Origin of the sequence: Brevundimonas diminuta (genome assembly GCF_022654015.1) — a bacterium.
Taxonomy (GTDB): domain Bacteria; phylum Pseudomonadota; class Alphaproteobacteria; order Caulobacterales; family Caulobacteraceae; genus Brevundimonas; species Brevundimonas diminuta_C.
Genome location: NZ_CP073063.1, coordinates 615,260 through 725,216, shown reverse-complemented (window position 1 = coordinate 725,216; position 109,957 = coordinate 615,260). Strand labels below are relative to the sequence as shown.

Below are 109,957 nucleotides of genomic sequence, written 5' to 3'. Positions count from 1 at the left end.
GGGGAGGTAGAAGCGTTTGCTCTTTGCGTCGGGCGGTAAAGACAATACGTGCTATCCCCCGCCCCGTGTCCGACCGCCTGAAAACCTTCATCCGCCAGCGCGCGGCCGAGCTCGGCTTCGATGTCTGCCGGTTCGCCTCGGCGGCCGACGCCTGGCCGGCGGGCGAGCGGCTGCGGCATTTCGTGGACGAGGGCCGGCATGGCGACATGGAATGGATGGAAACGACGCTGGATCGCCGCCAGCACCCCACCGCTATGTGGGACGAGGCCCGGACCGCCATCGTCCTGGGCATGAACTACGGCCCTGAGCAGAACCCGCTGGATCAGCTGGCCGACCGTTCGGCCGGCTACATCTCCGTCTATGCGCGCGGCGACGACTATCATGAGGTCATCAAGGGCCGACTGAAACAGCTGGCGGGTCAGATCGCCGCCCGCAATGGCGCGGACATCAAGGTCTTCGTCGACACCGCCCCCCTGATGGAAAAGCCGCTGGCCCAGCGCGCCGGCCTGGGTTGGCAAGGCAAGCACACCAATCTGCTCAGCCGCACCCACGGCAACTGGCTGTTCCTGGGGACCATCCTGACCGCCGCCGAGATCGAACCGGACGCGGCCGAGACCGAACATTGCGGCCGCTGCACCGCCTGTCTGGACGCCTGTCCGACCAAGGCCTTCCCTGCCCCGTTCCAGCTCGACGCCCGACGCTGCCTGTCCTACCTGACCATCGAGTTCGCCGGTCCCTGGCCGGTCGAGCTCCGCACCCTGACCGGATCGCGCCTCTATGGCTGCGACGATTGCCTGGCGGTCTGCCCGTGGAACAAGTTCGCGCAGGAAGCCCGCGAAATCCGGCTGGCGCCCCGCCCGGCCTTCGAAAGCCCGCGCCTGCATGATCTGCTGGCGCTGGACGACGCCGCCTTCCGCGCCCTGTTCACCAAGAGCCCGGTCAAGCGGATCGGCCGCGACCGCTTCCTGAGGAACGTCCTCTACGCCGTCGGCAACTCGGGCGACGCGACACTCGTCGCCCCGACGAAAGCCCTGCTGGACGACCCCTCGCCCCTGGTGCGCGGCGCCGTCGTCTGGGCGCTGTCGCGGCTGACGCCGCCGGCCGAGTTCACTGCCCTAGCCGAGACGACGACCGAGACCGACTCCCGGGTTCTGGTGGAGTGGCGGCGCACTTAAGGTCTCCTCCCTGCGAAGCGGGGAGGGGGACCGCGCGTAGCGTGGTGGAGGGGCTCTTGAAGTCCCCCACACGCTTTTGATCAAGCAAAGAACCCCCTCCGTCTCTCCGCTTCGCTCCGAGCCACCTCCCCACAAAGTGGGGAGGAGATAGATTGCGCCAGCCGTCACCCCATGGCGATCCCGACGCCCGATCCGCCGCCGGGCACCTTGGCCACGTCCAGCAGTTTCAGGCGGAAGATCAGCACTGAGTTGGCCGGGATCTTGGGACTGCTCCGCTCGCCATAGCCCAGCTCGGGCGGGACATAGAGCAGCCATTCGTCGCCGACGCGCATCTTCTGCAAGGCTTCGGTCCAGCCCTTGACCACTTCCTCGGGCGTGAACACCGCCGGCGCGCCGCGTGCGAACGAGCTGTCGAACACGCTGTTGTCGACCAGCTTGCCCTCGTAATCGACCTTGACCAGGTCGTTGCGGTCCGGGCTGACGCCGCCCGCCGGCCCCGCCTGCACCACCTTGTATTGCAGGCCGCTGGGCAGGGTCTGGACGCCCTCTTCCGTGGCGTTCTTCGTCATGAAGGCGGCCGCCTCGACCTTGCCCGCGTTCGGATCGACCGGCTCGGCCTGGCCGCAGCCCGCCAGAAGCACAGCGCTCAGCAGCGCCGCCTTACCCCATCCGAAGTTCATAGCCGCGTTCCTTCAAGGCCTTGCCGATCTCGTCGGCGTGGGCGCTATCGCGCGTTTCGACCATGATGTCGAACTCGGCGCCCTTGGCCGGCACGTCCAGCGCCAGACGGTTGTGGACCACGTCGATGATATTGCCGCCCAGACCGCCGATCACCGCCGCCATGGCCGACAACATGCCGGGTCGGTCGTCGCCCAGAATGCGATAGACGATCAATCTCCGCTCTCGGACCATCTCGCGGTTTAAGACGACCGCCAGCATCCGCGCATCGATGTTTCCGCCGCACAGCTCCAGCCCGACCTTCATCCCCTTGAACCGGTCGGGATAGGCCAGAAGCGCCGCCAGACCGCCCGCGCCCGCGCCTTCGGACACCGTCTTCTCATAGGTGACATAGGTGGCGACGGCCCGTTCGAAGTCGGCTTCCTGGCAGACGAAGACCTCGTCCACCAGCGGATCGGCCAGGGCGAAGGGGATGTCGCCCACCGCCTTGATGGCGATGCCCTCGGCGATGGTCTGGCCGGTGCAGACCGGCGGCTGGCCCGCGCGTTTGGCGGTGAAGGACGGATAGCGCGCGGCCTCGACGCCGAAGACCTTGATGTCCGGCTTCATCGCCTTGGCCGCGATGGCGCAGCCGGCGATCAGCCCGCCGCCGCCGATGGGGATGATCAAGGCCTCGACCTCGGGCGCATCCTCCAGAAGCTCGATCGCGCAGACGCCCTGGCCCGCCACGATACCTTCGTCGTCGAAGGCCGAGACGAAGACATAGCCTTTCTCCGCTTCCAGCCGCTTGGCCGCCTCGGTCGAGCCGGTGAAGTCCAGCCCCTCGATCACCACGGTCGCGCCGTGCGAGCGCGTGCCGTTGATCTTGGCGAAGGGCGTGCCCTCGGGCATCACGATGGTCACCGGCACGCCCAGCCGTCCGCCGTGATAGGCCAGGGCCTGGGCGTGGTTGCCGGCGCTGGCGGCCACCACGCCGCGCTTCATCTCCTCGGGACTCAGCATCAGCAACCGGTTCAGGGCGCCGCGTTCCTTGAAGCTGCCTGTGAATTGCAGATTGTCGAACTTCACCCAGACCTCGGCGCCCGTCAGCTGCGACAGCTTTCTGGAATAGCGGGTCGGGGTGCGGTCGACCGCGCCGGCGATCCGGGTGCGCGCGGCTTGGATATCGGCGAAGGTGACGGTCATGCGGGGCGTTTCCGAGCTGTCGCGCCTCGACGACTGGGCGCGTTGTCGGGCCTGTTTCGCGCGTTGTCGGGTCCGGGTCCAGAGGGGGAATCTTGAGCGTGGAAGTCGCCCGGCCTGTCGTGCGATAGTGGGAGAAGTCGTCCCCCACGACCCCGAAATCCCGGAGGAAGCCCCATGTCGATCCGTTCGTTCGCCGCCCCTGGCCTGGCTCTCGCCCTGACCGCCGCCGCCCTCTCCGCCTGCGCGCCGACCGCTGGCGGCGGCCTGCCGAACGGGGGCCCGGCCGCCTTCAACGAGGCGGATTTCGGCTGGTCCCAGATGCCCGGCCGCAACAGCATTCAAGGCCAGATCGCCTTCGCCCGGGACGGCAAGGCCTTCGATTGCGTCGCCAGCGTCGGCCTGACGCCCGACACCCCCTATACGCGCGCGCGCATTCGCACCCTATACGGCTCGACCCAGCGCGCGGCCGTGCCTGCCGCGGTCGTTCGTGCGCGCACCGTCGCCGACGCCAACGCCGATTATCGCAACTATGTCCGCTCCGAGCGGTGCGAGAACGGTCGCTTCCGCTTCGACGGCCTGCCCGACGGCGGCTGGTTCCTGATCGTGCCGGTCACCTCGGGCGATGCGCCCCTGGTGCTGATGCAGTCGGTGCAGACGCGCGGCGGCCGGGTTGTCTCCGTCACCCTGTGACCCGCACGCCCCGTCTCACGAAGATGCGACCCCGGTAACGCGGATCGCCATCTTCTGACCACGAGCGCCCCGGACTGATCGCTGCTTCTGTGCGAGAGTTCGGGGAGCTTTTTTCTTGTCCCAACACAATATCATAGGATCCGAGGCCTTTACGCGAGGGCCGTCGGTCATCATCCGCAAGTACAAGGCGGGCGGCATGCGGCGGCGCCGGTCCAAGACCATCGCCACCTTCATCGCCGGCGCGGGCGCGATGCTGGTGGTGGGCGCCGTCGCTGTCGCAGCCGTCTATGGCCCTGCCCTGGCGGGCGGCTGACATTGCGGGCTGGCCGTCAGGCCAGCCACACCATCATGCGCGTATCGGCCTCGGCCCGACGCGCCCGGCTCCACGCCCGGCGCGTCTCGCCGGTGTAGAGAAAGCCGGCCTTTTCCAGAACGCGGCCAGAGGCCGGATTGTCGGCGAAATGGCCGGCGACTAGCGCCCGGCGCTTCCACTTGCGGCTGGCCCAGACCAGGGCGGCGTCCAGGGCCTCGGTGGCGAAGCCCCGACCCCAGTATTCACGCCCGATCCAGTAGCCGGTTTCCGGCACCCGATCCTCGCCCTCGAACAAACCGATGACGCCGATGGGCCCCACATCCTCATGGTCGATGACGAAGGTGTTGGCTCGCCTGGGATCCTGCGAGGCGACCTGCAGCACGAAGTCGTCGGCGTCGCGCATCTGAAACGGATGCGGCATCCGCTTGGTCATGCGCGCGATGTCCAGGTCGTTGGCCAGGGCGGCGATGCGCGGCGCATCCTGGGGCGCAGGCGCGCGCAGGATCAGGCGCCGGGTCTCGACGACGGGAGAGGTTTCGATGACGCACATGGGCGTTGCCTCGGATTGTCGACCATCTCCTTGAAGGGCTCGGACGGTCTTCGAGGCGGGGAAACGCAAACGGGGAGCCTGGTGATCCAGACTCCCCGCGGATTATCATCCCTGGTCCGGATCGGCTGCTGGCAAGAGCAACGCGATCCGGGAAGGTCCAGACTGCGTTACTCGGCGGCCATCGCCTGAGCGGCGTCGTCATTGGCCGCGAGGATCGACACGTAACAACGGCCGCCACGTTTGGTGGTGAATTTCACAGCGCCGTTCGTAAGGGCGAACAGGGTGTGGTCGCGGCCCATGCCCATGTTCTCACCGGCGTGGAAGGTGGTGCCGCGTTGGCGCACGATGATGTTGCCGGCCAGCACGCGCTCGCCGCCATACTTCTTCACGCCAAGGCGCTTCGACTCGGAGTCGCGACCGTTACGCGACGAACCACCGGATTTCTTGTGAGCCATCTTGCCGCTCCGTACTTTCTTGAGGATCCTACCGGCCTTTCGGCCTACTTGAGGACGTCTCTCTTAACTGGTCTGGCGCGGTGAGCGCCGGTGAATGTCTTAGGCTTCGTCGCCGGCGGCTTCAGCCTTGGGCGCAGCCTTCTTCTTGGCCGGGGCCTTCTTGGCGGGAGCCGAGCTCTCGACCACGACGCCCTTGACCTCGGCGCCGTCCACGTCGGTCACGACCGTCTCGGTCGAACCCAGCGAGGACGCAGCGTCACGAGCGGCCAGGTTGCGAGCGCGAAGGTTGATCTCGGCCTTGGTGGTCAGATCGACCTTGCCGTCCCACTTGGCGGTCTCGCCGGCGCCTTCGATGCCGGTGATGCGCAGAACCGATTCCATCTGGCGATGGCCGTTCGTGCGGCGATAGCCCTGGCGACGGGTCTTCTTGAAGATCTTGATCTTCTCACCCTTGCGGGTCTCGACCAGGGTCGCGCCGACGAAGGCGCCGTCGATCAGGGGGGCGCCCAGGGTCACGCCCTTGTCGCCGCCCAGCATCAGGACGCTGTCGAACTTCAGCTCAGCGCCGGCGTCGCCGTCGAGCTTTTCGACGACGATGGTGTCGCCCGGTTGGACCCGGTACTGCTTGCCGCCGGTCTTGATCACCGCGTACATGTTGAAGCCTCAGCGCAAACGCAAAAAAAGATACGCCCCCGGAGAGGGCCCCGGCGGCGAAGAGCGGCGACATATACGGAAGGGTGTCGGAGAGTCAACGCCGAACCGGGCGGAAATTCAGCCCCGGACGGATTATCCCCGCTGTCGCCGCGCCTTGAACTCAGTCGAGGGCGCAGATGTCCGGCAGGCCCCTCAGCGTGCCGGCGTGGTCCAGGCCATAGCCGACCAGGAAGCGGTTCGGCGCCTCCCAGCCGACGAAGTCCGGCTCGGGCGCGCGGGGCTTGGGCCAGGGCTTCCTGGCGAAGACGCAGGTCAGGACTTCGGATGCGCCGGCGTCCTTGGCGATGCGCACGGCCTCGGCCAGCGACAGGCCGGTGTCGAACACGTCGTCCAGGATCAGGACGCGGCGTCCCGCGATCGGGCGCTGGAAGGGCGCATAGACGTCGATCCGGCCCCGGCTGGTTTGCTCGTCGCCATAGGAGGCCAACCACAGGGCGTCGAAACGGACGTTGCGGCCGACGCGCGACAGGGCGCGGGTCAGGTCGGCGGCGAACCACAGGCCGCCGGTCAGCAGTACGGCGGCGACCGTGTCGTCGTCGATGACGGGCGCGATGCGCTGGGCCAGGTCGGCGACGATGCGCGCCACCTCGGCCTCGGACAGAAGAACGGTCGGCGTCGGGGAGGGATCAGCCATGATGCGAGGGCGATACCGCCTCACCATGCCCCTTGTCCACAGCCCCGACCGGCCGCGCGTCGATCGGCGCGGCCGTGTTCGGCGCCTCGGCGCCGGGCGCCGTCGCCGAGCGCAGTCCTTGAGAGCTTTCGGCGGCGGGCTGCGCCGCGTGCGCGGGCGCGGCCTTCGCCTCCTGGCCTCCATGTTCAGCTGGGGATTTGGCCGGCGAAGGGCTGGCCGGCGCGAAGTCGACGCCGATCCCCGCCCCGTGGCCGCCCGGATCGGGGATCAGGGCGGCGAAGCCCTGGACCTTGCCCGGCAGGACCGGCGCCGCGTCGATCTTTACGATCTTGAACCCGACCTCGGCGCCGGCGGCGTCCAGCAGGGCCACGCGAATCGGCGGGGAGACGATCTCGACGTCGCGCACATTGCGGATGGCGCCGGACACCACGACCATGCCGGGATGGTTCGGCGCAGCCTTGGCCGTCAGCGCTTCGAAGTCCAGCCCGACCGGATTGACCGGCGCGCCGAAGAATTTGTAGGCCGAAGCCGCCCGGGGGAAGGCCTGGACGATCTCGACGCGGAACAGGAAGGCCGAAACGATCAGGCCGATGAAGACGCTGGCCAGACCCGCCCAGATCACGCCCTGGGTGGCGGCGCGGCGCAGCTTCTTCTGGCGATCGGCGCGGGCGCGGAAGGCGCGAGGCAGTTCCGGCGCCGGCGTTTCGGCCAGGCTGGCCGCCGTCGGCGCAGGATCAGGTTCGGGCGGTGCTGCGGGCGCGACGGCGGCGACCGCCGGCTCGGGCGTCAGGGTCAGTTCCAGCGGCTCGTCGGGGGTCGCGCGCCAGACTTCGCCGCACGATTGGCAGCGCACCTTGCGACCTTCGGGGCCTATGGCTTCGTCACGAATGAAATAGCTGGTGGCGCAGGCGGGGCAGGTCAGTATCATGTGGCTGACTGCGAGGCTGTCGCCCCCTCCCGTAAGGCGCGACGCCGCGCCCTGTTCCTGAAACACATACCATGCCGTCCTCGCCCGCCGAACCCGCCGCTATGACCGAGACCGTTCGCCTGTCCGGCGTCGGCTTCGGCTATGTCGGCGCGCCCGACGTGCTGCGGGACGTTAACCTCATTTTGCCGCGCGGCTCTTTCCACTTTCTTACCGGGCCGTCCGGGGCCGGAAAGTCCTCGTTGCTGCGTCTGCTGACGCTGGCGGACCAACCCCGGACGGGAACCCTCCGCCTGTTCGGATCGGATGTCACGCGCATCGATCGTCGCGACATCCCGGCCTTTCGGCGGCGGATGGGCGTGGTGTTTCAGGATTTCCGCCTGCTGGATCATCTTTCGGCCTTCGACAATGTCGCCCTGCCGCTGCGCCTCACGGGCTTATCCGAGCCCGAGTACGCCGACGACGTGCGCGAGATGCTGAAATGGGTCGGCCTGGGTCGCCGGATGGAGGCCCGTCCCCCCGCCCTGTCCGGCGGTGAGAAGCAACGGCTGGCCATCGCCCGCGCCGTCATCACCCGCCCCGGCCTGATCGTGGCCGATGAACCGACCGGCAGCGTGGACGCCGTCATGGCCGACAAGCTGCTGCGGCTGTTCCAGTCGCTGAACAAACTGGGCGCCACGGTCCTGATCGCCAGCCATGACGAGGCCTTGGCCCAGCGATCCGGCGCGCGCGTCTTGAGGCTGGAGGCCGGACGGCTCAGCGAACCCTCGCGGGCCGCCGCATGATCCGTCTGTCAGACTTCAGCCTCTCCAGCCGCCGGCCCGGCCTGCTGCCGCCCGCCGCGGCTGGCGAGCCGTGGCTGATGACCGTCATCGCCGTGCTGTGTTTCCTGGCCTGTCTCGCCGCCGTCGCCGCCTCTGCCGCCGACCGCGCCGCGCACGGCTGGGCCCGACAGCTGGGCGCCGAGGCCACCGTGCAGGTCCGTCCCCGCGTCGGCGAAACCGGCGACACCGCCGCCGCCCGCGCGGCCGAGACCCTGTCCGGCGTCGATGGGGTGGAGGAGGCCGCCGCCCTGAGCCGCAAGGCGGCTGAGGATCTGCTGCGCCCCTGGCTGGGCGACGCGGTCCTGCCCGATCTGCCCCTGCCCCATCTGGTGACGGTCCGACTGAACGCACAGGCGCCCGCCAGCGCCGTCACCCTGAGCCGCGCCCTGGCCGAGGCCGGGCTGGACGCCACGGTGGACGATCACAGCCTGTGGCGCGGCGAGGTCGAGCGGTCCGCCGGCATGATCACGGTCCTGGCCGGCGCCGCCTTCCTGGCCGTCGCCTTCGCTGCGGCCGCCGCCATCGCCTATGCGACGCGGGCGGGCCTGGCGGCCGGTCAAGGCGTGATCGAGACCCTGAGCCTGAACGGCGCGACCGACGGGGCCATCGCCTGGCTGTTCCAGCGGCGGTTCGGCCTGATGGCGGCCGGCGCCGGCGCGATCGGCGCCGGGCTGGCGGCGATCCTTCTGATCCTCCTGCGGTTCATCGGCGGATCGGGCGGCCTGACGGCCGCCCTGCCGATCAGCTGGAGCGATCTGGCCTTGCTCTCGCCTTGCCCGCTGCTCGCGGCTACGGTTGCGGTTCTCGCGGCGAGATTCGCCGCCATGCGCGTGCTGGCGTCAGCCGGGCGCGTATCTGGGCCGACACAGGGAGGGGGCGCATGAGACTGTTGAGCGTCATCTTCATCGCCGGTCTGATCTGGCTGGTCGGCCTGTTCGCCTTCGCCCACCGGGTGCGCGAGCTGACGCCGGCCGACGACCCCGCCCGCGCCGACGCCATCGTGGCCCTGACCGGTCCGTCGTCCGAGCGGGTCAACACCGCCATCCGCCTGTTGGAACAGGGCAAGGGCGAACGGGTACTGATCTCCGGCGTCAATCGCGAGGTGCGCCGCCAAGAGCTGCGCGAGCTGACGCCCGGCTCCAGCCGCCTGTTCAACTGCTGCGTCGACCTGGGCTTCGAGGCCGAGGACACCGTCGGCAACGCCCAGGAGATCGCCGCCTGGACCCGCGCCAAGGGCTATCGCAACCTGATCGTCGTCACCTCCGACTATCATATGCCGCGATCGCTGGTGGAAATCCGGGGCCAGCTGCCGGGCGTGAAACTGACGCCCTACGCCATCTCTACCCCGTCGCTGGACAATGCGCGCTGGTGGCGGGCCGCGGTGACCGCGCGGCGGATGACGCTGGAATATATGAAATACCTTGCCGTCCTGGGCCGTGAGGGCGTGCGTCGCATCACCCGCGACCGGCCCGCCGCCGTCACGGCCGAGACCGAAACCGCCCCTGACGAAAAGGCCGCGTCCTAAGTGAACACCCTGCGTTCCCTGATCTTCACCGCCTGGCTCTATCTGTCGATGCCGATCATCGCCATCGGCCTGTCGCCGGTGCTGCTGCTGCCGCACCGCTATGTTCAGGGCGTGTGCAAGCTGTGGGCGAAGATCGTCCTGTTCGGCCTGCGCTGGATCGCGGGGGTCAAGGTCGAGGTGCGCGGGCTGGAGCACGCCCCGTCCGGCGCCGCCCTGATCGCGTCAAAACACCAGGGGATGCTGGATATCGTGGCCCTGCTGGCCGTCCTGCCCGACGCCTGTTTCGTGATGAAGAAGGAACTGATGCCCCTGCCCTTCTTCGGGTGGTTCGCCTGGAAGTCGAAGATGATCGCCGTGGATCGCGCGGGCCACGCCAAGGCGCTGAAGGATATGACGAGACAGGCGCGCGACCGCCTGGCCGAGGGCCGCCAGATCGTCATCTTCCCCGAGGGCACGCGCAACGATCCGGGGGTGCCCGGCGACTACAAGCCCGGCGTCGCCGCCATCTATCGCGATTTGGAAGGCCCCTGCTGGCCCGTCGCCACCAACTCCGGCGTCCACTGGCCGGCCCACGGCTTCCGCCGCTATCCTGGGACGGTCGTGTTCGAATTCCTTGAGCCGATCCCGGCCCAGCTGAAGCGCGGCGCGATGATGGCGTTGCTGGAAAGTCGCATAGAGACGGCGTCTTTGGCGCTGCTGGAGCCAAAGGCCCAGCTTGCGCATTCTGGACCGGCCTGACCTCCCCGCTCGGGCGCCATTCATGGAAACGCCCGATGCTTCGTCCCCTTCTGCTCTCCGTCGCCTTCGCCGCCGTCGCCGGCTCCGCCCTGGCCCAGTCGCAACCCTATGAGCAGATCAGGCCCGCCCCCCAGAATTGGACCGTCGATCTCGGCGCGGGCGTCCTCTATCGCAACGATTCCAACGGGGACACAGGCTCCAAGACGACGGTCGCTCCGTGGGTTTCGGCGAACTATCGCAACCTGGTCTATCTGAACCCGATCGACGGCCTGGGCTGGAACGCGATCAAGACCGACGACTTCCGCGCCGGCCTGCAACTGCGGCCGCGCTTCTCGGCCGATGATATCGAGGGCCTGACGCTGGATCGTCCGGGCTTCGGCGCCGACCTGGCCGCCTACGCCTACAAGCGTCTGCCCGGCAATGTGGTGGTCGGCGGTCGGATCAGCCGCGACGTGTCCGACGTCAGCGAGGGCACGGAATATTACGCCTCGGTCGGCCATCAGCGCGTGACTCCGGTCGGCCTGCTGAACGCGTCGGTCTATGTGCGCGGCGGCGATTCCAAACTGGCCGACGCCTACTATGGCGTCAGCACCGCCGAGGCGGCCGCCAACGGCATCAGCGCCTATTCCCCCGGCGGCGGGCTTCAGGGTGCGGGCACCAGCCTGGTCCTGCTGGTTCCGGTCGGCGACAAATGGGGCGCTGGGGCCTTGCTCAACTACGAACGCCGCCTGGGCGACGTGGCCGACAGCCCCCTGTCGCAAAGCGACGACGCCGTCCGCACCGGCGTCTTCATCGCCCGTCGCTTCGGCGGCTGAGCCTCGTCAGCGACTAGCTTTTTTGTCGCTCATGCCAAGCCCTTTGGGCTTGGCGCACATCCCGCTCGCTTGCGTGCGGATCAATCTGACAACTGAGGAAGGTTCCACGTTCAGATTTGCCATCAGCAGTCAAGATAGGCGGACCTTCGAGCACAAGGCCGCCCATCGCTTCACATCGCTGGGTAGGATCAGTCGGAAGTGGAGGCAAGGGCGTGGCGCAGGCTGAAAGGCCCAACACCACGCCGCCTGCCAATGTGCCGATCCGTCGCACGTTCACCGCCTACTGAGCCGCGAACTCGCTCAGCGCGTCGATGACGGCGCGGTTCTGGTCTTCCGTGCCGATGGTGATCCGCAGGGCCTGGGGCAGGCCGTAACCGCCGACAGGGCGGACGATGATGCCCTTGGTGTTCAGATAGTCGTTGGCGGCGGCGGCGCGTTCGGCCCCGTCGAACACCACCAGAACGAAGTTGCCGGCGCTGGGCAGAACCTCGAAGCCGAAGCCGCGCAGAGCCTGGGTCAGGCGCGGCTTCCAGTTCGAGATCAGATCGCGCGACGCCGTCTGGTGCGCCTCGTCCGACAGCGCGGCGGTCGCGGCTTCCAGCCCCGGCACCGAGACATTGAACGGCAGGCGGATGCGGTCGATGGCCTCGGCGACCTTCACCGGCGCATAGCCGAAACCGATGCGCAAACCGCCCAGTCCGTGGATCTTCGAGAAGGTGCGGGTGACGACGATGTTCTCGGCGTCCTTGGCCAGCGGGAAGGCGGTCTCCCAGTCGGCCTCGGTCACATATTCCGCATAGGCCTCGTCCACGACCAGGATGATGTGGGCCGGCAGGGCGGCGTGAAGGCGGCGGATTTCCTCGCCCGTATTGTAGCTGCCGGTGGGGTTGGACGGATTGGAGACATAGACGATCTTGGTGCGGTCATCGACCTGGGCCAGCAGGGCGTCGACCTCGGCCTTGAAGTTCGGCTCGGGCGCCAGCTTGACCTGGGCTTCGCAACCCAGGGCGCTGATGCGGTAGGCGAGGAAACCGTACTGGCCGCAGACGATGTTGTCGCCCGCCGTCAGATAGGTCTGGTTCAACAGGGCGAAAACCTCGTCCGAGCCGTTGCCGAAGATCAGCCGCTCAGGCTCCAACCCGTGCAGTTCCGACACCGCGTTCCGCAGCTTGGTCGCCCGGCCGTCGGGATAGATGTGAATATTCTTGACCGCCGCCTCATAGGCCGCGCGCGCCTTTTCGCCCGCGCCGAGCATGTTCTCGTTGGAGGACAGCTTCATCGGCTCGGCGACGCCGGCGATGGACGACTTGCCGCCGACATAGGGGGCGATGTCGAGGATGCCGGGCTTGGGGGCAGGGCCCTGCGTCACGGGGCCTGGGGTCGCGTCGGTCATGGAAAGCCTTGATCTCAGAAGATGGGGGCGGCGCCGATCACGCCGCTCATTCGTCCGGGCGCGCTCTTCAGCCGCCCGTCATCGACCTGCACATAGCCCGTCAGCATCAACAGCTTCAACCCGCCCGCCGCCGCCAGCGGATCGGCGACCAGTCCCGCGTCGCTCAAGGCGTCCACGATCTTGGCCTCGGACCAGCCGCTGTCGGTGACCCAGAAGCTGCGGTCGTCGCCCGTGGGGCCGGACATCTCCTTGGACACGACGAAGGCCTGCGGCCGGCTGCGCCGATCGTCCGGCAGGGCGGCGACGATCTTCAGTTCGGGCCGCGCCAGCAGGCGGCCCCACCACGGCCGGTCGGGCGACAGGTCGATCACGGCGCGCGAGCCCGCCTCGGCCGCCTTCAACGCCTCGTCGGCAAACAGGGGCCGCGACCGCAGGCCATAGCGGTCCGTCGCCAGGGCCTGGGCCACGCCGCCGCACACGACCAGCGCGGGGCCGGTCGCCACCTCGATCCGCCCCCACACCGCCTTGACCGCCGCAGCCTCATCCGCCGAGGCGCCGTCCAGCAGTTGACGCAGGACGATGGCCGAGGCGTCGGCCCGGTCGCGCGGACCGGCGGCGACCCGCGCCCGCACCGCCTCGACCAGGGCGCGATCCAGCGCCAGCAGGGCGTCGTCGGCTTCGGGTTCGTCCAGCAGGGCCATCAGAACAGCTTGGGCGCCGGGGCCAGTGGGAAGGGGCCGAGCCAGGTGCGGCCCTCGCGGAAAACCAGCGTCAGCGGCAGCTGCTCCCTGCCCGTCGCCTCGGCCGCGCCCGCTGCTGCGGCGACCCCGGCCGCGCCGATCCGGTTCACCGGCCCCTGTCGGGTCGCCATCAAACCAGCGAGGGCGGGCAGAGGCTTTTGCGCCTGAAGCTGGACCTGGCCGGTCAGCCGGCCGTTCGCATCGGCTCGCAACACATCGCTGGAGAGGGTCGCGCGGCTGTCGCCGGCCTGCAGATCGCCGCGCACATTGCGGAATGTCCCGCCCGCCTTGGTCCAGGCGGAGAAGACGCCGGCCGCATCGCCGCCGGTCTTCAGCAGGCTGGCCTGGCCGATCTCGGCCTCTAGCTGGGTCGTCAGCCGGCCGTCCTGGGCGAAGCCTTCGACGGGGCCGTCCGCCCGCCCCTGCCCGTCCACCAAACGGAACATGACATCGACGTCGTCGGTCGGCGCGGTCGAGCCCTCAAGATGCGGCCGGGCGTAGAATTCGATCCGCGTTGCGCGGGCGATGGGGAAGGGTTCGGCGCCGGTCTGGGCCGTGAAGACCGGATTGACCATCTCCAGCGCCAGATTGGGCCAGCGCTGATCGATGCCGCTGGCGCTCATGCGGATGGCGTCGCCCTTGACCGCGACCTCGCCCTTGCCGGCGCGGGTCAGCATCAGGCCTTGCGGAGCCACCACGACCCATTTGGTCGGCTGATAGGCGTTGGCCTCTGCGGTCAGTTCGGACGCCTTGATCGCATGGCCCGACGGCGCCTGAACGATCAGGTTCGTCAAGGCCACATGGGTGCGAAACGGCCAGCCGGTGATGGATTTGTCGGCGAAGCGGATGTCCCAGCCGTCCTGACGCAGGGTCTGGACCTGAGCCTCCAGCCGCGTATCGATCTGGCGCGTCAGGAAGATCCACCATCCGGTCCAGGCCGCCAGCGCGATCAGCACCAGGATGAAGGGCGCATACAGGCCCTTGCGGCTGTGTCGCTTGGTCGTCGAGGCGTCGGTCATGCCGGACCTATAGCGCGCCGCAACTCGCCCTTCTAGGCGGTCAGGTCGGCCAGCACCGCATCCGCGACCCGGCGCGCATCCTCCGGCGCCAGACCCAGCAAAAGCCCCCGCTGACCGCCATTGATCAGGACCTGATCGAACAGGATGGCGGTTTCGTCCATCGCGGTCGGCACGGCCTTTCGCTGGCCGAACGGGCTGACCCCGCCGACCTTGTAGCCGGTCAGCCGTTCGGCGTCGGCCGGCTTCATCATCTGGCCTGACTTGGCCCCCAGAACCGCCGCCAGCTTCTTCATGCTGACCTCGCAGTCGGACGGCACGATGACGCAGGCCGGAGCCCCGTCGACCAGGACCATCAGGGTCTTGAACACCTGCTCAGGCGCCACGCCCAACGCCTCGGCGGCCTGCAATCCCACGCGCGGCGCGTCGGGATCATAGTCGTAGGGAAACAGAGAGAAGGCGACGCCGGCCTTGGTCAGGACGACGGTGGCGGGCGTGGTCTTGGACATCCTACGTCGTCTCGGGATTCAGGAAACTGCGGGTCAGTTCGACCGCATCGGCCAAGCCCATGCGCTGGACCTCGGTCCCGGGCGGCAGGCTGGCGAACAGGCGGGTGGGGGTGGCGGCGTCCAGCATCAGGAACACCCCCTTGTCGTCGCCGCGCCGGATCAGCCGACCGAACGCCTGGGCGATGCGGGCGCGGGCCAGGGCATCGTCATAACCCTTGCCGCCCAACCGTTCGCGCCGCGCCTTGTGCAGCAGGTCCGGCCGCGGCCACGGCACACGGTCGAAGGCGAGCACCCGCAGCGACCGTCCCGGCACGTCCACCCCGTCGCGCACCGCATCAGTGCCCAACAGGCAGGAATTCTCCTCGACCCGGAACATGTCCACCAGCGCCCCGACCTCCAGCGGATCGACGTGCTGGGCATACAGAGGCACGCCGGACTTCGCCAGATCGGGCCCCAGCCGCTCATAGACCGCCTTCAATCGGCGAATGGCGGTGAACAGGCCCAGGCCCCCGCCGCCCGCAGCCAGGAACAGCTCGCGCATCGCCGCCGCCGTCTGGCGCGGATCGTCCTTGACCAGGTCGTTGACGACGATGACCCGGCTGTTGGCGACATAGTCGAACGGGCTCTCGACTTTCAGGGTGCGGGGCGGCTCGATCAGACGCGCCGAGCCGGTCCGCATCCGCGCCAGGTCGAACGGATCTTCCTGCAAGGGGTCGGACAGGGTGGCGGAGGTCACCAACACCCCGTGCGACGGCACGATCACGGCGGCCTCCAGCGGAACGGTCGGGTCGATCCAGTGGCGGCGCAGGGCCACGTCGTGGATGCGGCCGAACGCCGTCTCGGCCGACAGCCAATCGACGAAGTCAGGATCGGGCTGATCGCCGCCATCCTCCAGCGCCGCCAGCATCGAACGCCACCCCGGCAAGGTCATCCGAGCGCGCCGATCCAGCCCGCGCAGCGCCCCTTCGATGCGCGACCGTTGCGACCCGTCCAGCTCGGCCGCCTCGTCGTCGAGAATGTCTTCCAGATGTCGCGACAGGGCCAGCAGCGGCGCCTCGATGGCGGCCAGGGCCTGAGCCGCCGCGCGCGCCGTCTCGGCGACCGGATCGGTCACCGGCTTCAGCGCGCACTCCATGCCGAACTCGGGCCCGCCCCCGAATCCGCCATTGCTGTTGGTCTCCGCCGTGCGGGCGCGCAGTTGATCCAACGCGGCGGCCAGGAAGGCTTCGATCGGGCCGATGGGATTGACCTCGCCCGAGGCCGGCGCGACGCGGCCCGACACGCCTTCGCCCGGCAGAGCGGCCGAGGCCCGGATGGCGTCCTGCAGCGCCTTCATCGCCGCCTCATTGTCGTTGACCATGTCGCCCAGCCGCTGCTCCAGCCCGCGGCCGCGACGCCCCCGCCCCTCCGGCCCCCGGATCCAGCGGCGCAGCTCGGCCGCCTCCTGGCCCGACAGGCAGGCGGAAAAGGCGCTGTCGGCGGCGTCGAAAAGGTGGTGGCCCTCATCGAAGACGATCCGCTTCAGCGCCGCCGTCTCACCGTCCGACTTCTGGCCCCGCGCCGAGCGCGCGCCGTCGAACGCCGCCTGGGTCAGGACCAGGGCGTGGTTGGCGATGACCAAATCCGCGCGGCGGCTGGCGCGGATCGTCTTTTCGACGAAACAGGTGCGGTAGTGCGGACAGGCGGCATGGACGCACTCGCCGCGCCGATCCACCAGATTGGCCGCTCCCGCCGCATGGGCGGCCGGCATGGCGAACAGGCCAGGCAGCCAGCCGGGGAAGTCCCCGCCCGTCATGTCGCCGTCGCGCGTATGCAGCGCCCATCGCCCGGCCAGCGCCAGGCCGATCAGGTCGCCATTCCCCAGCTGAGCCGCCTGGACCATGTCCTGCAGGTTCAGGACGCACAGATAGTTCTCGCGCCCCTTGCGGATCACCGCCTTCTTCTTGCGCTCGGCCGGATCGGGCCACAGCGAATGGCTTTCGCGGTCGATCTGACGTTGCAGCGCGCGGGTATAGGTCGAAATCCAGGCCGCTCCCTGGTTCCGCTCGGCCCACAGGGAGGCGGGCGCCAGATAGCCCAGCGTCTTGCCCGTGCCGGTCCCCGCCTCGGCCAGCAGCATGCGGGGCCGCCCCTCCTCATTCCTCGGCGAAAAGGCGAAGGCGGCTTCGGCGGCGTAGTCCGATTGGGTCGGCCGCGTCTCGTCCAGCCCCGAGGCCTGAAGCAGCTTTTCCAGCCGGATGCGGGCGCTCTCGCTGTCGACCGGCGCCGATCCCGCCTCGCCGCGCGGCGCCTCATCCTCCCATTCGGTCAGCCGCGACCAGACATCCATGCCCGACCCGCGATGCTGGCGCGCCCGCACGCCGCCGGCCTCCAGCGCCTGAACCACCCGCTTGCCCCAGGCCCAGCCCGCCCGCTGCATCGTCAGCGCCAGGACATAGGCCGCCTCGCGCTCCGGATAGGCCGGATCGGCCAGTTCGCGTAGCAGCAGCCCCGCCGCCTCGCGCAAGGCCGCCGCCTGTTCTTCCGCCGACTTCGGCTCGGCCAGCCCAAGCGACAGGGCCAGCCCCGTGGGCGACGGCGCACAAAAGCGCGCCGGCCGTACGAAGGCGTAAAGCTCCAGCACATCCATCAAATCAGTCGACCTCGGCGGCGGGGTCAGCCCCAACCGGCGCGCCGTCAGCGACGCATGGGCGACCATCACCGCACCCGTGCTGAAGAACCCCTCGGCCGCCCCGCGCCCGATCTTTCTGGCCCCCGCCTCGTCACACACCGCCCCTGCGCCCGGCGGCGTGGCGAGCGCCGGCGGCAAGTCCGCCCACGGCTGGGCGCCAGTCGGGCGGGTTTCGGAAATGACGGATTCGTCGGACACGTCCGATAGATAGCGAGCCTGGGGCTGAAACGGAACGGGAACATGCTATATCCCGACCGTGACGACCGCCGCCGCTCCCGCAACGCTTCCGCCCCTGTTCGCCGACTGGTTCGCGTCGCGCGGCTGGGCGCCCCGGCGGCATCAGCTGGAGATGGTCGCGGCGGGAGAGGCCGGCAGCCACGCCCTGCTGGTCGCGCCGACCGGCGGGGGCAAGACGCTGGCGGGGTTTCTGCCCAGCCTGATCGACCTGGCCGAGCGCGGACCGAAGCCGGCGACGGGACCAGGGTCGGGGGTGCATACGCTTTATCTGTCGCCGCTGAAGGCCCTGACGACGGACGTCGAGCGCAACCTGATGACTCCGATCCGCGAGATCGGGCTGAACATCCACGTCGAGACGCGCACCGGCGACACCAAACAGTCCAAACGCCAGCGACAGCGCGACTTCCCGCCCGACATCCTGCTGACCACGCCCGAGCAGCTGGCCCTGTTCTGCGCCTGGGAAGGCGCCCGGTCCTATTTCGCCGACCTGAGATGCGTGGTGCTGGACGAGGTGCACGCGATCTGGAGCGGCAAGCGCGGGGACCTGCTGTCTCTGGGTCTGGGGCGATTGCAAAGTTTCGCACCCGATATGCGCCGGGTGGGGCTTAGCGCGACCATCGAAGATCCCGATCTGATCCGGGGATGGCTCAGTCCCTCGCCCGGCGTCGCCGATGTGACCCTCGTCCGCGGCGATCCCGGCGCGCCGGCGGTCATCGACGTGCTGATTTCAGAGGGCAAGGTCCCTTGGGCCGGCCACACCGGCCAGCACGCCATTCCGGAGGTCTATGCCGCCATCCAGCGTTCGACCCTGGCGCTGATCTTCGTCAACACCCGCTGGCAGTCGGAGTTCGTGTTCCAGCAGCTGTGGGCCATAAACGACGAGAACCTGCCCATCGGCCTGCACCACGGCTCGCTGGCGGCCGAGCAGCGGCGCAAGATCGAGGCGGCCATGGCGCGCGGCGACCTCAGGGCCGTGGTCTGCACCTCGACGCTGGATCTGGGCATCGATTGGGGCGACGTCGATCTGGTGATCCAGATGGCCGCTCCTAAAGGATCCAGCCGTCTGGTCCAGCGGATCGGCCGCGCCAACCACCGGCTGGACGAGCCGTCGCGCGCGCTTCTGGTGCCCGCCAGCCGGTTCGAGATGCTGGAGTGCCAAGCGGCGCGCGAGGCCGTCGCGGACAACGCCTTCGACTGGGAGCCGGTCCATATCGGCACGCTCGACACCTTGGCCCAGCACGTCATGGGCGTCGCCTGTTCCGAGCCGTTCGACATGCAGGTCCTGTATGACGAGATCACCGGCTGCGGCCCCTATCGCGCCGTGACCTGGGAGCAGTTCGAGGAGGTGGTCGATTTCGTCGCCACCGGCGGCTATGCGCTGCGCACCTACGACCGGTTCGCCCGGATCGTGCGCACGCCGAATGGCCGCTGGAAGGTCCGCAACCAGCATATCGCCCAGCGGCACCGCATGAACGTCGGCGCCATCGTCTCGGCGGGCACGCTGAACGTCCGCGTCGCCAGCCGTCGCGGCGGCGCCTCGCGCCAGCTGATCGGCGGCCGCAAAGTCGGCGAGGCCGAGGAGTGGTATTTCGAACAGCTGACGCCCGGCGACACCTTCCAATTCGCCGGCCAGACCTGGGCGTTCCAGGGCATCACCGGCACCGACGCCCTGGTCACCCACGCCAATGACAGCGACCCCAAGATTCCGTCGTGGGGCGGATCGAAGTTCCCGCTGTCGACTTCGCTGGCCGACCGGGTGCGCACCATGATCCACGACCGCGATCACTGGCGCGTCCTGCCGCCCGACGTGCAGGAATGGCTGGAGTTGCAGGAAACCCGCTCGGTCATTCCCGACGCCGAATCCATGCTGGTCGAAACCTTCCCGCGCGGCAGTCGGCATTTCCTGGTGGCCTATCCGTTCGAGGGCAATCTGGCCCACACCACCCTGTGCATGCTGCTGACCCGGCGGCTGGACCGGATGGGCGTCGGGCCGCTGGGGTTCGTCGTGACCGACTATTCGCTGGCGATCTGGTCGATCAAGCCGATGGACACGGTCGATCTGGACGCCCTGTTCCAGCCGGACATGCTGGGCGACGATCTGGAAGCCTGGCTGGAGGAAAGCTTCATGATGAAGCGATCCTTCCGCAATTGCGCCCTGATCTCAGGCTTGATCGAACGCCGCCAGCCCGGCGCCGAAAAGACCGGCCGGCAGGTGACCTTCTCCACCGACCTGATCTACGACGTGCTTCGCCGCCACCAACCCGACCATCTGCTGCTGAAGACCGCCCGCGCCGACGCGGCCTCCGGCCTGCTGGACGTCGCGCGCCTGGGCCAGATGCTGACCCGCATCGAGGGGCGCATCCGCCACCAACCCTTGAACCGCGCCTCGCCCTTCTGCGTGCCTGTGCTCGTCCAGATCGGACGCGAGCGGGTCAGCGGAGACGCCGCCGAAATGATCCTGGACGAAAGCGCCGACCTGCTGATCGCCGAGGTCATGGACGACGCCGAGCCGCCCAGCCAGTCGGGGGCCGCCGCATGAACGCCGCCCTGCGCCAGACCCTGTCCCCGGCCCGCAAGATCTGCGGTTCGCTGAGCGTGCGGATCGCGGGCGAGGCCTGCGTGCTGCGCTGTTCCGGCGCGATGTGGGTTCCGGCCCACCGCACCCTGATCGTCGCAGACCTGCATCTGGAAAAGGGCTCTGCCTTTGCCGTGCGCGGCCAACTTTTGCCGCCCTATGACAGCCGGGCCACGCTGGACAGGCTGGAAGCCGAGATCGTCGAGCTGAACCCGGCCTTGGTCGTGCTGCTGGGCGACAGCTTCCATGACACCAAGGCCATTCCCCGTATGGCGGCCGACGACCGGGCGCGGCTGGACCGGCTGGCGGCGGGGCGCGACTGGCTGTGGCTGGAAGGCAATCACGACCGCGAGGCCCTGAATCGCAGCCTGGCTCGCGATGCCGACACGGCGTCCCGCCTGCCCGGCCGGATCGTCGGCGATATGGCTTTGGGCGCGCTGCGTCTGACCCACGAACCGGAGGCGCTGAGCGCCGACGACGATCGTCGTGGCGAGGTCGCGGGCCACCTGCACCCCGCCGCCAAGATCGCCGCCTATGGACGCGGCGTGCGCCGTCCTTGCTTCGTCACCGACGGATCGCGCATCGTCCTGCCGGCCTTCGGCGCCTTTACCGGCGGGCTGAACGTGCGCGATCCCGCCATCGCCGACCTGTTCGCCGCCCCTCCCCTGGCCGCCGCCCTGGGACGCGACCGGGTCCACGCTCTGGATTGGGCGATCCTGCGATAGTCTGTTCGTAAAGCGTTCAGCACGTCGCTTCACCGCATCTTGGCGGACGGCGATGCAGGATGACGGCGGATCAAGGTCACGGACACCCGCCTCATGCTCACGCCCCGCCGCATCGTCATGACCGTCCGCCTCGGCTTCGCCCTGGCGGCGCTGGGCATGGCCGTCCTGATGCTGGGACCGTTCCAGGGTCTGGAACAGGTCTTCGGCCTGAACGACAAGGCTGCCCATGTGATCGCCTTCTATGGCGTGGCCAGCGGCCTGTTCCTGATCGCGCCGAACCAGCGCCGCGACGACCTGGCCCTCTATGTCATCGCCGCCGCCTTCGCCGCCGAACTGCTTCAGGCCCTGACCGGCCGCAGCGTCTCGATCATCGATTTCCTGGCGGGCGCGGCCGGCGTCGCCGCCGCCTGGGCGCCCGGCCGGATCGAACAGTTGCGCCAGGCCTTCCGCCGCCATCCGGACATGACCCTGGCCGAGATCGATCGTCTGGATCGCCGACTGCGCCGTCGCCGCGTCGAAACCAGCCGCCCGGGCGTCGCCGTCCTGCGCCCCTAGGGCTCCAACTCGATGTCCCAATAAAGATAGTCCAGCCAGCTCTGATGCAGATAGTGTGGCGGGAAGCGTCGGCCGGCGTCCTGAAGCTGCCAGGCGTTGGGGCGATAGGGTTCGCGGCGGATCGGCATCATGGCCTGGCGCGGCGTTCGCCCGCCCTTGGCCAGATTGCAGGGGCTGCAGGCCGCGACGATATTGTCCCAGGTCGTGCGTCCGCCCTGTGAGCGGGGGATGACATGGTCGAACGTCAGTTCAGCCGACTGACCGCAGTATTGGCAGGCGAAACCGTCGCGCAGAAAAACGTTGAAGCGGGTGAAGGCGGGGCTGCGGTCCTGATCCACATAGCTGCGCAGCGCGATCACGCTGGGAAGCTGCATCTCCATCGACGGCGAGCGGACGACCTTGTCATACAGGGACACCACGTCCACGCGGTCCTGATAGACCGCCTTGACCGCCTCCTCCCACGGCCACAGCGACAGCGGGTAATAGGACAGCGGACGGAAGTCGGCGTTCAGCACCAACGCGGGAAAACCGGAGGGCGGTCGATGGAGAACCTGCATCAGGCCCTCCCGCTCAGACGGGGGGATTTTGAGGCGACAGAGGTGAGGACACGTCTCCTTCCCTAGTCTTGTGAGATCAGCCTACCCCTGATTCCCGCTCATCGCCATGACCAGTGTGCAGCGTTTTCGTGACGTCTTGTCTCAGACCCCGCGGGCGTGAACCGGAAACCCCGGCAGGGTCCAGCCCCAGCGCAGGGCGGCCGCACGCAGCAGGAAGCCGGACAGCGCCGCGACGATGGCGGCGGGCCAGACGCCGACGCCTGGACCCCGCAGCACCATATAGACCGTTGCCGCCAGGATCGCGGCCGTGACGTTGATCTCTCGCCGCAGCAGGATCGACGGCTGGCCCGCCAGGGTGTCGCGCACGACCCCGCCGAAACAGGCCGTCAGCGTGCCCATGACGATGCAGATCAGGGCCGGCGCCCCGGCCGCTTCGGCCTTGGCCGCCCCCATCACGCCATAGGCCGCAAGACCCACGGCATCCAGCCACAGCAGGGCGCGAAACCGCCAGTCGCGCTGCCCCACCATCCACAGGGCCGTCGAGGCGAACAGGCAGACCGCCAGATAGCGCCAGTCCTGCACCCAGAAGACCGGCAGGCCGAGCAACAGGTCACGCAGCGTCCCGCCGCCTACACCGGTGATGGCGCCGAAGAAGGCGAAGGTGACCACGTCGTGCTTCTCGCGCGCTGCGGCCAGGGCGCCGGTGGCGGCGAAGACCGCCACGCCGGCGAAATCCAGCGCGGTCAGCACGGTCTGCGGATTGCGCAGCGGTTCGGTCAGGGCCGGATCGAGCGGGGTCACGCCGGCGCATCCAGCGCGATCTCGCCACGTTTCACGCCCGTATACCAGGCCCACAGCAGGTGCGTGGCGACCGCACGATAGGGCCGCCAGACCTCAGCGCGGGCATAGGCGCCCTTCTGATCAGGCCGAACCTCTGCGCCGTCCGCCCAGCGGATCGCCTCCTGCAAGGCCACGTCGCCGCCGGGGAAGACATCAAGCCGCCCCTCGCACATCATCAGATAGGCCTCGGCCGTCCACAGACCCACGCCCTTCAGCGCCGTCAGGGAGGCGATCGCCGCGTCATCATCGAGGTTTGCCAGATGCTCCAGATCGATCTCGCCCGCAATCTGCGCCCGCGCGATGCCCTGACCATAGGTCGCCTTCTGTCGCGACAGGCCCATGCCGCGCAGTTGATCCAGATCGTGCGCCAGCAACAGCTCGGGCGTGATACCGCCCATGCCTTCGCGCAGCCGCGCCCAGACCGAAGCGGCCGAGGCGACCGACACCTGCTGCTCCACGATCATGCGGAACAAGCCTTCGAATCCGCCCACTCTCAACCGCCATTCCAGCGGCGGCGTCTGCGCATCCACGCGCACGAGCGCCGGATCGGCGGCGACCAGCGCGCGACGCGCGGCGGCGATGTCATCAGGCGTGGGTGCGAACGGCATTCGCCATGCTTACGGCCCGTCGCGCTTGTCGGAAAGAGCGGGGGCGCCGTTGAGGGCCGTAAACCGCTAAAGACATTCTTGATGTTCGCCACCCGCTTCGCCCCCTCGCCGACCGGCCGCCTGCACAAGGGCCACGCTTTTTCGGCCCTGACCGCCTGGACGGCGGCGAAGGCGGCGGGCGGGCGGTTCGTGCTGCGCATCGAGGATATCGATCCGACACGATGCCGGCCGGAATATGAGGCGGGGCTTCTGGAGGATCTGGCCTGGCTGGGGCTGGATTGGGAGACGCCGGTCCGGCGCCAGTCCGATCATCTGGGCGACTACGCCGCCGTGATCGAAAACCTGCGGGCGCGAGGCCTGCTCTATCGGTGTTTCCGCACGCGCAAGGAGATCCTGAACGCCATCGGCGGCGCGCCACACGGGGCGATGGAGGCGGCGAGGCCCGGCCCGCATTCAGCGGACGAGGAGGCGCGTCTGCTGGCCTCGGGCGCGCCATTCGCCTGGCGGCTGTCGCTGGATCGGGCGCGGGAGACCTTGGGCGAGGCGGCCTGGAACGGCCTGAGTTTCGTCGAGGAGGGCGAGGGTCCGAACGGCGAAACCGGCGTCATCGCCGTCGATCCCGAGGCGGCGGGCGATGTCGTTCTGGCGCGCAAGGATACGGGCGTCGCCTATCATCTGGCCGTGACCCATGACGACGCCCTGCAGGGGATCACCCATGTGATCCGGGGTCAGGACCTGTTCGAGGCGACCCATATGCAGCGGCTGATCCAAACCCTGATGGGCTGGCCGGCGCCGACCTATCGCCATCATGCCTTGCTGACAGGGCCGGACGGGCGGCGCTACGCCAAGCGCGATCGCTCGATCACCCTGGCCGAGCTGAGGGCCGGCGGATTGACGGCCGAGGCCCTTCGCGCCGAACTGGACTTCAGCTCCGCCGGCTGAAAATGCGCGAAGCGCCGTAGCCGGTCAGGGCGGCCAGCAGGACACACAGCACGCCGTACAGCCACGGCCGACGGTGGGCGAACTCATAGATGTCGCGCTCCAACCCGACTTTCTCGACCGTCAGCGTCAGGTTCGACACTGACTGCGGCTCGCCGTCCTGAAACAGCCAGACCTCGGCGTAGTATTTGCCGGTCGGGGCGACGGTGGGCAGTTTGACCTCGGCGCGGAACAGGCCCCGGTCAACGAACTCGACCCCTTGGGAATCGGTGTCGTAGAGGGCGGCGGCCTCCTTCAGCCGGATCACGGCGCGGCGCCAGTCCAGATAGTCGTCGCCCAGACGGCTGACGACCACGTCGCGCACGCCGTAGCGGGTGACGGTGCGGCTTTCCTCGGGCGCATCAATGCGAAGGTGATCGACGCCGACGCCCAGGCGGCGCAGTTGGCCGAAGTCGGCGATGTCGCTGAGCGGTCGGGTCGAGGCGGTCATGTAGAAGCCGGGCGCGCCCTCGAACAGCACCGGCCGGCTGTTCAGCCAGACACCCGAAGTGCGCGTCTTCTTGACCAGGCGGATCGGCGCGTCCGGCCCCCGCACAACGACCACGACGTCCGCCGGTTCAGGCGTCGGATTGAATACGGCGCCGTAGAGGACAATGGACGCACCCCGAAAACTGCTGTCGACCCGGACCTGGGCGTCGGTCAGGGCGGCGGCGACACGCAGGTCGCCGGTCGTCGCTTCGGACCGATCGAGCGGCGGGGCCGCAACGGCGGGCGGAGGGGGGGGAAGCGCCTGCATCAGTCGGCGATCCCCGGCGCGATCATGAAGATGTCGTTGGGCCGCACGAACAGATCCAGCCCCATCTGGATCCCGACCAGCAGCACGATCAGACCCAGCGCTGCGCGCAACTCCTCTGCGCGGAACCGCCCGGCGAAGCGCGCGCCGATCTGGGCGCCGACGACACCGCCGAGCAGCAGGATGGTGGACAGAACGATGTCGACCGTCTGGTTACGCCCGGCCTGAAGAATGGTGGTGATGGCGGTGGTGATGATGATCTGGAACAGGCTGGTGCCCACCACCGCGCCCGCGCGCATGCGCAGGATATAGAGCATGGCCGGGACCAGGATGAAGCCGCCGCCCACCCCCATGATGGCCGACAGGACGCCTGCGAAGACGCCCAGTCCGAACGGCGGCAGGGCGCTGATATAGAGGCCCGACTTCGGAAACTTCATCTTCAGCGGCAGGCCATACAGCCACATCGGCCGCCGACGCTGTTTGTGCGGCGCGGGCAGCCCCCGGCGGCGGCGCAGGATTTCGGTCAGGCTCTCGTTCAGCATCAGAATGCCGATCGCGCCCAGGAAGACGAGATAGGACAGAGCCACGACCAGATCGGCCTGGCCCAGCAGGCGCAGGTAGCGAAACAGCTCGACCCCCGCCAGGGCGCCGGCCGCGCCGCCGGCCGCCATCACCGACCCCATCTTGAAATCGACCGAACCCGCCCCGGCATAGCGGATGACGCCCGAGGTCGAGGAGGCCACGACATGGCTGGCCTGGCTGGCGACGGCGACGGTCGGGGGGATGCCCAGGAAGACCAGGATCGGCGCCATCAGGAAGCCGCCGCCGATGCCGAACAGGCCGGACACGAATCCGACCACCGCCCCCAGGATCACCAGGGTCGGCCAGTTCACCGAAACCTCGGCGATCGGCAGATAGATGTCCAAAGGACGCGCCTTCGGCTGGAGCGGACACAAGAATCGCCGTCAGGCGGGCGAGGTCGGGGACGACCGGGCGACCGATAGCCGCCCGGCGCCTGGGAATCTAGCCTGTCGCTTGAGTCTGGGTCTGCGACTGGGCCACGAAGGCGTCGGCGGCGGTGCGGGCCGCGCGCTGGGCCGTGGCGCTGGCCGTCGGGCGCAGGCGCGTCACGGCGGCCTGGGCCTCCGCATCGCCGCCACGCGCGGCGATCATGTACCACTTCAGCGCTTCGGTCGGATTCTTGGCCACGCCGTCGGCGCCCGTCTCATAGATGCGCGCGACGTTGTACTGGCTGTCCGGCAGGCCGCGCTCGGCCGCGTTCAGCAGCCAGGTCAGGGCCTCGGCCTGATTGGTCGCGCCGCCGTCGCCTTCATAGAGCTGCATTCCATACAGATGCATCCCGCGCGGATCGCCGCCCTCGGCCGCGCGACGGCCCCACTGACGGCTTTGGGCCGGGTCGGCGGGCACGCCATTGGCGCCGTCCAGATACAGCTGACCCAGGTAGGTTTGGGCGGGGGCGTAACCCAGGTTGGCGGCGCGCTTCATGCCGTCCAGGCCAGAGTTGTCGCCGGCCTCCAACTTGCCGATCGCCGCCTCATAGTCCGCCGCGCCAGGGCCGCCGATGTCGAAGGTCGCCTTCGGGCCGGTCGGCGTCACTGCCGACGCGGCCAGAGGCACGGCGCCGTTCGTCGTCGAGCCGCCGAAGCTGGGCATTTCGAAGTCCGGGGCGCCGCCGTCGGTCAGGGACAGATAGCCATAGACGCCCCCGGTCAGGGCGACCGCAGTGACCGAAGCCAGAAAGGTCTTCTTGACCGTCGATCCGTCCTTGGACGCCTGCCGGTCCAGCCGTTCCTGCAGCTTGGACTTGCCGCCGCGCTTCAGGCCGAAGCCCGACCGAGGCGCGGGTTCCGGCTCGGCCGGCGCGGTGATCGCAGCACGGGCGGCGTCGATGGTGCTGCGGGTCGAGGCGGCGCGGCCCGCGGCGGCGGCGGCTTCCATGCTGGAGCGCAGCCGGCGCGGATCCACGAACTCGGTCTCGCCGCCGAAATCGTCGTCGTCCGCGTCCAGGACAGCGGCGTCACGCTTTTCGGTCGGTGCGGCCGAGAAGCCCGGCGACGTCGCTTCCAGCGCGTCCTCGACGTCTGCGCCGCCGAAACCGCTGAAGGGCTGGATGATGGGCTCTACGCCGTCGGGATCGACCTGGCGCATCGGCATGTCGTCAGCCAGCGCCTCGACGGGCTCGGCCTCGGTCTGGGCGACGGGCGAAGAGGGGAAGGGCGCGGCGGTCGCGACTTCGGGCGTCACCGGATCGCTGGACCAGGCGTCCTGGTCGGTGAAGGTTTCATCGGGGAAGGCGGCGGCGCGCCAGTCGCCTTCGATGGATGCGGACTGGATCGGCGCCTGTATGGTCGCCGAGGCGGCGCGTTCCAGCACCTGTCGCGCCGGGGTCCACGCCGGCTCATTGTCCAGCGGCTTGTCACGGATCGGCGTCGGCGCGCGGGCGTCGATGCTTTCGCGGGCCTCGGCCAGCAGACGGGCGGTGCGTTCCTCGCTCAGACGCATCCGCTCGGCCAGCTCGCCGGAGGCGCGGTCGTAGCGTTGCTCGATCTTGTCCGAGCTTTCCGACAGGCGTCGGCCGATGTCTTCCAGCGCCTGCTGCGAGCGGCGCTCGGACTGGGCGATGCGATCGCTCAGCTGGTCAGAGATGCGGGTGATCTCGCCGCCCAACTTCTCCAGGGCGATGGCGTGGCGATCGTCGCTGGCGGTCAGGCGTTGGTCGACGCGGTCGATGTGGCGGGCAAACTCCTGGTCCAGACGCGCGGCGCGGCGGGCGACTTCGGTTTCGATGGTCTGGCTGACGACGTCGGCGGCGGCGCGGGCGACGGTGTCGGTGCGACCGTCGTTGTCCGTCTCGACCTTCTTGACCCGCGCATTGAGGTTGCGGGCGATGCGCAGGACCTCGCGGCCCATGGCCTCAAGACCGACGGCGCCCTTCTCTTCGGACGCCTTCAACTGATCGCCGACAGCCTGGACGGCGCGTTCGATGCGGTCGATGCGCGCGCCGGTTTCCGCGGCGTCCAGGCGTTGCATCATCTCGGCGCGATTGTTGTCGATCTGACGCGACAGGCTTTCGGCCAGTTTCTCGAAACGAACCAGGTCGCGCGCGCCTTCCGGCTCGACGCGGCTTTCGGCCGTCCGCATCCGCTGGTCCAGGGCGGCGAACGAGCGTTCCAACGTCTTCAGGGCTTCGGTCGTACGGTTCTGGGCCTCGTCCAGACGCGCGCTGACCTGGGCCAGCATTTCCGTGCCGACGCCGGGGCCGGCGGACTTCTCGACCGCCTCCATCCGCTCGCGCAGATCGCTGACGCCCAGACGCTGGCGTTCCTCGATGTCGTACAGACGCCCGGTCAGGGCGCCCAGGGAAGTCTCGATCTTGCCGAAGGCTTCCTGGGTCGAAGGGCCGGTGTCGCGTTCGAAGGCGCGCAGGCGGCGATGCCCTTCGCGCAGCTCCTCGGCGATATCGTCTATGCGGCGGGCGGCGCCCTGGGCCTCGGCCTCCTGGCCGTCCAGCCGGCGCATCAAGCCCGCGACGGCCTGATCCACGCCCTGAATGGCGACGGTCGACCGACGTTCGGCGGCTTCCAGCCGCGCGGCGATCACGTCGATGGAGGCGCTGATCCGCTGCTGGCTGTCTTCGACCTCATAGGCGTCGTCCAAACGGCGGCTGCGGTTGCGGCGTTCGTATTCGGCGGCCTGGGAGCGACGCGGCAGGGTGGCGTAGCCCTCCTCCTCGTCCTCCATGATCATGGAGTTGAGCCATTCGCCCAGCGTCATGCCGGACCGGCGCGCCAGATCCTTGGCGACCTCGCGTGCTTTGGGATCGATTCCCTTAACGCTCCACGGCGCTGCAGCGCTCACTGATTCGTCTCCCAGCCCATGCGACGAAGGCTATACCGTCAATATCGAGGGTGTAAACTGATGGTTAACCGCAATATCTAGCAGCGATATCCCAATCCTGTGGACATCGCGCCAGACAGCCGGATTTGTGAATCATCTCGGTTAACGCGGCATGAAGATTAACCTCCCGGCAAGGGTTCGCTTGCCAAGCGGCGCAGCTTTCGCCACCTGCGGCGCATGAGCCTGACCACCACCCTCGTTCTGCTGGGCGTCGCCCTCGTCGTCATGGTTTTCTGCGGATGGCGCGGCGCCCGGCCGCCCGATCCGTTCAAGGGGCCGCGCTTGATGCCGTGGCGGTTCCTGATGGTCGGGGCCGCGGCGATCGCCATGCTGCTGCTGATTCACCTGGCGACGCTGTTCGGCGCCGAGCGTGCGCCCTGGATACCTGGCGCCTAGAGGCGGGAACCCGATGACGGCCGGTCGGTTGAACCTTGCGAACCACTCAAGGAGATACCGCGTGTCCGACAAACTGACCCCCGCCGAGGCCGAGAAGGAATTCTGGAAGAGCCTGAAGGAGTCCAACACCGGCATGCTGGGCATCGATCGCCCCGGCTATCACCACCAGCCCATGACCGGTTTCGGCGAGGACGAGACGGGGACCATCTGGTTCTTCACCCGCGACGACACCGATTTCGCCCGTGACGTCGCCGGCGGCGGCCAGAACGGCATGTTCTGCTACCAAGCGAAGGACGGCAAGGTTCAAGCCTGCATCCACGGCCGTTTGGCTATCGATCAGGACCGCAGCCGCATCGAGAAATACTGGAACCCCGTCGTCGCCGCCTGGTACCCAGACGGCAAGGACGACGCCCATCTGACCCTGATCCGCTTCGACGCCGACGACGGCCGCGTCTGGGTGTCCGACAAGGGCGCGCTGGGCTTCGGCTACGAAGTCCTCAAGGCCAACCTGACCAAGAGCGTCCCGGATGTCGGCGGCGTGTCGGACGTGAAGCTGTAGGCTTCGACGCTTCAGAAACGAGAAAAGGCGGGCCCGATCGGGTCCGCCCTTTTTTCGTTCATCCCCCGAAGCACCAGGCCAGCACGGCCTTCTGGGCGTGGATGCGGTTTTCGGCTTCGTCCCAGACCAGAGAGCGCGGCCCGTCGATGACGGCGTCGGTGACTTCCTCGCCACGGTGGGCGGGAAGGCAATGCAGGAAGACCGCTTCGGAATCGGCGAGATCCATCAGGGCTTCGTCGACGCCGTAATGTTCGAACGCCGCCAGGCGCGCCTCATAGTCCTGATCCCCCATGGAGACCCAGGTGTCGGTGACGATGACGTCGGCGCCCTTGACCGCCTCGCGCGGATCGCTGGTCAGGGTGACGGCGTCGCCGCCCTTGGCCAGGTCGCGAAGGTCCGGGTGGTATTCCGCCGGGCAGGCGACGTTCAGATGGAAGCCGAACTTGGGCGCCGCGTGCATGAAGCTGTGGCAGACGTTGTTGCCGTCGCCGATCCAGGCGATCGTCTTGCCGGCGATCGGTCCGCGATGCTCCTCGATCGTCTGCAGATCGGCCAGGATCTGGCACGGGTGCGACCGGTCGGTCAGGCCGTTGACCACCGGCACGGTCGAGACGCGGGCGAACCGCTCGACATCCTCGTGATCGTTGGCGCGGATCATCACCGCATCCACCATGCGCGACAGAACCCGGGCGGTGTCCTCCACCGGCTCGCCGCGCCCCAGCTGCATGTCCGAGGCCGTGGCGATGATGGACGAGCCGCCCAGCTGGCGGATCGCCGCGTCGAAGCTGAACCGCGTGCGGGTCGAGTTCTTCTCGAAGATCATCGCCAGAACGCGGTCCTTGCCCGGCGCATCGGCGTCGGCGCGCCCCTGGGGCCAGCCCTTACGGGCGGCTTTGCGGGCATGGGCGTCGTCCAGGATGGCGCGCAGATCCGCTGCGTCCAGCCGGTGGATGTCGAGGAAGTGCCGGACCATCAGGCCGCCAGCTTTTCGCGGGCGACCTCGCAGGCCGCTTCGAAACGGGCCACGGCTTCGCGGGCCTCGTCCAGCGTCAGGTTCAACGGCGGCAGCAGGCGCACGCAGTTGTCGCCGCCGCCGGCGATCAGCAACTGCTGCGTGTCGCGCGCCAGGGCCATGAACTCGCGATTGTTCGGCACCATCTTGATGCCGATCAGAAGGCCTTTGCCGCGGACGTCGGCGATCACATCGGGGAAGCGTTCCTGAAGGCCGGCGAACTGCTGCTTCAGATAGCCGGCGACCTCGTTGACGTTGTTCAGCGTCTCGGGGCTGTTGATCAGGCTTAGCGCCTTTTGACCGACGGCCATGGCCAGGGGGTTGCCGCCGAAGGTCGAGCCGTGAACGCCGACCGTCATGCCCTTGGCCGCCTTGGCCGAAGCCAGACAGGCGCCGATGGGGAAGCCCCCGCCCAGGGCCTTGGCCACCGCCATGATGTCCGGCGCCATGCCCGCCCATTCATGGGCCCACAGCTTGCCGGTCCGGCCCATGCCGCACTGGACCTCGTCGAAGATAATCAGGACGCCGTGTTCGTCGCACAGCTCACGTAGCCCCCGCAGGCACTGTTCGGGCATGGCGCGGCAGCCGCCCTCGCCCTGCACGGGCTCGACGATGATGGCGGCGGTCGTGGGGTTAGCGATGGCGGCCTTGATCGCCTCGTGGTCGCCCCACTTCAGCTGGTGGAAGCCCTGCATCGGCGGGCCGAAGCCCTCCGTATAGCTGGGGTTGGCGGCGGCGTTGATCGCGCCATAGGTCCGACCATGGAACGAGCCGTCGAAGCCGTAGATGTCGATCCGCTCAGGCGCGCCACTGGCCGAGTGGTATTTGCGCGCCGTCTTCAGCGCGCATTCGACGGCTTCAGTGCCCGAGTTGGTGAAGAACACCACGTCGGCGAAGCTGGATTCGCACAGGGCGTCCGCCAGGGCTTCCTGACCCGGAATGCGGAAGATGTTGGAGACGTGCCACAGCTTCTCGGCCTGATCCTTGACCGCCTGGACCAGTTCGGGGTGGGCGTGGCCCAGGCCGTTGGTCGAGATGCCGGCGACGCAGTCGAGATATTCGGTCCCGTCGGTCGCCCACAGACGCGCGCCTCGGCCGCGTTCCACTTCCAGCGGCGCGCGATTGTAGACACCCATCAAATGCTCAGTGGACACGGGACCAAGACCTCCAAAAGCGAGACGGCCCCGGCGCGAGCGCGACGGAGCCGGATCAATACGGTCAGGCGTTGTCGGACGCGCGAGGGTCTTAGTCAACACCGGCGCCGAGGACGCCCCGCGCTCGCACATCGGCGATCAAGACACGCAGCGCCTGCCGTTGATCCGTCTGCAGCACGCGCAAGGGCAGGATGAAGTTGGTGTTGGGCGAGGCCGCGAAGATCAGGCGATCCTTGTCCTCCACCACCGCGACCAGATTGCGCCAGCCGATGCGGGTTTCGAAATCCACACCCGACAGCGCCAGACCGCCGTCATCGATGCGCCAATCGGTTGGCTTTTGCGCAATCGGCGCCCGGCGCGCCGACGCCATGACCCTGGAATGCGCCATGACCGACAACCCGATAAAACCATACAGCCCGACCAATTGCAGGCTGACGATCCAGCCGATCCGCTCTAGGGGCAGGCCGAGGCAGACGGCGATGGTCGCCAGCATGGCGCCGCCGAGAAACAGCACGGGCAGGTTCGCCCAGCGCCGGACGACGGGCCACGCCTTGACGGCCGTCCGCCCCTCCTTCGGCGTCGGCTGGACGCCGCGAACCTCGATGACCGTCGTCACTCGCCGCCGGGCGTGGTGGCCGGGGCAGCAGGCGCAGTCTCAGCGGCGACCGCGGCGTCCTTGGCCTGGATTTCGACCAGCCTCTTGTCCAGGGCCAGGCCCAGGTCGGCGATGAACAGGCCGAAGCGGGCGACGTCGACGCCCTTCAGATACGACAGCTTGTCGTCAGTCGTATGGATGCGCTGGAAGACGGGCGGGACGAAGCCCTCCTTCAGGCCGTTGTCCTTGCCGCCGTTGAAAGCCAGCCACATCTGGTGGGCGCCGACCGCATCCTGGGTGCCCATCGACACCACCGGCACGCCCGCAGCCGAGAAGGCGCGGTCGTCGCTGGGCGGATAGGTCGGATAGGGCATGCAGTCGAAGCCGCGTTCGGCGCACAGGCCGCGCAGTGTCTCCAGCACGAAAGCCGACTGCGGCCCATTGTTCTCGCCATACATGACCGTCCGGCCATAGGCGGCGACATCGGCGTTGATGACGGCGGCGATCCGGTCCTTGCCGTGTTTCTCAAGGAAGGCCTTGGCGCCCAGAAGGCCCAGCTCTTCTTGGTCGGTGAAGACGAAGACGAAGCGGTGGGCGACCGGCTGGCCTTCCAGCGCCATGTCCAGCGTCTTGGCCGCCTCCATCATCGCCATGACCGAGCCGACGTTGTCGACGATGCCGTGCGAGAGCGTCCCGTCTCGCAGCTTCACCGCATCATAGTGGGCGGTCAGCACGATGTCCTTGTCGCCCTCGCCCACCGTGACGACGACATTGGCGCCTTCCATCGGGCCGGTGGATTGGTTGCCGCCCTCGAAGGTCTGGATCTCGGGCGTGAAGCCCAGCGTCGTCAGGAAGCCGACCAGGACCTGGGTCCGCTCGGCGTTGGTGGGCTTGATGAACTGGGCGGCGCCGGCGGCGATGTCGGGGCGGTCGCCGGCCTGGGGCGTCGCTTCCTGAGCGAAGGCGGGACCAAAAGCGGATGTGGCGGCGAACAGGGCCGTGGCGGCGACGAGCGAACGAAACAGCATGAAGCGGACCTCTCGGGGGAGCGATCCGCAACAGGTAGCGATCTAGCTCTTAAGACGCCAGCCCGAGCGGAACACCAGCCAGCAGACCACGCCCATGACCGCCATCAGCACGGCCGACCCTATGACGCCGACCGTCAGATTGCTTTCGGCATGGCCGATGAAGCCGTAGCGGAAGCCGTCGATCAGATAAAAGAAAGGGTTGTAGCGGCTCAACGCCCGGAACGGCTCGGGCAGATTTTCGACCAGGTAGAAGGTGCCCGACAGGAAGGTCATCGGCATGACGATGAAGTTCTGGACCGCCGACAGGTGGTCGAACTTCTCGCTCCACAGCCCCGCCAGCACGCCGGTCATGCCCATGATGAAACAGGCGGCCAGGGCGAACCAGACGATGGCGAAGATATTGGCGATGCCCAGCGGCGCGAACGGCAGCACGCAGATCGCCGTGACCAGACCGACCGCGAGACCGCGCGTCGCGGCGCCCAGCGTAAAGCCCAGCGTCAACTCCAGCGGGCTGAGCGGCGGCGTCAGGAAGTCGGTCGCCGTGCCCATGATCTTGGCCTGGATCAGGCTGGACGAGGCGTTGGCGAAGGCGTTGTTCAACATGGCCATCATGATCAGGCCGGGCGCGACGAACAGGGCGAACGGCGTGCCATGCAGCGGGGGCCGCGCGTTCTGAAGCGCCACCACGAACACCAGCATATAGAGCAGCGTCGTCACCACCGGCGCCGCCACCGTTTGGGCGCCCACCTTCCAGAAGCGACGCACCTCGCGCAGATACAGGGTCTGCACCCCGATCCAGTTGATCCCCGGATAGCGACGCGGCTGCGGCAGGCCGGCAGGCCGGGTGGAGATCAGATCGGGCGTATCGGTCATGGCCCGCCAGATGCGCTCGACCGCCGCGCTTCGCAAGGCCGAGGTGATTGGTGATTGGTGAATCGTGACTGTCCCGCGCAGTCGTCCTGACTCACCAGTCACGCGTCACCATTCACCAATCCGCCTTAACCTTAACGATGATTCAATATCTGGTTTCTGTGGACAGGATGATTCGCACATCTTGCGTCTCTTAACGGCTGGTTTACGATTAGTTGTAGGTCAAGACCCCGGAGGGGGAGCCTGGACCTAGATATTGAATCCAAACTCGCTGGAGGGTGGCATGACCGCAGGCTGGACCGACGACCGCGTAGGCGCGCTAAAGAAGCTCTGGCTTGAGGGCCAGTCCGCGAGCCAGATCGCCAAACAACTGGGCGGCGGGGTCACCCGTAACGCCGTGATCGGCAAGGTGCACCGTCTGGGCCTGTCGGGCCGGGCCGCCCCCTCGCAACCGGCGCGCACCGTCGCCGCGACCTTCCGCACCGCGCGTCCGCGTCCGGCGCCGGCCGCTCCGGCGCAGCAACCTTCGGCCCCGCGCCGTCTGGAAGCCGTCCAGCCCAAGCCGGTCGAACCCGCCGCGCCCGTCCCCGCCCCGATCCCGGACCTGCCGGGCACGGCGACCGTGATGACGCTAGGCGCCCACATGTGCAAATGGCCGATCGGCGACCCGTCGTCGCGCGAGTTCAGCTTCTGCGGCCGCCGCTCGTCGGAAGGCGTCTATTGCGTCGAACACGCCCGCGTCGCCTACCAGCCGCAAGTCCGTCGCGGCTCCAAGGAAAGCGGTTCCGACCTGGCCCGCAGCCTGCGGCGCTATATTTAAGCGCGCTACGCTCACGACGCGGTCGCTCGCGACTTGAGCGCGGCGCTTCGCGCGGGTCATGCCCGCGTCACAGATGCTCTCCATTGAGCTAACTTCCCCCTCGCCGGTTCGCGCAAGCGGCCGGCGAGACTTCAGGGGCGGGGCTGCGGTTCATCCGGGTTGACGCAGCCCCATCCGCCTTTCGATCAGTTCAGCACCCGCCGCGCATCCGGCGTATCCAGCGAAAACGCCGGAATCTGCGCCTCGAAACTGCGCCCGTCCGCATCCGTCATATAGTAGGCGCCCACCATCGAGCCGCTGTCGGTGCCCAGCGGACAGCCCGAGGCGTAGGCATAGCTGCCGCCGGGTTCGATCACCGGCTGTTCGCCGACCACGCCAGGGCCGCGCACCTCTTCGACATGGCCGTGGCCGTCGGTGATGGTCCAGCGGCGCGCCATTAGCTGCACCGTCGATCCCGTCAGATTCACGATCTCGATCTGATAGGCCCAGACCCAGCGGCCTTCGTCGGGATCGGACTGGCCCGCCAGATAGCTGGGCCGGACCCGGATCAGGATGCCGTTCGTCTCGGCGGTATAGGCAGGACCCTCGTGCATGGGCTATATGCTCGCCCCGCCGCGCGCGGGCTGCAAGCGCGACTTGGAGACAAGTCGTGAAAACCGTGTGAGACAGACGCCATGAGCTCCTTCCAAGCGCCCCGTCCCGGCATCCTGCCCGCCCAGTCCATCGAGACTTTGATCGCCACAGGCGCCGTCACGTCCGACACGCCCTTCGACCACGACCAGGTCCAGCCGGCCAGCCTGGACCTGCGGCTGTCGGATCAGGCCTGGCGCGTCCGCGCCTCCTTCCTGCCCGGCCGGCGCAAGGTCGAGGACCGCATCGCCGACGTGGCCATGCACGCCATCGAGATCACCGAGGCCGGCGTCGTGCTGGAAAAGGGCTGCGTCTATATCGTGCGCCTTCAGGAGCGGTTGAAACTGCCCCAAGGCCTGATCGCCCGCGCCAATCCGAAAAGCTCGACCGGCCGCGTCGATGTCTTCGTGCGTCTGCTGACCGATCAGGGCGCCAGCTTCGATGACGTGGCCGAGGGTTATGACGGCCCGCTCTATATGGAGGTCGCGCCCCAGACCTTCTCCATCCTGGTCCGTCCCGGCACGCGCCTGAACCAGCTACGGCTCAAGGCCGGCGATCCGCCCAAGCTGGAGACCCGCTCGGTCGGCGTCGATCTGCAGGGCGGCGACATCGTCGGCTTCCGCGGGCGTCGCCATGCGGGCGTGGTCGATCTGGACCACATCGACGGCCACGATCCGCGCGACTTCTGGGAGCCGCTGAGCCTGCGCCGTGGCGAACTGCTGCTGGATCCGGGCGAATTCTACATCCTGGCCTCGTCCGACGACGTCGAGATCCCGGTCGATCAGGCCGCCGAAATGACCCCCATCGATCCGTCGGTCGGCGAGTTCCGCGTCCACTACGCTGGCTTCTTCGACCCCGGCTTCGGCACCGACGAGGCGCATGGCGCGGGCTCGAAGGGCGTGCTGGAAGTCCGCACCCATGACACGCCGTTCCTCTTGGAACACGGCCAGATCGTCGCCCGCCTGGTCTATGAACCCCTGACCGAACGCCCCAGCCGTCTGTATGGCGAAAGCGGCAGCCACTATCAGAACCAGGGCCTGAAGCTGTCGAAGCATTTCAAAGCGTGGTGACTGAGGTGAGCGAGGGGTGCTAGTGAGCGAGAAGTGAGCCGAGGCCGAAAACGCCGCACCGCTCTTCGCTCACCTCTTGCTCACTAGCACCCCTCGCTCACTCCCACTCACGTCAGCCGATCCGCCTTCCTCAGCCCCGGGAACATCGTCGCCCAGGCCCCGGTCGCGGCCAGGGCGCCGAATCCGCCGAACACCGCCGCCCCGACCGCGCCCAGCAGCCGGACCATGACGCCGGAATAGGCCTCGCCCAGTTCGTTCGAGGCGCCGATGAACAGCATGGACACCGAGGACACCCGCCCGCGCATGTGATCGGGCGTGGCCAGCTGGATCAGGGTCTGGCGCACATTGACGCTGATCATGTCCGCCGCCCCGCCGATGAACAGGGCCAGGCCTGACAGCCAGACGATGCGCGACAGGCCGAAGGTGATGGTGCACAGGCCGAACACCGCCACCGCCGCGAACATCCAGCGCCCGCCGTTCTGGCGGACCGGATAGCGGCTTAGGTAGATAGCCATGACCATGGCCCCCACGCCGAACGACGCCCGCAACAAGCCGAACCCTTGCGGTCCAACATGCAGGATGTCGCGCGCGAAGATCGGCGTCAGCAGCGCCACGCCCGCCAGCAGCACCACCACCAGATCCAGTGAGATGGCGCCCAGCACGATCTTGGTCTTCCAGACATAGGCCAGACCTTCCTTCACGGAATCCACAGGCGACAGTGGATTGGCCTGTGGCGCGGGCTTGCCGCTGGTGCGGATCAGGATGAAGGCGGCGACGGCCAGCAGGAACATGCCCAGCGACACCGCATAGGCCAGGGGCACGTTCACCCCCACGATCACCCCGCCCAGGGCCGGGCCGGCGATGGCCCCTGTCTGGAATGCGATGGACTGGGCCGCGATGGCGGGCGGCAGAGCCTTTCGCCCCACCACCATCGGCAGGAAGGCCTGGCTGGCCGGCGCCAGAAACGCCCGCGCCGCGCCGAACAGGGCCGCGACCGCCAACAGACCCCACAGCGGCGGGTTTCCGTGCAGGGCCATGGCCAGGAATGATCCCGCGCAGGCCGCCTCGACCAGGATCGAGATCCACACCGTGCGCTTCCGGTCGCGCCGATCCGCCATCGCCCCGGCGGGAAGCGTAAAGGCCAGCAGCGGCAGGAACTGACACAGCCCCACCAGCCCCAGATACAGGCTGGCCTCCTCGACCGGATGATCGCGCCGGGCGATCTCATAGACCTGCCATAACAGGGCCGAGGACTGGATCTGGATCGCCAGCACCGCCACCACGCGGCCGAACCACAACAGGCGGAAGTCGCGAATGCCCCACGGGCTGGCCGGGCCTTCGGGCGGAGATGGCGGGGCGGCGGGGCCGGCAGCGATGGATTCTTTGGTCAAGGTCTCGGCTTCGGCAGGAGCGCACCGTCTTCTCGCAGACGCGGATTATCCCTAAAGCATAGCCGCATGAGCCGCGCATCAACTCCCGTCATCGATCCTGTCGAACTGACCCGCGACCTGATCCGCATTCCCTCCGTCACGCCCGCCGACGAGGGGGCGATGGATGTGCTGGAGCGCCATCTGACGGCGCTAGGCTTCACCTGCCGCCGCCTGGCCTTCGAGGGACCGGGAGGCGAGGGCGTCCATGCGCGGATCGAGAACCTGTACGCCCGGCGCGGGACCGCCTCGCCCAACCTGTGTTTCGCCGGCCATACGGACGTGGTCCCGACCGGCCCGTCGGACCAGTGGTCGGCCCAACCCTTCAACGCCGAGGTCAGGGACGGCGTCCTGTACGGCCGGGGCGCGGTGGACATGAAGGGCGGGATCGCCGCCTGGGTCGCCGCCGTGTCCCAGGTGCTGGCCGAAGGCGAGCCGAAGGGCTCCCTCTCCTTCCTGATCACCGGCGACGAGGAAGGCCCGGCGCTTCATGGCACCAAGCGGGTGGTCGAGGCCCTGGCGGCCGAGGGCGAGGTCATCGACGCCTGCGTTGTCGGCGAACCCTCCTCGTCGCAACAGCTGGGCGACATGATCAAGGTCGGGCGGCGCGGCTCGTTGAACACCTGGATCACCGTCCACGGCAAACAGGGCCATGTCGCCTATCCCGAGCGCGCCGCCAACCCGGCCCCGGTGATCGCGAAGCTGATAGCCCGCCTGAACGATTACGTCCTCGACCAAGGCTACGAGAACTTCCCCCCGTCGAACCTCGAAATCACCACCATCGACATCGGCAATCCGGCGACCAACATCATCCCGGCCCAGGCGACGGCGCGGCTGAACATCCGCTTCAACCCCAGCCATACCGGCGACGCCCTGATCGACTGGCTGAACCGCGAGGCCGGTGCCATGCAGGCCGAGACCGGGCTTCAGATCACCCTGGAGCACCTGTGCTCGGGCGAGGCCTTCCTGACCGAGCCGGGCGCCTTCGTGGAGGCGGTTCAGGACGCGGTCGAGGCCGTGGCGGGCCGCCGCCCCGTGGCCTCCACCACCGGCGGCACCTCCGACGCCCGCTTCATCCGCGCCCTGTGCCCGGTCTTGGAACTGGGCCTGGTCGGCCAGACCATGCACCAGATCGACGAACGGGTGCCGACGGCGGAGCTGGAGACGCTGACGGCGGTCTATCGCCGGGTGATCGAGACGGTGTTTGAGCGGTTGTAGCGAGACCTGTGTGACAGATTTTTGCTGAATATGCTTCTACTTGGTCCGCCCTAAACCGGGCCTTCGGATAGTCCGAAAAGGGTGGGAACCGGACGTTGAACTCCCATTCAACGCATTGGCTTGATCCATCGGATAGAAGCCAAGTCGACAGCTTTCAAGTCGATGTCGTCACCGGCTGGTGTGCCGTATTGGAAGCCTTCGAGGCAGGTTGGGTAGCCGCCTTCAAGCCAAAGAATGAAGCCCATGAGCAGGATTTCGTCGCCCACGGAAACTTCGGCGTTCGGTCCGTCCATGATGCGCTCTGGCCAAGTGATAGGTGGCTCGCTGTTCACCACATCAAAGGACGTATAGAAGCCGTGGCCAGTGTTATGCCGCTCGGAAATTCGAGCGTCAGATAAGAGGCTGTGGAGAGGCTCGGCAATGCTTGGCTGACTATCGCAAATGATCGCGAGCACCGTCCGCTCAAGTTCCGTGAACTCCGACATTCCCCCTCCAGAGCCATAGCCTACGCGTCAGACCGAACGTCGCCTATGGGTCGGTCTGCGACATTGGTTTCCGGCAGCCATCGCACGCCTCGCCTAGCTCCGCTCCAAAAACCGCAACGCCGTCAAAACGTGCGTCTTCACCCCCAGCGGCAGAACCTTTTCGTTCGGTGAAAACTCCGGCGAATGGTTGGGTGCGGATTGGGCGGGGTCGACGCCGTCGGGACTGGCGCCGAGATGGTAGAAGACGCCGGGGATGACCTGCTGGAAATAGCTGAAGTCCTCAGCCACCGTGGTCGGGGGCGTGGCGGCGTTGACGTTCCCCGCGCCCGCCGCCTCGGTCAGGACAGGGGCCAGCCAGGCGGACAGGCCGGGGTCATTGAACACCAGGGCGGCGTTCTGTTTGACGCCGAACTCGGCGGTGGCGCCGTAAGCCTCGGCGACGTGGTCGATGGCGGTCTCCGCGCGGGCGACCAGGGCGTCGCGCTGGGCCGTATCGAAGGTGCGCAGGGTGCCGGACAGCGTCGCACTGTCGGGGATGATGTTGTAGCGGACGCCGGCATTGATCGTGGCGATAGTGAAGACGGTCGGGGTCGTGGTCGGATCGACCGTGCGCGCCGTCAGGGTGTTGACCGTCTCGACCACCTGGCCCGCTACCGCGATCACGTCGACCCCGCGCCAGGGCCAGGCACCATGCGTCTGCTTGCCCATGAGGCGGATATCCACGCGGTCGGAGGCGGCCATGAAGCCCTCGGGTCGATAAAAGACGCTGCCCGGACGGCCCGGCACGACGTGCAGGCCGAAGATGGCCTCAGGCTTGGGATCGTTCAGCGCCCCGTCCGCGATCATCAGGGCCGCCCCGCCCTTGGGCTCTCCCGGAGGCGCGCCCTCCTCGGCCGGCTGGAAGACGAAGACCACCGTGCCGGCGATCCGGTCCTTCATCCCCGCCAGCACCTCGGCCGCGCCCATCAGCATGGCCATATGCATGTCGTGGCCGCAGGCGTGGGCCACCGGCACCGTATTGCTCATGTAGGTCCCGGTGGCGGTCGAGGCGAAGTCCAGGCCCGTCGCCTCCTGCACCGGCAGGGCGTCCATGTCGGCGCGCAGGGCCACCGTCCGACCCGGCCGTGCGCCGCGCAGCACGCCGATCACGCCGGTCTTGCCGACCCCGGTGCGGACCTCCAGCCCCAACGACCGCAGATGCTCGGCGATCACCCCGGCCGAACGGGTCTCGGCGAAGCCCAGTTCAGGGTGCTGGTGGAAGTCGCGCCGCCACGCGACGACCTCGGGCATGACGCGCTGGACGGCGGCGTCCACACTGGCCGTATCGACCTGCGCCTGAGCGGCGCCGGCGGCAAGCAACAGCGCCAGTGTGGAGGCGGCGAACAATCGGCGCATGTGAAGGTCCCGTGAAATTTTCAGCCCGACGACAGGTGACGGCGCCGCACCCGCTTGTGCAAGTCGTCGCGAACGCCGATTTCTCTCCGCATGGGTGAGAAGGCCTTCAAGAGCGCAAAGACCGAATGGCGCGACGTCGTTCTGGTCTGCCGCAAATGCTCCAAAAAGCTGGACGGCGGCTTCGGCCCCGGCGGCGATCTGACGCTGAAAAAGGCGCTGCGCAAATATCTGCACCTGAAGAAGGGCAAACAGGGTCGAAAGGGCGAACTGACGGTCGTCGGCGCCGACTGTTTCGATATCTGTCCCAAGGGCGCCGTCGTCGCCGTCAACACGGCCCAGCCCAAGAAGCTGCTAATCATTCCAGCCGGCGCCGATCTGTTCGAGGTCAAGACGCGGCTGGCGTTGGACGATGGACGGCGGTTGAAGCGGATCGACGCCGCCGACTGATACCCGGCGCCTTTCTTCCGGCGGCCAGCCGTGTCAGAGCGAAACCATGGATGACACTCGCATCGAAAAACGCGTCGGCGTTCAGGCGACCTCGGACCGCATCTGGGACTTGGTCGCGGACCTATCCGACTGGGGCGCCTGGAACCCGATCGACAGGGACGTCGAGGGCGCCATCGCCTATGGCGGCCGCCTGACCATGACCGAGGCGTGGCCCGATATGGCCGAACGCCAGGCGGCGGCCCAGGTGGTGGAGTGGCAACCGCGCGCGCGTCTGGTCTGGGCCGAACGGCGCGGCTTCCTGTTCCAGAGCCTGCGCTATATCCAGATCGAGGAGTTGGCGCCCGGCAACTGCATCGTCGCCATCGGCATCCGCTTTTCGGGCATTCGCGGCGAGCTGTTCCATGACAAGCATCGCCCGGCGATCAAGGCGGCGTTCGAAAGCGCCGCCCATGGACTGAAGGCGGCGGCGGAGCGCGCCTAACGCCCGTCCTTCATCATGTCGATGACATTCAGGATCGCCGGACCCAGGATGACGATGAACAGGACCGGCAGGAAGAACAGGATCATCGGCACGGTCAGTTTGGCCGGCAGGGCCGAGGCCTTTTTCTCTGCGGCGGACATCCGCAAATCGCGATTTTCCTTCGCCATGACGCGCAGGGCGGTGGCCAGCGGCGTGCCATAGGTTTCGGCCTGCGTCATGGCGGTGGCCACCGACTTCACGCCCGGGTGGTTGGTGCGCTTGCCCAGATTTTCGTAGGCTATGCGACGGTCGGGCAGATAGCTCAACTCCGCCGACAGCAGCGACAGTTCCTCGGCCAGATCGATCGATGACGGCCCCATTTCCTGACTGACCTTGGCGATCGCCGCCTCGATCGACATGCCCGCCTCGACACAGATCAGCAGAAGGTCCAGCGCGTCAGGGAACGCCTGCATGATCGAGGCGCGGCGCTTGTCGATCCGATTTTTTAAATAGATGTTCGGCGCATAGAAGCCGGCGACCGCCGCCGCCATCGTCGCGGTCACCTTGTTCATCGTGGGCCAGTCCACGACCTTGATCACGAACAGATAAAACGCCGCCACGATCATGAAGATGAAGGGCGAGGTGAAGCGGAAGAAGTAGAAGGTCGTCAGCGGACGCGGCCCGCGATAACCGGCCTGCACCATCTGACCCGCGACCTTGGGATCTTCCAGAAGCTTGGACAGATTCAGCCGATCCACAATCCGCTTCTTGAACCCGTCGTCGGTGTGACGCAGCGCCCCCTGACCGCCGGCCATGTTCGCGCGTGACCGGCGTTTCAGGTCGTCGCGGCGTTCCGCAACCGCCTTCATTCGCTTGTCTAGCGCAACCCCGCCCGTCATCGACGACAACAGGGTGACGACCGTGGCGAAGACCAGCACACCCACGCCGATGCTAAGCAGGTTCTGCGGGTCGGTGATGAAACGGATGAAGCTTTCCATGATCCCGGCCTCAGAACTTGAACGAGATCATGCGTTTCATCACGAAGATGCCGGTCGCCATCAGCAGCGCCGCCATCAGCAGCATGAAGTTGCCGCGGAAATCGGTGAACAGCGGCATCATGTAAGAGGGGGTGGTGAACATGACCATTGTCATGACCGCAGGCGGCAGAGAGGCGATGATGCCCGCCGAGGCCAGCGCTTCGGACGACAACGCCTTGATCTTCTCGCCCATCATCCGACGGGCGCGCAGCACGGCCGACAGATTGCCCAGCGCCTCGGCCAGGTTGCCGCCGGTCTTCTGCTGGATGGCGATGACGATGGTGAAGAAACGCAGTTCGGACGTCGGCATCCGGCCGTACATTTTCTCCAACGCCTGCTCCAGGGTCAGGCCGACGCCCAGGCCCTCGACCAGTGTCTGAAACTCCGGCCCCAGCGGCGCCGGGCTCTCGCGGGCGATGATCTTGAAACATTCGTGGACCGGCAGGCCCGACTTGATGCCGCGCACAATCACGTCGACGGCGTTGGGGAACTCCAGCGAGAACTTCTTCATCCGCGACTTGCCGAGGAAACCCACGATCCAGCGCGGCAGTCCCAGACCGAAGATCAGAGCGATACCGATGACCACCAGGATCGGCAATCCGAAGATCAGCGCGCCCAGGCCGGTCACCAGCCCGACCACAGCCGAGATGATGTAGAAGGTCGTCACGCTCAGGCTCAAGCCTGCCTGTTTCAGGCGCGACGCCAGCGTCGTGCGCGCCTTGCGCTCGCGGCGGTCGGCATCCTGAAGCTGGACCAGAATCTGCTTGCGGCGCGCCTCGGGCGTATTGGCGGCGGCCGCCTTGCGGGCGAGCGCGGCGCTCTTCTTGGGTTCGCCCAAGCTTTGCGCGCGTTTGACGGCCTGGGCCGAGGAATCGTCTCCCCCGACGAAGACCCAGCCCAGTCCGCCGATGGTGATGAAGGCCAGAACGGCGGCGAGAATTGGAAGCATCGTCCTACTCCGCCGCGTCCAGGGCGTCGGCCAGCTCGCGTTCCAGCCCGTAGTATCGGGCGCGGTCCCAGAAGCGGGGACGGGCGATGCCGGTCGAGCGGTGCCGGCCGATGATCTTGCCGTTCTCGTCCTCGCCGGTGATGTCGTAGACGAACAGGTCCTGCGTCACGATCACATCGCCTTCCAGGCCCACGACCTCGGTGATGTGGGTGATGCGGCGCGAACCGTCGCGCAGGCGGGCGGCCTGGATGATCACATCGACCGAGCCGACGATCATCTCGCGGATCGTCTTGGACGGCAGGCCATAGCCGCCCATGGTGATCATGGACTCCATCCGGCTGATGGCTTCACGCGGGCTGTTGGCGTGCAGCGTGCCCATCGAGCCGTCGTGGCCGGTGTTCATGGCCTGCAACAGGTCAAACGCCTCGGGTCCGCGCACCTCGCCGACGATGATCCGCTCAGGACGCATCCGCAGGCAGTTCTTGACCAGATCCCGCATGGTGATCGTGCCCTGCCCTTCCAGGTTCGGCGGGCGGGTTTCCAGACGCACCACATGCGGCTGCTGCAGCTGCAGTTCGGCGGCGTCCTCGCAAGTGATGACCCGCTCGGTCGGGTCGATGAAGGCCGTCAGCGTGTTCAGCAGGGTCGTCTTGCCCGAGCCGGTGCCGCCCGAAATGACCAGATTGCATCGCGACGCGCCGATGACGCCCAGGACGCGCGCGCCTTCGGGACTGATGGAGGCGTACTCCACCAGATTCTTCATCGTCAGCTTGTCTTTCTTGAACTTCCGGATCGTCAGCGTCGGGCCGTCGATGGCCAGCGGCGGAGCGATGACGTTGACGCGCGAACCGTCCGGCAAGCGAGCGTCGCAGATGGGGCTCGACTCGTCCACGCGGCGGCCGACCTGGCTCACGATCCGCTGGCAGATGTTCATCAGCTGGGTGTTGTCGCGGAAACGGACATTGGTCAGCTGGACCTTGCCCGCGACCTCGATGAAGACCCGTCCGGCGCCATTGACCATGATGTCGGCGATGTCATCGCGGCTCAGCAGCGGCTCCAGCGGACCATATCCCAGGACGTCGTTGACGATGTCCTGAACCAGATGCTCCTGCTCGGCGACCGACATGGAGACGTTCTTGATCGCCACCAGTTCGGCGACGATGTCGCGGATCTCTTCCGACGCCGCCTTCTGGTCCAGATGCGCCAGCTGGGCCAGGTCGATAGTGTTCATCAACGCGTTGAAGATCGTCGTCTTCGTGGCGTGATAGTAGTCGCTCTGTTCGCGGACGATCTCGGCGACCGCCTGGGCCTTTTTCAGCTGCTCGAGACCCGCCGTGGCCTTCGGCCCGGTGCCGGCGACGTTGCCGGTGGGACGCGGGGCCTCAGGGGCCGGCTTGGGCTTGGGACGCGAGGCCAGGGCGTCCAGACGATCGGCCGGAGCGGGCTGGGTTGGGGCAGACGCGCGGTCGAAGGCGTCGGCCGCCGGTTCCAGATCCTCGTCAGCATAGGCAAAGGCTGATGCGTTGGTCGTCGCCGCCATCGGCGCGGCGGTCGCCTGCATGCTGAACACGGACACAGGTTCGCCGCCGGGCGCGGATGCCGGCGCGGGAGCCGGGGCTGGCCGCAGGGGCGCAGGGGCGGCGCCGGGCTGACCTGTGCGTTTGCCGAACATCCGTCAGCGCTTCTTGAACATATTGGCGAACAGGGATTTCGACGCCCCATCCGCCGGCTTGGCCTTCTCCGCCTTGCCAGCCTTCGCCGGCTTGGCCTTGGGTCCCGCCACCATCGGTAGTTCGCGGCGCGACACGATCTGGGCCAGGGTCTGGAAGGCCTCGGCCGACTTGGTCTTGGCGCCGGCGTCCAGGATCATCTGGCCGTTGTTGGCGGCCGCGCCAAAGGTCTTGGCGTCGAACGGAATGATCAGGCTGGGATGCACGCCGAGCGCCGCCCCGAAGTCCTTGGCCGGGATCTCGGGGCGCCCCGGCACCCCGACCTGGTTCAGCACCAGGCGAGGCGGCGCGTCATTGGGGCGGCCCTGACGGATCAGGTCGATCATGTTCTTGGCGTTGCGCAGGGACGCCAGGTCCGGCGTTGCCACGACCACCACCTCGTCGGCGCTGATCAGGGTGCGGCGCATCCACGGCGACCACAGATGCGGAAGGTCCAGCACGACGAAGGGGGCCGTGGCGCGGATCTGGTTGGTGACCTCCTCGAACGCCTCGGTCGAGATGTCCCAGTCCGTATCGAGGCTGGCGGGCGCCGCAAACAGGCTCAGCTTGTCGGTGCAGCGGACCATCATCCGGTCCAGCAGCGTCGAGTCCAGCCGGTCGGGCTGGCCCAAGGCGTCGGCGACGCCGTTCAGCGGGTCCTGGTTGAAGTCCAGGCCGGCGGTGCCGAACGGCAGGTCGTAATCGACGATCACCGTATTGGCGCCGATCCGCTCGGAAATTGCATAGGCGGTGTTGTGCGCCACGGCCGAGGCTCCCGCCCCGCCCCGCGCGCCGACGAAGGCGATGGTACGCCCGACGAAGGGCTGGGCCGGATCGTTGAACAGGCCGCCAATAGCCGCGATCAGCTGTAGCGGCTGTAACGGCGCGACCAGATATTCACTGACCCCGCGCCGCATCAGCTCGCGGAACAGAATGATGTCGTTGGTCGCGCCGATCACCACGACCTTCGTGCCGGCGTCGCACACCTCGGCCAGCTGATCGACTTCCCACAGCAGAGTCTGCGGGTCCTTCAGGCACTCGACGATGATCAGCGGCGGCGTCGGCTCATGCTGATAGGTCTCGACGGCCGCAGCGACGCCGCCGACACGAATCTGGGTCGTGGCGCGCGACAGGCGACGGTCCTGAGCCGCTCGCTCGGCCGAGGCGAGGGTGTCCTGCCGTTCGGCGAAGACATGGATGGCGATGCGCGGCACCGAGACTTCGCCGATGTTGCTGGCGGGGGCCAGACCGGTGAAGGCCAGACCCGTGTCCATCAGACTGGCCTGCGCCTGGGCGACCACGTCACCGACCGGATTGAAGCCGGCGGCGTCGGGCGCATAGGCTGGGGCGGCCGGGACAGGCGCCAAGGGCGCAGCATGAGGCGGCGATTGGGGCTGAGGCGCCGCCCCGGCCGGCATCGCCGACGCCGCGGGCGTGAACTGAAGCGGGCTGCGCGGCGCGGCGACGTCGTCAACCGGGGGCGCGAATTCCATATCGACATCGAACGCGTCGTCGAAGCTGTCGAACTCGCGAGGGGCTGGGGCTGTGCTCATGGGTCAGTTCACCGCGCGGGACACGGCGGTATCCCGGATCAGGTCTTCGCGCTCGGCCGATGTCGGCTTGCCGCCGCGATAGGCATCGAACACTACGGTGCGGCGCCCGGCGTCCGCCGGCGTCATGGCGCGTGGCCGCTGGATGTCGCGAGGATCTTCGATCTGGGCCGCCAGATTGGCCGTCACGGCGCATCCGAAGTTCGATGCCGACTGATTGTCGCCTGTCCGGCTCAGATTGCCCCAGTTCGCGCCGCATCGCGGCACCGCCGCGCGGATCGTTTGATAGCCCACGACCACAGGCGCGCGCGGATCCGGCGCGGCGTAGCTGACGAGCGTGATCCGGTCCGGCGATACGCCATAGGCTGCCAGGGCCGATTGAACGTCATAAGCGGTCTTCAGCGCCACCGCATCGTTTCCGGCCGGGGCTTCGATCACCATCGGCACGGCATCGACGTAGCGATAGCGTCTGACCAACTCCTGCAGCGCGCCATTCTGCGCCGGCGACAGGCCGCTGTCGTGAACCGCGAGCGCGATCCGGTCTAGATCCGGCTCGACTTGAAGCTGGTAGCGTGAGGTCGGCGTCAGCGGCGGCTCGCCGCCCAGACTAGCGGGGCCGCCGACACAGGCGCCGAGCGCCAGGGCCGTGGCCGTCAGAAGCGTGGCAATCAGGGTGCGAGTCATGGAGGTGCTCACTCGATCACATAGCCGACCGAACCGGCGGGGGCCGCATTCGGCAGCCCATAGACCTGGTTCAACTGGCCGAAGAAAATGGTCTGACTGTCGCTGGCCATGCGCAGGCCGTCCGCCGGCGTCTGCATCCGATCAGGCGACGTCGGGCTGACGATGTAGGGCTCGACGATGACGACCAGCTCGGTCTCGCCCATCAGATAATCGCGCGATCGGAACAGCGATCCCAGGACCGGCAGGTTGGTCACCCCCGGCAGAGAGTCCACCGTCTGGCGCGTAGTTTCCTGAAGCAGCCCCGCGATCATCATCGATCCGCCCGATGGCAGTTCCACGGTGTTTTCGCTACGGCGGACCGTCAAACCCGGCAGTGTGATGGACGAGGGCGTGCCGGCGCCGATGGTGAAACCGCCTTGAGCCGTTAGTTCTGAAACCTCTACCTTCACCTGCAAGGAAATGCGACCGCCGGACATCACCACCGGTCGGAAGGCCAGGCCCACGCCATAGGGCTTGTAGATCACGGTGATGTTGCCATCCCGGTCACGTCCCGTCGGCAGCGGAAACTCGCCGCCGGCCAGGAAGTTCGCCGCTTCGCCATTCACAGACGTCAGGTTGGGTTCGGCCAGCGTCCGAGCCAATCCCACGCGTTCGAAGGCCTCAAGACAGCCGCTCGCATTCGTGCCCGTCAGCGTTTGGAAGGCGGTCGACGCAATGTTGGAGATGGCGCTAGTGATTGTGTTGCTAGAGCCAGATGACACAGTGGACTGACCGATAGCCGTCGCAGGAATCTGGACCACGTTGCCGTTGACATCTGTCACGGTGACGGTCGAGGGGAAGGAACCGCTTGTCGCCTGTTGACCACTGGCCGACGCTCCGCCGGAACTGGTCTGGCTGGAAGTGGTGTTCGAGTTCGACACGTTAGTCGTCCGGCCGCCATTTTGACCGTAGCACAGACCCGTTCCGCCGGCCGCTGATCCGTTGACGCCGTAGGTATTGGGTCGGCTGAAGCCATACGAATGGATGCCCGCGCCCTTTAAGATGTCGGAGCTGAAGCCAAGCTGTTTCAGCGCGTTGCGTTGCACCTCCACCACGCGCACCCGCAGCGTCACCTGGTCGGAACCGGCGACGCTGATCATGTTGATCACCTTTTCAGGCGCTGAGACGAAGGCGGCGGCGACGCGCGCGGCCTGTGCCGCCTGAGCGGGATTATCTGCAACGCCCGTCAGGATGACGCTGTCATTGACGGCTTCCGCGTGGATTTGCCCACCGGGAGCGATGCGGCTCAACGTGTCCTGAAGTGCGCTGGTGCCGGCGTCCACCCGAACCCGCAAGCTCAGGATGGTGCGACCCGCCGCATCCAGAAACACGGCGTCGGTTTCTCCCGGCGCGATGCCGATGACGGTGATGCGCCGCGGCGAGTGCAGCATGGCCTCGGCCACCTGCGGATTGGAGACGATCACGTCGCGCGCATCGGCCGGCAGATCCACCGCGAACGAGGTGCCGCGCGGCAGGTTGATCAGGCGCTGCGCCGCACCCGTCGATACGGCGGCGCGGGTCTGGGCGACGCCGGCCGGGGCGGCGGCCAAGGTGGCGAGCAGCGCGCAGGCGGCTGCGGCGGCGGCCTTGCGCATCGTGGGTCGGCGCATCGGTTGGGTCCTCATGGCACGGCCACCACTTCCGGCGCGCCGCCGCGATAGATGCGCACGGCCTGGGGTTGGGAAACGGCTGCAACGGGGCGGCGCGTGGCGCCGGATGGTCCGGCGGTGTCGGCATAGGATCGCAGCGACAGCGACAGTTCGCCCTCGGACTTGGCCTGGGCCAGCAGAACCGAGTCCTGCGGTCGGACTTCCAGGGTCGCGGTGGCGCCCACCACGGCCTGGGCGTCGTCGCCGACGCGGGTCGCCTGGTCGATGGCCAGGACCTTGATGTTCTGCAGCACGACGCCCGAGGCGAACTTGGACTTGGTCGCGCCCTCAACGGCGCCGTCGCGGTTTGTTTCGGCGGTCAGCACCACATCGACGCGGTCGCCCGGCAGGATGAACCCGCCGGCGGCGGATTCCACCGTCACGGCGATGGCCATCGCCCGCATGCCCGGCTCCAGATAGGCGGCCAGATAACCGCTGTCGCCGGCGCGCACGATCTTGCGCGACACGATCGGCTCGCCGGCCAGAATGGGTTCGCGGACCACCGAGCCGATATAGTCGGACTTGGCGCCGGTCGTGGCCAGTTCCGTGGCCGCCTTGGCGACGCGGTTCACGGCGTCCGTCGCCTTCGCCGTTGCGCTTTCCGCAGCGGGTTTGGCGGGCACCGGCGTGGAGCCATCGGTGATGAAGACGGGATTGACCTCATCGACGGGCCAATCTTTCCATTCGAGGTCAGCTTCCACCAGACGCTTGCCGGGTTCCAGGTCCTTGGCGGCGACCAGAACCTTGGCCATCGGACGGACTTCGACGGGAGCGGCGGCGGCGGGTGTCGTGGGTTCGTTCGACGACGACCCCATGGCCCGGACCACCAGGGCCAGACCGATGGCCGAGACGGCGGCGATGCAGATGACGACGATGCGGGCGGGCTTCATCCAGGATGTCTCCAGCAGGCGCTGCGTTTCGGATTCATCCCCCGACGCCTACCGTTAACGATCATGGGCCTTGCGGGTTAACGCTTCCTAAGCGCCGCGAACGCCGGTCAACGGGGTGTCAGCGACCGGAGGCGAAGGTCAGCAGCAGCCCGCTCTCAGGCAGGGCCAGCAGGGCGCCGATGGCGATGGCGACGCCGTAAGGAATATCGCCCTTGGGCTGCATCAGATTGATAACCCAGCCTTGCGACACCGACGGGGCGACCATCGGAAAATACTGACGCGCGGTCATCAGCAGCAGGCAGAAGGCCCCGCCCGCGATGCCGGTGTAAATCAAAAAGGGCGCGACGCCGCTCATCCCCATCCACAGACAGCTGGCGGCCAGCAGCTTGGCGTCGCCTCCGCCGATCCAGCCGGCGGCGAACATGCCCATGCCGACCAGCAAGGCCGCGAACCCGATGCCGATATGGATGGCGACATCCATCGGCGCGGCGCCGATCAGAAAGGCGATGGGGAAGAAGGCGCCGATCAGAGCCAACGAGATCCAGTTCGGAATCTTCATGGTGATCAGGTCGTGCAGACCCCCGACGACGACCAGGGCCGGGAAGACACCGAGCAAGGTGAGCAGCAGAATATCCATGACCGGCATGTTGTGCGACAGGACTTAATGTTGGGTTTCGACCGCAGAAAAGGGCCGGAGCTTTTCAGCCCCGGCCCCATTCTCAGGACTTTGAACGTTTGGCGATTAGCCGGCGTTCGCGGTGTCGAGCTCAGTGCTGACCTTCGTGAAGGTGTCTTTCAGGCTGCCGCTCATGGTGCCAAGCACGGTGATCAGGGCGACGGCGATCAGAGCAGCGATCAGGCCGTATTCGATGGCGGTGGCGCCCGATTCGTCTTTGGCGAAGCGCGAGATGAACTTGGTCATGGGTAGTTCCTTTTTCAAATGGTCTAGCGAGCAACTTGGCGGGGGGAGCCGGTAGCCCGCTTGACCCCCAAACGCAGGATCAAAATGCACGAGGCCCGTTAAATCTGAGTCACGAGGTTTGGTTACGCGAGGATTTACCAAAGAAAATTCTCATATCGGCGCTTCAGCCTTTGTTGAGGATCACGGCTGCATCATGCGCGCGTCCGCGTCTGCACGCGCCAATATCAAGAGCCGCCGATGTCTCGCATCCCGTCCTTCCTGATCGCCGCCGCCCTCATCGTCGCCCCCGTCGTCGCCAGCGCCCAGGACGGCGCGCTGAATGTTGAGATCGATCGCTCGGCGCGCGTTCAGCTTCGCGGCGCCGCCGCGTCCATCATCGTCGGCAACCCCCAGATCGCAGATGTCTCGCTGGTCGACGCCAACACCATGTTCATCGTCGGCAAGGGCTATGGCGTCACTGAAGTGGTCGCTGTCGACGGCGTAGGCCGCACCCTGTTCCAGCGTGAGATCGTCGTGACAGGCGGCTCTACCGGTTCGGTTCGGGTCTGGCGGGGCGCTCAGGCGACGGAGATGGCCTGCGGCGCCTCGTGCACGCCCAGCGTCCGGTCCCCCTCGGCATCTGCTGCGCCCACAGCCCCCTGACTTCAACCATGCGCGCTCGGAGATCATTGAAGCCGCGTTTCAGCCCCTTCAGGCGGAAGCGAGACGGGTCGGCTGCGGTCGAGTTCGCCATGGTCGCCATACCCTTCTTCCTGATGATCTTTTCGATCCTGGAGTTAGGCGTCGTATTTGTTCTGGATTCAGTGCTTGAAACGGCGGCCATGGATAGCGGCCGTCTCATTCGCACCGGCCAGGCTCACGCGCAGGGTTTCGACAAGACCAAGTTCAAAGCCCAGGTCTGCTCGAAGATGGTCGTATTCAAATCCGACTGCGACAGTCGAATGACCGTGGATGTGAGAGTTATTCCCAAGTTCAGCGCGCCGGCTGTCGAGGATCCAATTACCAATAACGCCATGGATGACAAAAAGACCATCTACAATGGCGGCAAGGCTGGTGATCTGATTTTGGTCCGTATCTGGTATGCACATCCTCTCGCTACGCCTCTTTTAAGCCAGGCGGTATCTCGGATCGGAACAGGCAAAGTCTTGCTTACGGCGACGACCGCTTTTCGCAATGAACCGTGGCAATGACGCGCTTCCGCATCCCCTCATTCGTTCGATCATACGGACGCGACACTCGCGGCATCGCCGCAGTCGAATTCGCATTTCTCGCGCCAATCCTGATCTTGTTCTATTTCAGCATGGTGGAGTTCTGTCAGGGCTATATGGCGCTGAAACGAACTGGCCACGTCGCCGCGATGGTGGCGGACCTGGTGTCCCAGAGCGACAGCACAAGCAAAACTGACCTGACAGATGTGTTCGCAATCGGCGACCTGATCATGGCGCCGTTTGCTTCGTCTTCATTGACCCAACGCGTCAGCAGCGTCACGCGCGTGAACGCGACGACCTACAAGGTGGACTGGAGCGTTGGAAAAGGCATCTCGTCGAAACTGACGGTCGCGCAGGCCAAGGTCCCTTCAGACATGCTCGCCAACGGCGAGTCAGTGATCGTTGCCGAAGCCTTTTATGATTACAAATCACCATTCGACCGGGTCGCGCCCTATGTGACCAAGTTCAACCGCATGGCCTATCTGCGACCGCGCACCGTTGAAATGATACCTTGCAGCGGTTGCTGACCCTTACATCCCGACCAACGCCTGTCGCATCGCTGAAATCTTGACGTCCGTTTCCGCCTCTTCGGCGGCCGGATCGCTGTCCGCGATGATGCCGGCGCCGGCGAGGGTGCGATATTTCCAGACGCCGTCTTTCCGTTCGAAACCGGCGGTTCGGATCAAGACCGATGCGGTCAGGGCGCCGCCGTCCGCGATCAGGAACAATGAACCGCACCACGGCCCACGCGGCGGTTCGTGCACGGCGATCACTTTCATCGCCTGATGCTTGGGCGCGCCGGTGATCGAACCGGGCGGGAAGGTCGCCTCCAGCAGCTCGGCCGGCCCTACCCCTGTCTTGGCCTCCCCCGTCACGGTCGAGACCAGATGATGCACCGTCGGATGATGTTCGACTTCAAACAGCGTTTGCACCTGAACCGATCCGGGCCGTGACACGCGCGCCAGATCGTTGCGCATAAGATCCACGATCATCAGGTTTTCCGCTCGATCCTTGAGGCTGGCCCGAAGCTCGCTCGCCAGAGCTTGGTCCTGATCGGGGTCGCTCGCACGCGCGCGCGTGCCCTTGATCGGGCGCGCCTCGATGTGGCGGCTGGCGGGATCGAAGGCGAGAAACAGTTCGGGGGAGTTCGACACCAGCACCCGATCCCCGACCCGCCAATAGGCCCCGAACGGCGACGCCCGCTCCTTTTGCAGCCGCAGGAACACCTCGAACGGATCTCGGCCAGGGCTCAAATCCCCAGACCAGGCCCGCGCGATATTGGCCTGGAACAGCTCCCCCGCCCCGATGCGCTCCACCACATCCGCGACCGCGTCGCGATAGGCGCTTGCCGGCGCCTCGGCCTCAAAACGATCGGCCGGCGCAGAGGGCGTCACGACCCGCGCGGCCGTCGAGAGCCAGGCCAGAGCCCGCTCGGCCGCCGCCATCGCCCTCTCCGCCGTCGCGCCTCTTCCCGTGGCGCACACTGAGCGCTCAAGATGATCGAAAGTCAGCATGGCGGGATAGCGCGCCAGCATCAGATCGGGCCAGACCGTTTCGCGCGGTCCGGTGGCCGGCCGGGCGCCCGCGTCATAGGCGGCCAGACCGACGACGCCGGCGGCAAACAGCGGATCCCGCAGCGCCTCGAACGGCGCAGCTTCATCTACCGGGCCAATCCGCACCACGTCCGGCGCCTGGGCGACGTGGGACCAGCGACCGCCCGGCCCGCCGTCCGACAACAGGGCCAGGGCGCCGTCGCCGCCGCCGAGACCCGCCGCCACGGCGACCGGATCGATCCAGGGCGCGTCGCGCGTGACGGTGTGGCTGAAAACCTCGCTCACGCGGTCAGCCGCTCCACGATCCGATCGCGACGCGCCGTATCGACGCCCAGCGCCTCTTTCAGATAGGCGTCCACCGAGCCGTGCCGCGCCTCGACCTCGGCGAAGGCGACCTCCAGATAGGCGGCCTCGACCCCCAAGAAGGCGACGATCGCGTCGTCCGACGCGACCCGACCCGTCATCCTGTGCAACTGTTTGGCGATGCCGGGCGCCCGGCCCGCCAGATCGACGGCGGTGTTGGTCAGCAGATAGTCCTCGACCATGTCGTCGCGCGACACGCCCAGCAGATGGTGGGTCAGGGCGGCGAGAAACCCCGTCCGGTCCTTGCCCGCCGCGCAGTGGATCACCACGGGCCGGTCTTGATCCGCCAGCGCCTGAAAATAGCGGCCGAACACATCCTGATGCGACGGGTCGAACGGAAGACTGCGATAGGTCTGGGTCATGAAGCGCCGGCCGGAGTCCGGCGTTAGGTCGGCGGTCTTCAGAAAGGTGATGTGCGGCGCCTCGGCGCCGTCGTCCACGCCGCCCTCGATGATCTGCGCGCTGAAGCCTTCAGGCCGACGCGACGGCTGGTCGCGGCGCTCGCCGGGGCGGCGCAGATCGACCACGGCCCCGATGTCCAGCGCCCTCAGCCGCTCCAGGTCCGCCTCGCTGGCCCGCGCGTGATGGGCCGAACGCAGCAGACGGCCGGGCTTTACGCGCCGCCCGGCCGCCGTGGCGTAGTCGCCATAGTCGCGAAAGTTGTCGATAGCCTCGAAGGCGTGAAGGCGGTCGGTCATGACCGCGCTTCTAGCCTATGTTCACCGCTCTGGCAGCAGGCCCGCCATCGCATCCAGATAGGCGACGAAGGCGTCGCGTCCTTGATCAGTCAGACTGGCCTCAGTCAGCGGCTTGCGCCCGTTGAAACTCTTGGAGACGGCGACGAACCCCGCTTCTTCCAGCTTTCGCAGATGGACCGACAGATTGCCGTCCGTGGTCTGCAACCGGGTCTTCAGGGTGGTGAAGTCCGCCGATCCGGCTCCGGACAGATAGGCCATGATCCCCAGCCGGATGCGTCCGTGAATGACGTCGTCGATCCGGCTGATGTCGAAGTCGTCGGCCATGCTCAGACCACCTCCGACGGTTCCTGACGCATCAGGACGATGCCCGGGACCAGGGCCACGGCCAACAGGATCACGGCGAAGACCGGATAGATCGTGGCGCTGCCCATGAACCAGGCAACGGCGACGGCGCCGACGTAGGAAGCCAACGCCGTAAAGGACATCCAGCGCGTTTTTGTCATGGCCGCGCCGATCATCCAGGCCGAACCATAGGCGACCAGGACCACTGTCGGCATCACCGCCATCCAGGACCACTGGCCGGTCTTGAGGGACAGAGCGACGAGCGCCAGCCAGGTGACGAAGATCCCGTAGCCCACGCCTTCCCAGGCCGCGCTGACCGCCTTGTTGCCGGCGGAGTTGACCCCGGGCTTGGTCTTGATGCGGCCGATCAGGACAGTCAGGGCGACGGCGAACACGACCGCTGCGACGATCCACACCCACAGCTGGGACCAGGGATTGAGCTGCACGAGGCCGGATTGGATGGCCCATTGGACCAGACTGGTCGTTCCGAACACGATGCCGGCCGTCACGAGGATCGGGCCGGCTAGAAGCGGCGCATGCCGCCCTTCGTGGGCCAGGCTGCGCATATAGGCGATGTCGTCCTGAATGGCTTGGGTCTCGCGGGTCATGATGCTCTCCTCCTCGAACCGTTGAGGCAGCATCGCTCATTTGCTTTGTGTTGTAAAGTTCTTTCTTATTGGCCCGCGCTGCGCATGAAAAAGGGGCGAAGCCTTCGGCTCCGCCCCTCATTCGACTTGGTGTCTTCAGGCTATAGTCGCGGCGCGCCGCGTCCACGCAGTCCGCCGGCCACCAGGGCGATGACGAACAGGATAATGGCCACGACGGCGACGAACTTGGCGATCTCGAATGAGAAGTTCGCAATGCCGCCGAAGCCGAGAACGGCCGCGACGAGGGCCACGACGAGGAAGATAATTGCCCAGCGCATCATGGGTTTAGCTCTCCTGAGTTGATGTTGCCGTCGGCGACCCGGGAGCCGTTCGTCGGTCTGCATCATCAACGCCAGGGTCGCCCGGCTGTTCCATCGCCTATCGACGGCGACGACGCGAATAGCCGCCTTGGTCCATCTTGCGATCAGCGACCATGCTGGCGACGATCGCCGCCAGTGCCGGGTTGCGCAGCAGCAGGAAGGCTGCGCCCAGACCGCCCACGGCGCCGACGACCGGACGCTCGCGCACGATGTGAATGATCTTGCCCAGCAGGCCTTCCGGCTCGTCTTCTTCGTCCGCCTCGTCGTGCTTGTCGCCCTTCAGGAAGACCAGCGCCACGATCAGGGCGACCAGGGCGAACAGACCGAACGTCACGGCCGCCGCGCCGAGCGGCGTCAGCGTCAGGCTGAGCGCATAAAAGATGGCCACGCCCAGAAACACGACGGCCAGAAAGACGCTGGCGGCGACGACGGCCGTCGCCACCAGCTTTTTGACGATGCTCTTGAACATCAGCGGCGGCGGCCGGCCAGCAGCATGCCGAGGATGACGCCGACGCCGAGCGCCACGGCGGTCGATTGCAGCGGACGCTCCTGCACGCGTTCGACGACATAGCGTTGCGCCTCGTCGAAGCGTTCGGCGGCGTCGTCGTAATATTCGCGCCCCTTCACGCGGGCCTCGTCATAATAGCTGCGGGCCTGCTCGCGGACTTCGTCGCTCTTGGCGCGCAGCTTGGCTTCGGCCTCGGCGGCCTTGTCGCGCAGGCGCTGGGTCTCTTCGCGGGCGCCGGTCTTTAGATCCTCCTTGAGGGTCTTCAGGTCGGCCTTGATGTCTTCTCGGGCCTTGGTGGTGGCCATGGTGCGCGCTCCGTTGAAAGCTTGGCGGTAGAATAGAGAACCCCGTGTTGCAACGCCACATGCGCAACGAGGTTCCTTTAGTTGGGTCGGGCGTGCGCCTCTCGCCACGGGCTTTTCGCCGCACTAGAACGGTCGCCATGACCCAATGGCTGTTCGCGCCCCGCCCCGCCCCGTCCTTGCCGATCGTCGGATCGGACCAGCGGTTCCCCGTTCGCCGCATCCTGTGCGTGGGCCAGAACTACGCCGCCCATGCGCGCGAAATGGGGTCGGACCCCGACAAGCAGACGCCCTTCTTCTTCACCAAGCCGGGCGACGCCATCGTCTCGGACGGCGCAAACCCATCCTATCCGTCGGCGACCGCGAACCTGCACTACGAGGCCGAACTGGTCGCCGCGATCGGGCCGGGTGAGGACGGCGGGGTCGCCATTATCGGCTGGGCCGTAGGCTGCGACCTGACCCGCCGCGATCTTCAGGCCGAGGCCAAGAAGGCCGGCCGTCCCTGGGACGCCGCCAAGGGGTTCGATCAATCCGCGCCCTGCGGGCCCATCAGCCTGGGCGCCCTGCCTTTGCCTGACGGCGCCATCCGCCTGAGCGTCAATGGCGAAACCAGACAGGACAGCGTCCTGAACGACATGATCCTGAACCCCGACCGGATCGTCGCGGCGGCCGCCGCCCTATGGTCGCTGCAACCCGGCGACCTGATCTTCACCGGCACGCCGTCCGGCGTCGGCCCGGTTCAGGCGGGCGACCGCGTGGTCGTCACCATCGACGGTCTGGAGACGCTCAGCTTCGAGATCCAGCCATGATCCTGCACGGCTATTGGCGCTCGGGCGCCAGCTACCGCGTTCGCATCGCCCTGAACCTGAAGGGGCTGGCCTTCGCCAACGCCGCTCACGACCTACGCAAGGGCGAGCAGAAGGCGACCGACTATGTGGCGCTGAACCCGCAGGGCATGGTCCCCGCGCTTCAACACGGCGATCTGGTCCTGACCCAGAGCCCGGCCATTCTGGAATGGCTGGAGGAAACCCACCCCGAACCGGCCCTGCTGCCGAAGGCGGCAAACGAGCGGGCGACCGTGCGCGCCATGGCCGCCCTGATCGGCTGCGACATTCATCCGCTGAACAATCTGCGCGTGTTGAAGGCCATCCGGTCTGAGTTCAACGCCGATCAGGCCGCCGTAGACGCCTGGGCCGCAGGATGGATCACGCCGGGCTTCGACGCGCTGGAGGCGCTGGTCGGCCGCTACGGCGCCGGATGGAGCTTCGGCGACGCCCCGACCCTGGTCGATTGCTATCTGATTCCACAGATGTATTCGGCACGACGCTTCAACATGGACCTGTCGCCCTGGCCGCGCCTGCTGGCGGTCGAACAGACCGCCCTGGCCCACCTCGCCTTCGCCTCGGCCCACCCGGACTTGCAGCCTGACGCCGACGCCTGATTTTCGCCTCAGTGCGCATATCAGCGGTGGATAAGTAGGGTTCGCTTAAGGTCTCGCTCAGCGTCCCTTAAGCATTGGCGATCATAGTGTCGGGCGTGTCGTATTCCCCCGCCACACCTTCGGCGTCGTCGCCCATCCATCGCCTGGCCCTCGCCGTGGTGACCGAGCCCGAGCGCGCGCCCGGCGCCTTCATGAGCGCGCCGTCCGGCGCCCGCGAAGAAGCCATGCGTTTCCTGCTGCAAACCGGAGCCGACGCCGGGGTCAAACTGATCGCCACCCGGCCCGAGGGCGACGGCGAACGCCTGCTGGGTCAGGCCTGGCCCTTCCCCTCGCCCTTCCAGGTCACAGTCCGCACCGTGCCGCTTAGCGAAGGTCTGGACCGGGTCGAGGCCCGCGCTCGCCGTTCGCTGGAGCGGATGGGCCTGCCGCGCGGCGATGTTCTGCTGATTTCCAACGCCGCCGATCTGGCCGGCGCCGAGGGCCGCGCCCTGTGGGATCGCGCCCGCAGCCTGAAGGACCGCGGCCTGTTCCGCCGCATCGGTTTCTGCGCCACGATCGAGGACGGTCCCGCGCTTCTGGCCCGCCGTCTGGAAGCCGACGTGGTCCAGGTGCCGTGCAGTCTGCTGGACCAGCGCGCGGCGCAGGACCGCGTTCTGGAAGCCATCGCAGACACGGGCGCCTCGGTTCATCTGTCTTCGGTCTTCGCCGGCGGCCTGCTGTTCGCCGGCGGCGACGATCTGCCCGCCGAACTGGCCAGTCATGCCCAGGCCCTGTCGCGCACCCGCCGGCGTCTGGCCGAGCAGCGCTGCGATCCGATGCAGGCGGCTCTGGGGTACGCCCTGGCCCTGCCCGGCGTCGACAAGGTCGTGGCCAGCGTCGCCTCCGCCGCCGAACTGCGCGCCATCCTGGCCGCCGCCCACGCGCCCTGCCCCAATCTGGACTGGGCGGCTCTGGCGCTCGAGGCGCCGGCGGCCTTCACCGCCGACGCCCGCGCCCGGGTCAGTAGCGCAGCCTGATCCCCACATAGCCGGACCGTCCCGGCTCGCCGTATCCAAACACCTGCTGATAGTGTTCGTCGCCCAGGTTCTCGATCCGCGCCGTCAGGGTGACCTGGTCGGTCAGTTCATAGGCCGCGTTCAGATTGGCGGTGACGAAGCCGTCGCGCGCCACGGTCGAGAAGCCGCCCGAATCGTCCTGATCGCCTTCCGCCCGCACGGTCAGCGCGCCGGACAGACGGTCGCCCGTCCAGCCCAGGGTCGCCGAACCCGCGTGTTCCGGCACGCGCAGCAGGCGCGCGCCTGTCGTGCGGTCCGTCGCGTCGGTCCAGGCATAGGCCAGGGTCAGGTCGAACCCGCCGCCCAGCAGGGCGCGGCCTTCCAGCTCGAACCCGTCCGAACGCGTCTTGGCGACGTTGATGTAGCGACCGGCCGAATAGGTGATCTGGTCCTCGACGTTCAGGCGATAAAGGGTCGCCCGCCCGTCGAACCGACCGTCGGCCGACGCCCAGCCCAGGGCGATCTCGACGCTGTCGGCCGTTTCCGGCTTCAGCTCGGGATAGGGCCGAGGCGCAAAGCAGAAGTCGCAGACCGCCTGGCTGACCGTCGGCGACTTGAAGCCCGTGCCGTAGGCGCCCGACAGGATGAAGCCGCCGGCCAGATCATAGGCCGCCGACACCCGCCCCGTCGTCTTGGAGCCGAAATCGTCGGTGTCGTCATAACGCAGTCCGCCGGTCAGGTTCAGCGCGCCGACATCGTATTGGGCCACGCCGAACACCGAGGTGATCGACAGGTCGCGCGACAGGCCCGACGACAGGGCCGCCGAGGCCTCGTTCCGCTCCACGCCGAACGCATAGTCGATATCCTGCGCCTGGCCGTTCGCCTGCCAGCGATAGGCCTGACGGTCACCGGTGAAGGTCGAGCCGAAGCCGCCGCTGACCGAGCTGCGATCCAGATCCGACGCCGAAACGCTGAACTGATGCGTCAGGCCGAACGCCTTGGCCGTCACCCGGCCGAAGCCCGACCACTGCTCGCTTTCCTGAGTGTCGTCGGTGTCGGCCAACGCATAGTTCGGCGCCGGGAACCCGTCGATATCGGCCTTGGATTTGTTCCAGCGCACCGATCCATCGACCTTGACCGCATCGGACAGGAGATATCGACCCTTGGCGCCGAGCGTCGTGCTGCGGAACCCGTCGGCCTCGGTGTTGCCGTCCGCCTCGTCCGCCGCCGAAATCCCGTCAGTGTCGAACCGTGAGGCATAGGCGCTGAAGGCGTAGGTCTCGTTGGCGACCCCGGCCGACAAGCGGCCGCGCACGGTGTCGAAGCTGCCGGCCTCGGCTTCGGCGCGCAGGCCGTCGATTTCTTGCGTCGTGAAGGAGATCACCCCGCCGATGGCGTCGGATCCCCACAACGACGACTGCGAGCCGCTCAGCACTTCGATCCGCGCGATATCGGCCAGTTCGAAGCTGGAGAAGTCATAGGCTCCGTTCGGCTCGGCCGCATCGTTGACCGGCGCGCCGTCGACCAGGACCAGGGTCTTGCCGGGCGTCGCACCGCGCATCCGCACCTGGGCCACGCCGCCGAAAGCGCCCGAACGCGTCACCGACAGACCCGGCACATCGGCCAGGATGTCGGCGGCGAAGATCGCGCCGCGCTGTTCGATGGTCTTGCCGTCGATGACGCGGGCGCCGGGCGTGTCGGCGACGATGGCCGGGATGCGTGTGGCGGTGACGAGCACCTCGTCCAGCTGGGTCGCGTCCTCGGCAAAGGCAGGCGCGGCGAAGGCGGACGCAATCGCGGCCGTCGAAAGAAGAATGGAACGCTTCATTGAGCGATACCCCCGTGTTCGGTCCCGCGAATGCGCGCGAGAGACCGTCATGAGCGAACCGACCCGCCAGACCGCTGAAGGTCTGGACGGCGCAAGGTCGGGTCGCTTCCACGGAGAAACCGCGCTGCTGTCTGGTCCCGGACAGGAGCGAGCGACGTCGGCGGCCAGGTCTCCTGGCTTGCGGGTCGTAAACCGCCGTCCTCGCCTTCCCAGTTTCCCAGTGGCGCCGGGATCGAAACCCCGGACGGACGACGCTCTCGCCGCCTACAGTTGCGGGCACAGCCACGGCGTCACACCGTGTTCCCTTAACCGCCTGACGCGGCCTATCGCAGGGCCGACAAGCCTGTGCAAGAGCCGGTCAACGGTCTTGAGCCGCCGAGCGCGATCCGTCACCCTGTCGCCACATGAATGCGCCCGTCTCTCATCCCCCGGAAATCGCCGCCTCTCTGGAAGGCGCGACGCCGTTCATGGCCCAATATCTGACGGCCAAGGCGGGTCAGCCGGACGCCATCCTATTCTTCCGCATGGGCGACTTCTACGAGCTGTTCTTCAAGGACGCCGAGGTCGCGGCGGCGGCGCTCGGCATCACCCTGACCAAGCGCGGCAAGCATCAAGGCGAGGACATCCCGATGGCCGGCGTGCCGGTCCATGCGATGGAGGGCTATCTCGCCCGGCTGATCCGCATCGGCCACAAGGTCGCCATCTGCGAACAGCTGGAAGACCCGGCCGAGGCCAAGAAGCGCGGCGGCAAGGCCGTGGTGCATCGCGGCGTGGTGCGGGTCGTCACCCCCGGCACCCTGACCGAAGACAGTCTGCTGGACGCGCGCGGCGCCAATCGTCTGGCGGCGGTCGCGGTGCGTAAAGGTCGGGCGGCCGTCGCTGTGGTCGAGCTGTCGTCCGGCGCGGTCGACAGCGTCGCCTGTTCTATCGAAGACCTAGGCGCGGCCCTGGCCGCCTTCCGCCCGTCCGAAGTCCTGGTCACCGACCGGATGTATTCGGACGAGACGACGCGCGACGCCTTGGACGGCTCGGGCGGGGTGGTCCAAGCGCTGGCCTCGGCCATCGCCGAACCCCAAGCCGCGCGCGCCCGCGTTGAACGCTTGTACGGGGTCTCAGCGCTCGACGGCTTCGGCGCCTTCGAGGAGGCTGAGGTCTCGGCTCTGGGTCTGATCGCCGCCTATCTGGAGACGACCCAGGCCGGCAAGGTCCCTGCCCTGGCCCCGCCGCGCCGTCTGGGCGAAAGCGGCTTTCTGGCCATCGACCCGGCGACCCGCGCCAGCCTTGAGATCGACCGCACCCAGCGCGGCGAGCGCGAGGGCAGCCTGCTGGCCTGCATCGACCGCACCGTCACCTCGGGCGGCGCCCGGGCCCTGGCCGAACGCATCGCCCGGCCCCTGCGCGATCCTTTGGCCATCAACGAACAGCTCGACGCCGTCGAATGGCTCTTGGAGCGCCGCGACCTGCGTCGCGACCTGCGCGATGCGCTGAAGGCCTCGTCCGACATCGCCCGCGCCGTCGGGCGATTGGCGCTGGGTCGGGGCGGCCCACGCGATCTGGCCGCCGTGCGCACCGGCCTGTCGATCGCCGAGGGCGTCGCTGGCTTGTTCGTGGGTCAGGTCGATCCCCTGACCGGCCAGCCGCGCCGCATCGCCTCGGCGCTGGACCGCCTGACCCTGTCGCCAGACGTCTCGCGGCTGAAGGCCGACCTGATCGACGGCCTGGTGGACGAGCCGTCCCATCTGGCGCGCGACGGCGGCTATGTGCGCCCCGACTATCGCCCCGAACTGGACGCCGCCCGCACCCTGCGCGACGACAGCCGCCGCGTCGTCGCCGATCTTGAGGCCCGCGCCGTCGCCGAGTCCGGCGTGCCGTTCAAGATCAAGCACAACGCCGTCCTGGGCTATTTCCTCGAAACCAGCGCCAAGGCGGCCGAAGGCCTGCTGCGCGCCGGGCCCGACAGCCCCTTCATCCACCGCCAGACCTTGGCCAACCAGGTCCGCTTCACCACCGTCGAACTGTCGGAGCTGGACGCCAAGATCAGCCAGGCCGGCCACCGGGCGCTCGCCATCGAGGCTGAGACTTTCGAGGGCTGGCGACGCGAGGCCGCCCGCCTGGCCCAGCCGCTGCAGGCCGTCGCCGAGGCGCTTGCCGAACTGGACGCCCACGCCGCCCTCGCCGAATGGGCTCAGGAAGTCGGTGCGACCCGTCCGATCGTGGACGACACCCTGAGCTTCTGCGTCGAGGCCGGCCGCCACCCGGTGGTCGAGGCGGCGGTGAAGGCGGGCGGCGATCCCTACACCCCCAACAACGCCCGGCTGGACGGGTCGGGCCAGGACGGATCGCGCCTGGCCATCGTCACCGGCCCGAACATGGCCGGTAAGTCGACCTTCCTGCGCCAGAACGCCCTGCTCGTGATCCTGGCCCAGGCCGGCGCCTTCGTCCCCGCCCGCTCGATGCGGCTGGGCGTGGTGGACCGGCTGTTCAGCCGCGTCGGCGCCGGCGACGACCTGGCCCGCGGCCGCTCCACCTTCATGATGGAGATGGTCGAGACCGCCGCCATCCTGACCCAGGCCACGCCGCACAGTTTCGTCGTTCTGGACGAGATCGGGCGCGGCACCGCCACCTACGACGGTCTGGCCATCGCCTGGGCCACGGCCGAGGCCCTGCACGAGACCAACCGGGCGCGCACCCTGTTCGCCACCCACTATCACGAGCTGGCCCAACTGGAGACGCGGCTGGACCACGTCTGCAACCTGTCCATGGTCGCGCGCGAATGGAACGGCGAGCTGGTCTTCCTGCACGAGGCGGCGCCCGGCGCGGCCGACCGATCCTACGGCGTCCAGGTCGCGAAACTGGCCGGCGTCCCCGCCTCCGTCGTCGCCCGCGCCCGCTCGGTGCTGAACCGGCTGGAAGGCGAAAAGGCCGCCGCCGCCCGCCTTGACGACCTGCCCCTGTTCGCCGTCGCCGAGCCGGAACCGATGCGCGGCCCCTCGCCCGTAGAACTGGCCCTTCGCGACGTGGACCCCGACGAACTGACCCCCCGCGAGGCGCTGGAGGCGCTTTATCGGCTGAAGGGTCTGGCCTGATGTGACGAAGGCCCGGACGTCGCCGTCCGGGCCTTGCTTAGAGTGTCGATCCGTTTCGGATCAGGCCTGCATCATCCAGCCTTCGACATCCATGGCCGCTTGGCGGACGGCTTCCGAACGGGTCGGGTGGGCGTGGCAGGTGCGGGCGATGTCTTCTGACGCGCCGCCGAAGCTCATGGTGATGGCTGCCTCGTGGATCATTTCGCCGGCCTGCGGGCCCATGATGTGGACGCCCAGCACCTTGTCGGTCGCCGCGTCGGCCAGAACCTTAACGAAGCCGTCGGTCTCGTGATTGATCTTGGCGCGGCTGTTGGCGGTGAAGGGGAATTTACCCTTCTTGTACTGAACGCCGGCCGCCTTCAGCTGGTCCTCGGTCTGACCGACCCAGGCCACTTCGGGGAAAGTGTAGACGACGCTGGGGACCAGGGCATAGTCGACGTGGCCGTATTTGCCGGCAATGGTGTCGATCACGGCGACCGCGTCTTCTTCCGCCTTGTGGGCCAGCATCGGACCGTGGGTCACGTCGCCGATCACCCAGACGTCGTCCGCCACCTTGAAGTGGTCATGGTCGATGAAGCCGCGCTTGTCCGGCGTCACGCCGACGCTCTCCAGGCCCAGACCGTCCGTGTACGGACGACGACCGATAGCGACCAGCACCACATCGCCCTTGATCGTCTCGGCGGCGCCGCCGGCCGACGGCTCGACGGTCAGTTCCACCCCGTCCTTGCCCGACTTGGCGCCGGTGACCTTGGCGCCCAGTTTGAAGCTCATGCCCTGTTTGGTCAGGGTGCGTTGGAAGGCAGTGGCGACCTCGGTGTCCATGCCGGGCGTGATCCGGTCCAGGAACTCGACCACCGTGACCTCGGCGCCCAGACGGCGCCAGACCGAACCCAGCTCCAGGCCGATGATGCCGGCGCCGACGACGATCAGCTTCTTGGGCACGGCCGGCAGAGACAGGGCGCCGGTGGAATCGATCACCTTTCCATCTTCAAAGGCGACGCCGGGCAGCGGGGTCGGCTCCGAGCCGGTGGCGATGACGATGTTCTTGGCGTCCAGCGTCTGGACCGAACCGTCGGCGGCGGTCACCTCGACCTTGCCTTTGCCGACGATCTTGCCCTTGCCCTTGATCCAGTCGGCCTTGTTCTTCTTGAACAGGAACTCGATCCCCTTGGTCAGGGCCGTGACGCTGTCGTCCTTGGCCTTGTGCATCTGGTCCAGGTGCAGCTTGGGCTGGACCTCGATGCCGATCTTGGCGAACTCGGTATTGGCGGCGTTCCACAGTTCCGATGCATGCAGCAGGGCCTTGGACGGCATGCAGCCGACGTTCAGGCAGGTGCCGCCCAGCGTCGAACGCATCTCCACGCAGGCGACCTTCAGGCCCAGCTGGCCCGCCCGGATCGCGGCGTTATAGCCGCCAGGGCCTCCGCCGATGATGACGACGTCGTAGGCGGCGGTGGCTTCGGCCATGGTATCCTCTGGTCTTCTGGCGCGCGGGGAAAGGCGCGCGGACACTAGCGCCGACCCCGCACGGGTCAACCGCTGGAGCCCATATGGGGCCGCGTTTCGACCATTTGCAGAGGCGTAGACCACGAAAAAGGGCCGGACGTCGCCGCCCGACCCCTTCGATCATGTCTGACCGGCGCGCTTAGAGCTTGAAACGCACGCCCAGGAAGACGTTGTAGCCGAACTTCTCGTATTCGTAGGTCCTCTCCTTGACGCCGTAGTAGCGCACGCCCGCGCTGTCGGTCAGGTTTTTGGCCTCGCCGAACACTTCCACCCCATTGCCGAAGTCGTAGCTGGCGGTGAAGTCCAGCTGGCCGCGCCCCTCGACATAGAGGTCCTTGCCGGGGTTGGTCGCGTCGATCGCCTCGAGGAAGTCGCTGCGGTGCGTGTAGGTGACGCGCGCGCTGAAGCCGTACCGTTCGTAGAACAGGGCGGCGTTATAGGTCTCGTCCGACTGACCCGGCAGCACGAAGGTGTCGCGACCGGCGAAGGCGCGGCTGGTTTTGATCTCCGCATCCGTCAGCGTGTAGTTGGCGAAGACGCCGAAGCCCGACGCCCAGCCCGGCAGGAAGTCGAACGTCTGCTGCCAGTTGAACTCGATGCCGGCGATATGGCCGTCACGGGCGTTGCGGGCCTCGGTGACCTGGGCGACCGTGGTGGTCGGGGTGACATAGGGCACGCCGTCCGTCACCAGGGTGAAGCGGTAGTTCGACAGGTCCTTGTAGAAGGCGTTGGCCGAAATGACGCCCAGCGGACGCAGATAGTATTCCAGCCCCGCATCGACGTTGTTCGACAGGGTCGGCTTCAGATCGGGATTGCCGCGCGTCACGGTCGTGCGGCCGCTGTCGGTGGTTTCCAGAACGCGCGGAACGATATCGGTGTAGTCCGGGCGCGAAATGGCGCGGGTCAGGGCGAAACGACCGATCAACTGATCGCTGAAACTGTGGCGCAGCGTCAGGTTCGGGAAGAAATCGGTCTGGTCGCGCTCGACCTTGACCGGGCTCTGGGCGCCCGACAGGGCCACACTGATCGCCGCCCCTTCGAAGTCGGTCTTCTCGACACGCAGGCCGACCAGCACATTGGTCGCGCCGATATCGAACCGGGCCTGGCCGTAACCCGCCAGAATGTCTTCCTGCGCGGTATAGTCGGCGGTGATCGACTGCGGAATGCGGCGCACGCCCGCGGCCGGGTCGGGATTGGTCGAGCCCGCGCGGACGCGGTCGAAATAGTCCGTCACCAGACCCGCATCGAACTTGAGACCCAGATTGTAGTCGTAGTTCTGCGACGGACGATCGCTCAGCAGCGGGGCCAGGGCGCCGGAGCTGGCGGCCGCGCTCCGGTCGCGGAACCGCTCTTCATCGGCTGTGATGTCGCGGGTGCTGTATTTGGCGCCGAACTTCAGCTCGACCTCGCGGCCGCCGATGACGGTGGGCAGCGACAGATTGGTCTTGAACGCCACATCGTCCTGCTCGGTCGTGTTCGAGCGGAAGGTGTTTTCCCGGAAGCTGTAGTTGTTGGCGTTCAGATAGAAGCCGGTCGGCTCGCTGAAGGCCGAATAGGTCGAATGATAATGGTCGGCCGTGTTGTAGGACAGAGCCGTCGCGCTGGAGCGATAGACCAGCTCGTCGCGGTGCGGATAGGTCTGTTTGCTGTTGGCGAACGACAGGGCCCCGTCCCAGACCGCGCCATTGCCGAACGTCTGCTCGCCGCCCAGCACCAGGGTGGAGATGTCGTTCTCCTGAATGCGGTGACGCAGTTGCTTGTAGATGCGGGCGTTGGCGAAGGTCGCGCTGGTGTCGGTCGAACCCGGCTGCAGCGTGCCGTCGCTATAGGTGAAGTTCAGCGTGTTGCGGAACTCGTCGTCGCGGAACTGGGCGTAGGAGCCCTTGACCCACAGGCGGATAGCGTCGCTGGGCCGCCATTCAAGCGCGCCGGTTACGGCCTTGCGGGTCCGTTCGGTCTCGTAGTCCTTGAACAGGGTGTTCTCCAGACCCCAGATCTGGCCGCCGCCCTGCGCGGCGTTGCGATTGATCAGGACCCAGCCGTTCTCGACGTTGTCCGGCCGGCGGTTGGTTTCGGAGAAGCTGACCGACACCAGGGCGCCGACGGTCTGATCCGGGCCGAAGACGTTGGAGACGTTCGCGCCCGCACGATAGTCCTGTCCACCGTAGTCGTTGTAGCTGCCGCCCGCATAACCGCTGACGGCCAGGCGGCGCTTGTCGAAGGGCGAACGGGTCTTGATGTCCACGGCGCCGGCGATGGAATCGGCGTCCTGGGCGGGCGTCAGGGTCTTGGACACCTCGACGCTGGACACGATGTCCGAAGGCAGGGTGTCCAGATCGACGGCGCGGGTCGTGGGCGACACGGCCGGGATGGCGACCCCGTCCACCGACACGGCGGTGAAGGCGGCCGGCGCGCCGCGCACATTGATATAGCGGCCTTCGCCCTGGTCGCGCTGGATGGCGATGCCCTGAACGCGTTGCAGCGATTCCGCGACGTTGGGGTCGGGATAGCGGCCGATGGCGTCGGCCGACAGGACGTTGACCGTGCCGTCGGCGTTCTTCTGCTGGTTCAGCGAACGGGCGACGCCGTCGGTGATGACGCCGGTAACGATCACATCGGCCACGTCGGTCGCAGATTGGACGCCCAGGACGATGGCGACATTGGCGTCTTCGCCCGGCGTCGTCACGACCGCCTGGCTGGTCGAGGGCAGGCCCAGATAGTTGACCTCCAGCACCATGGCGCCGCTGGCGGTCGGCAGGGTGAACTCGCCCTGGGTGTTGGTCACGGCCCGCTGGCTGGTCCCGCGCACCAGAACCTCGGCGCCCGGCAGGGGCGCGCCGGCGGCGTTGGTCACCCGGCCGTAGATCACGTCGCCGGCGACCGCCCCGCTGGTCACAGCGGCGGCGTCGACATCGGCATGGGCGGGCATGGCCAGCGGCGCCAGGATCATCGGCGCGATCGCGGCGCCCATCAGCAGGTTCAGTTTCATGTCAGGTCCCCTTCGGCGAGCGACGTTTCGCTTCAACCGATGGAGGGGCCGCTTAACCTTTGGCGGCGACGCGACCGCGACGATTCCGCGACGTTCAGTTCGCGGTTTTCCGACGAAACAGCGACGCTTGCTCTCTTGACGGAACATCAGTCATCGAACGGACGTCGAACCGTCACGACGGCGCCGTTGACCCGCACGCGGCTTGGCCACAGGGACGCGTCCAGATCGTCCGGAGACCGACATGCGCCCTTCCCTCGCTCGCTCGCTGACCGCCTGCGCCGCCTTGGCCCTGCTCGCCGCCTGCGCCACGCACGAGGTCGATTATCAGGGCGAAGGCGCGGGCGTGGTCGGTCCGGGCGCCCCGGTCCAGGCCGTGTTGGAAACCCCCTCAGTCGGCTCGGCGGGTCAGGACGCCGCCGACGACCCCGCCGTCTGGGCCAGCGCCACGCCGGTCACGATCATGGGCCAATCCACGCCCGGCTTCGTCGCCGGCACGGACAAGAAGTCCGGCCTCTATATCTACGGCTTCGACGGCAAGATCCTGCAGTTCCTCCCCGAGGGCCTTCTGAACAACGTCGATGTGGTCGAGGGCCTGTCGGTCGGCGGCCGTCCGCAGGTGGTGCTGGGCGCCAGCGACCGCACGCCGGGCAAGACGGGCATCTCCCTCTATACCTTCGACCCGGCCGGGACCGGCCAAAACGGCGTGCGCTATTGGGGCGCGGTCGCCACCGACGTTGTCGAACCCTACGGCTTTTGCTTTGCGCGTCGCGGGGCCGAGGTCCACGCCATCCTGGTCGGTCATGAAGGCGAGTTGCGCCAGTTCATCCTGGGCGTGGACGCCGCCGGCAAGCCCACGGCGCGTCTGGTCCGCCGCGCCGAGATCGGAACCATCTCCGAAGGCTGCACCGCCGACGAGGCCACAGACGCCCTCTATATCAATGAGGAAAACGTCGGCCTGTGGCGTTACGGCCTGAACCCGGCGTCCGGCGCGGCTCGCACTCTGATCCAGCCCATCGCCAAGGACATTCTGGTCGCCGACGCCGAAGGCCTGACGACGATCACCGACGCCTCGGGCCGCTATCTGATCGCCTCCAGCCAGGGCGATTCCACCTTCCCCGTCTGGCGCATCGACGGCGCGGCGCCCGAATACAAGGGCCGCTTCAAGATCGTGGACGGCGTGGTAGACGGCGTCACCGGCACCGACGGCCTGGCGGCCGTCAGCGGTCAGGTCGGCCCCTTCCCCGACGGCCTCGTCGTCATCCAGGACGACGTCAACGACGTGGGAACCCAGAACTTCAAATACGTCGACTGGCGCGACATCCGACGGGCGTTGGGGCTGTAGCGGCCCCTCGGCGGCGGTCGCCCTCGATCACATCTCTTTCATCAAGATCCTGCGGCGTTCAACGCCGTGCGCGTGCAGTCGGCCATGTCCCTGACCACGTGTCGACCGATGCAGAACATGTCTTCATAGCTGGGCTTGGCGGCGGCCAGACACTGGAACAGGTTCAGCTTGGACATCTGCAGGCAGAAGGTAGCGTTCGGATCCTGCAGGACACCGTCGCTTCCATCATCCTTCACGCTTTCGCCCAGCAGCGCCCGCGCGGCGACCGACAGGGACCGGGCCACCGCCGGCTTATAGCGAGCCGCCAGAGGCGACGTCGGGACCCGAGAGGGTTCGGCATGGGCGGCCTTCAGAAGCGTCTCGCTCTCGACGTCCGACGCCAGCTGCATTCCGGAGGAGGCGGTCTTCGCACGCTCGAGCCGCCCCTGTCGGTCCGCGACGGGCTGGCCCGCCCATCGACGGCGCGGATCGCTACGCGCCTGGATCGTATAGGCATCCGCCTCCACCCGATCCGCTGCGTCCTCGATGGCTGCGGCGCCCTCCTCCATGACCTCGGCGATCAGCCCGGCCGCCACGTCTGCGCCAGGCAGGGTCACGGCATAGGCGGGGTCGGCCGTCAGACGGTCCAGGATTTCGCGTCGCTGTGCTGGATTGGCGGCATAGGCCCGCACCCCCGCCACGAAGTCCGGCGACTGCATCGCCAGAACCGCTCCATAGGCCACCAGCCCCCGCGCCAGCTGCTCGGCGTTGGAGGTCGCGCCGCGTTGCAACGCCGCCTGCACCGACTCCGCATCGACAAAGCCGCCGTCGAATGTGGCGACGTCCCGCATGAAGACCAGATAGACCGACGCCGACTGCGCCACACTGTCGTCCAGCTGAATCGAAGGTGGCGGAGGCGGGGGCGGCGCAGGCGGTTCGACCGGCTTGGCGCACCCCGCGATTAGCGCGATCAGGCTCGCGGCCGCCGCAACCCGCGCCCGATGCCGATCCATGCGCTTCACAGCATCGCCAGGATGAACACGCCACAGGCGGCCAGCACGGCGACGTTCACGGCGGTCATGGCGGCGACGAAGATCTGGTGGGCGCTGAACTTCATTGGATCTCAAAGGCGGTTTCGGTTTGGGGCCGCTTCGCACGGTGCCGTGGGGCCTGGGTGTGGACTTGATGGAGAAATCGTGGAGACACCCCATCTGGTCTGGATCGCCGTCCATCGCTGGGCGATGTCGTAGAGACACCATGAGCGCCCTGGTCATCATCGCCGAAGACGAACCCGAGATCGCCGCCGTGCTCGACGCCTATCTCGTGCGCGAGGGGTTTCGCACCGTCCGCGCCATGGATGGCCAGATCGCGCTGGACCTGCACGCCGCCCTTCGGCCCGATCTGGTCCTGCTGGACGTGCGCATGCCGCGCGTCGATGGCTGGGGCGTGCTGGGCGAACTGAGGCGCCGAGGCGAGACGCCCGTCATCATGCTCACCGCGCTGGATCAGGACATCGACAAGCTTCAGGCGTTGCGCATCGGCGCGGACGACTATGTCGTCAAACCGTTCAATCCGGTCGAGGTCGTGGCGCGCGCCCAGGCCATCCTACGACGCAGCGGCGGCTCGGGCCAAGGCGGCGTGATCCGGCTGGGTCCGCTCGAGATCGATCTGGAGGCGCACATCGTCCAGTGGTGCGGGCTGGACAAGCCGCAGCGCCTGCCCCTGACCCTGACCGAGTTCCGCATGCTGGCCCACATGGCGCGCTATCCAATGCGGGTTTTTTCTCGCGCCGAGTTGGCCGACGCCTGCTTAAAGGGCGATGAGGTGCTCGATCGCACGGTGGATAGCCACCTCAGCAAGCTGCGGCTCAAGTTACGGAACGCAGGCGCCGATGGCGTCCTCGTCGGCGTTCGTGGCGTGGGTTATCGCCTTGAGGTCCTGACGTGAGGGCCGCCCGCACGCTCGGCCGTCGCATCGCCGTGCGGACGGCTCTGGTCATCCTCGCCGTCCTTGGACTTAGCGCCGCCGGCGCATTCGCTCTGTACGGCTGGGTCTTCGAAAACTATCCCGATGCGGTGGCCTCGCCCCAGGCCTGGCGACCGCAGTCCGTGGATTATGTCGCTATGGCGTCGGCCGCCGTCCTGGCCCTGATCGGCGCGACCGTGGCCGGGCTGCAGTTGGCCCGCCGCATTGTCATGCCTCTCACCTCATTATCCGGCGCCGCGCGTGCGATCGCCGACGGCGACCTGTCCGCGCGCGCCATGGCTGGCGATCGGTCTTTTTCGGAGACCGCCGACCTGGTGGACGACTTCAACTTGATGGCTGCGCGGCTTGAGACGCTCGCCGCCGACATGACGACGTGGAACGCTTCGATCGCGCACGAACTGCGAACGCCCGTCACGATCGTGAAAGGCCGCCTGCAAGCGGCCGCCGACGGCGTCCTGCCGCTGGACCGCGAGATGATCCTGACTTTGCTCAAGCCGGTCGACGCCCTGGGCCGCCTCATCGAGGATTTGCGTGTCGTCAGCCTTGCCGATAGCGGTCGTTTGCAACTGCGCCTGACGCCCCAGGACCTGGGTAAGCGATTGGAAGATGTCCGCGCCCTCGTCGGCGCGGAAGCCGAGGCGGAGGGCTATCCGATCACCTGGATGACGCCGACCACAGTAGTCGTTTGCGACGGCGACCGCATTCAGCAGGCTGTTCTGGCTTTGATCGACAATGTGCGCCGCCACGCCGATCCCGGCCCTGTCTCGGTTACCTTGACGGCCGATGAACGTGTCGCGGTCATCGTCGTGGAGGACAGCGGTTCAGGCCTGCCCGAAGCCATGACCCAGTCCGTTTTCACCGCCTTCAAACACGGTTCAGGCGAGAATGGCGGGACCGGCCTGGGCTTGGCCGCGGTCCGCGCAATCGCCGAGGCTCACGGCGGATCGGCGCGTTATTTGACCGGCGCTCGCTTGGGATCCCGGATCGAGATCTGTCTTCCCGCCGTCTTGTAGGTGCGTTTTCAGATCACCCGCGCGGCGATGGACCTCTCAAAAATCGAAGCGGTTCCAAATCCGGGGATGACGACGCCCTACTGATCCTCGTCGAACTTGCGCGCGACCAGATCGGTGAGGGCCTCCATCGCCTCTTCGGCGTCCGGGCCTTCGGCGGAGACGTCGATGCTGCAGCCGATGCCGGCGCCCAGCATCAGCAGGCCCATGATCGAGCGGGCGTCCACCGTCACGCCGTCGCGGGTGACGTGGATCTCGCTTTCGAAGCTGGAGGCCAGTTTGACGAACTTGGCCGAGGCGCGGGCGTGCAGGCCGCGCGTGTTGCAGATGTTCAGGGTCGCGGTGACGGTCATTTTTCGCCTGCGAGCACCCAGGACGCGACGGAGATGTATTTGCGCCCGGCGTCCTGCGCATGGGCGACGCAGGATTCCAGCGTCTCGCGCCCACGCACACTGGCCAATTTGATCAGCATGGGCAGGTTCAGCCCGGCGATGACCTCGGCGCGCGTCTGTTCCATCACCGAAATCGCCAGGTTCGATGGCGTTCCGCCGAACATGTCGGTCAGCAGGATGACCCCTTCGCCGTCGTCCACGGCCGCGGCCGCATCGACGATGTCGCGACGCCGACGCTCCATGTCGTCGTCGGGCCCGATGCAGATGGCCGCGACGCCGCGCTGCGGGCCGACCACATGCTCCATGGCGGAGAGAAACTCGGACGCCAACCCGCCGTGGGTGACGATCACCAGACCGATCATGAGGACTTCACTCGCATCCCGCCCCGAACCGTCCCAGGCATTCCCCCGCCCGGCAAGGGAGGCCGGACGCCGCCCTCTATGGACCGCAAGGGGCGTGTCATAGACCCGTCTCTCGGGGTTTCAAAGCGTCTCCAACGCCGCTGCGACCACATCGACGGCCGAGGCGGGTCGCGGATCCAGCTCAAGGAGGGGCAGATCGATGCCCGCGAAAGCCCGTGTCTGCGGCTCCGGAAGCCGTTCGACCCCTTCCGCGATACAAGCGACAGCCAGCGCCACGCGACAGACCGGGCGTGTTCTGGCGGCCACGATTCCGAGGCCGCGCACCTCGATCCGACCGGCGATGGAGGCCGGCGCTGACGCATGAACGGCCCCGTCCGAGGCCCAGACCTGGGTGTAGTCGTCGCTGACCAGTCGCCAGCCGCGCCCGATCAGCCGCAGCGCCAGATCGCTCTTGCCGGCGCCTGACACCCCCAGGATCATCACACCCTGCCAGGCGCCGCGCCGCCGCACGGCGACGGTGGTCGCATGGACCGGCTGGCCAGGGCTCACGACCAGCGGCCGACCGACGGGAAGACGATTTCGAACCGCGCCCCGCCTTCGGCCTTGTTTTCGGCGTGGACGCGACCGCCATGCGCCTCGACGATCTGACGCACGATGGACAGGCCCAGGCCCGAGTTGGAGCCGAACACCGCCCCCTTGGGCCGCGAGGTGTAGAACCGCTCGAACACCGTCTCTAAGTTCTCGGCCGGGATGCCCGGCCCTTGGTCCTCGACCCGGACCCGGATCGGCAGGTCGTCCCCGATGTCCTCCAGCGTCACCCGCACCACGCCGCCTGCGGGGCTGAACGAGCGGGCGTTGTCGATCAGGTTGCGGAACACCTGCCCCAACGGCCCGTCGCGCCCCATGACCCGCAGGGCCTGTTCGGGCGCCGTGAGCACGACCGGAATGTCGCCCGGCTTGGCCGTCGTCTCATAGACGCCGACGATATCGACCAGCAGCCGGTTCAGGTCGACCGGCCGCGGCCGATCGCGCGACAGCTCCGCATCCAGCCGCGAGGCGTTGGAGATGTCGGTGATCAGCCGGTCCAGCCGACGCACGTCCTGCTGCAACAGCGCCGTCAGCTTCTCGCGGTGCGCATCGGTCTTGACCAGGGGCAGGGTCTCCAGCGCCGACCGGATCGAGGTCAGGGGGTTCTTGATCTCGTGCGACACATCGGCTGCGAACCGTTCGATGGCGTCCATCCGCGTCGACAGGGTGTCTGTCATGGATTCCAGCGACCGCGCCAGGTCGCCGATCTCGTCCTTGCGATCCTCGAGGTCCGGCAGGGAGATGGCCCGCGCGCGCTGAAGTTTCACCTGATCCGCCGCCGCCGACAGGCGCATGATCGGCCGCGCCACGAACAGATGCAGCAGCAGCGATCCCAGCAGATTGACCCCCAGCGCCACCAGGGCGAACGGGAACAGCGCCTGCCGCTGGGCGCCCAGGATTTCGTCCACGTCCCCGGATTCGACGGTCAGCACGCCCAGCACCTGACGCACATGGCGCACGGGAATGGAGACGGAGACGACGCGGTCGCCCGATTCATTGCGGCGCAGCGTCGATTGGGGCGAGCCGTCCAGCGCCGCCGCCACCTCGGCCGCCAGTTCGCTGTCGGCGCGGGCGACCCGGCGCTCGGACAGCAGATTGGCCTTGGCGGCGTCCTCGGTCGCCGTCCCCGCCGGCTTCGCATCGGGCAGGGGCCGCCCGCCGATGGCCTCAGTCACCTGATAGCTGTCGACCAGCAACAGGCCGTTCACATCATACAGCCGCACCCGCTGGCCCGCCGGAATAAACCGGTCGGTCAGCCAGATCGACGCGCGGATGGGGTCCAGTTCGGGCGTCGGCTCGCCGCGCGTCACGCCTTCTTCGCGCAACACATTAGCCAGCAACTCGGCCTGGACCGTCAGCGATTCCTGACGCGCCTCGATCAGGCCCGGACGCCATTCATTGATCGCCAGCGCCCCGCCGAACAGGATCAACAGGCTGAGCAGATTGAGCACCAGGATGAAGCCGCCCAGCCGCGATCCGCCGAAGCGGAACAACGGCCGGCGCTGGGGCTCCTCGTCGGGCTCGCGCCCGCCCGGTTCAGCTCTCGCGGTAGCGGTAGCCGACGCCATACAGGGTCTCGATCGCGTCGAACTCATTGTCCACGGCGCGGAACTTCTTGCGCATCCGCTTGACGTGGCTGTCGATGGTGCGGTCGTCGACATAGACCTGGTCGTCGTAGGCGGCGTCCATCAGGTTGTCGCGGCTCTTCACGAAGCCCGGACGCTGGGCCAGGGCCTGCAGCAGCAGGAACTCGGTCACGGTCAGCTTGACGGGCTTGCCGTCCCAGGTCGACTCATGGCGCGCCGGGTCCATCGACAGCTTGCCGCGCTTGATCGCCCGGCCCGAGACTTCGGCCGCCGATTCCGGCTCGCCGCCGTCGGCGCCCGTGCGGCGCAGCAGCGCCTTGACGCGCTCGATCAGCAGACGCTGGCTGAACGGTTTGTGGATATAGTCGTCGGCGCCCAGGTTGAAGCCTAGGATCTCGTCGATCTCCTCGTCCTTGGACGTCAGCATGATGACCGGAATCTGGGAGGTCTGGCGCAGGCGACGCAGCACCTCCATCCCGTCCATGCGCGGCATCTTCACGTCCAGGATCGCCAGATCGGGCGGCGAGGATTCCAGCGCGGCCAGACCCGAGGCCCCGTCGTGATAGGCGGTGATCTTGTGGCCATGGCTTTCCAGCGCCAGCGAAACGGACGCCACGATGTTCTCGTCGTCATCGACCAGAGTGATGTTGGCCAAAGGTGTCTTCTCCTGAACTTTACGTTCCCGCGAGCAAGAACGCACAGCAAGCGTAACCGTTCGATCTCGGTCACATTAGGGCTAAGGCGTTTCGGCTCGAATGAAAATCGCCGGCAACCCGAAAGCGGTTCGGTGACGTCCAGATGGTCACGGCGCCGCCTCGTTTCAACGCGCACGCGCCGTCGCTCGGGCGCGCTTAGAAATATTCCGGCTTCGAAAACCTCGCCTTAAAGGCTTGGGGTGCAGGATCGGCCCATGGCGGGTCCGATCCATTACGAAGTCTATGTCCGCAAGAGCGCCCCGTCATCGTGGACGCTGCTGATCGCGACCGAAGACCGCAAACACGCCATCGAGACCGCCGAGGAGCAGCTTCGCGACCGTCTCGCCATCGCCTCGCGCGTAACCAAGGAGACGCTGGACCCCGAGACGATGGAGTTCAGCTCCTTGACCATCCTGACGCTGGGCGCGCCGGAGGAGCGAAAGAAGAAGGTCGCCGACAAGGCGGTCCCGCCGGCCTGCAGCAGTCCGGCCGAACTCTATTCGCCCCATGCCCGCGCCCTGATCGGCCGGGTGCTGGAGGACTGGCTGAAACGCGAGGGCGTGACCGCCTTCGAACTGCTGCATCGCCCCGATGTCGCCGAACGGCTGGAGGCGGCTGGGGTCGAGCTCCAGCACGCCATTCAGAAGGTCGCGGTCCCCGAAAGCCAAGCCACGGGCCAGGAGGTGCACGGGGTCGTGCGCCACTATCAAAAGCTGACCGAACAGGCGATGGCCCGGCTGCGCAAGGCCGGACGCGACGGCCTGTTCCCCGCGCTGGATGACCGCTCCATCGCCGATCTGGCGCATCGGCTGACCGGCGCGCCGGATCGGGCGCTGCGCATGGGCGGCGTGGTCGCCGGCGCGCTGAAGGATCGGCGCGGCGCCCGCGATCGCCTGACCGTGCTGATGGATTTGATGGACGCCGCGCCCGCCGACGGCCCGCCGCGCGCCCTGGTCGTGGTGGTGGTCGAGCAGATCGTCGCCGAAATGCTGGCGGTGCGCACCAACCTGACCGAGATTTTGGGCCCGTCTCTGGACCAGGGCGCCAATCTGGCGGCTATCGTGCGCATGGTCGCGCCGGAGGAGATGGACGCCCTGTTGCGGATGGACCCGCGCCTCGCCCTGATGATGCCCCAGGTCGAGGGACCGGCCGCGCGCCTGGGCCTGCATCTGGCCTCGGGCGAGTTTCCGCTTCTGGCCGCGTCCTTGGCTCGCCTTGTCACCCGCGAACTGACCAGCCAGCGCCGCCTCCGCCCCCACGATCCGGTCGGAGAGATCGACATCCTGCGTCTGCTGGCCATGGCCCTGACCGCCTCGGCCGGTCGTCTGCTGACGCTGGAAGAGGTCCAGATCGCCTTCGTCGAACGCTCCAAGAGCCTGGTTACGGCCGATTTCGTCGGCGCCTACGTCAATCCTTGCCCGACGGTTCTGGCCGAGGCCGAGCAGCTGACCCGCCTGTGCGAGAACGTCACCGGCGGGGCCAACAAGCGCGCCGCCTCGCGCTGGCTCAGCGCCTGTATCGGCTCGCTGCGTTTCGAAACCGAGATCCGCCAGTCCGTCCCGGGCGGCCCGTCCGCCTCGCACAAGCTCGCGACCCTGGCCCGGCTTCAACGCTCGGTTCAGGCCGCGCATCTGGCCGACCACGACCAGACGCAGATCATGGAGGCCATCGGCGCGGTCGGCGCCAATCTGGAGGCCGACGCCCATCTGATCGCCCAGATCGTCCGCGCCCAGGTGGCTGCGCCTCAAAAGCTGACAGCCCTGTTGAAACTGGCCACCGGAGAAGCCGGCCCGCTCGGCCCCGTCGCCGACCGCGCCCGCGCCGAGGCCATAAAGCTGCTGCGCTCGCCCGACGTCCGCACCGCCCTGACCGCCGCCCCGCAAAACGTCGCGGCGTTGAGAGGCCTGATGCAGCAGGCGGGTCTGGCGGCCTAGCCGTTCCAGAAAATAGTTCTCTCAGTTCGTCATTCCGGGGCTGAGTGGAGCGAAGAACCCGGACCCGAAGGGCGGCGCGTAGCAGCCAACCCAGGGCCACAGGCGCATCGCTAGGCCCATTCAAGCCCTGATGCGCCTCTCCTGGGTTCCGGGTTCGTCCTACGGACACTCGGAATGACGTGAGCAGACCGAAAGTCGCCTGGACCTAGCCGGCCTCAGTCGAAGATGTCGAAGATGCTGTCGCGCTTCTTTTTCTTGTAACGATAGTCGTCGTCGCGATGCCGGTCGTCGCGGTATTTGTCGCTCCGGTAGCCCCGATCGTCGCGATACTGCTGTGACGCCCCGCCGCCCCATGGTTGAGCCTGAGGGTGAGCATGGGGCTGGGCATAGGGCTGAGGCGGCGGCGCATAGGCCTGTTGCGCGGGCGAGACCGGGGCGGCTGCTCGCCCCTCCTCGACGGCGGCGGCCATCAGCTTCTCCAGCTCCCCGCGATCCAGCCAGACGCCCCGGCACTCGGGGCACATGTCGAACTGAACGCCGTTGCGCTCCAGCGTCTGCATGGCGGCGTTGTCGTTGGGGCACATCAGAAGGGGCATGTCGGGCTCCGATCGAAAAAGAATGGGCGGTCGATGCGACAGGCCAGGAGGGGAAAGCTTCGCCGCATCGACACGCCCTTGCGGTCCGACATCGCGTCGCACGATCCGGCGCAAGGAAGGGGGACGCCAGACCGCGAGAACGCCAGAGGGGCCCGTTCCGCCTCTCCAAGCTAGGCGCCGTCGCCGCCCGCCGCCATGCGTCGCGGGGCCGCAGGGGCTTCGGCCGCCCCTGCCATCCTATCGGCGATGACGATTGCGCGCCTTTACCGCGACTTACGACCGACCAGCGACCCTTTGCCGGTCATGGTCGCAAACCGTGTTAGAATGGCGCCCCCGGTCTTTGACATCTTCGCGCGCCGCCAGAACCCGCGCCGAATTAGACAGATTAGACGAATTAGACGGTGTTTTTGTCAGCGGACCCGCCGGCCGAAGTGCACGGATTGCACTCGAAAATTCTAGCAGACCTGCCCGGCGGCCCAGCCCGACGACCAAGCCCACTGGAAGTTATAGCCGCCCAGCCAGCCGGTCACATCGACCGCCTCGCCGATGAAATACAGCCCCGGAACCGCCTTGGCCTGCATCGTCTGCTGGTCCAGCGCGGCCGTATCGACCCCGCCCAGCGTCACCTCGGCGGTCCTGTAACCTTCGGAGCCAACCGGCTTGACCGCCCAGGCGTTGACCGCCTGATCCAGCCGTCGCAGCACCTTGTCCGACAGGTCCGCCAGATTGCCCGACGCCCCTTCGCGCTGGCACAGGCTCTCGGCCAGACGACGCGGCACGATATGGCCCAGCGCGGTGTGCACGGCCTGTTTGCCGTTTGACGCCTTGGCCGCCTTCAGCTCCTCGAACACGTCGCGGCCCGGCGCCATTGAGGCCACCACCGCCTCGCCCTCGCGCCAATAGGAGCTGATCTGAAGAATGGCCGGACCCGACAGGCCCCGATGGGTGAACAGCATGGCCTCGTTGAAGCTGGCCTTGCGCGCCTTGGCCCCTTCGGGCGCCGAGGCGACCGAGGCGTCCACCGCCACGCCCGCCAGCGGCGTCAGCGTCTCCAGCAGGCCCGCCTCGAACGTCAGCGGAACCAGGGCCGGCCGGGTCTCGGTGACGCGAATGTCGAACTGGCGCGCGATCTCATAGGCCCAGCCGGTCGCCCCCATCTTGGGGATCGACTTGCCGCCCGTCGCCACGACCAGCGACGCCGCCGTGACCTGCGATCCGTCCGACAGGACCGCCGTGAAGCCGTCGCCGGATCGCGCGATCCGCTCCACCCGGGTCTTCAGGCTCAGGGTCACGCCCGCCGCCGCCATGTCGTCGGTCAGCATACGGACGATCTGCTTGGCGCTGTCGTCGCAGAACAGCTGGCCCAGAGTCTTCTCGTGCCAGGCAATTCCGGCCTTATCGATCCGCTTGACGAAGTCGTGCTGGGTGTAGCGGCGCAGGGCCGAGGTCGCGAACCGTGGGTTCTCGCCCAGGAAGTTCGCCGGCCCGCAGCCCAGATTGGTAAAGTTGCAGCGCCCGCCGCCCGAGATGCGGATCTTCTCGCCCGGCCGGTCGGCATGGTCCACCACCCTGACCCGGCGTCCGCGTCGCCCAGCCTCGATGGCGGCCATCATGCCGGCCGCGCCGGCCCCGACCACAAGGACGTCGACGAGGGCGTCCGAAGACGCCCTCGTCACTGGGAACCTCGCGGTTCCAGCCTCGGGGAGAGCTTAGTAACGGTAGTGATCCGCCTTGAACGGGCCTTCGACCGGCACGTTGATGTAGTCGGCCTGGTCCTTGGTCAGGACGGTCAGCTTGGCGCCCAGCTTGGCCAGGTGCAGCATGGCGACCTTCTCGTCCAGGTGCTTGGGCAGGGTGTAGACCTTGTTCTCGTACTTGTCGGCGTTGGTCCACAGTTCGATCTGGGCCAGCGTCTGGTTGGTGAACGAAGCCGACATCACGAAGGACGGGTGGCCCGTGGCGTTGCCCAGGTTCACCAGGCGGCCTTCCGACAGCAGGATGATCTTCTTGCCGTCCGGGAACTCGACGTGGTGGACCTGCGGCTTGATCTCGTCCCACTTGAAGTTCTTCAGGCCGGCGACCTGGATCTCGGAGTCGAAGTGGCCGATGTTGCAGACGATGGCGTTGTTCTTCATCTGCCGCATGTGGTCGACGGTGATGACGTCCTTGTTGCCGGTCGTCGTCACATAGATGTCGGCGCGGCCGGCGGTGTCGTCCAGCGTCTGGACCTCATAGCCTTCCATCGCGGCCTGCAGGGCGCAGATCGGGTCGATCTCGGTCACGATCACGCGGGCGCCGCCCTGGCGCAGCGAAGCGGCCGAGCCCTTGCCCACGTCGCCGTAGCCGCAGACCACGGCGACCTTGCCCGACAGCATGACGTCGGTGCCGCGACGGATCGCGTCGACCAGCGATTCCCGGCAGCCATACAGGTTGTCGAACTTGGACTTGGTGACGCTGTCGTTGACGTTGATGGCGGGGAAGGGCAGCTCGCCCTTTTCGGCCATCTGATACAGGCGGTGCACGCCCGTGGTCGTCTCTTCCGACACGCCGCCGATGGCGTCGCGGATGGCCGAATAGAAGCCGGGCTTCTCAGCCAGATAGCGCTTCATGACCTTGAAGAGGGCCTCTTCCTCTTCGTTCTGCGGGTTCGCCAGAACCGAGATGTCCTTCTCGGCCTTCGGACCCAGCACGCACAGCAGGGTCGCGTCGCCGCCGTCGTCCAGGATCAGGTTCGGATAGCCGCCGTCGGCCCATTCGAAGATCTTGTGGGCGTAGTCCCAGTATTCCTCCAGCGTCTCGCCCTTGGTGGCGAAGACCGGCGTGCCGTTGGCGGCGATGGCGGCGGCGGCGTGGTCCTGGGTCGAGAAGATGTTGCACGACGCCCAGCGCACTTCGGCGCCCAAGGCTTCCAGCGTCTGGATCAGGACCGCCGTCTGGATCGTCATGTGCAGGCTGCCGGCGATGCGGGCGCCCTTCAGCGGCTGGCTGGCGCCGAACTCGTCACGCAGGGACATCAGGCCCGGCATTTCTGTTTCGGCGATCTCGATTTCCTTGTTGCCCCAATCGGCCAGGGTGATGTCGCGAACGATGTAGTCGGTCATGGCTTGGGCTCCTGGCCGCAATGAGTTTGGGCCCTCATAGCCCGGCGCGCGCCGAGTATCAACAAACACATAAAGATATCCTTATGCGATCCCGGCTCAGCAGTTTCTTAAATCCTGGCCGGTAGAGACCTCATCATGGAACGCCGCGCTCTTCTCGGTCTCGCCGTCGTCGCGACGGCCGCCGCCTCGACCTCCGCAGGCGCTTCGAGCGGCGGCGCAGCGCCGTCGGCCGACACCTATATCCGCCTGCCGGTCATCACCGCCTCGATCCTTCAGGCGAACGGTCGTCGGGGCGTGCTGACCATTGAAACCGGCGTCGATGTGCCTGATGCGGCCCTGCGCACCCGCGCCCAGCAGTCTGCGCCGCGCCTGCGCGCCGCCTACAACACCGCCGCCCAGCGCTTCGCCAATGGTCTGCGTCCCGGCGTCGTGCCCGACATCGACCAGCTGTCGGCCCAGCTTCAGGCGGCGACCAACGCCACCCTGGGCCGCGCCGGCGCCCGCCTGCTGCTCGGCACCGTCATGGCGGTCTGACTTCCGCCTCTAGAGGAAGGAATAGGGGTCCACGTCCACCGTCAGGCGGACGGAGCCCGGCACCTTCACCCGCTGCAGCCAGGCCCGCAGGAAGGCCTGGAGGTTCACGTCCCGGTCGGCCCGCACCAGCAGCCGCTTGCGCCGCCTCCCCCGCACCAGGGCCAGCGGCGCATCGGCCGGGCCATAGACCTCCAGCCGTTCGGCGTTGGGAATGGCCTGGGCCAGGTCGTTCGCTGTCTTCTCCACGGCGGCCGCATTCTCGCTGGACAGGATGATCGCCGCCAGACGGCCATAGGGCGGCAGGGACGCGGCCTCGCGCTCGGCCATTTCCGCCTCGACGAAGGCGTCGCGATCGCCGGCCGCCAGCGCCATCAGCACCGGATGCTCGGGCGTCCAGGTCTGAAGCAGCGCCCGCCCCGGCCGATCCGCCCGGCCCGCCCGGCCCGTCGCCTGGGCCAGCAGCTGATAGGTCCGCTCGGCTGCGCGCAGGTCGCCGCCGCGCAGGCCCAGATCCGCATCCACCACGCCCACCAGCGTCAGGCGAGGGAAGTTGTGGCCCTTGGCCGCGGCCTGCGTCGCCACCAGAATGTCGATCTCCCCGTCCGTCATCTTCTGGATCAAGGCGCGGGCCGACCGTGCGTCCGGCGCGGTGTCGGAGCTGAAGACCGCCGTGCGCGCCTCGGGGAACAGCTGGCGCACCTCTTCCTCGACCCGCTCGACCCCCGGCCCCACCGAGACCAGCGAGTCCTCGGCCCCGCATGAGGGACACAGTTTGGGACGCGCCATGGAGAAGCCGGTCAGGTGACAGACCAGTCGCCCGGTGTAGCGATGCTCGACCAGCCAGCTGTCGGTGTCCGGCGCCGTCAGCCGATGACCACAGACGCGGCACAGGACCACGGGCGCATAGCCGCGCCGGTTCAGGAACAGCAGGGTCTGCTCGCCCCGCAGCAGGGTTTCGCCGATGGCCAGCCTCAGCGGCTGCGATAGCCAGGTCTGCGGGTCGGGCGTGTTCTGCCTCAGGTCCAGCAGGGCGATGTCCGGCAGGACCGCCGTCCCGTGCCGCGCGCCCAGCTTCAGCCAGTCGTAGCGCCCGCTCTGCGCGTTCCACAGCGTCTCCAGCGACGGCGTCGCCGAGGCCAGGACGACGGCCGCGCCCTCGATCCGCGCCCGCGCCACGGCCAGGTCGCGGCCGTGATAGACTAGGCCTTCCTCCTGTTTGAACGAGCCGTCGTGCTCTTCGTCCACCACGATCAGGCGCAGGTTGACGAAGGGCAGGAACAGGGCCGAGCGCGCTCCGACCACGATGTTGCAGCGCCCGGCGACGACCGCCTCCCACACCTGGCGGCGGCGCGGCGGGGCGACGCCGGAATGCCATTCGGCCGGAGCGGCGCCGAACCGGGCCGTGATCCGCTCGATCAGGGCCTGGGTCAGGGCGATCTCGGGCAGCAGGATGAGGATTTGCGCGGCCGGATCGGCCCGCAGCACCCGCGCGATGGCCTCCAGATAGGCCTCGGTCTTGCCCGATCCCGTCACCCCGTCCAGCAGGAAGGGGCGAAAGCCGCCGCCGCTCACGCCGTCCGCCATCGCCGTCGCCGACGCCGCCTGGTCGCCGTTCAGCGCGGCGGGCGCGTGGTCGGGATCGGGCCGGTCGAACGCCGCCTCGGCCGCGATCTCGATGATCTCCAGCACGCCCTCGTCGATCAGACCCTTGACCACGCCCGACGACACGCCCGCCGCCCGCGCCAGATCGGCCGGCGGCATGGCGCGATCGCCCAGGGCCTCCAGCACGCCGGTCCGCGCCGGGGTGGCGCGCGAGGGCGACCGCTCGCCCACCCGACGCACCCGGCGCTCCGGCCGGGGCCGGGGCGCGCGCAAGCCCTTCAACGCCGTCGCCGCCATCTCGCCCGGCGCCGACAAGGTCCAGCGCCCGGCCCATTCCACGAAGTCCATCACGCCCGCCGGCAGGGTCGGATCGTCCAGGCGGCTATCGATCGCCTTCAGCCGCCGGTTCGATCCCGTCGTCTCGAACACCTCGGACACAACGCCCCGGATCAGGCGCGGCCCCAGCGGCACGGCGACCTGATCTCCCCGCGCCAAATCTCCATGGGCCAGGCTCAGCGTCTCGGGAACCTCGTAGTCGAAGGCCTCCGGCACCGGCAGGGGAATGAGGACCGAGGCGACTTTCACCGAACTGCGCCCTCGGCTATGAAGCCGCCCATGAAACTCTTTCTCGATACCGCCGACGTCGCCGTCATCAAGGACATGGTCCCCACCGGAATGGTGGATGGCGTCACCACCAATCCGTCGCTGATCGCCAAGTCGGGTCGGAACATCGCCGAGGTCATCGCCGAAATCTGCGCCCTGGTCGAGGGGCCGATTTCCGCCGAGGCCGTCTCGCTCGATTTCGAGACCATGGTCAAGGAAGGCGACAAGCTGGCCGCCATCGCCCCGAACGTGGTGGTGAAACTGCCCCTGACCTGGGACGGCCTGCGCGCCTGCCGCGTCTTCACCGACAAGGGGATCAAGACCAACGTCACCCTGTGCTTCTCGGCCGCCCAGGCCCTGCTGGCCGCCAAGGCCGGCGCCACCTTCGTCTCGCCGTTCGTCGGGCGTCTGGAAGACAATGGCGCCGACGGCATCGGCCTGCTGGAAGAAATCCGCGTCCTGTATGACGTGCACGGTTTCGAGACCCAGATCCTGGCCGCGTCCCTGCGCAACGTGGGCCATGTGGCCGCCGCCGCCGTCGCCGGATCGGACGCCGCCACCTTTGGCGCCGATACATTCAAGGCCTTGGTGAACCACCCGTTAACCGACAAGGGTCTTGATGCCTTCGTGGCGGACTGGGCCAAGACGGGCCAGTCTATTCTGTAGCATCGCGGTTCCCGGAGAGGTCTGTTTGAGCGGCTCATTGGACCTTTTCGAAACGTCGGAATCGGACGCAACGCCCCACATCGGCGACGGCTTGCATTGGCCCGACGTGCGCGGCTGGCTGCAGACCCATCCTCAGACCCTGCTGGACGACCGCTCCCTACTTGAAGAGATCGGTCTGCGTCCGCACGGCCGCAACGTCGTCGAGTTCGGCGCCGCCGCCCTGACGCGGCTGGAGGCCGTGGTCGAGCGCGAGACCGGCGCCCGGCGCGAGATCGAACTGGTCGCCCGCGCCAACTTCGCCGCCCAGACCCAGACGCACGTCGCGACCCTGGATCTGATGGAGGCCAAGAACCATTCCGACCTGGCCCGGCGACTGGATGCGGCGGCGCAGGGGCGGTTTGGGTTGGCCGGCGCCGCCATCGCCTTGGAAAAACCCGGCGGCGTGCCCTTCGGCTGGCGCGCCTTGGAAGAGGGTGACGTCGACAATCTGCTGGGCGAGCACGGCCTGACTTGGCTCGGCCCGATGATCTCGGGACTGAATTTCTTCGGCGCGGCCGAGGATCAGGTGCGATCCATCGCCCTGGTCCGCATGGCCCCGCACCTGACGCCGGGCGGACCGCCGCGCCCCTGCATCTGCGCCTTCGGCTCGCCCGAGCCCGAGGGCTTTACTCCGAACATGGGCTGCGAACTGGCCGCCTTCCTGGCGCGGGTGACGGAGCGGATGGCCGAGCGATGGCCGGTTCTGAACTAACAGCCTCCGACGCCCTGCGCGCCTGGCTGGACCATCTGGCGCACGAGCGTCGACTGTCGCCGCGCACGCTGGAGGCCTATGGCCACATCGGCCGGCTCTATGTCGCCTTCCTCGAACACCATCGCGGCGAGGCGCTGTCGCTCAAGGACATGGGCACGATCACCGCCGCCGAGGTCCGCGCCCACATGGCCGAGCGCCGCTCAGGCGATCATGCCCTGGCGGCCCGGTCGCTGAGCCAGAGCCTGTCGGCCATTCGCGGATTTCATGCCTTCCTCGATCGGCGGTTGGACACCCCCGCTCCACAGCTGGCCCTGGTGCGCGGCCCCAAGGTCAAGCCGTCCCTGCCCCGGCCGGTGACCGAGGATCAGGCGCGCGGGCTATTGGCCGAGCCGGACGCCGATCCCGACGCCGAACCGTGGGAGGCCGCGCGCGACCGGGCGGTGCTGACCCTGCTCTACGGCTGCGGCCTGCGCATTTCCGAAGCCATGTCCCTGACCCGCGCAGATGCGCCGCTGGGCGAGACGCTGCGCATCGTGGGCAAGGGATCCAAGACGCGGATCGCGCCGATCCTGCCCGCCGTGCGCGAGGCGGTGGACGCCTATCTGGCCCTGCTGCCCTTCCCGCTCCAACCCGCCGACGCCCTGTTCCGCGCCCGACGCGGCGGCCCCTTAAGCCCCCGTCATGTCCAAGCCTCGGTCCAGAAGCTGCGCGGCCGGCTGGGCCTACCCGAACGCACCACGCCTCACGCATTACGCCACAGTTTCGCGACCCACCTGCTGGGCGCCGGAGCCGACCTGCGTTCCATTCAGGAACTGCTGGGCCACGCCAGCCTGTCGACGACCCAGAAATACACCGGCGTCGACGCCGATCGCCTTTTGAACGCCTATGCGGCCGCCCATCCCCGCGCCTAGCGACGCGGCGCGGGCGGAGCCGGCGGCGCGCCGACGTCGGGCTCGGACGGCATCAGGTTTCGACCCAGCGCCCGTCGATCCGGCACGGCGTAGCTGATCGGCAGGGGACAGTTCTTCTGGTCGCGCCGGTCCAGCAGCAGATAGCGCCGGACCTGCCCATCATCGAGCGAGCGATCCAGCGTCATGGCGCCGACGTGGCCTTGGCGAGCCTGCATCAGCGGATCGCCGCAGCGATGCGTGTCCGCCCTTGGTGCGGAAACAACGACAAGATCACGGCCGGTGATCGCGCTGGACGCCGCCGCCGCGGGGTCGGACAGGGCCAGCATAAGCAAGGTCAGCATCGCATCCTCCTGTTTCAGCTGGTACGATACGCCGACAACCCCCGATTGGCCAGACAGCGCCGAGCGCCGGGCGGGAAGAGGCAGCCGCGCTGAGACACGACGGACAAGAATATGTCTCAGGCTCTTCGCCAAAAGCGCGTAGCCTGCCCTGCCCTGGCGAAGGCCCGAGGAGGACAGGCAAGTGCGGCCAGGGATTGGCGAAAAATCCAACTTGAAAACGTCGCGGCGCAAGACGCTGGGCCTGCTGGCGGCTGCGCCGTTGCTGTCCGCCCAGACCGGCGTCCCGGCAAACCCGCACGATCAGGTTCGGTTGTTGCAAAATCTGTTCACGCGGATGGGCGTCGGCGTGCGTCTGAACGGAAGCCTCCAGCAGGTCTTCGTCATCGACACCGGCGCCGAGCGAAGCGCGGTCTCGACCGAGCTGGCCCAGGCCTTGGCCCTGCCGCCCGGCCGCCCCGTCGTGGTGCACGGGATCACGGCGGCCGAGGTCACGCCGACCGTCGAACTGGCGCAGATCGAGATCGGTCGCCGACGCTTCACCGACCTGACCCTGCCGGTCTTTCCGCGCGACGCCCTGGGCGCCGACGGCCTGCTCGGTCTGGACCTGCTGTCCCGCTTTCGCCTGACGCTGGACGTCAACGCCCGCCAGGTCGCCCTGTCTCAGTCAGGCTCGACCAGCATCGCGCTGACGACCAGTTCCGACTCAACCCGGCCCCAGCAGCAGGACGTGCTGGTCGCCGGTCGTCGCGGTCGCTTCGGTCAGCTGATCCTGACCCGGATCGAGGTCGCCGGCGTAGAGGTCGCCGCCTTCATCGACAGCGGCGCGCAATATTCGATCGGCAATCTGGCCCTGATGCAGGCGATCGACATCGGCCAGACCGCCGCCCCGTCCGAGCCTGTGCGCATGGTCGGCATCGTCGGCGGCGCGGTGACGGCCCGCACCGGCACGACGCCCGCCCTGCACATCGCGGGACGATCGCTGGGACCGACCCCGCTGCTGTTTGCGGACCTGCATGTGTTTCAGGTCATGGACCTGATCGACAACCCTGCCCTGCTGCTGGGCGCCGATATCCTGAGCCGGTTCAGCCGCATCACCCTGGATTACGGCCGCAGCCGCGTGGCCTTCGGCGGCGTGCTGCGCCGTCGGACGCCCGGCTGATCAGATCGCCTTGATCGCCCCGCCGTCCAGCCGGATCAGAGAGCCGGTGACATAGGCCGCCAGGGGACTGGCCAGGAAGGCGGCGGTCGCGCCGAACTCCTCGGTCGTGCCGATGCGGCCGACGGGGATCGATTTCACCGATTCCGCCCGTGCCTCTTGCGGCGTCGTGCCGGTGCGCTCGGCGGTCGCCTGGTCCAGCCGTTCGATGCGCGGCGTATCGATCCGCCCCGGCAGCAGGGTGTTGACCGTGACACCGTCCGGTCCGACCTCGTTGGCGAGCGTCTTGGCCCAGGCCGCGACCGAGGCCCGCAGGGTGTTGGACACGCCAAGCGCCGCCGACGGCTCGACCACTGTGATCGAGGCGACGTTCAGGATCCGCCCCCAGCCGGCCGCCCGCATGGCCGGCAGCACCCGATCGGTCAGGCGGAAGATCGACAGCACCATGGACTCGAAATGATCGCGCCACACCGCAGGCTCCAGTCCCGACACGCCCGACGGCGGCGGCCCCCCGGTGTTGTTCAGCAGGATTTCGATCGGCCCGCCTAACAGATCCTCGGCCCGATCCACCGCCTTCAGCAACGCCTCATGATCCGCCAAGTCCGCCGCCGCCACGACCGCCTTGCCCGGTCCCGTCGCATTCAACGCATCCGCCACGGCCTGAAGCTTGTCAGCATCGCGCGACAGCAGGGCCACATGCGCCCCCTCGGCGATCAGGGCCGTCGCCACGGCGCGACCCAGGCCGGATGAGCCGCCGCAGATCAGGGCGCGCTTGCCGTTCAGTTTCAGGTCCATGGTCGATCTCCGGCTCCGGTTTCCAGCTCCGCATATCGGACGCCGCCCCGCTCGACGCAACGCGGCGTTAACCGACGCGGCGCACCTTCGTGTCCGAGCGGCCGCCAGCACCCGTTTGGACAGGCCGGGAAGGGCCCGCCCATGCCGACCAAGATGACCTCCAGCATCCGCCGCCATAGCGATCATTTCGAACCCCAGGACACCGATCCGCACGAGCAGCGTCGCCTGCGCGGCCAGCTGGAGCAGATCGACTACGCCGCCTACATCGCCAATAAGGAGGTGATCGGTCACGCCCTGACCGGCGTGGACGCCGCATCGCTGCAAAAGCTGGCGGTGATGACCGCCACGGTGCGCGCCAAATGGGTGGCGGAATCCCTGCGTCTGGCCCACTCCGGCTCGGCCGTCACGCCCGACCAGGTCGCCCGCCTGACCGCCGCCCGCACCGCCTTCGACGAACTGGCCGAAGCCTATGAGGCGCTGCGCCGCATCATCGAACGGGGCTACGTCGCCCTGAGGTGACCGCATCGCCGGGCATGTCCGGAACCGGGCGCCCTCGTCATCGTTCTGCGGCCATGAAAATCGCTCGCATCGCTTCCATCGCCCTGATCGCCGGCGCAGCCCTGACGCTGGGCGCCTGCGCCACCCTGCAACGCGGCCCCGTCGGCAACGCCGCCGTGCCTCAACCCGCAAAGCCGGTTGACCTGAACCGCTACGCCGGCCTGTGGTATGAGATCGGGCGCTACGAAAACGGCTTCGAGCGCGGCTGCGAAGGGGTGACCGCTCAATATACGGTGCGCGACGACGGCCTGGTCGGGGTGCTGAACACCTGCCGACAGGGTGCGGTCGACGGTCCGGAAAAGACCTCCGAGGGCAAGGCGAAGATCGTCGAGGGCAGCGAAAACGCCAAGCTGAAGGTGTCCTTCTTCGGCCCCTTCTACGTCGGCGACTATTGGGTGCTGGACCACGCCGACGACTATTCCTGGTCCATCGTCGGCGAGCCGTCGGGTCGTTATCTCTGGCTGCTCAGCCGCACCGCGCAACCCTCGGCCCAGACCCGCGAAACCATCCAGAACCGCACCCGCGCCCTGGGCTATGACCTGACCCTGGTCCGGCCGACCCAACACTGATCGCCCGCCTCACGCCGCCCCGTCGCCACCTTCAAGGATCATCCATGCGTATTGCAGCGCTTGCCGCCCTGTCGGCCTTTCTGGTGTCCGCAGGATCGGCTTCGGCCGAGACCATTTCGACCCACGTCCTGGATTTGGCGCGCGGCGTCGGCGGCCGCGACGTGCCGGTGACCCTGGCGATCAAGGGCGGCGACGGCGGCTGGCGACAACTGGCGACCGCGCGCACCGACGAGAACGGCCGCGTCCGCTCGTTCGGCGATCAGGTCACGACCCAAGTCGCCACGTACAAGCTCACGTTTGACATGTCGCAATACGGCGACAAAGACGCCCAGCCCTTCTTCCCCGAGATCGACGTGGTGTTCCAGGTCCGCGACCCCAGCATCCACTACCACGTCCCCGTCGTCGTCAGCCCCTACGGCTACAGCACCTACCGCGGCAACTGAGCCGGGGGCCGGACGGGCGACCTGTACTTGGATGTCTAAAAGGAGCGCCTGGTGGAGCCGAGGGGAGTCGAACCCCTGACCTCGTCATTGCGAACGACGCGCTCTACCAACTGAGCTACGGCCCCGTTTCCAGCGTGGGATCGGGTTTCACAGGCGTGGCGGACATAGAAGGCGGGCGGGCGTGGTGTCAACGGGCTTGTGCGCGCGAAGCGCGCAGGTCGGATACGGCCGTTGTCGGAGCAGGGGCGAACAGGCTAGAAGCGCCGATCCAAGCAGGAGTTACCGTTCATGGGCTATGCGCTCGTCTGGTTGATCAACACCATCATCAGTCTGATGATCTGGTTCATCATCGCCCAGGCCATTCTGAGCTGGTTGGTGGCGTTCGACGTCGTCAACTATCGCAACCGCTTCGTCTATTCGGTCGGGACCTTCCTGGACCGCGTCACCGCGCCCCTGCTGGAGCCGTTCCGCCGCATCATTCCGAATCTGGGCGGCATCGACATCTCGCCCATCGTGGTGATCCTGCTGCTGCAGTTCATCAGCGTGCTGTTCAACCGCACGGCGGCGCCGGCCCTGATCCAGTTGCTGGGCTGAGGCGACACGGCGGGCGGAAATCTGATGCGAGAGGGTTGATCCGCTCTTGCGCCGCGCGCCTTCCTTTCTAAAGGTGCCCGCCCGACCACTTTCGACCACGGTTCATGACCTCGATCACCACAGTCGCCATTCTGGGCGCCGGACAGATGGGCGCAGGCATCGCGCAGGCGGTCGCGCTCGGGGGCTATTCGGTTCGCCTTTATGACGTCGTCGCCGACCGGCTGCCGCTGGCGCAGGGCGAGATCGCGGCCAGCCTGGCGCGTCACGTCGGACGCGGCCTGGTCGATCAGGCCGCCGCCGATGCGGCCCTGACCCGCATCACGACCAGTCACGGAATGGCCGAGGCCGTCGCCGGCGCCGATCTGGTCATCGAGGCGGCGCTGGAAGACGAGGCCGTCAAGAAGGCCATCTATGCGCAGGTCGTGCCGCACCTGGGGCCGCAAACCCTGTTGGCGTCCAACACCTCTTCGATCTCGATCACCCGCCTGGCGTCCTCGACGGACCGACCGGACCGCTTCGTCGGCCTGCACTTCATGAAGCCGGCGCCGGTGATGAAGCTGGTGGAGATTATTCGCGGCATCGCCACCTCGGCCGAGACGCATTCCGCCGCCGTCGCCTTCGCCGAGAGCCTGGGCAAGACGACCACGGACGCCGAGGATTTTCCCGCCTTCATCGTCAACCGCATCCTGGTGCCGATGATGAACGAGGCGATCTTCGCCCTGTACGAAGGGGTCGGCAACGTCGCCTCGATCGACAAGGCGCTGCGCTTGGGCGCCAATCATCCGATGGGTCCGCTGGAACTGGCGGACTTCATGGGGCTGGACGTCGTCCTGGCCATCATGAACGTGCTGTACGACGGCCTGGCCGACAGCAAATACCGCCCCTGCCCCCTGCTGGTGAAATATGTCGAGGCCGGCTGGCTGGGCAGGAAGAGCGGCCGCGGCTTCTATGACTATTCCGGCGCTGCGCCGGCGCCGACGCGATGAGCCGGTTCGAGAGCTATTCCGACCTGCCGGGTCAGGCGACCATCGCCGCGCGGCCTGGGCGGACGCCTCGGATTCTGGCTTGTTTGGCCGGCGCGGCCTGGCCGCCCCTGTGGTTGACCCTGCCCTTCTGGCGGCCGCACGCCTATCTGCCGGGTCGCGACATGGATTGGCGGCTGGTGGTGATGCTGATCGGCCTGATCACCGTGCCGCTGGCGCTGTATCGCGTGCTGAACGAGCGCAAGCGTGACGGCCGGCCCGGCACGCGACTGGGCGTCGTCTGGCGCTTCATGATGTACGGCGGCCTGGCGGCGGCCCTGGTTCAGATCGTCGTCGCCCTGGGCATGAGCGTCATGGGCTGGTTCGAGGCCGGCGATGTGATGCAGGCCCTGGGCGCGACCGAGACCACCCTGCTGATCTTCGGCGTCGGCGGCCTGCCCATCGCCATGATCGTGGGCGTCAGCTACGCCTTATGGGCCGGGCTCTGCGCCGCCTTCATCGCCTTTGAGGCGCGGCCGGCGGTCAAGGACAGACTGGGCCTGATGCCCAAGGGCTGACAGGCGCACACGACGCCTGAGTTCGAGGATTGGGGGATCCGAGAATGACCATGGACGACACGGACAAGGATGCGGCGGAGATCTTGTCGCCCGTTGCGGCGACCTCGCGCATCGCCAGCCTTGACGTCATGCGGGGGCTGGCGGTGCTGGGCATTCTGGCCGTCAATGTCGTCTCGTTCGGCCTGCCGGTCATGGTCTACCAAGACGCCAGCCTGAGCCCGTTTCCGGTCACCGGCGCCAACGCCGTGGCGCGCTGGACGATGGACGTCTTCTTCCATCAGAAGTTCATCACCCTGTTTTCGATGCTGTTCGGGGCCTCGATCTATCTGGTCGGGGGCGAGCGGGGTGATGCGGCGCGTGGCAGACTGCTGCGACGCCGCCTGTTCTGGCTGGCCGTCATCGCCCTGATCCACGGCCTGGCCTTCTGGTATGGCGACGTCCTGCTGCTCTACGCTTGGTCGGGCCTGTTCGTGATGCTGATGCGGTCGATGCGGGCCGGGACGTTGATCGGAATCGGCCTGGGCGTGACCCTGTTGCTTGGCGCGATGCAGGCGGGCGCGACCTGGCTTATGGTCGCCGGGCCGCCGGCGATCACCGAGGCAATGAACCAGGGCGGGCCCCATTACACCGCCGCCATGGTGACGGAGTCGATCGCCGCCTATCGCAGCGGCTGGGCCGGCGCGATGGGCCAGAACCTTCAGAACTGGGTTCTGCTGCAGGGCGCCAGTCTGACCATGTTCGTGTTCTCGACCGTGGCCCTGATGATGCTGGGTCTGGGCCTGTTCAAGGCCGGCGTGTTCAGCGGCCGGGCGCCCAACGGGGTCTATGTCGCCTTGATCGGTGTCGGCGGTGCTGTGCTGGCCCTGCTGGGCTTGCTGGAATGGACTGAGGCGATGGCGCCGGCCGGAACCCACCCGACGCGCGGCCTGGCGGAAGTGGTCGCCTCCTTCCCCGTCTTCGTCACCCTGGCCTATGTCAGCCTGATCGTACTGGCGACGACGCGAGGGGTGGCCTGGATCACGGCGGCGCTGAGGCCGGTGGGGCAGATGGCCTTCACCAACTATCTGACCCAGACCCTGATCATGACCTCGATCTTCTACATGCCGTGGGGGCCGCGCCTGTTCGGGCGGGCCGACTACGTCCAGATGTGGGGCCTGGTTCTAGCGGTCTGGGCGCTACAACTGATCTGGTCGCCGCTGTGGTTGTCGCGGTTCAGCATGGGGCCGCTGGAGTGGGTTTGGCGCTGTCTGACCTATGGCCGGCGGGTGCCGATTTCAAAAGGCGGCTGACGGCGCTTTTATCGCAGGCGCGAAGGGATTAACTGAGGCGCATGGCCGCCCCGGATACTCCCGCCGAAACCTTCAAGCGCGCGCTGGGTCATGCCGCGCGGGCGCTGGCCGAACAGCCCGAGCTGGAGGTGGTGTTTGGGTCCGACGGGCCCAAGCTGTCGAACGGCGTCCTGACCCTGCCCCATCCGCCGCGCGATCCCTCCGGGCCCGAGAGCGCGTCCTTGCGCGGCCAGGCCGACCGGCTGGCGCTGCGTCTGGCCAATCACGATGCGGCTGTGAACAGCCGGATGCGGCCGGCGGACGCCAAGGCGGCCGAGGTGTTCGACGCGGTCGAACAGGCGCGCGTCGAGGCCTTTGGTTCGGAACATCTGGCCGGGGTGCGCGACAATCTGGGCGCCGCCCTAATCACGCGGCTGGAAAAGACCGGCGCCCTGCGCATCAGCGAGGCCGAGCGCGTGCCGGTGTCCGAGGCCGTGGCGCTTCTGGTGCGCGAACGGCTGACGGGGCGCCCCGCCCCCGACGGTGCCCGGGCCATGCTGGATCTGGTGCGCGCCAACATCGAGGCCAAGGCGGGCGCCAAGCTGGACGCCCTGGCCGGCACGGCGGGCGATCAGGAAGGCTTTGCGCTGAAGATGCGCGAGGTGCTGCGCGCGCTGGACCTCGACCCCGGAGACGGGCGCGGCGAGGATACGTCCGAAGATCCCGGCGACGAGGAACCCGATCCCCAGGACCCTGCGGCCGACGACGATCAGGACGAGGAGGAAGAGCAGGACGGCGGCGAAGGCTCCCAGTCGATGGAGGGCGACGCCGACGATCAGTCTTCCGAGCAAGAGCGCGAAAGCCGCCCCGAAGGCGCGCCCGCCGATCCCGACGGCGAAGGCGCCGACGATGGCCCGGAACTTCAGGAAGGCCAGCAACCGAACCGTCAGCAGACGGCCGACGACGGCCGCGCGGTCGATTTCTACCGCGTCTTCACCACCGCCTTCGACGAGGTGGTGGACGCCGCCGACCTGTGCGACCCGGTCGAGCTGGACCGGCTGCGCGCCCTGCTGGACGGCCAGCTGGCCATTCTGTCCAGCGTCGTTTCGCGCCTGGCCAACAAGCTGCAACGCCGCCTGCTGGCCCAGCAGAACCGCTCGTGGGTCTTTGATCTGGAAGAGGGTATGCTGGACACGGCGCGGCTGACCCGGATCGTCACCGACCCGACCGCCCCCCTGTCGTTCAAGGCCGAGAGCGAAAGCCCGTTCCGCGACACGGTCGTGACCCTGCTGCTGGACAACTCCGGCTCGATGCGCGGGCGACCGATCATGGTGGCGGCGGTCTGCGCCGACATCCTGGCGCGGACGCTGGAGCGTTGCGGCGTCAAGGTCGAGATCCTGGGCTTCACAACCCGCGCCTGGAAGGGCGGACAGAGCCGCGAGGCCTGGATCACCGCCGGCAAGCCGCAAAATCCCGGCCGCCTGAACGACCTGCGCCACATCATCTACAAGGCCGCCGACGCGCCCTGGCGCCGGGCCAAGAAGAACCTGGGCCTGATGATGCGCGAAGGTCTGCTGAAGGAGAATATCGACGGCGAGGCGCTGCAATGGGCCCACGGCCGCCTGCTGGCCCGCACCGAACAGCGCCGTATCCTGATGGTCATTTCCGACGGTTCGCCAGTCGACGACTCGACCCAGTCGGCGAATGCGGCCCTCTATCTGGACAAGCACCTGCGCCAAGTCATCGCCGAGATCGAGGATCGCTCGCCGGTCGAACTGCTGGCGATCGGCATCGGCCATGACGTGACCCGCTGGTATCGCAAGGCCCTGACCATCGTCGATGTGGAACAGCTGGCGGGGGCCATGACCGAGAAGCTGGCCGAACTGTTCGAGAACGAGGGCGCGGCCGGTCCCACCCGTCGCACCAAGCGAAAGCTGGCGGCATGAGCCGTTTCGGCCGGCTGGCCAGTGTCTGGATCGCACTGTCTCTGTCGGCCTGCGCCGCCTCGCTGGGCGCGCCGCGTCCCTATCCGTTGTCGTCGGACGGCTGGACGCCCCAGGTCGCGGAACTGCGAAGCGTCAGCCTGGGCTTGCCCGGCGGCGCGCAGTTGGCCGACGGCGTAACGTTCGCCGGCGGCCTGCAGGTCAGCGCCGCGCCGACCTCGCCGCTGCACAGCCTGTCGGACCTGAAGCTGACCGGCGACGGCGGCTTCGTCGCGGGATCGGACACCGGTGATCTGGTGCGCGGCGATATTCGCCTGGACGCCCGGGGACGGCTGGTCGGCCTGGATCATTTCCGCTCGCGTCGGCTGACGCTTCAGGACGGCGCTGCGATTTCCGACAAGTCGGACGGCGACGCCGAGGGTTTGGCCATCACCCCCTCCGGCGATCTGCTGGTCAGTTTCGAGCGGCGTCACCGCATCTGGAACTACGGCCCGTTGTCGGCGCTGAAGACCCAGCCGTCGCCGGTGCGGTCGCCCGACTTCGCCTTCACCGAGAACGACGGGATGGAAGGGTTAGCCGCTGCCCCCGGCGGATGGCGCGTCTCTGGCGAGGCCGGCGGCGTCTGGGATTGCGCGGCCGCGAGTTGCACGGTCGTCAGCGCGCCGCCTGCAACCCCCATCCCCGACAGCGAATACCGCATCACCGGCCTGGATCGCGATCCGTCCGGCGCCGGTTGGTTGGTGGTTCAACGCCTGTATCGGGCGCCCATCGACATGCGCGCGCGCGTGCGTCGTATGGCCCCCGACGGAACGCTGGGGCCGGTGTTGATCGAGCTGAAACTGCCGGGCACCACCGACAACTTCGAAGGGATCGCCGCAGAGACGCGCAACGGCAAGACCCGCCTCTACATCCTGTCCGACGACAACTTCAATCCGGCCCAGCGCACCCTGATGCTGGCCTTCGACCTGCGCTAGGCGTCAGGCCGCGCCGGCCCACTGCGTCGGTTGAGAGGTCGATTCATCGGCTTGCAGGGCGCGCACGAAATCGTCGCGCCAGATGCCGACATCTGTGGCGCGCACCACATCCATCAAGGCTTCCCATTTCCGGATCCGCTCGGCCAGCGGCATGGTGAGCGCCTTCTGGATGGCGTCCGACAGCTCTTCGCGACTGTAGGGATTGACCAGCAGCGCCTCGCCCATCTGTTCGGCCGCGCCGGCGAAGCGCGACAGAATCAGCACGCCGGGATCATCCGGGTTCTGGGCGCAGACATATTCCTTGGCCACCAGGTTCATGCCGTCGCGCAGCGGCGTCACCAGACCGACCCGCGCCGCGCGGTAGATGCCCGCTAGCTGATCCCGGCGATAGGTGCGGTTCAGATACCGGATCGGCTGCCAATCCATGTCGGCGAAGGCGCCGTTGATCCGTCCGGCCAGGGCGTCCAGCCGCGAACGAATATCCTGATAGCTGTCCACGTCGTCGCGCGAGATCGGCGTGACCTGCAACAGGAAGACCTCGCCCCGCATCGAGGCGTTGTCGTGCAGGAATTGTTCGTAGCCCAGCAGCCGCTCTTCCAGCCCCTTGGAATAGTCCAGGCGATCCACGCCCACGATCATGGACCGGAAGGCCGAAGACGCCGCCATTCGGTCGTAGGTCCGCGCCCCAAGCTGCGAGTTCCGCGCCGCCAGGAAACCATCCACGTCGATGCCAATGGGGAAGACGCCCGTCTGGACCTTGCGCCCGAAACACTCCAGCCCGCCGACGCCATCCAGCTCGCCCTGGGCCTCAGACACCACATAGTCGGTGAACAGATCGCTCCATTCCTGGGTGTGGAAACCGATCAGGTCGAAGTCAAACATCGACTCCACCAGCCGCCGGTGATGCGGCAGGGTCACCAGCAACTGCCGCGCCGGCCAGGGCGTGTGCAGGAAGAAGCCGATCCGGTTGCGCACGCCCAGGCGGCGCAGATCCCGCGCCATCGGAATCATGTGATAGTCGTGGATCCAGATCATGTCGTCGGGCTGGATCAAGGGCGCCAGCGCCTCGGCGAACCGCCGGTTCACCCGCTCATAGCCCTCGCCATAGGACCGCTCATACTGCGCCAGGTCGATGCGGTGGTGGAAAAGCGGCCACAGGGTCTTGTTGGCGTATCCATTGTAGTATTCGTCGACGTCCTGCCCCTCCAGATCGACGAGCCCTACGGTGACGCCGGCCCGGTCCTCGATCTTCACCTCGCCGGTGTAGTGATCCACCCGCTCGCCCGACCAACCAAACCACAGGCCGTCGTATTTTCTGAGGGCGGCGGACAGGGCCATCGCCAGACCGCCGGCGGACCCGGCGGCGGGGTCGGTCGGGGCCGAAACCCGGTTCGAAACAACGATCAGGCGGCTCATGACTTCTCTTCACACGGCGACCCCAGCCCCGGGGTCCAGACATTAACGCACATCGGTCCAGGAACGGCTCAGCAGCACGCCGCAGTTGATGATGCCGACCAGGGAATAGGTCTGCGGATAGTTGCCCCACAGCTCGCCATCGTCGATCGAGATGTCCTCGCTCAACAACCCTGCGGCCGTCCGCCGGCTCAGCATCTCTTGGAAGATGGTGCGGGCCTCTTCGATCCGGCCGTTCTGGTGCAGGGCTTCGATGAACCAGAAGGTGCAGAAGTTGAAGGCCGTCTCCGGCTCGCCGAAGTCGTCCGGTTCTACATAGCGGAACAGATGGCTGCCCTTCTTCAGGTCGCGCTCGATGGCGTCGAAGGTGGCGACCTGACGCGGATCGTGGGCGTCGAGGAAGCCCAGGTCGGTCATCTGCAGCAATGAGGCGTCCAGCTCGCGCCCGCCGAAGCTGGCGGCGAACCGGCCCTCGTCGGGCAGATAGGCCTCCGCCTCGATCCGCTGACGGATGATCTGCGCCCGCTCACGCCAGAAGACGGCCCGATCCTGCAGATTCAGATGGTCGGCCGCCTTGGCCAGACGATCGCAGGCGGCCCAGCACATGACGGACGAATAGGTGTGGACCCGCGCAATGGTGCGGAACTCCCACAGGCCTGCGTCGGTCTGATCGTGCATGGCGAAGGCGCGCTCGCCGATCGCTTCCAGCGCGTGGAAATCCTCCAGCGTGCCCGGACGCAGCAACCGGGCGTCATAGAAGGCCTGAACCAGCGGCAGCACGATCTGTCCGTAAACGTCATGTTGCAGATGTTCGTGCGCCTGATTGCCGATACGCACCGGCTTCATGCCGCGATAGCCCTCAACGCTGTCGATGATGCTCTCCCCGATGCCAGGCTCCAGACCCACGCCATAGACCGGCTGGACATGGCCGCCGGCGGAATCATCGACCAGATTCCTCAGATAGACGAGATAGTTCTCGAGGATGTCGACCGCGCCCAACCGGTTCAGCGCCCGCACCGTGTAATAGGCGTCGCGGATCCAGCAGTAGCGATAGTCCCAGTTGCGCCCGCTCTCCTTGAACTCGGGCACCGAAGTCGTCATGGCGGCGACGATGGCGCCGGTCTCTTCATAGGCGCACAGCTTCAGCGTGATCGCCGCGCGGATCACCGCCTCCTGATAGTCGAGCGGCAGATAGAGTTTGCGCACCCAGTCCTGCCAGTAGGCCACCGTACGATCCAGCGCACCCTGAACGCCGTGGCCGACATCCTGGTCGTAGCCCTCGTCCGGGCCCAGGAAGAAGGCGTGCGACCGCTCCAGCCGGAAGACGCGCTCCTCCAGCACATGCGACACTGGACAATCGGTTGTCAGCCGGAAGGTGACGTCGGCGCACATATAGCGGATGTGGTTTGATCCCGAGGTATGCGGCGCCGGTCGCGCGCCCCAGTCCGTCGAGGGCCGCAAACGCACACGGATACGCGGCGTGCCCGACAGCGGCCGCACGATGCGCGCAAAGGCCAGCGGCCGATAGGTGCGTGAATGTTTGGGATGACGCGGGGCGAAATCGATGATCTCGGCGGACGATCCGTCCTCGGCCGTCATCACCGTGCGCAGAACCGGTGTATTGCGGACATAGGCCTGATCGATCGACTTCACGTCCTCCATCTCGATAGCCCAGAAGCCATGCGCGGGCTCCATGCCATCCATCAGGGCGGAAAAGACCGGGTCGCCGTCCACGCGCGGCGCGCAGGCCCAGACGAAGCGGCCCTGACGGTCGATCAGGGCGCTGACGCCGCAGTTGCCGATGGGAAACAGATCCAGATTGGGCTTCATCGGTTCAGGCCTTCGCTACGGCTTCAAGCCAGGTGAGCACAGCATCCACATCGTCCAGCCGGTAACGCGCCGCCGTCTCGCGCTCAGGGCCGACCAGCACGCCGTATCCGCCCAACGCCGCCGCAGCCTCGAACCCGTATTCGTCGGTCAGATCGTCGCCCAGCATGACCGGGACGGCGCCCTTGAACGGCGCCTCCTTCATGAAGGCCGTGACGGCCGTGCCCTTGTCGGCGCCTGGCGTCTTCAGCTCCAGCACCATATGACCGGGTTGGAGCGTCAGTCCCGTTTCGGCTTGAAGCTCGGCCGCCAGCCCCTTGGCGGCGCCGGCTTCATCCGGCGCCTGACGATAGTGCAGACCGACGGAGACGCCCTTGTCCTCGACGATCACGCCGGGGCGGTCAGCGGCGAATTCCTCGAACGCGTCCAGCGCCTGAGCGACGCCGGCGTCGGGCGTCTTGCGTTCAATGGAGCCGTCCTTCAGACGCCGCTCCAGACCATGCACGCCCGAGCCCGAGACAAGGGCATGATCGGAAATGCGGTCGATCTCGGCGAGGGTGCGGCCGCTGACGATGGCGACGCGGCCTGCAAGTCGCGCCTCGATAGCCTTCAGCGCCGCTGTACGACGCGCGGTAGGCACGACGGCGTCGGGCGTCGGGGCCATTGGGGCCAACACGCCGTCCATGTCCAGAAACAGGGCGATCCCGTCGGCGACGACGGGAGGTGTCGGGAGCAATAGCGAAGCGGCTCCGGCATCAGACGGCATTGACGATCAAACTCTTTGTTTTAGTTCCCCGGTCGGCGTAACGCGCCAGAGCGGCAAAGGTTGACCAGAAACCGACAAAGTCGTCTGAAAGGGAGGCGGCGCGCGAAACGCACTCACGGCGGATCGCGCTCGTCAAAGAAGGAGAGCCCGGCTGCGGGCCAGGAAAAAATGACCGAGATCGCTCACTCGACCCCCGATAACATCGCCGTGATAACCGACCTCGCCCGTGAGGTCGTGCGTCTCAACATCGAGGCGCTGGAGGCGCTGGAACGCTCGATCGACGTTTCGCTGGCCCGCGCGGTGGATGTCATCATGAGCCGGCCGGGCTATGTCGTCGTCACCGGCATGGGCAAGTCGGGCCATATCGGCGGCAAGATCGCCGCCACCCTGGCCTCCACCGGCACCAACGCCTTCTTCGTCCACCCGGCAGAGATGAGCCACGGCGATCTGGGGATGCTGCGTCCCGACGTGACGGTGCTGGCCATCTCCAACTCGGGCGAGAGCCGCGAGCTGCGCGATCCGCTGATCTATTGCCAGCGCAACGGCATTCCCGTCATCGCCATCACCCAGCGGCCGGCCAGCTTCCTGGGCCGCAACGCAGCGGTCTGCCTGACCATGCCGAAGGTCGCCGAGGCCTGCCCCAACGGCTTGGCGCCCACCACCTCGACCCTGATGACCCTGGCCCTCGGCGATGCCTTGGCCATGGTGCTGATGGATCGCCGCGAGTTCACGGCCATGGACTTCGGCCTGCACCACCCAGGCGGCGCCCTGGGTATGAGCCTGCAAAGCGTGCGCGAATGGATGGGCGACAATGCCGCCGTCCCCGCCAGCGTCCCATTGAACGCCAGCTTCGGCGACGTGGTCTCGGCGATCACCGAAGGTCGAAAAGGTGCGGTGGCCGTGCTGGACGCCGATGGCGCGCTGGCTGGCATCGTCACCGACGGCGACCTGCGCCGGGCCTTCCAGCGCGACACCACCCATTTGACGGCGGCCGACATCATGGGCGCCAACCCCATCACCGTGGATCCGGATGCGCGGATGAGCGACGTCGTCGATCTGTTGACCGCCAACAAGATCGCCAATCTGTTCGTGGTCGAGGACGGCAAACCCACGGCCATCGTCCATATCGCCGAACTGATGCAGGCTGGCTACGTCGCCTAGGATGCGCATTCTCTATGACGCCAGCCGGCTGATGAGCCGGGCCGAACGGTCGGCGCCGACGGGCGTCGACCGGGTGTGTCTGGCCTATGCCGAATGGCTGCTCGCCTCGCCCGATCTCACGACCATCCCGGTGCGTGGCCGCAAGAACCGGTTGGTCGCCGTAGAGATCGGCTGGTTCCGGCGGTTCGTGGCCGACCTGCGCGCCAAATGGAACGGCGCCGCCAGCACGGCGGCCGATCTGGCGCACGAGCAGCGGCTGCTCGCCGCCCTGACTTCAGAGCGACGGCCGGCAGCCTCGGTGCTGTGCCCCGCGCCCGCGCCCGAGAAGGAGAAGCCCGCCGACAAGACGCGGGTGTTCAAGCAGTTCTTCCGTTCGCGCCACGTCGCCCCGCTGCCGCAGGCCGACCTGTATCTGACCGTCGGCCACACCACCCTGCACGAGCCGACGGCGTTGGAAGATCTGAAGGCCGCCGGGATCGAACGCGTCGTCCTGCTGCACGATCTGATCCCGGTCACTCACCCTGAATTCTGTCGGCCCGGCGACGGCGACAAACATCATGCGCGGGTCTCAAACACCCTGCGTCTGGCCAGCCGGATCATCGTCAACTCCGCCTATACGGGCGACGAACTTCGCGCCTTCGCCGAGCGCGAGGGCCTGCCGCTGCCGCCGGTCCACGTCGCCCACCTAGGGCTAGAGCCGGCCTTCGTCGCAGGGGACGCCTTTGCGGCGCCACGCCCCTATTTCGTCCACGTCGGCACGATCGAGGCGCGCAAGAATTTGGCCTTGCTCTTGACCCTCTGGCGGCGCCTCGAAGAACGGAGGGGCGATCAGACGCCGTCCCTTGTGCTGGTCGGTCGCTACGGCTGGGAGAATGAGGCGGTGCTGGATCATCTGCAGCGCTCGCCCAATCTGCAAGGCGTGGTCCACCAGGCCTCCAACCTGTCTGACGTCATGCTGGCGCGGTTGATGCGCGGCGCGCGCGCCGTGCTTGCCCCATCGTCCGTCGAAGGCTTCGACCTGCCCGCTGTCGAGGCCTGCGCCATGGGCCTGTCGCTGATCGCCTCCGACATTCCGCCCCACCGCGAGTTGACGCCGAACGCCGAACTGATCGACCCACTTGACGGCCTGGGTTGGCTGGCCGCCATCGAGCGCGCGACCAAGGCGGCGTCGATACCCTCGCCCTCCTACAGGGCGCCGTCCTGGACCGAGCATTTCCGCATCGTCGCCGATGCCATCGGCCTTCAGCCCGTTTCGCCACTGGCGAGTGCGCCCAAAGGCTTGTAATCAATCCGCGAACGAGGGCTATCCAGCTTCATGACGCGCACCATTCTGCCGCTTGCCATTGTCGCCATTCTGGGCGGCTGCTCCACCCTGCCTCGCGACGGGCCCTCGGGCGCCTCGGTCAACGCCGGGGCCACCACCGCCTCGGCGCTGGGCAGCTACGCGCTGGTGCCGCTGACGTTTGAAGCCACCGAACGTATGAAGCAGATCCCGCCGCAGTTCTTCGGCAGCCTCGCGGCAGGATCGAGCGATCAGCCCGCAGACGTGATCGGCGAGGGTGACACCCTAGCGATCTCGATCTTCGATCCGTCCGGCTCGCTGTTCGGAGGCACCCTGGGCGCCGGCTCGGCGTCGGGCCGTAACGCCGCCACCATGTCCGGCGGCAATCAGGCGCTGCCGGGTGCGACGGTCGATCGGTCAGGCTCAGTGACCATTCCGTTCGGCGGGCAGGTTCGTGTTCAGGGCCTGACCTCGACCCAGGCGGCGGCGGCGATCCGCCGTTCGCTGGTCGGCAAGGTCGCCAATCCGCAGGTGCTGGTGTCCATCGCCGGCAATGCCTCCAACACGGTCAATGTGCTGGGAGACGTGCGCCAGCCGGGTCGTGCGCCGCTGGGCGTCAACAGCGACCGCATCTTGGACGTGATCGCTGCGGCCGGCGGCTCAGCCCGCACCACCGACGACCTGACCATCTCGATCCAGCGCGAGGGCCGCACCTACACCGCGCCGCTGTCGGCCGTGACGACGGAGTTCGGCGAGAACGTGCGTCTGCAGCGCGGCGACGTGGTCAATGTCCAGTACAAGCCCCGCCGTTTCTCGACCTTCGGCGGCCTGAACGCCGTGGCCCAGGTCGATATGCCGGCCGGTCCCGTGACCCTGACCGGCGCCCTGTCCAAGGTCGGCGGCCTGAACACCAATACGGCCAATGCGCGCCGCGTTCTGATCTTCCGCTTCGAACGTCCCGAGGTGGCCCAGGCGCTGGGGATCAACCAGCCGGCCACGCCGCGCGGCGTGCCGGTCGTCTACGAGCTGGACTTCAGCGACGCCGCCAACGTCTTCGCCGCCACCAACATGGAAGTCATGCCTGAGGACGTGATCTATGTGCCCCTGGCCGGCGCCGCCGAAATGCGCAAGTTCTTCGAGGTCGTTCAGAGTCTGACCCGCGTCGTCTATGACGTGTCGGTGACCAGCACGCTCAACAACAACTGACGTCATGGCCAGACGGCGGGCGCTGCTTTCGGCACTGTTTTCACGCAAGTCACCGGCTGCGCCCATCGACGACACGATCGACCCATTCGAGCGGTCGACCGAGCCAGCGCCGGAAGAAATCGACGCCTTAAGCTTGGCCTTGGCTGAAATCGAAGCTGGGGCGCTGGAAATCTATGCGCAGGCCGGCGTTCCCACCCAACCGGGCCATTATCGTCGCGATCCCGACACGGCGGACTGGATCTTTATCGCCCACCAGATCGAGCCGTCCGAACGCTTCGCCTTCGCCCTGCGCTATCCGCCCGAACAGGGCTGGCGCTTCGCCCGGCTGGAGGATTTGGGCGCGAGGTCGGACCGCGAGGATGTTCAGGCCGCAGCGCGTCTCATGGCCGATGTCGCGACCTTGCGGGCGTCTCGGCGCAGCGTGTTGACCCAGGATCATCTGCTGACCGCCATGGAACTGGGCGCCGCCTGGCGCGCCTTGCGCGATGCACAGGCGTTCCGCACATCCCGCCTGACCCTGTCCGTGCCAGAGCCCGCGCGTCCAAAAACGCTCAAGGGCGACAAGCAGTCAAGGCCGCGCTAGAGAGCCCGCCTCCTCGAACTGCAGGCTGCTTCTATGTCCGACGCCCCCGAATATCCGCCCGAAGATCAGCCCGTCGGTCGCATCATCGCCATGCCCGCCGACACCAACCCCGAGGGCGACATCTTCGGCGGCTGGCTGCTGGCGCAGATGGACCTTGCGGGCGCGACCCCGGCGTTCGAACTTGCCTGCGGTCGCTGCGCCACCGTGGCGCTGGACGGCATGGTTTTTCACCAGCCGGTCTCGGTCGGCGACGAGGTCAGCATCTACGCCCACGTCATCGGTTCGGGCCGCACCTCAATCCGCGTCCAGGTCGAGGCCTGGAAGCGGGCGCGGGGCCAGCCCCAGGCCGCTTCGGTGCGCGTGACCCAGGGCGTCTTCACCTATGTGGCCATCGACGAAAACCGCAAACCCCGCGCTCTGCCCGGCAAGGCGTAACGCGCGGCACGAGGCGCAAATCTTGACCTTGCGCCGGGGCGGGCCTACGTCCCGGCCATGGCCATTCGACGTATCCTCACCATCGACAACGCCGCCGACCTGGCGATCCTGAAGCAGGTGTCCAAACCCGTCGCTGCCGTGGACGACGCCGTCCGTGCCCTGATGGATGATATGCTGGAGACGATGTACGACGCGCCGGGCATCGGCCTGGCCGCCGTTCAGATCGGCGCCCTGGACCGCGTGATCGTCATGGACCTGGGCGACAAGGACGGAGTGGTGTGCGAGACCGAGGAAGAGGCGGCCGAGAACGCCGAGGCGCGCAAGAACCCGCGTTTCTTCGCCAACCCGGAAATTCTGTGGACCTCGGACGAGCTCTTCACCTACGAAGAGGGCTGCCTGTCGATCCCCGAGTATTTCGACAAGGTGGAACGCCCGGCCCGCGTCCGCATTCGCTATCTGAACCGTGACGGTCAGTCGGTGGAGGAAGAGGCCGAGGGTCTCTACGCCGTCTGCATCCAGCACGAGATGGACCACCTTAACGGCGTGCTCTTCATCGACCATCTGTCGCGTCTCAAGCGAGACCGCGCCATGACCAAGGTCAAGAAGGCCGCCCGCGACAGGATCGCCGCCTGATGACCAAGATCGTCCGCCCCGAACGTATCGAACGTGCTGCGCGCCGGATCGCGCCGTTCATTCCGCGCGGCCGCTCGCTGATCATCGACGCCTCGGGCCGTCGTCGCCTGACGCGCAGCCAGAAGGTCGGCGTCGCCGGCGTCGCGACTCTGGCCGGCGTGGCCTTGCTGGGCGTGGTGGCGGGCCTGCTGCTGGACCGCCTGCTTGATTTCGACGACGCCCTGGACGCCGGCGGCGAATGGGACGAGGGCGGCGGCGTCTTCACCCGCTGGCAGTAGGCGGCCTAAACCTCTAAAGGCCTGCCCATGCGCCTTGCCTTCATGGGAACTCCCGACTTTGCCGTGCCGTCCCTGGCCGAGCTGATCGCCTCGGGTCACGAGATCGTGGCCGTCTATTCACAGCCGCCACGCCCCAAGGGCCGGGGCCAGAAGCTGACGCCGTCGCCCGTCCACGCCTTTGCCGAGACCATGGGCCTGCCCGTCTTCACGCCCGAAAGCCTGAAGGGCGCCGAGGCGATCGACACCTTCAGAAGTCTGGATCTCGATGCGGCCTGCGTCGTGGCCTACGGCCAGATCCTGAAGACCGAGGTGCTGGAAGCGCCACGCCTGGGCTGTCTGAACCTGCATGGCTCCCTGTTGCCGCGCTGGCGTGGGGCCGCCCCGATCCAGCGGGCCATCATGGCCGGCGACAAACAGACCGGCGTCCAGATCATGCAGATGAGCCTGGGTCTGGACGAAGGCCCCATCCTGCTCAGCGAACGGATGGACATCCTGCCCGACGAAACGGCCGCCAGCCTGTCCGAACGGATGGCCCATGTCGGCGCGGGCCTGTGGCCCCGCGCGCTGGCCGCCATCGACCGGGGCGGCGTCACCCCGTCCGAACAGGTCGGAGAGCCCACCTACGCCAAGAAGATCACCCCGACCGAGGCCCGGATCGACTGGACCCGCCCCGCCGCCGAGGTGGACGCCCACATCCGCGGCCTGTCGCCCTTCCCCGGCGCCTGGTTCGAGGCCCCGTCCGAGGCTGGACCCGTGCGGATCAAGGCGCTGCTGTCGGGCATGGCGGACGGATCCGGCGCGCCCGGAACCGTGCTGGACGACGCGCTCACCGTGGCCTGCGGCGACGCCGCCGTGCGTCTGATCCGCGTTCAGCGCGAAGGCAAGGCGGCGCAATCGGCCGAGGAGATGCTGCGCGGCTTTCCCCTGCCGGCCGGGACCGTGCTCGGCTGATGCCGCGCTACAAGCTGACGATCGAATACGACGGCACGGCCTACAACGGCTTCCAGGCCCAGGACGGCCAGCCGACGGTGCAGGGCGCGCTTGAGGCGGCGATCCACGCATTTTCCGGCGAGCGAATCCGCATCGCCGCCGCCGGCCGCACCGACACCGGGGTCCATGCGACGGCCCAGGTCATTCACGCGGATCTGGAGCGGAACTGGCCTGTCGATACGGTACTGAACGCCATGAACGCGCATCTGGTGCGTCAGGACGTCTGCGTCCTGGCGGCTGAATATGCGCCCGACCCCGACTGGCACGCCCGGTTCTCGGCGACTGGCCGAGGCTATCTGTACCGCATCCTGAACCGGCGCCCCCAGCCCGTGCTGGAGCGCGACCGGGTCTGGCACGTCAAGAAGACCCTGGACGCCGAGGCCATGCACCATGCGGCGCAAGTCTTGGTCGGCCACCACGACTTCACCACCTTCCGAGACGTCGGCTGCCAGTCCAAATCGCCGGTCAAGTCGCTGGACGTGGCGC

Annotated in this window: 114 protein-coding genes, 1 tRNA gene and 1 riboswitch (1 of these 116 only partly in view); of the genes, 53 read left to right on the top strand and 62 right to left on the bottom strand. The window is 67.5% G+C overall.

What is annotated here, in order from left to right; genetic code table 11:
• The first annotated feature begins 65 nt into the window (after positions 1-65).
• Complete coding sequence (gene queG / locus KAK88_RS03520) at positions 66-1,175, top strand: tRNA epoxyqueuosine(34) reductase QueG (RefSeq protein ID WP_242077887.1); 1,110 nt, start codon at positions 66-68, stop codon at positions 1,173-1,175.
• Positions 1,176-1,339: 164 nt separating this feature from the next.
• Here queG and KAK88_RS03515 read toward each other — a convergent pair whose 3' ends face one another.
• Entirely contained in the window at positions 1,340-1,855 is a 516-nt protein-coding gene (locus KAK88_RS03515) for an FKBP-type peptidyl-prolyl cis-trans isomerase (RefSeq protein WP_242077886.1), read from the bottom strand.
• Positions 1,836-3,038, bottom strand: a complete 1,203-nt coding sequence (locus KAK88_RS03510) for a threonine ammonia-lyase (RefSeq protein ID WP_242077885.1) — start codon at positions 3,036-3,038, stop codon at positions 1,836-1,838. The genes KAK88_RS03515 and KAK88_RS03510 overlap by 20 nt, the downstream gene beginning before the upstream one ends.
• A gap of 174 nt (positions 3,039-3,212) precedes the next feature.
• On the opposite strand from KAK88_RS03510, the gene KAK88_RS03505 reads away from it, so the two are divergent.
• A complete protein-coding gene (locus tag KAK88_RS03505) occupies positions 3,213-3,728 on the top strand; it encodes a hypothetical protein (RefSeq protein ID WP_055807750.1) in 516 nt (171 codons plus the stop codon).
• Positions 3,729-3,843: 115 nt separating this feature from the next.
• The gene (locus tag KAK88_RS03500) at positions 3,844-4,041 is read left to right on the top strand and encodes a hypothetical protein (RefSeq protein ID WP_039244035.1); all 198 of its coding nucleotides are present in this window, start codon (positions 3,844-3,846) and stop codon (positions 4,039-4,041) included.
• 16 nt (positions 4,042-4,057) lie between these two features.
• Here KAK88_RS03500 and KAK88_RS03495 read toward each other — a convergent pair whose 3' ends face one another.
• The 5 genes from KAK88_RS03495 to KAK88_RS03475 form a co-directional block, all read right to left on the bottom strand.
• Positions 4,058-4,591, bottom strand: coding sequence for a GNAT family N-acetyltransferase (locus KAK88_RS03495; RefSeq protein ID WP_045810625.1), 534 nt, complete (start codon positions 4,589-4,591; stop codon positions 4,058-4,060).
• 167 nt (positions 4,592-4,758) lie between these two features.
• Positions 4,759-5,046, bottom strand: coding sequence for a 50S ribosomal protein L27 (gene rpmA, locus KAK88_RS03490; protein ID WP_039244031.1), 288 nt, complete (start codon positions 5,044-5,046; stop codon positions 4,759-4,761).
• A 99-nt stretch (positions 5,047-5,145) separates the two neighbouring features.
• Positions 5,146-5,700: a 50S ribosomal protein L21 gene (gene rplU / locus KAK88_RS03485; protein ID WP_091750606.1), complete on the bottom strand. Its 555-nt coding sequence runs from the start codon at positions 5,698-5,700 to the stop codon at positions 5,146-5,148.
• 160 nt (positions 5,701-5,860) lie between these two features.
• Entirely contained in the window at positions 5,861-6,394 is a 534-nt protein-coding gene (locus tag KAK88_RS03480; RefSeq protein WP_055754434.1) for a phosphoribosyltransferase, read from the bottom strand.
• Positions 6,387-7,322 carry an MJ0042-type zinc finger domain-containing protein gene (locus KAK88_RS03475; protein WP_242077884.1) on the bottom strand — a complete coding sequence of 312 codons (936 nt, stop codon included), beginning with the start codon at positions 7,320-7,322 and terminating at the stop codon, positions 6,387-6,389. Before KAK88_RS03475 ends, KAK88_RS03480 begins: the two co-directional genes overlap by 8 nt.
• A 101-nt stretch (positions 7,323-7,423) precedes the next feature.
• On the opposite strand from KAK88_RS03475, the gene KAK88_RS03470 reads away from it, so the two are divergent.
• The 5 genes from KAK88_RS03470 to KAK88_RS03450 are packed head-to-tail and all read left to right on the top strand — an operon-like array spanning position 7,424 to position 11,221.
• Positions 7,424-8,104 (top strand): cell division ATP-binding protein FtsE, encoded by a 681-nt coding sequence (locus tag KAK88_RS03470; RefSeq protein WP_242077883.1) that lies wholly within the window; start codon positions 7,424-7,426, stop codon positions 8,102-8,104.
• Complete coding sequence (locus KAK88_RS03465; protein WP_242077882.1) at positions 8,101-9,027, top strand: cell division protein FtsX; 927 nt, start codon at positions 8,101-8,103, stop codon at positions 9,025-9,027. Before KAK88_RS03470 ends, KAK88_RS03465 begins: the two co-directional genes overlap by 4 nt.
• On the top strand, positions 9,024-9,668 hold the full coding sequence (locus tag KAK88_RS03460; RefSeq protein WP_242077881.1) for a YdcF family protein: 645 nt from the start codon (positions 9,024-9,026) through the stop codon (positions 9,666-9,668). The genes KAK88_RS03465 and KAK88_RS03460 overlap by 4 nt, the downstream gene beginning before the upstream one ends.
• Positions 9,669-10,406, top strand: coding sequence for a lysophospholipid acyltransferase family protein (locus KAK88_RS03455; RefSeq protein ID WP_242077880.1), 738 nt, complete (start codon positions 9,669-9,671; stop codon positions 10,404-10,406).
• A gap of 35 nt (positions 10,407-10,441) precedes the next feature.
• Entirely contained in the window at positions 10,442-11,221 is a 780-nt protein-coding gene (locus KAK88_RS03450; protein WP_242077879.1) for a MipA/OmpV family protein, read from the top strand.
• Between the two features lie 280 nt (positions 11,222-11,501).
• Here KAK88_RS03450 and hisC read toward each other — a convergent pair whose 3' ends face one another.
• From hisC to KAK88_RS03425, 5 genes are read right to left on the bottom strand one after another with little or no spacing between them, the layout of a single operon-like run.
• Positions 11,502-12,614, bottom strand: coding sequence for a histidinol-phosphate transaminase (hisC, locus tag KAK88_RS03445; RefSeq protein WP_242077878.1), 1,113 nt, complete (start codon positions 12,612-12,614; stop codon positions 11,502-11,504).
• A 14-nt stretch (positions 12,615-12,628) separates the two neighbouring features.
• Entirely contained in the window at positions 12,629-13,315 is a 687-nt protein-coding gene (locus KAK88_RS03440; RefSeq protein ID WP_242077877.1) for a hypothetical protein, read from the bottom strand.
• The gene (locus KAK88_RS03435) at positions 13,315-14,373 is read right to left on the bottom strand and encodes a DUF2125 domain-containing protein (RefSeq protein WP_242077876.1); all 1,059 of its coding nucleotides are present in this window, start codon (positions 14,371-14,373) and stop codon (positions 13,315-13,317) included. The genes KAK88_RS03440 and KAK88_RS03435 overlap by 1 nt, the downstream gene beginning before the upstream one ends.
• Before the next feature lie 32 nt (positions 14,374-14,405).
• Positions 14,406-14,879, bottom strand: coding sequence for a Cys-tRNA(Pro) deacylase (gene ybaK, locus KAK88_RS03430; protein WP_242077875.1), 474 nt, complete (start codon positions 14,877-14,879; stop codon positions 14,406-14,408).
• Position 14,880: 1 nt separating this feature from the next.
• Complete coding sequence (locus KAK88_RS03425; protein WP_242077874.1) at positions 14,881-17,748, bottom strand: ATP-dependent DNA helicase; 2,868 nt, start codon at positions 17,746-17,748, stop codon at positions 14,881-14,883.
• 151 nt (positions 17,749-17,899) lie between these two features.
• Here KAK88_RS03425 and KAK88_RS03420 point away from each other — a divergent pair, with 151 nt between their 5' ends.
• The 3 genes from KAK88_RS03420 to KAK88_RS03410 all read left to right on the top strand — a co-directional run bounded on the left by KAK88_RS03420 (position 17,900) and on the right by KAK88_RS03410 (position 21,642).
• The gene (locus tag KAK88_RS03420) at positions 17,900-20,326 is read left to right on the top strand and encodes a ligase-associated DNA damage response DEXH box helicase (RefSeq protein WP_242078554.1); all 2,427 of its coding nucleotides are present in this window, start codon (positions 17,900-17,902) and stop codon (positions 20,324-20,326) included.
• Entirely contained in the window at positions 20,323-21,087 is a 765-nt protein-coding gene (gene pdeM / locus KAK88_RS03415) for a ligase-associated DNA damage response endonuclease PdeM (RefSeq protein WP_242077873.1), read from the top strand. The genes KAK88_RS03420 and pdeM overlap by 4 nt, the downstream gene beginning before the upstream one ends.
• Before the next feature lie 93 nt (positions 21,088-21,180).
• Complete coding sequence (locus KAK88_RS03410) at positions 21,181-21,642, top strand: hypothetical protein (RefSeq protein WP_242077872.1); 462 nt, start codon at positions 21,181-21,183, stop codon at positions 21,640-21,642.
• On the opposite strand, the gene KAK88_RS03405 is transcribed toward KAK88_RS03410, so the two are convergent.
• From KAK88_RS03405 to KAK88_RS03395, 3 genes are all read right to left on the bottom strand, one after another.
• Positions 21,639-22,199 (bottom strand): HNH endonuclease, encoded by a 561-nt coding sequence (locus tag KAK88_RS03405; protein WP_026108602.1) that lies wholly within the window; start codon positions 22,197-22,199, stop codon positions 21,639-21,641. The genes KAK88_RS03410 and KAK88_RS03405 overlap by 4 nt on opposite strands.
• Before the next feature lie 141 nt (positions 22,200-22,340).
• Positions 22,341-23,000: a trimeric intracellular cation channel family protein gene (locus KAK88_RS03400; protein WP_431307203.1), complete on the bottom strand. Its 660-nt coding sequence runs from the start codon at positions 22,998-23,000 to the stop codon at positions 22,341-22,343.
• On the bottom strand, positions 22,997-23,647 hold the full coding sequence (locus tag KAK88_RS03395; RefSeq protein WP_242077871.1) for a DNA-3-methyladenine glycosylase family protein: 651 nt from the start codon (positions 23,645-23,647) through the stop codon (positions 22,997-22,999). Before KAK88_RS03395 ends, KAK88_RS03400 begins: the two co-directional genes overlap by 4 nt.
• Before the next feature lie 78 nt (positions 23,648-23,725).
• On the opposite strand from KAK88_RS03395, the gene gluQRS reads away from it, so the two are divergent.
• Positions 23,726-24,589 (top strand): tRNA glutamyl-Q(34) synthetase GluQRS, encoded by an 864-nt coding sequence (gene gluQRS, locus KAK88_RS03390; protein ID WP_242077870.1) that lies wholly within the window; start codon positions 23,726-23,728, stop codon positions 24,587-24,589.
• Here gluQRS and KAK88_RS03385 read toward each other — a convergent pair.
• From KAK88_RS03385 to KAK88_RS03375, 3 genes are all read right to left on the bottom strand, one after another.
• Complete coding sequence (locus KAK88_RS03385; RefSeq protein ID WP_242077869.1) at positions 24,573-25,382, bottom strand: TIGR02186 family protein; 810 nt, start codon at positions 25,380-25,382, stop codon at positions 24,573-24,575. The two genes, gluQRS and KAK88_RS03385, sit on opposite strands and share 17 nt — an antisense overlap.
• On the bottom strand, positions 25,382-26,305 hold the full coding sequence (locus KAK88_RS03380) for a sulfite exporter TauE/SafE family protein (RefSeq protein WP_017506607.1): 924 nt from the start codon (positions 26,303-26,305) through the stop codon (positions 25,382-25,384). Before KAK88_RS03380 ends, KAK88_RS03385 begins: the two co-directional genes overlap by 1 nt.
• Before the next feature lie 97 nt (positions 26,306-26,402).
• Entirely contained in the window at positions 26,403-29,258 is a 2,856-nt protein-coding gene (locus KAK88_RS03375; protein WP_242077868.1) for an SEL1-like repeat protein, read from the bottom strand.
• A gap of 216 nt (positions 29,259-29,474) precedes the next feature.
• On the opposite strand from KAK88_RS03375, the gene KAK88_RS03370 reads away from it, so the two are divergent.
• Together KAK88_RS03370 and KAK88_RS03365 are read left to right on the top strand one after the other, a co-directional pair.
• The gene (locus KAK88_RS03370) at positions 29,475-29,693 is read left to right on the top strand and encodes a hypothetical protein (protein WP_242077867.1); all 219 of its coding nucleotides are present in this window, start codon (positions 29,475-29,477) and stop codon (positions 29,691-29,693) included.
• Positions 29,694-29,754: 61 nt separating this feature from the next.
• Positions 29,755-30,252 (top strand): pyridoxamine 5'-phosphate oxidase family protein, encoded by a 498-nt coding sequence (locus KAK88_RS03365; RefSeq protein WP_017506610.1) that lies wholly within the window; start codon positions 29,755-29,757, stop codon positions 30,250-30,252.
• Positions 30,253-30,310: 58 nt separating this feature from the next.
• Here KAK88_RS03365 and argF read toward each other — a convergent pair whose 3' ends face one another.
• The 5 genes from argF to KAK88_RS03340 all read right to left on the bottom strand — a co-directional run bounded on the left by argF (position 30,311) and on the right by KAK88_RS03340 (position 34,914).
• Positions 30,311-31,225 carry an ornithine carbamoyltransferase gene (gene argF, locus KAK88_RS03360; RefSeq protein WP_242077866.1) on the bottom strand — a complete coding sequence of 305 codons (915 nt, stop codon included), beginning with the start codon at positions 31,223-31,225 and terminating at the stop codon, positions 30,311-30,313.
• On the bottom strand, positions 31,225-32,400 hold the full coding sequence (locus tag KAK88_RS03355) for an aspartate aminotransferase family protein (RefSeq protein WP_242078552.1): 1,176 nt from the start codon (positions 32,398-32,400) through the stop codon (positions 31,225-31,227). Before KAK88_RS03355 ends, argF begins: the two co-directional genes overlap by 1 nt.
• Before the next feature lie 109 nt (positions 32,401-32,509).
• On the bottom strand, positions 32,510-33,034 hold the full coding sequence (locus tag KAK88_RS03350) for a YcxB family protein (protein ID WP_242077865.1): 525 nt from the start codon (positions 33,032-33,034) through the stop codon (positions 32,510-32,512).
• Positions 33,031-34,041, bottom strand: coding sequence for a M28 family metallopeptidase (locus KAK88_RS03345; protein ID WP_242077864.1), 1,011 nt, complete (start codon positions 34,039-34,041; stop codon positions 33,031-33,033). The genes KAK88_RS03350 and KAK88_RS03345 overlap by 4 nt, the downstream gene beginning before the upstream one ends.
• Positions 34,042-34,083: 42 nt before the next feature.
• Positions 34,084-34,914, bottom strand: a complete 831-nt coding sequence (locus KAK88_RS03340) for an ABC transporter permease (protein ID WP_045810698.1) — start codon at positions 34,912-34,914, stop codon at positions 34,084-34,086.
• Between the two features lie 280 nt (positions 34,915-35,194).
• Here KAK88_RS03340 and KAK88_RS03335 point away from each other — a divergent pair, with 280 nt between their 5' ends.
• Positions 35,195-35,731 (top strand): cell cycle sigma 70 cofactor GcrA, encoded by a 537-nt coding sequence (locus KAK88_RS03335; RefSeq protein WP_017506617.1) that lies wholly within the window; start codon positions 35,195-35,197, stop codon positions 35,729-35,731.
• Positions 35,732-35,916: 185 nt separating this feature from the next.
• Here KAK88_RS03335 and apaG read toward each other — a convergent pair whose 3' ends face one another.
• Entirely contained in the window at positions 35,917-36,324 is a 408-nt protein-coding gene (apaG, locus tag KAK88_RS03330; protein ID WP_137720783.1) for a Co2+/Mg2+ efflux protein ApaG, read from the bottom strand.
• Positions 36,325-36,405: 81 nt separating this feature from the next.
• On the opposite strand from apaG, the gene KAK88_RS03325 reads away from it, so the two are divergent.
• Positions 36,406-37,431 (top strand): 2'-deoxycytidine 5'-triphosphate deaminase, encoded by a 1,026-nt coding sequence (locus tag KAK88_RS03325; RefSeq protein WP_091750682.1) that lies wholly within the window; start codon positions 36,406-36,408, stop codon positions 37,429-37,431.
• 107 nt (positions 37,432-37,538) lie between these two features.
• On the opposite strand, the gene KAK88_RS03320 is transcribed toward KAK88_RS03325, so the two are convergent.
• Complete coding sequence (locus KAK88_RS03320; protein ID WP_242077863.1) at positions 37,539-38,822, bottom strand: MFS transporter; 1,284 nt, start codon at positions 38,820-38,822, stop codon at positions 37,539-37,541.
• 66 nt (positions 38,823-38,888) lie between these two features.
• On the opposite strand from KAK88_RS03320, the gene dapE reads away from it, so the two are divergent.
• Positions 38,889-40,076 carry a succinyl-diaminopimelate desuccinylase gene (gene dapE / locus KAK88_RS03315; protein ID WP_242077862.1) on the top strand — a complete coding sequence of 396 codons (1,188 nt, stop codon included), beginning with the start codon at positions 38,889-38,891 and terminating at the stop codon, positions 40,074-40,076.
• 107 nt (positions 40,077-40,183) lie between these two features.
• Here the strand turns inward: dapE and KAK88_RS03310 are convergent, their stop codons facing one another.
• The gene (locus tag KAK88_RS03310) at positions 40,184-40,561 is read right to left on the bottom strand and encodes a hypothetical protein (protein ID WP_242077861.1); all 378 of its coding nucleotides are present in this window, start codon (positions 40,559-40,561) and stop codon (positions 40,184-40,186) included.
• Positions 40,562-40,654: 93 nt separating this feature from the next.
• Complete coding sequence (locus tag KAK88_RS03305) at positions 40,655-41,956, bottom strand: amidohydrolase (protein ID WP_242077860.1); 1,302 nt, start codon at positions 41,954-41,956, stop codon at positions 40,655-40,657.
• Between the two features lie 90 nt (positions 41,957-42,046).
• On the opposite strand from KAK88_RS03305, the gene KAK88_RS03300 reads away from it, so the two are divergent.
• Positions 42,047-42,403 carry a hypothetical protein gene (locus KAK88_RS03300; protein ID WP_153922879.1) on the top strand — a complete coding sequence of 119 codons (357 nt, stop codon included), beginning with the start codon at positions 42,047-42,049 and terminating at the stop codon, positions 42,401-42,403.
• A 46-nt stretch (positions 42,404-42,449) separates the two neighbouring features.
• The gene (locus tag KAK88_RS03295; protein WP_242077859.1) at positions 42,450-42,884 is read left to right on the top strand and encodes an SRPBCC domain-containing protein; all 435 of its coding nucleotides are present in this window, start codon (positions 42,450-42,452) and stop codon (positions 42,882-42,884) included.
• On the opposite strand, the gene KAK88_RS03290 is transcribed toward KAK88_RS03295, so the two are convergent.
• From KAK88_RS03290 to KAK88_RS03250, 9 genes are all read right to left on the bottom strand, one after another.
• Entirely contained in the window at positions 42,881-43,861 is a 981-nt protein-coding gene (locus KAK88_RS03290; protein WP_091750700.1) for a type II secretion system F family protein, read from the bottom strand. The genes KAK88_RS03295 and KAK88_RS03290 overlap by 4 nt on opposite strands.
• A 10-nt stretch (positions 43,862-43,871) precedes the next feature.
• A complete protein-coding gene (locus tag KAK88_RS03285) occupies positions 43,872-44,849 on the bottom strand; it encodes a type II secretion system F family protein (RefSeq protein ID WP_242077858.1) in 978 nt (325 codons plus the stop codon).
• A gap of 4 nt (positions 44,850-44,853) precedes the next feature.
• Complete coding sequence (locus tag KAK88_RS03280; protein WP_242077857.1) at positions 44,854-46,521, bottom strand: CpaF family protein; 1,668 nt, start codon at positions 46,519-46,521, stop codon at positions 44,854-44,856.
• Positions 46,522-46,524: 3 nt separating this feature from the next.
• The gene (locus tag KAK88_RS03275; protein ID WP_277928820.1) at positions 46,525-48,111 is read right to left on the bottom strand and encodes an AAA family ATPase; all 1,587 of its coding nucleotides are present in this window, start codon (positions 48,109-48,111) and stop codon (positions 46,525-46,527) included.
• A gap of 3 nt (positions 48,112-48,114) precedes the next feature.
• Positions 48,115-48,792 carry a CpaD family pilus assembly protein gene (locus KAK88_RS03270; RefSeq protein ID WP_242077856.1) on the bottom strand — a complete coding sequence of 226 codons (678 nt, stop codon included), beginning with the start codon at positions 48,790-48,792 and terminating at the stop codon, positions 48,115-48,117.
• A gap of 8 nt (positions 48,793-48,800) precedes the next feature.
• Positions 48,801-50,441 carry a type II and III secretion system protein family protein gene (locus KAK88_RS03265; protein ID WP_242077855.1) on the bottom strand — a complete coding sequence of 547 codons (1,641 nt, stop codon included), beginning with the start codon at positions 50,439-50,441 and terminating at the stop codon, positions 48,801-48,803.
• An 11-nt stretch (positions 50,442-50,452) separates the two neighbouring features.
• A complete protein-coding gene (gene cpaB, locus KAK88_RS03260; RefSeq protein ID WP_153922872.1) occupies positions 50,453-51,370 on the bottom strand; it encodes a Flp pilus assembly protein CpaB in 918 nt (305 codons plus the stop codon).
• 118 nt (positions 51,371-51,488) lie between these two features.
• Positions 51,489-52,007 carry an A24 family peptidase gene (locus KAK88_RS03255; protein WP_194943522.1) on the bottom strand — a complete coding sequence of 173 codons (519 nt, stop codon included), beginning with the start codon at positions 52,005-52,007 and terminating at the stop codon, positions 51,489-51,491.
• A gap of 105 nt (positions 52,008-52,112) precedes the next feature.
• Positions 52,113-52,292, bottom strand: a complete 180-nt coding sequence (locus tag KAK88_RS03250) for a Flp family type IVb pilin (RefSeq protein WP_091750715.1) — start codon at positions 52,290-52,292, stop codon at positions 52,113-52,115.
• A gap of 237 nt (positions 52,293-52,529) precedes the next feature.
• Between KAK88_RS03250 and KAK88_RS03245 the strand changes: the two genes are divergently transcribed.
• From KAK88_RS03245 to KAK88_RS03235, 3 genes are all read left to right on the top strand, one after another.
• Positions 52,530-52,934, top strand: a complete 405-nt coding sequence (locus KAK88_RS03245) for a pilus assembly protein N-terminal domain-containing protein (protein ID WP_153922870.1) — start codon at positions 52,530-52,532, stop codon at positions 52,932-52,934.
• Positions 52,935-53,023: 89 nt separating this feature from the next.
• Positions 53,024-53,482, top strand: coding sequence for a TadE/TadG family type IV pilus assembly protein (locus KAK88_RS03240; RefSeq protein ID WP_228763588.1), 459 nt, complete (start codon positions 53,024-53,026; stop codon positions 53,480-53,482).
• Positions 53,479-54,027 carry a TadE/TadG family type IV pilus assembly protein gene (locus KAK88_RS03235; RefSeq protein WP_242077854.1) on the top strand — a complete coding sequence of 183 codons (549 nt, stop codon included), beginning with the start codon at positions 53,479-53,481 and terminating at the stop codon, positions 54,025-54,027. Before KAK88_RS03240 ends, KAK88_RS03235 begins: the two co-directional genes overlap by 4 nt.
• A gap of 3 nt (positions 54,028-54,030) precedes the next feature.
• On the opposite strand, the gene KAK88_RS03230 is transcribed toward KAK88_RS03235, so the two are convergent.
• The 7 genes from KAK88_RS03230 to KAK88_RS03200 form a co-directional block, all read right to left on the bottom strand.
• Complete coding sequence (locus KAK88_RS03230; RefSeq protein ID WP_242077853.1) at positions 54,031-55,338, bottom strand: anthranilate synthase component I family protein; 1,308 nt, start codon at positions 55,336-55,338, stop codon at positions 54,031-54,033.
• The gene (locus tag KAK88_RS03225; protein WP_242077852.1) at positions 55,335-56,114 is read right to left on the bottom strand and encodes a tyrosine-protein phosphatase; all 780 of its coding nucleotides are present in this window, start codon (positions 56,112-56,114) and stop codon (positions 55,335-55,337) included. The genes KAK88_RS03230 and KAK88_RS03225 overlap by 4 nt, the downstream gene beginning before the upstream one ends.
• Before the next feature lie 21 nt (positions 56,115-56,135).
• The gene (locus KAK88_RS03220; RefSeq protein ID WP_039243973.1) at positions 56,136-56,438 is read right to left on the bottom strand and encodes a winged helix-turn-helix domain-containing protein; all 303 of its coding nucleotides are present in this window, start codon (positions 56,436-56,438) and stop codon (positions 56,136-56,138) included.
• A gap of 2 nt (positions 56,439-56,440) precedes the next feature.
• Positions 56,441-57,064: a hypothetical protein gene (locus KAK88_RS03215; RefSeq protein WP_242077851.1), complete on the bottom strand. Its 624-nt coding sequence runs from the start codon at positions 57,062-57,064 to the stop codon at positions 56,441-56,443.
• A 140-nt stretch (positions 57,065-57,204) separates the two neighbouring features.
• Positions 57,205-57,381, bottom strand: a complete 177-nt coding sequence (locus tag KAK88_RS03210; protein ID WP_425340941.1) for a DUF1328 domain-containing protein — start codon at positions 57,379-57,381, stop codon at positions 57,205-57,207.
• Positions 57,382-57,481: 100 nt separating this feature from the next.
• Positions 57,482-57,892, bottom strand: coding sequence for a hypothetical protein (locus tag KAK88_RS03205; protein ID WP_242077850.1), 411 nt, complete (start codon positions 57,890-57,892; stop codon positions 57,482-57,484).
• The gene (locus KAK88_RS03200; RefSeq protein ID WP_017506144.1) at positions 57,892-58,236 is read right to left on the bottom strand and encodes a DUF883 family protein; all 345 of its coding nucleotides are present in this window, start codon (positions 58,234-58,236) and stop codon (positions 57,892-57,894) included. The genes KAK88_RS03205 and KAK88_RS03200 overlap by 1 nt, the downstream gene beginning before the upstream one ends.
• Before the next feature lie 137 nt (positions 58,237-58,373).
• Between KAK88_RS03200 and KAK88_RS03195 the strand changes: the two genes are divergently transcribed.
• The 3 genes from KAK88_RS03195 (at position 58,374) to KAK88_RS03185 (ending at position 60,690) form a co-directional block, all read left to right on the top strand.
• On the top strand, positions 58,374-59,042 hold the full coding sequence (locus KAK88_RS03195; RefSeq protein WP_242077849.1) for a fumarylacetoacetate hydrolase family protein: 669 nt from the start codon (positions 58,374-58,376) through the stop codon (positions 59,040-59,042).
• The gene (gene maiA, locus KAK88_RS03190; RefSeq protein ID WP_242077848.1) at positions 59,039-59,674 is read left to right on the top strand and encodes a maleylacetoacetate isomerase; all 636 of its coding nucleotides are present in this window, start codon (positions 59,039-59,041) and stop codon (positions 59,672-59,674) included. The genes KAK88_RS03195 and maiA overlap by 4 nt, the downstream gene beginning before the upstream one ends.
• A 95-nt stretch (positions 59,675-59,769) precedes the next feature.
• Positions 59,770-60,690, top strand: coding sequence for an aldo/keto reductase (locus KAK88_RS03185; RefSeq protein ID WP_242077847.1), 921 nt, complete (start codon positions 59,770-59,772; stop codon positions 60,688-60,690).
• On the opposite strand, the gene KAK88_RS03180 is transcribed toward KAK88_RS03185, so the two are convergent.
• Positions 60,674-62,497: a TonB-dependent receptor plug domain-containing protein gene (locus KAK88_RS03180; RefSeq protein ID WP_242077846.1), complete on the bottom strand. Its 1,824-nt coding sequence runs from the start codon at positions 62,495-62,497 to the stop codon at positions 60,674-60,676. The two genes, KAK88_RS03185 and KAK88_RS03180, sit on opposite strands and share 17 nt — an antisense overlap.
• A gap of 145 nt (positions 62,498-62,642) precedes the next feature.
• A riboswitch (cobalamin riboswitch) is annotated at positions 62,643-62,851 on the bottom strand.
• A 50-nt stretch (positions 62,852-62,901) separates the two neighbouring features.
• On the opposite strand from KAK88_RS03180, the gene mutS reads away from it, so the two are divergent.
• Entirely contained in the window at positions 62,902-65,583 is a 2,682-nt protein-coding gene (gene mutS / locus KAK88_RS03175) for a DNA mismatch repair protein MutS (RefSeq protein ID WP_242077845.1), read from the top strand.
• 60 nt (positions 65,584-65,643) lie between these two features.
• On the opposite strand, the gene lpdA is transcribed toward mutS, so the two are convergent.
• Positions 65,644-67,050: a dihydrolipoyl dehydrogenase gene (gene lpdA, locus KAK88_RS03170; protein ID WP_242077844.1), complete on the bottom strand. Its 1,407-nt coding sequence runs from the start codon at positions 67,048-67,050 to the stop codon at positions 65,644-65,646.
• A gap of 178 nt (positions 67,051-67,228) precedes the next feature.
• Positions 67,229-70,078 (bottom strand): TonB-dependent receptor, encoded by a 2,850-nt coding sequence (locus tag KAK88_RS03165; RefSeq protein WP_242077843.1) that lies wholly within the window; start codon positions 70,076-70,078, stop codon positions 67,229-67,231.
• Between the two features lie 241 nt (positions 70,079-70,319).
• Here KAK88_RS03165 and KAK88_RS03160 point away from each other — a divergent pair, with 241 nt between their 5' ends.
• Positions 70,320-71,420: a phytase gene (locus KAK88_RS03160; protein WP_242077842.1), complete on the top strand. Its 1,101-nt coding sequence runs from the start codon at positions 70,320-70,322 to the stop codon at positions 71,418-71,420.
• A gap of 41 nt (positions 71,421-71,461) precedes the next feature.
• Here the strand turns inward: KAK88_RS03160 and KAK88_RS03155 are convergent, their stop codons facing one another.
• Positions 71,462-72,421 (bottom strand): hypothetical protein, encoded by a 960-nt coding sequence (locus KAK88_RS03155; protein WP_242077841.1) that lies wholly within the window; start codon positions 72,419-72,421, stop codon positions 71,462-71,464.
• Between the two features lie 235 nt (positions 72,422-72,656).
• On the opposite strand from KAK88_RS03155, the gene KAK88_RS03150 reads away from it, so the two are divergent.
• Complete coding sequence (locus KAK88_RS03150; protein ID WP_242077840.1) at positions 72,657-73,346, top strand: response regulator; 690 nt, start codon at positions 72,657-72,659, stop codon at positions 73,344-73,346.
• On the top strand, positions 73,343-74,398 hold the full coding sequence (locus KAK88_RS03145) for an ATP-binding protein (RefSeq protein WP_242077839.1): 1,056 nt from the start codon (positions 73,343-73,345) through the stop codon (positions 74,396-74,398). Before KAK88_RS03150 ends, KAK88_RS03145 begins: the two co-directional genes overlap by 4 nt.
• A 77-nt stretch (positions 74,399-74,475) precedes the next feature.
• On the opposite strand, the gene KAK88_RS03140 is transcribed toward KAK88_RS03145, so the two are convergent.
• The 5 genes from KAK88_RS03140 to KAK88_RS03120 all read right to left on the bottom strand — a co-directional run bounded on the left by KAK88_RS03140 (position 74,476) and on the right by KAK88_RS03120 (position 77,978).
• Positions 74,476-74,748 (bottom strand): HPr family phosphocarrier protein, encoded by a 273-nt coding sequence (locus KAK88_RS03140; protein ID WP_017506134.1) that lies wholly within the window; start codon positions 74,746-74,748, stop codon positions 74,476-74,478.
• Entirely contained in the window at positions 74,745-75,149 is a 405-nt protein-coding gene (locus KAK88_RS03135) for a PTS sugar transporter subunit IIA (protein ID WP_017506133.1), read from the bottom strand. Before KAK88_RS03135 ends, KAK88_RS03140 begins: the two co-directional genes overlap by 4 nt.
• A gap of 120 nt (positions 75,150-75,269) precedes the next feature.
• Positions 75,270-75,698 carry an HPr kinase/phosphorylase gene (locus KAK88_RS03130; protein ID WP_242077838.1) on the bottom strand — a complete coding sequence of 143 codons (429 nt, stop codon included), beginning with the start codon at positions 75,696-75,698 and terminating at the stop codon, positions 75,270-75,272.
• Positions 75,695-77,305 carry an ATP-binding protein gene (locus tag KAK88_RS03125; protein ID WP_242077837.1) on the bottom strand — a complete coding sequence of 537 codons (1,611 nt, stop codon included), beginning with the start codon at positions 77,303-77,305 and terminating at the stop codon, positions 75,695-75,697. Before KAK88_RS03125 ends, KAK88_RS03130 begins: the two co-directional genes overlap by 4 nt.
• Positions 77,274-77,978 carry a response regulator transcription factor gene (locus tag KAK88_RS03120; RefSeq protein ID WP_039243953.1) on the bottom strand — a complete coding sequence of 235 codons (705 nt, stop codon included), beginning with the start codon at positions 77,976-77,978 and terminating at the stop codon, positions 77,274-77,276. The genes KAK88_RS03125 and KAK88_RS03120 overlap by 32 nt, the downstream gene beginning before the upstream one ends.
• A 255-nt stretch (positions 77,979-78,233) precedes the next feature.
• On the opposite strand from KAK88_RS03120, the gene KAK88_RS03115 reads away from it, so the two are divergent.
• The gene (locus KAK88_RS03115; RefSeq protein ID WP_242077836.1) at positions 78,234-79,952 is read left to right on the top strand and encodes a hypothetical protein; all 1,719 of its coding nucleotides are present in this window, start codon (positions 78,234-78,236) and stop codon (positions 79,950-79,952) included.
• Positions 79,953-80,167: 215 nt separating this feature from the next.
• Here KAK88_RS03115 and KAK88_RS03110 read toward each other — a convergent pair whose 3' ends face one another.
• The 3 genes from KAK88_RS03110 to ahcY form a co-directional block, all read right to left on the bottom strand.
• On the bottom strand, positions 80,168-80,548 hold the full coding sequence (locus tag KAK88_RS03110; protein ID WP_242077835.1) for a zf-TFIIB domain-containing protein: 381 nt from the start codon (positions 80,546-80,548) through the stop codon (positions 80,168-80,170).
• A 455-nt stretch (positions 80,549-81,003) separates the two neighbouring features.
• Complete coding sequence (locus KAK88_RS03105; RefSeq protein WP_242078550.1) at positions 81,004-82,161, bottom strand: NAD(P)/FAD-dependent oxidoreductase; 1,158 nt, start codon at positions 82,159-82,161, stop codon at positions 81,004-81,006.
• A 96-nt stretch (positions 82,162-82,257) separates the two neighbouring features.
• Positions 82,258-83,649 carry an adenosylhomocysteinase gene (gene ahcY, locus KAK88_RS03100; protein WP_017506126.1) on the bottom strand — a complete coding sequence of 464 codons (1,392 nt, stop codon included), beginning with the start codon at positions 83,647-83,649 and terminating at the stop codon, positions 82,258-82,260.
• A 135-nt stretch (positions 83,650-83,784) separates the two neighbouring features.
• On the opposite strand from ahcY, the gene KAK88_RS03095 reads away from it, so the two are divergent.
• A complete protein-coding gene (locus KAK88_RS03095; protein ID WP_242077834.1) occupies positions 83,785-84,183 on the top strand; it encodes a Tat pathway signal protein in 399 nt (132 codons plus the stop codon).
• A 9-nt stretch (positions 84,184-84,192) separates the two neighbouring features.
• On the opposite strand, the gene KAK88_RS03090 is transcribed toward KAK88_RS03095, so the two are convergent.
• A complete protein-coding gene (locus KAK88_RS03090) occupies positions 84,193-86,370 on the bottom strand; it encodes a primosomal protein N' (RefSeq protein WP_242077833.1) in 2,178 nt (725 codons plus the stop codon).
• Between the two features lie 30 nt (positions 86,371-86,400).
• On the opposite strand from KAK88_RS03090, the gene fsa reads away from it, so the two are divergent.
• Genes fsa through KAK88_RS03075 form a run of 3 tightly spaced genes read left to right on the top strand, consistent with a single transcriptional unit; the run spans position 86,401 to position 88,716 of the window.
• Complete coding sequence (gene fsa / locus KAK88_RS03085) at positions 86,401-87,054, top strand: fructose-6-phosphate aldolase (protein WP_026108568.1); 654 nt, start codon at positions 86,401-86,403, stop codon at positions 87,052-87,054.
• 37 nt (positions 87,055-87,091) lie between these two features.
• Positions 87,092-87,805: a DUF484 family protein gene (locus KAK88_RS03080; protein ID WP_039243945.1), complete on the top strand. Its 714-nt coding sequence runs from the start codon at positions 87,092-87,094 to the stop codon at positions 87,803-87,805.
• The gene (locus KAK88_RS03075) at positions 87,787-88,716 is read left to right on the top strand and encodes a tyrosine recombinase XerC (protein ID WP_242077832.1); all 930 of its coding nucleotides are present in this window, start codon (positions 87,787-87,789) and stop codon (positions 88,714-88,716) included. The genes KAK88_RS03080 and KAK88_RS03075 overlap by 19 nt, the downstream gene beginning before the upstream one ends.
• Here KAK88_RS03075 and KAK88_RS03070 read toward each other — a convergent pair.
• Positions 88,713-89,057 carry a hypothetical protein gene (locus KAK88_RS03070; protein WP_242077831.1) on the bottom strand — a complete coding sequence of 115 codons (345 nt, stop codon included), beginning with the start codon at positions 89,055-89,057 and terminating at the stop codon, positions 88,713-88,715. The genes KAK88_RS03075 and KAK88_RS03070 overlap by 4 nt on opposite strands.
• A 211-nt stretch (positions 89,058-89,268) precedes the next feature.
• Between KAK88_RS03070 and KAK88_RS03065 the strand changes: the two genes are divergently transcribed.
• A complete protein-coding gene (locus KAK88_RS03065) occupies positions 89,269-90,216 on the top strand; it encodes an aspartyl protease family protein (RefSeq protein ID WP_242077830.1) in 948 nt (315 codons plus the stop codon).
• Here the strand turns inward: KAK88_RS03065 and KAK88_RS03060 are convergent, their stop codons facing one another.
• Positions 90,217-91,008 carry an SDR family oxidoreductase gene (locus KAK88_RS03060; protein ID WP_242077829.1) on the bottom strand — a complete coding sequence of 264 codons (792 nt, stop codon included), beginning with the start codon at positions 91,006-91,008 and terminating at the stop codon, positions 90,217-90,219.
• A gap of 141 nt (positions 91,009-91,149) precedes the next feature.
• Here KAK88_RS03060 and KAK88_RS03055 point away from each other — a divergent pair, with 141 nt between their 5' ends.
• From KAK88_RS03055 to uraH, 3 genes are read left to right on the top strand one after another with little or no spacing between them, the layout of a single operon-like run.
• On the top strand, positions 91,150-91,527 hold the full coding sequence (locus KAK88_RS03055; protein WP_242077828.1) for a hypothetical protein: 378 nt from the start codon (positions 91,150-91,152) through the stop codon (positions 91,525-91,527).
• A gap of 53 nt (positions 91,528-91,580) precedes the next feature.
• Positions 91,581-92,135 carry a lipocalin family protein gene (locus KAK88_RS03050; RefSeq protein WP_242077827.1) on the top strand — a complete coding sequence of 185 codons (555 nt, stop codon included), beginning with the start codon at positions 91,581-91,583 and terminating at the stop codon, positions 92,133-92,135.
• A gap of 44 nt (positions 92,136-92,179) precedes the next feature.
• Positions 92,180-92,578, top strand: coding sequence for a hydroxyisourate hydrolase (gene uraH, locus KAK88_RS03045; protein ID WP_242077826.1), 399 nt, complete (start codon positions 92,180-92,182; stop codon positions 92,576-92,578).
• A gap of 49 nt (positions 92,579-92,627) precedes the next feature.
• Here the strand turns inward: uraH and KAK88_RS03040 are convergent.
• Positions 92,628-92,703: transfer RNA gene (locus KAK88_RS03040), tRNA-Ala, on the bottom strand.
• Positions 92,704-92,866: 163 nt separating this feature from the next.
• Here KAK88_RS03040 and KAK88_RS03035 point away from each other — a divergent pair.
• The 6 genes from KAK88_RS03035 (at position 92,867) to KAK88_RS03010 (ending at position 98,897) form a co-directional block, all read left to right on the top strand.
• Positions 92,867-93,172, top strand: coding sequence for a YggT family protein (locus KAK88_RS03035; protein ID WP_017504977.1), 306 nt, complete (start codon positions 92,867-92,869; stop codon positions 93,170-93,172).
• A 104-nt stretch (positions 93,173-93,276) separates the two neighbouring features.
• Entirely contained in the window at positions 93,277-94,158 is an 882-nt protein-coding gene (locus tag KAK88_RS03030) for a 3-hydroxybutyryl-CoA dehydrogenase (protein ID WP_242077825.1), read from the top strand.
• A complete protein-coding gene (locus KAK88_RS03025) occupies positions 94,155-94,712 on the top strand; it encodes a phthalate transporter (RefSeq protein ID WP_137720670.1) in 558 nt (185 codons plus the stop codon). The genes KAK88_RS03030 and KAK88_RS03025 overlap by 4 nt, the downstream gene beginning before the upstream one ends.
• A 44-nt stretch (positions 94,713-94,756) precedes the next feature.
• Entirely contained in the window at positions 94,757-96,001 is a 1,245-nt protein-coding gene (locus tag KAK88_RS03020) for a DUF418 domain-containing protein (RefSeq protein ID WP_242077824.1), read from the top strand.
• A gap of 41 nt (positions 96,002-96,042) precedes the next feature.
• Positions 96,043-97,926: a cobaltochelatase subunit CobT gene (gene cobT, locus KAK88_RS03015; protein ID WP_242077823.1), complete on the top strand. Its 1,884-nt coding sequence runs from the start codon at positions 96,043-96,045 to the stop codon at positions 97,924-97,926.
• The gene (locus KAK88_RS03010) at positions 97,923-98,897 is read left to right on the top strand and encodes an esterase-like activity of phytase family protein (RefSeq protein WP_242077822.1); all 975 of its coding nucleotides are present in this window, start codon (positions 97,923-97,925) and stop codon (positions 98,895-98,897) included. Before cobT ends, KAK88_RS03010 begins: the two co-directional genes overlap by 4 nt.
• A gap of 3 nt (positions 98,898-98,900) precedes the next feature.
• Here the strand turns inward: KAK88_RS03010 and KAK88_RS03005 are convergent, their stop codons facing one another.
• Genes KAK88_RS03005 through otsB form a run of 3 tightly spaced genes read right to left on the bottom strand, consistent with a single transcriptional unit; the run spans position 98,901 to position 102,873 of the window.
• Entirely contained in the window at positions 98,901-100,313 is a 1,413-nt protein-coding gene (locus KAK88_RS03005; RefSeq protein WP_242077821.1) for an alpha,alpha-trehalose-phosphate synthase (UDP-forming), read from the bottom strand.
• 42 nt (positions 100,314-100,355) lie between these two features.
• Entirely contained in the window at positions 100,356-102,140 is a 1,785-nt protein-coding gene (locus KAK88_RS03000) for a glycoside hydrolase family 15 protein (RefSeq protein ID WP_242077820.1), read from the bottom strand.
• Between the two features lie 4 nt (positions 102,141-102,144).
• Complete coding sequence (otsB, locus tag KAK88_RS02995; protein ID WP_242077819.1) at positions 102,145-102,873, bottom strand: trehalose-phosphatase; 729 nt, start codon at positions 102,871-102,873, stop codon at positions 102,145-102,147.
• A gap of 198 nt (positions 102,874-103,071) precedes the next feature.
• Here otsB and KAK88_RS02990 point away from each other — a divergent pair, with 198 nt between their 5' ends.
• The 9 genes from KAK88_RS02990 to truA form a co-directional block, all read left to right on the top strand.
• Positions 103,072-104,064, top strand: coding sequence for a KpsF/GutQ family sugar-phosphate isomerase (locus tag KAK88_RS02990; RefSeq protein ID WP_242077818.1), 993 nt, complete (start codon positions 103,072-103,074; stop codon positions 104,062-104,064).
• 1 nt (position 104,065) lies between these two features.
• The gene (locus KAK88_RS02985) at positions 104,066-105,349 is read left to right on the top strand and encodes a glycosyltransferase family 4 protein (RefSeq protein ID WP_242077817.1); all 1,284 of its coding nucleotides are present in this window, start codon (positions 104,066-104,068) and stop codon (positions 105,347-105,349) included.
• A 30-nt stretch (positions 105,350-105,379) separates the two neighbouring features.
• A complete protein-coding gene (locus KAK88_RS02980; protein ID WP_242077816.1) occupies positions 105,380-106,552 on the top strand; it encodes a polysaccharide biosynthesis/export family protein in 1,173 nt (390 codons plus the stop codon).
• A 139-nt stretch (positions 106,553-106,691) separates the two neighbouring features.
• Complete coding sequence (locus tag KAK88_RS02975) at positions 106,692-107,135, top strand: hypothetical protein (protein WP_242077815.1); 444 nt, start codon at positions 106,692-106,694, stop codon at positions 107,133-107,135.
• A gap of 33 nt (positions 107,136-107,168) precedes the next feature.
• Complete coding sequence (locus KAK88_RS02970) at positions 107,169-107,570, top strand: acyl-CoA thioesterase (RefSeq protein ID WP_242077814.1); 402 nt, start codon at positions 107,169-107,171, stop codon at positions 107,568-107,570.
• Between the two features lie 57 nt (positions 107,571-107,627).
• Entirely contained in the window at positions 107,628-108,203 is a 576-nt protein-coding gene (gene def, locus KAK88_RS02965; protein WP_242077813.1) for a peptide deformylase, read from the top strand.
• On the top strand, positions 108,203-108,481 hold the full coding sequence (locus KAK88_RS02960; RefSeq protein WP_242077812.1) for a hypothetical protein: 279 nt from the start codon (positions 108,203-108,205) through the stop codon (positions 108,479-108,481). The genes def and KAK88_RS02960 overlap by 1 nt, the downstream gene beginning before the upstream one ends.
• Before the next feature lie 27 nt (positions 108,482-108,508).
• Complete coding sequence (fmt, locus tag KAK88_RS02955; protein ID WP_242077811.1) at positions 108,509-109,432, top strand: methionyl-tRNA formyltransferase; 924 nt, start codon at positions 108,509-108,511, stop codon at positions 109,430-109,432.
• On the top strand, positions 109,432-109,957 hold the 5' portion of the coding sequence (truA, locus tag KAK88_RS02950; protein ID WP_242077810.1) for a tRNA pseudouridine(38-40) synthase TruA. It continues 218 nt past the right edge of the window; only the first 526 of its 744 coding nucleotides appear in the window; it begins with the start codon at positions 109,432-109,434; its stop codon lies off the right edge, out of view. The genes fmt and truA overlap by 1 nt, the downstream gene beginning before the upstream one ends.

Excerpts from the sequence above, each read along its gene's own strand:
- KAK88_RS03370 (WP_242077867.1), top strand. The coding sequence starts at position 29,475 with ATGAGCCTGACCACCACCCTCGTTCTGCTGGGCGTCGCCCTCGTCGTC.
- KAK88_RS03480 (WP_055754434.1), bottom strand. The coding sequence starts at position 6,394 with ATGGCTGATCCCTCCCCGACGCCGACCGTTCTTCTGTCCGAGGCCGAG.
- KAK88_RS03270 (WP_242077856.1), bottom strand. The coding sequence starts at position 48,792 with ATGACTCGCACCCTGATTGCCACGCTTCTGACGGCCACGGCCCTGGCG.
- KAK88_RS03215 (WP_242077851.1), bottom strand. The coding sequence starts at position 57,064 with ATGACCCGCGAGACCCAAGCCATTCAGGACGACATCGCCTATATGCGC.
- KAK88_RS03135 (WP_017506133.1), bottom strand. The coding sequence starts at position 75,149 with ATGATCGGTCTGGTGATCGTCACCCACGGCGGGTTGGCGTCCGAGTTT.
- KAK88_RS03265 (WP_242077855.1), bottom strand. The coding sequence starts at position 50,441 with ATGCGCCGACCCACGATGCGCAAGGCCGCCGCCGCAGCCGCCTGCGCG.
- KAK88_RS03355 (WP_242078552.1), bottom strand. The coding sequence starts at position 32,400 with ATGGGTGTCTACAATCGCGCGCCGCTGGAAGTGGAACGCGGCCGAGGC.
- KAK88_RS03310 (WP_242077861.1), bottom strand. The coding sequence starts at position 40,561 with ATGTCGGAGTTCACGGAACTTGAGCGGACGGTGCTCGCGATCATTTGC.
- KAK88_RS03030 (WP_242077825.1), top strand. The coding sequence starts at position 93,277 with ATGACCTCGATCACCACAGTCGCCATTCTGGGCGCCGGACAGATGGGC.
- KAK88_RS03295 (WP_242077859.1), top strand. The coding sequence starts at position 42,450 with ATGGATGACACTCGCATCGAAAAACGCGTCGGCGTTCAGGCGACCTCG.
- rplU (WP_091750606.1), bottom strand. The coding sequence starts at position 5,700 with ATGTACGCGGTGATCAAGACCGGCGGCAAGCAGTACCGGGTCCAACCG.
- KAK88_RS03325 (WP_091750682.1), top strand. The coding sequence starts at position 36,406 with ATGAGCTCCTTCCAAGCGCCCCGTCCCGGCATCCTGCCCGCCCAGTCC.
- KAK88_RS03420 (WP_242078554.1), top strand. The coding sequence starts at position 17,900 with ATGGTCGCGGCGGGAGAGGCCGGCAGCCACGCCCTGCTGGTCGCGCCG.
- KAK88_RS02990 (WP_242077818.1), top strand. The coding sequence starts at position 103,072 with ATGACCGAGATCGCTCACTCGACCCCCGATAACATCGCCGTGATAACC.
- KAK88_RS03095 (WP_242077834.1), top strand. The coding sequence starts at position 83,785 with ATGGAACGCCGCGCTCTTCTCGGTCTCGCCGTCGTCGCGACGGCCGCC.
- KAK88_RS03050 (WP_242077827.1), top strand. The coding sequence starts at position 91,581 with ATGAAAATCGCTCGCATCGCTTCCATCGCCCTGATCGCCGGCGCAGCC.
- KAK88_RS03000 (WP_242077820.1), bottom strand. The coding sequence starts at position 102,140 with ATGAAGCCCAATCTGGATCTGTTTCCCATCGGCAACTGCGGCGTCAGC.
- KAK88_RS03435 (WP_242077876.1), bottom strand. The coding sequence starts at position 14,373 with ATGACCGACGCCTCGACGACCAAGCGACACAGCCGCAAGGGCCTGTAT.
- KAK88_RS03280 (WP_242077857.1), bottom strand. The coding sequence starts at position 46,521 with ATGTTCGGCAAACGCACAGGTCAGCCCGGCGCCGCCCCTGCGCCCCTG.
- KAK88_RS03285 (WP_242077858.1), bottom strand. The coding sequence starts at position 44,849 with ATGCTTCCAATTCTCGCCGCCGTTCTGGCCTTCATCACCATCGGCGGA.
- KAK88_RS02970 (WP_242077814.1), top strand. The coding sequence starts at position 107,169 with ATGTCCGACGCCCCCGAATATCCGCCCGAAGATCAGCCCGTCGGTCGC.
- cobT (WP_242077823.1), top strand. The coding sequence starts at position 96,043 with ATGGCCGCCCCGGATACTCCCGCCGAAACCTTCAAGCGCGCGCTGGGT.
- KAK88_RS03240 (WP_228763588.1), top strand. The coding sequence starts at position 53,024 with ATGGTCGCCATACCCTTCTTCCTGATGATCTTTTCGATCCTGGAGTTA.
- ahcY (WP_017506126.1), bottom strand. The coding sequence starts at position 83,649 with ATGACCGACTACATCGTTCGCGACATCACCCTGGCCGATTGGGGCAAC.
- uraH (WP_242077826.1), top strand. The coding sequence starts at position 92,180 with ATGCGTATTGCAGCGCTTGCCGCCCTGTCGGCCTTTCTGGTGTCCGCA.
- KAK88_RS03105 (WP_242078550.1), bottom strand. The coding sequence starts at position 82,161 with ATGATGGCCGCCATCGAGGCTGGGCGACGCGGACGCCGGGTCAGGGTG.
- KAK88_RS03300 (WP_153922879.1), top strand. The coding sequence starts at position 42,047 with ATGGGTGAGAAGGCCTTCAAGAGCGCAAAGACCGAATGGCGCGACGTC.
- KAK88_RS03385 (WP_242077869.1), bottom strand. The coding sequence starts at position 25,382 with ATGCAGGCGCTTCCCCCCCCTCCGCCCGCCGTTGCGGCCCCGCCGCTC.
- KAK88_RS03255 (WP_194943522.1), bottom strand. The coding sequence starts at position 52,007 with ATGGATATTCTGCTGCTCACCTTGCTCGGTGTCTTCCCGGCCCTGGTC.
- KAK88_RS03340 (WP_045810698.1), bottom strand. The coding sequence starts at position 34,914 with ATGACCGATACGCCCGATCTGATCTCCACCCGGCCTGCCGGCCTGCCG.
- KAK88_RS03345 (WP_242077864.1), bottom strand. The coding sequence starts at position 34,041 with ATGCTGTTTCGTTCGCTCGTCGCCGCCACGGCCCTGTTCGCCGCCACA.
- KAK88_RS02985 (WP_242077817.1), top strand. The coding sequence starts at position 104,066 with ATGCGCATTCTCTATGACGCCAGCCGGCTGATGAGCCGGGCCGAACGG.
- KAK88_RS03005 (WP_242077821.1), bottom strand. The coding sequence starts at position 100,313 with ATGAGCCGCCTGATCGTTGTTTCGAACCGGGTTTCGGCCCCGACCGAC.
- KAK88_RS03070 (WP_242077831.1), bottom strand. The coding sequence starts at position 89,057 with ATGCTGACCTTGCTTATGCTGGCCCTGTCCGACCCCGCGGCGGCGGCG.
- KAK88_RS03440 (WP_242077877.1), bottom strand. The coding sequence starts at position 13,315 with ATGGCCCTGCTGGACGAACCCGAAGCCGACGACGCCCTGCTGGCGCTG.
- KAK88_RS03150 (WP_242077840.1), top strand. The coding sequence starts at position 72,657 with ATGAGCGCCCTGGTCATCATCGCCGAAGACGAACCCGAGATCGCCGCC.
- KAK88_RS03160 (WP_242077842.1), top strand. The coding sequence starts at position 70,320 with ATGCGCCCTTCCCTCGCTCGCTCGCTGACCGCCTGCGCCGCCTTGGCC.
- KAK88_RS03210 (WP_425340941.1), bottom strand. The coding sequence starts at position 57,381 with ATGCGCTGGGCAATTATCTTCCTCGTCGTGGCCCTCGTCGCGGCCGTT.
- KAK88_RS03225 (WP_242077852.1), bottom strand. The coding sequence starts at position 56,114 with ATGACCGACCGCCTTCACGCCTTCGAGGCTATCGACAACTTTCGCGAC.
- KAK88_RS03475 (WP_242077884.1), bottom strand. The coding sequence starts at position 7,322 with ATGATACTGACCTGCCCCGCCTGCGCCACCAGCTATTTCATTCGTGAC.
- KAK88_RS03235 (WP_242077854.1), top strand. The coding sequence starts at position 53,479 with ATGACGCGCTTCCGCATCCCCTCATTCGTTCGATCATACGGACGCGAC.
- KAK88_RS03025 (WP_137720670.1), top strand. The coding sequence starts at position 94,155 with ATGAGCCGGTTCGAGAGCTATTCCGACCTGCCGGGTCAGGCGACCATC.
- KAK88_RS03180 (WP_242077846.1), bottom strand. The coding sequence starts at position 62,497 with ATGAAGCGTTCCATTCTTCTTTCGACGGCCGCGATTGCGTCCGCCTTC.
- maiA (WP_242077848.1), top strand. The coding sequence starts at position 59,039 with ATGATCCTGCACGGCTATTGGCGCTCGGGCGCCAGCTACCGCGTTCGC.
- KAK88_RS03110 (WP_242077835.1), bottom strand. The coding sequence starts at position 80,548 with ATGCCCCTTCTGATGTGCCCCAACGACAACGCCGCCATGCAGACGCTG.
- KAK88_RS02980 (WP_242077816.1), top strand. The coding sequence starts at position 105,380 with ATGACGCGCACCATTCTGCCGCTTGCCATTGTCGCCATTCTGGGCGGC.
- cpaB (WP_153922872.1), bottom strand. The coding sequence starts at position 51,370 with ATGAAGCCCGCCCGCATCGTCGTCATCTGCATCGCCGCCGTCTCGGCC.
- KAK88_RS03140 (WP_017506134.1), bottom strand. The coding sequence starts at position 74,748 with ATGACCGTCACCGCGACCCTGAACATCTGCAACACGCGCGGCCTGCAC.
- KAK88_RS03495 (WP_045810625.1), bottom strand. The coding sequence starts at position 4,591 with ATGTGCGTCATCGAAACCTCTCCCGTCGTCGAGACCCGGCGCCTGATC.
- apaG (WP_137720783.1), bottom strand. The coding sequence starts at position 36,324 with ATGCACGAGGGTCCTGCCTATACCGCCGAGACGAACGGCATCCTGATC.
- lpdA (WP_242077844.1), bottom strand. The coding sequence starts at position 67,050 with ATGGCCGAAGCCACCGCCGCCTACGACGTCGTCATCATCGGCGGAGGC.
- argF (WP_242077866.1), bottom strand. The coding sequence starts at position 31,225 with ATGGTCCGGCACTTCCTCGACATCCACCGGCTGGACGCAGCGGATCTG.
- ybaK (WP_242077875.1), bottom strand. The coding sequence starts at position 14,879 with ATGTCCAAGACCACGCCCGCCACCGTCGTCCTGACCAAGGCCGGCGTC.
- KAK88_RS03205 (WP_242077850.1), bottom strand. The coding sequence starts at position 57,892 with ATGTTCAAGAGCATCGTCAAAAAGCTGGTGGCGACGGCCGTCGTCGCC.
- KAK88_RS03395 (WP_242077871.1), bottom strand. The coding sequence starts at position 23,647 with ATGCCGTTCGCACCCACGCCTGATGACATCGCCGCCGCGCGTCGCGCG.
- KAK88_RS03305 (WP_242077860.1), bottom strand. The coding sequence starts at position 41,956 with ATGCGCCGATTGTTCGCCGCCTCCACACTGGCGCTGTTGCTTGCCGCC.
- KAK88_RS03250 (WP_091750715.1), bottom strand. The coding sequence starts at position 52,292 with ATGACCAAGTTCATCTCGCGCTTCGCCAAAGACGAATCGGGCGCCACC.
- KAK88_RS03460 (WP_242077881.1), top strand. The coding sequence starts at position 9,024 with ATGAGACTGTTGAGCGTCATCTTCATCGCCGGTCTGATCTGGCTGGTC.
- KAK88_RS03035 (WP_017504977.1), top strand. The coding sequence starts at position 92,867 with ATGGGCTATGCGCTCGTCTGGTTGATCAACACCATCATCAGTCTGATG.
- fmt (WP_242077811.1), top strand. The coding sequence starts at position 108,509 with ATGCGCCTTGCCTTCATGGGAACTCCCGACTTTGCCGTGCCGTCCCTG.
- KAK88_RS03335 (WP_017506617.1), top strand. The coding sequence starts at position 35,195 with ATGACCGCAGGCTGGACCGACGACCGCGTAGGCGCGCTAAAGAAGCTC.
- dapE (WP_242077862.1), top strand. The coding sequence starts at position 38,889 with ATGAGCCGCGCATCAACTCCCGTCATCGATCCTGTCGAACTGACCCGC.
- KAK88_RS03275 (WP_277928820.1), bottom strand. The coding sequence starts at position 48,111 with ATGAGCACAGCCCCAGCCCCTCGCGAGTTCGACAGCTTCGACGACGCG.
- KAK88_RS03010 (WP_242077822.1), top strand. The coding sequence starts at position 97,923 with ATGAGCCGTTTCGGCCGGCTGGCCAGTGTCTGGATCGCACTGTCTCTG.
- KAK88_RS03125 (WP_242077837.1), bottom strand. The coding sequence starts at position 77,305 with ATGGCGTCGGCTACCGCTACCGCGAGAGCTGAACCGGGCGGGCGCGAG.
- KAK88_RS02960 (WP_242077812.1), top strand. The coding sequence starts at position 108,203 with ATGACCAAGATCGTCCGCCCCGAACGTATCGAACGTGCTGCGCGCCGG.
- KAK88_RS03060 (WP_242077829.1), bottom strand. The coding sequence starts at position 91,008 with ATGGACCTGAAACTGAACGGCAAGCGCGCCCTGATCTGCGGCGGCTCA.
- KAK88_RS03450 (WP_242077879.1), top strand. The coding sequence starts at position 10,442 with ATGCTTCGTCCCCTTCTGCTCTCCGTCGCCTTCGCCGCCGTCGCCGGC.
- KAK88_RS03245 (WP_153922870.1), top strand. The coding sequence starts at position 52,530 with ATGTCTCGCATCCCGTCCTTCCTGATCGCCGCCGCCCTCATCGTCGCC.
- KAK88_RS03290 (WP_091750700.1), bottom strand. The coding sequence starts at position 43,861 with ATGGAAAGCTTCATCCGTTTCATCACCGACCCGCAGAACCTGCTTAGC.
- pdeM (WP_242077873.1), top strand. The coding sequence starts at position 20,323 with ATGAACGCCGCCCTGCGCCAGACCCTGTCCCCGGCCCGCAAGATCTGC.
- KAK88_RS03410 (WP_242077872.1), top strand. The coding sequence starts at position 21,181 with ATGCTCACGCCCCGCCGCATCGTCATGACCGTCCGCCTCGGCTTCGCC.
- KAK88_RS03075 (WP_242077832.1), top strand. The coding sequence starts at position 87,787 with ATGGCCGGTTCTGAACTAACAGCCTCCGACGCCCTGCGCGCCTGGCTG.
- KAK88_RS03505 (WP_055807750.1), top strand. The coding sequence starts at position 3,213 with ATGTCGATCCGTTCGTTCGCCGCCCCTGGCCTGGCTCTCGCCCTGACC.
- KAK88_RS03020 (WP_242077824.1), top strand. The coding sequence starts at position 94,757 with ATGACCATGGACGACACGGACAAGGATGCGGCGGAGATCTTGTCGCCC.
- hisC (WP_242077878.1), bottom strand. The coding sequence starts at position 12,614 with ATGACCGACGCGACCCCAGGCCCCGTGACGCAGGGCCCTGCCCCCAAG.
- KAK88_RS03055 (WP_242077828.1), top strand. The coding sequence starts at position 91,150 with ATGCCGACCAAGATGACCTCCAGCATCCGCCGCCATAGCGATCATTTC.
- KAK88_RS03115 (WP_242077836.1), top strand. The coding sequence starts at position 78,234 with ATGGCGGGTCCGATCCATTACGAAGTCTATGTCCGCAAGAGCGCCCCG.
- KAK88_RS03405 (WP_026108602.1), bottom strand. The coding sequence starts at position 22,199 with ATGCAGGTTCTCCATCGACCGCCCTCCGGTTTTCCCGCGTTGGTGCTG.
- KAK88_RS03515 (WP_242077886.1), bottom strand. The coding sequence starts at position 1,855 with ATGAACTTCGGATGGGGTAAGGCGGCGCTGCTGAGCGCTGTGCTTCTG.
- KAK88_RS03165 (WP_242077843.1), bottom strand. The coding sequence starts at position 70,078 with ATGAAACTGAACCTGCTGATGGGCGCCGCGATCGCGCCGATGATCCTG.
- rpmA (WP_039244031.1), bottom strand. The coding sequence starts at position 5,046 with ATGGCTCACAAGAAATCCGGTGGTTCGTCGCGTAACGGTCGCGACTCC.
- KAK88_RS03470 (WP_242077883.1), top strand. The coding sequence starts at position 7,424 with ATGACCGAGACCGTTCGCCTGTCCGGCGTCGGCTTCGGCTATGTCGGC.
- mutS (WP_242077845.1), top strand. The coding sequence starts at position 62,902 with ATGAATGCGCCCGTCTCTCATCCCCCGGAAATCGCCGCCTCTCTGGAA.
- KAK88_RS03200 (WP_017506144.1), bottom strand. The coding sequence starts at position 58,236 with ATGGCCACCACCAAGGCCCGAGAAGACATCAAGGCCGACCTGAAGACC.
- KAK88_RS03510 (WP_242077885.1), bottom strand. The coding sequence starts at position 3,038 with ATGACCGTCACCTTCGCCGATATCCAAGCCGCGCGCACCCGGATCGCC.
- fsa (WP_026108568.1), top strand. The coding sequence starts at position 86,401 with ATGAAACTCTTTCTCGATACCGCCGACGTCGCCGTCATCAAGGACATG.
- def (WP_242077813.1), top strand. The coding sequence starts at position 107,628 with ATGGCCATTCGACGTATCCTCACCATCGACAACGCCGCCGACCTGGCG.
- KAK88_RS03195 (WP_242077849.1), top strand. The coding sequence starts at position 58,374 with ATGACCCAATGGCTGTTCGCGCCCCGCCCCGCCCCGTCCTTGCCGATC.
- KAK88_RS03220 (WP_039243973.1), bottom strand. The coding sequence starts at position 56,438 with ATGGCCGACGACTTCGACATCAGCCGGATCGACGACGTCATTCACGGA.
- KAK88_RS03465 (WP_242077882.1), top strand. The coding sequence starts at position 8,101 with ATGATCCGTCTGTCAGACTTCAGCCTCTCCAGCCGCCGGCCCGGCCTG.